Genomic DNA, 114,295 nt, shown 5'->3' with positions numbered 1-114,295 from the left:
CTCGCCACAGGTTCAGTATTCGGCTTAACTGATCGGCATTAGGGCAAGTCCCCTCGCCACAATGGTTTCGCTGCTGAATACCCAATCAGCGGCCTGAGGGGGGTTTATGGCAACTCAGCACGGCTGACCTATGCTGATATCAGTACCCCTTAAAAATAAAGGGTATGGGTTCAGAGGTCAGCGCCATGAACGTCAAAACCAGAAGGTATCTCGCGATCTTTATCACCTGCACGGCCGCGCTGGCATTGTATGGCACCGCTGCCTACCGCGTTGAACAGGCCCGGCAGCTGCCGCGCGAGTACGCCAGCTGCAACTTCGAGCGCTGCATTCCGCACAACGCGACCCTGGACGCCCTCAGGTAACGAGGGGGCGTTCTCAACGCGGCGGGGAAACTAATTGAGAACGCCCCTTAGCCCTCGCTGTCCTGATCAGCCTTCAAGCGATCGCGAAACGCCTTCGGCGAGATCCCGACGCGGCGCCGAAACAGCCGCGTGAAATTGGTCGGGTCGGAAAACCCCAACACATCGGACATCTCGTAAATCGTCATGCTGGTGTAGGTCAGCAGTCGCTTGGCCTCAAGCAGCTGACGCTCATGCATGATCTGCAACGCCGGTTGCCCCGCCAGCTCGCGGCAGGTGCCGTTGAGGTGGGACACGGAAATCCCCAGCCGGTGTGCCAGATCCTCGACCTTCACGTGCTGGCGATAATTCTCTTCCACCAGCTGAATAAATCCGTTGAGGTATTCCCGCGCACGCTGTGGTCGCTGGCTGGCGGCGCGGCGCTGGATGACCTGACGGCTGACCCACACCATGATCACGCTGACCAGCGAGTGCATGAGCATTTCACGCGCCGGTTGATGCCCTACGTATTCATTGTGCAAGGCAGAAAACAAGCTGTTGAGGTAGTCCGCATCGGCGCCTGCCGAGTAGCTCTCTGCCAGCGCCAGTGCATTCACCGAATTACCCAACTGCGCTTGAAGATGAGCCACCAGCGGTGCAGCCAGCGTCACTACAAACCCTTCGACGTCTTCACTGAAGCGAAAACCGTGTATCGACAACGGTGGCAGGATCTGGATCGCGGCTTCGCCCAACTGCGTACGCTGGCCCTCGATCTCAAGCTCCGCCTGGCCTTTGAACACAAACAGTAACTGACATAAATCGGCATGCCGATGGGGTTTGATTTCCCATTGGTGTTCGCGACTGCGTTTGGAGATGGTTTCGCAATGCAACAAGTCAGGGGTCGGCCAGTCCAGGCTCTCGCCATAGAGTTTGAATACAGGAATCGAAGGAAGGGCAGGCTTGTTCATAACTTCAGTCCAGGCCTCAGCGTAACGGGCGATAATCGCCCCGATTGGCGAAATGTACAGGTATCGGCTCAGTTTTCACCTTCAATTGACCGACTCACAAGCGAAAAATGCAAGTACTCGATTCATAAAATCCATTCACCGACGTTGTCCGCGTGAAGCTTGCGAGCCATAACAACAATGAAAACCCTCAAAACCCAAGTTGCCATAATCGGCGCCGGCCCCTCTGGCCTGCTGCTCGGCCAGTTGCTGCACAACGCCGGCATCGCCACGGTTATTGTCGAACGCCAAACGCCTGCGTATGTGCAGGAAAGAATCCGCGCCGGGGTCCTGGAACAGGGCATGGTCGATTTGTTGCGCCAGGCCGGGGTCGGGCAGCGCATGGACACTGAAGGGCTGGTGCATGCTGGCTTCCAGGTGGCCCTCGGTGAACGTCAGGTGCACATCGACCTGCACGCACTGACCGGCGGCAAAACGGTGATGATCTACGGCCAGACCGAAGTGACCCGCGACTTGATGGCCGCTCGTCAGGTCGCCGGTGCATTGACCCTGTACGAAGCCAGCAATGTGGTGCCCCACGGGATGAAATCCGCCGAGCCGTTCGTGACCTTTGAAAAGGACGGCGAAACCTGGCGCCTGGACTGCGACTACATCGCCGGTTGCGACGGTTTTCATGGCGTGGCGCGGCAGTCGATTCCCGCCGACACACTGAAGGTATTCGAGCGGGTCTACCCGTTTGGCTGGCTCGGCATTCTCGCCGACACCCCGCCGGTTCACGATGAACTGGTGTATGCGCGACATGCTCGCGGCTTTGCGTTGTGCAGCATGCGCTCGACCACACGTACCCGTTATTACCTGCAAGTGCCCTCTAATGAGAAGGTCGAGGACTGGTCCGATCAGCGCTTCTGGGAGGAGCTGAAATTGCGCTTGCCGTCAGCGCTCGCCGACACGCTGGTCAGCGGACCGTCGATCGAAAAGAGCATCGCGCCGCTGCGCAGTTTTGTGGTCGAGCCAATGCAATACGGGCGGATGTTCCTGGTCGGCGACGCCGCACACATCGTCCCGCCGACGGGGGCCAAAGGCCTGAACCTGGCGGCCAGCGACGTCAGCACGTTGTTCAACATCCTGCTCAAGGTCTACCGCGACGGCCGCACCGAGCTGCTGGAGAAGTACTCCGAAATCTGCCTGCGTCGGGTCTGGAAGGCCGAACGGTTTTCCTGGTGGATGACCTCGATGCTGCACACCTTCGACGACAACGATGCCTTCAGCCAGCGCATCAGCGAGTCAGAGCTTGAGTACTTCGTCGACTCCGAAGCCGGTCGAAAAACCATTGCAGAAAATTACGTCGGGCTTCCGTATGAGGCTATCGAATAGCTTCCTACCGACTTACACTGGCGAGCATCCCCGCTCGCCTTGCTCCTTGCGGGTCAATTACCGCCCGCAGGTTTTACCCGTGACCAATCTGAAGCAGCCTGACTCCACCAAACCGGCCATCCGCAGTGTGCTGATCGCCTTGATGTTGGCGATCTTTCTCGGGGCGCTGGACCAAACCATTGTGGCCGTCTCGATGCCGGCCATTTCCGCCCAGTTCAAGGATGTCAGTCTGCTGGCCTGGGTGATCGCAGGCTACATGGTGGCGATGACCGTGGCGGTGCCGATCTACGGCAAGCTCGGTGACCTTTACGGCCGTCGACGGCTGATGCTGTTCGGCATGGGGCTGTTCACCCTGGCCTCAGTGCTTTGCGGTATGGCCCAGAGCATGGAGCAACTGGTACTGGCGCGGATCATCCAGGGCATCGGCGCCGGCGGGATGATTTCGGTCAGTCAGGCGATCATCGGCGACATCGTGCCGCCCCGCGAACGCGGGCGTTATCAGGGTTATTTCAGCAGCATGTACGCGATGGCCAGCGTGGCCGGGCCGGTGCTCGGCGGTTACATGACCGAGTACCTGTCGTGGCGCTGGGTGTTTCTGATCAACCTGCCACTGGGCCTGGGCGCTTGGCTTGTGGCCAACCGCACGCTGGTGGGTTTGCCGGTGCCGCAGCGCAAACCGATCATCGACTACCTGGGCACGTTGCTGATGATCATCGGCCTGACTGCATTGCTGCTGGGCATCACTCAGATCGGCCAAGGGCATTCATGGCGCAGCAGCGAAGTACTCGGGTTGCTGGCCTGTGCGGTGCTGACCCTGGCGCTGTTCGTCTGGCATGAACGCCGGGCGCGCGAGCCGTTGCTGCCAATGCACCTGTTTGCCAACCGCAACGCGATCCTCTGCTGGTGCACGATGTTCTTCACCAGTTTCCAGGCCATTTCGCTGATCGTGCTGATGCCGCTGCGCTTCCAGAGCGTCACCGGCGCCGGGTCCGACAGTGCCGCGCTGCACCTGTTGCCGCTGGCGATGGGGTTGCCGATGGGCGCCTATTTCGCTGGTCGCCGGACCTCAGTGACCGGTCGCTACAAACCGATGATTCTGACGGGCGCCCTGCTCACCCCGGTCGCGATTCTCGGCATGGCGTTCAGCCCACCGCAAGCGATGATCATCAGTAGCTTCTTCATGTTGCTTTGCGGCATCGCCGCCGGCATGCAATTTCCGACCTCATTGGTGGGCACGCAAAATTCGGTGGAACAGCGGGACATCGGCGTCGCCACCAGCACCACCAACCTGTTTCGCTCACTCGGTGGCGCGGTGGGGGTGGCATTGATGTCGGCCTTGTTGCTGGCGCTGTTGCAGGATTCGAGCTTCGCCCATTTGACCGGCTCAGCGCTGATCGCCGAGGGCAGCTCCGGGAACGTGCTGCTCGACGGCTTGAACGCGGCACCGGGCGACGCTCGAAACGCCTTGCGCGCCGAGCTGCTGCTGACCTTCCGGCATTTGCTGATGGTCAGCGCAGCAGTGTCGTTGTTGGGTTTGGCAGCGGCCATCGCGATGCCGAACATGGTGTTGCGCGGGCGGGAAGATAAGGTTCGCTAACTGCCGACTGATCGTTCCCGCATGGGAACGATCAGACAGGACTCAGGGGCTGTAATACCCCACCGCTACCAGCAAGTGCCCGACCTTTTTCAGGTAAGCGTGCTTGTCTTCAACTTTGCCGGTCACCGGGTTCTTCCAGCGGTACTGGTACTCACCCTGATCCTGTTTGGCCATCAGCGCCAGAATCGGCTCGCCAACCGATTTGCCGTCCGGGCCCTTGATTCTGCGGAAGTCAGCGTTGATGAAACGCAGATTGGTGCCGTGGGCGACATATCGACGGGTATCGAGGTCGACGACGAACACGTACAAGTCATCCTGCAAGAATCCGCCCTGCAACGAATTGATCGCCTTCAGCGTACCCTTCTCATCCTTGCTCAGATCGCTCGCTGCCTTGTCGAGCAAGGCTTTGGCCTGCTCGGCCGACGCCCGAGGCAGGTAGTAACCGACCGCCAGAATCCGCTGACCGACGCGCTGGTAGTAGACCCGTTTACGCTCGACCTTGCCGTCGGCCCAGTTCTGCCAGCGGTACTCGGCCTCCTGAATTCCGCTGCCTTCCGGCACCCGCAACGCGTCCTTGAACGCTTTCTGCAAATCCGGCTCCAGCACTGGAGTCACATCACGTCCGATCAATGCATACGACGGTCCACCACTGGCGAGCATGGTGCCCTTGGTATCGACCACAAAGACATACTTGTCCTTGTCGACAAATTCGCCCTGGCGACTGAACGCGGCAAACGCCTTGTCACCATTGTCGTGGTAATAGGCCAGGGCTTTTTCCAGCAAGGCCATCGCGGCCTTCCCGTTATCCACAGCCTTTTCGGCCGCCTGAACCTGTCCCATACACACCACCAGCAGCCCGCTCAGCAAGGTAGTTTTTTGCAGCAAACGCATGGCGTGCCCCTCGTTCAAATTGATGCTTATATGTACGAATATTCAGGAAATCGCAGCGCCTGTGGCGAGGGGGCAAGCGCCCTCGCCACAGGTGTTCTAAGCCTATGCGTCACGGCCGTGCGCTGATCTGCTGCTGCAGGTTCTGAATCTGGCTCTGCAAGGTGGTGATGTTGCGCGTGACCTGCCCACGGAAAGCGTCGAACTCGGCGACGTTGGCGCTGCCTTGAGGTGCCGCCGGACGATTGTCCTGTTGGCTCTTGATCACGACCAGTTCTTGTTCCAGGCGTTCGATGGCCGCGCTCGGGTTGCCTTGTTTCTTCAACGCGGCGATATCGGTGCCGAGGCTTTTCAGCTGGGCATCGAACTTGCTGGTGTCGGTCGGGGTGTTTTTCAGGGCCGTCAGTTCAGCGCTCAGGGCTTTGAGATCGGTTTGCAACTGAACATTGACCGCATGTTGCTCGACACTTTGCGCAGCGATCTGTGCCAGGCGCTTGTCCAGGTCAGACGCCTGACCGACCACGCCTTGCTGCTGTTGGTTCTGCTCCAGCAGCCTGGTTTCCAGTTGCTTGATCTGCAGTTTCAACGCTTCGCTGTCACTGGTGACGCTGGATTGGCTGGCCACGACCTTGCCGGAAATATCCTGCAAGCGCCCCGCCGCTTCCTCGCTGATACGCGCGAAGCTTTCCTGAGTCGCGACCAGTTGCTGCTCCATCAGCGAGATTTGCTGAAAGCTCCACCAGGCAAGGCCGGCGAAGGCAAACAACAACGCACCGACCAGTGCCCACAGTGGGCCGGTACCCGGACCTTTGACTTTGCCTCGGGTTGCGGCTCGCGCATGCACGCCGGTGTGTTCACGGGCAGCGGCGGTGATCGGGAAATCGTCGTCATCGAGGGTGTCGGCTCGCAGGCTCGGCACATTGTCGAAGTCGTCGTTGGCATCGTTACGCATGGACATGAGGCAACCTTTCTGAACCACAGTGATGGCTAAATGCACGAGTATAAACCCTGAACCCGCCGCATTGATCGACCTTGATCCGCTGGCTCGGTTCAGTGTTTATTTTGCACTCGGGTCCTGAGCCTTCCACCAGCCGCAGAACTCATCGAGCGCCGTCCACAGACTGACCTTGGGATCGTAGTCCAGATAATGCCTGGCGCGGCTGATATCGAGGGTGAAGTTTTTGTTCATGACCTGCATGCCCAAGCGTGACAGCGTCGGCTCCGGACGCCCCGGCCAAAGTGCGCAAAAGCCCTCGTTCAGCGCCGCAACGCTGTAGGCCAAACCGTAGGAACGGTGGCGAGTCACCTGTGGGACTTCCATCTGGCGCATCACGTAATTGACCACATCCCACAGCGGCACCGGTGCACCGTTGCTGATGTTGTAGGCCTTGCCAAGCGCGGAGCCCGTCGCCAGCAAACAGCTGAGCATGGCTTCGTTGAGGTTCTGCATGCTGGTGAAATCGACCTTGTTCAGGCCGTTGCCAATGATCGCCAGACGCCCTTTGCGCTGCATGTTCAGCAGACGCGGGAAAATACTCATGTCACCTGCGCCAGTGACGAAACGCGGGCGCAGGGCCAGTACTTCGAGACCGAACTCCTGAGCGCCGAAGACCTTTTGCTCGGCCAGGTATTTGGTCGCCGCATAAGGATGCTTGAAGCGCTTGGGCACCTGCTCTTCGGTCAGCCCCAGGTGATCACGGCCATCGAAATAGATCGAGGGTGACGACAAGTGCACCAGCCGCCGGACGTTTTGCTTCAGGCAGGCTTCGACCACGTTTTCGGTGACCAGCACGTTGCCCTGATGGAAGTCCTGATAACGCCCCCAAAGCCCGACGGCGCCAGCACAATGCACCACGGCTTCGACATCCGCGCACAACTCGCGAACCAGTTCCGGATCACTCAAGTCGCCCTGGACGAACTGCGCTCCGCGCCGTACCAGATGTTCGACGCCTTCGGCCCGACGGCCGTTGACCCGTACGTCCAGACCTTGCTCCAGGGCGAATCGCGCAAAGCGCCCGCCAATGAAGCCGCTTGCGCCGGTGACCAGAATTTTCATGACTTGCTCCGATGTGTTTCGTTTTTCATACGTGTTGCATTACAAATTTCGTGAAGCCTTGACGCTGCCCGTCAGTCCAACGGCACCAGCCACTGTCCGGATAAACGCACCAGATGCTCAGTGAGTAATCCCAGCAACTGGCCACCATTGCGCCAATGATGCCAGTACAACGGCACATCGATCGGCTTATCTGGCAATAACTCCACCAGCACACCGCGCTCCAGCTGTTCGCGCACCTGCAACTCCGGCACCAACCCCCAGCCTAGACCGGCTTCGGTCAGGCGGATGAAGCCTTCGGATGACGGGCACAAATGATGTTCGAAACCACCGTCCACGCCCAATGACGCCAAATAGCGGTGTTGCAAAAAGTCATCGGGGCCAAACACCAGCGCCGGCGTGTGGGCCAACTGATCGGCCCTCACCCCCAGGGGAAAATGTCGGGCAATAAACGCCGGGCTGGCCAGCGCGCGGTAACGCATGGCGCCCAGCAACACGCTGCGGGCGCCTGCGACCGGACGCTCGCTGGCGCAGACGCACGCCGCCACTTCACCGGCGCGCATGCGTTTGAGGCCGACGGTCTGGTCCTCCACCACCAGGTCGAGCAACAGATGTTGCTCGGCGCAAAAGTCACCCACCGCCTCGGCCCACCATGTGGCCAGGCTGTCGGCATTGAGGGCGATGCGCAGGCGTTCCGGCAAGCCTTCTTCGTCCAGCGCCGGCACCAGGCTTTGCAGGTCACGCTCCAGCAAACGCACCTGCTGCACATGGTTGAGCAGGCGCCGGCCTATCTCGGTCGGTGCCGGTGGCGTGGCCCGTACCAACACCGGCTGGCCGATGCGCGCTTCCAGCAGCTTGATACGCTGGGAGATCGCCGATTGCGACAACCCCAACACCTGAGCGGCGCGCTCGAACCCGGCTTGCTCGACCACAGCAGCAAGGGCGGACAGCAATTTATAGTCGAACATCAGTTTTCCTAATGAGCGATCAGTAATATTGGTTTTTCTTATACAGCCTGGAGCAGGAGAATGACCAGCAAGAACTCCTCAACAAGGATCACAACATGGCTGGCGAAACCTCACTCAACACCCTGCTGCGCAGCATGAGCCCGCAACTCAACGACGGCGAATACGTGTTCTGCACGATTCGCGACGGCCATCTGCCCAAAGACTGCGAAATCATCGGCAGTTTCCGCGAACAGGAAGGCCTGACGGTGATCCTTGAGCGCTCGCAAGCCGAGAAGGCCGGGTTCAGCTTCGATTACCTGGCGGCGTGGATCACCCTCAACGTGCATTCGGCCCTGGAAGCCGTTGGCCTGACCGCCGCATTCGCCACAGCCCTCGGCCAGGCCGGTATCAGCTGCAACGTGATTGCCGGCTATTACCACGACCATTTGTTTGTCGGCCAGGCCGACGCCAAGCGCGCGATGTCGGTACTGCGGCAACTGGCGGCAAACGCGGAGTAAATCTTATGTGGCAAAGCTATGTGAACGGCCTGTTGGTCGCTGCGGGACTGATCATGGCGATCGGTACGCAAAATGCGTTCGTGCTGGCGCAAAGCTTGCGCCGTGAGCATCACCTGCCGGTGGCCGCGCTCTGCGTGACCTGCGATGCGTTGCTGGTGGCCGCCGGGGTGTTCGGCCTGGCGACGATTCTCGCGCAAAACCCGTTGCTGCTGGCGATCGCCCGTTGGGGGGGCGCGGCCTTCTTGCTGTGGTACGGCAGCCTGGCGCTGCGTCGTGCCTGCTCGAAGCAAAGTCTGCAGCAAGGCGAAAATCAGACGGTACGTTCGTTGCGAGCGGTGATGCTCAGCGCATTGGCGGTGACGCTGCTCAACCCTCACGTGTATCTGGACACTGTGTTGCTGATCGGTTCTCTCGGGGCACAACAGACCGTACCGGGCGCTTATGTGGTGGGCGCGGCCAGTGCGTCATTGCTGTGGTTTTTCACCCTGGCGCTGGGTGCCGCGTGGCTCGCACCGTGGCTGGCACGCCCGAGCACCTGGCGGATTCTCGACCTGCTGGTGGCGGTGATGATGTTCACAGTGGCGTTTCAATTAATCACCGCCGCCTGATTATTCCAAACAGCTCTGGGACCTCTATCCCACACAGTTGTTGCGTGGTTAAGCCGCCACCCCGGTGCTATGATCCGACACCTGCGCCGCAAAGAGTACAAACTCCCCGGCGCTTGTCTGGCCGCCCGTGATCGGCCTTGCGCCCACCGCAACTGACCTGATTAGGAGAATCACCATGGCTTTCGAATTGCCGCCACTGCCTTACGCACACGATGCACTGCAGCCGCACATTTCCAAGGAAACGCTGGAATATCACCACGACAAGCACCACAACACCTACGTCGTGAACCTGAACAACCTGGTGCCAGGCACCGAGTTCGAAGGCAAGACCCTGGAGCAAATCGTCAAGACTTCTTCGGGTGGCATCTTCAACAACGCCGCTCAGGTCTGGAACCACACTTTCTACTGGAACTGCCTGGCGCCAAACGCTGGCGGTCAACCAACCGGCGCCCTGGCTGAAGCCATCAACGCTTCTTTCGGTTCGTTCGACAAGTTCAAAGAAGAATTCAGCAAAACCTCTATCGGCACCTTCGGTTCCGGCTGGGGCTGGCTGGTGAAAAAGGCTGACGGTTCCCTGGCCCTGGCCAGCACCATCGGCGCCGGCAACCCGCTGACCAGCGGTGACACCCCGCTGCTGACCTGCGACGTTTGGGAACACGCTTACTACATCGACTACCGCAACCTGCGTCCGAAGTACGTTGAAGCGTTCTGGAACCTGGTCAACTGGAAGTTCGTGGCTGAGCAGTTCGAAGGCAAAACCTTCACCGCTTAAGTCTGCTTGCAGTCAAAAAAACCCGGCATTGCCGGGTTTTTTTATGCCTGTACACCGTGAAAGTCACCTGCAACACCCCGAAAGCAAACGTTCCCTTGCCCCAACGCCACAGCCGTCTACCCTCAACCAGACACAAATATTCGCCCCTGCCCCTCAAGTTGCAGGAGGTGCCTACCGAAACACTACTAATGGGCTCCAGTTGCCAACTACCAAGGCAATGCGGCCAAGCCAGCAGACAAAATCCATATGGCTTGATTGTCCCTTTGACTGCCATCACGGGATTGCCAATACTCATGGCAACTTGACGTTACCCGCACGGAACAAGGAATAACCCTTTGAAGCTGGAACTCAAAAACAGCTTGTCGGTGAAGTTGCTTCGGGTCGTGCTCCTGTCGGCATTGATCGTCGGCGTGGTGTTGAGCTGCGCGCAGATCGTTTTCGATGCCTATAAAACACGCCAGGCCGTGGCCAGTGATGCCCAGCGCATCCTCGACATGTTTCGCGACCCATCGACCCAGGCGGTGTACAGCCTCGATCGGGAAATGGGTATGCAGGTTATCGAAGGCCTGTTCCAGGACGACGCCGTGCGCATGGCCTCCATCGGCCATCCCAACGAAACCATGCTCGCGGAAAAATCCCGTGACTTGCAGCATTCCCACAGCCGCTGGCTGACCGACCTTATTCTTGGCCAGGAACGCACGTTCACCACGCAACTGGTGGGTCGTGGCCCCTACAGCGAATATTACGGCGATCTGAGCATCACCCTCGACACCGCCACCTACGGCCAGGGCTTTATTGTCAGCTCGGTGATCATTTTCATCTCCGGCGTACTGCGGGCCATGGCCATGGGCCTGGTGCTGTACCTGGTCTATCACTGGCTGCTGACCAAGCCGCTGTCGCGGATCATCGAACACCTGACCAACGTCAACCCCGACCGTCCCAGCGAACACAAGATTCCGCAGCTCAAAGGCCACGAAAAGAACGAACTGGGAATCTGGATCAACACTGCCAACCAGCTGCTTGAGTCCATCGAACGCAATACCCACCTGCGCCACGAAGCCGAAAACAGCCTGCTGCGCATGGCTCAATATGATTTCCTCACCGGCCTGCCGAACCGCCAGCAGTTACAACAGCAACTGGACAAGATTCTGGTAGACGCCGGTCGCTTGCAACGCCGGGTCGCCGTTTTGTGTGTGGGCCTGGACGATTTCAAAGGCATCAACGAGCAATTCAGCTACCAGACCGGCGACCAACTGCTGCTGGCCCTGGCTGACCGCCTGCGTGCCCACAGCGGTCGTCTCGGCGCGCTCGCACGCCTGGGGGGCGATCAATTCGCGCTGGTTCAGGCCGACATCGAGCAACCTTACGAAGCCGCCGAGCTGGCACAAAGTATCCTCGATGACCTGGAAGCGGCATTTGCCCTCGATCACCAGGAAATCCGCCTGCGCGCAACCATCGGCATCACCCTGTTCCCGGAAGATGGCGACAGCACCGAAAAGCTGTTGCAGAAAGCCGAACAGACCATGACCCTGGCCAAGACCCGTTCGCGCAACCGTTATCAGTTCTACATCGCCAGCGTCGACAGCGAAATGCGCCGTCGCCGCGAACTGGAAAAAGACCTGCGCGACGCCCTCACCCGCAATCAGTTCTACCTGGTCTACCAGCCGCAGATCAGCTATCGCGATCACCGGGTGGTCGGTGTCGAGGCGCTGATTCGCTGGCAACACCCGGAGCACGGGCTGGTTCCACCGGATCTGTTCATTCCACTGGCCGAGCAGAACGGCACGATCATCGCCATCGGCGAATGGGTGCTGGACCAGGCCTGCCGACAGCTGCGCGAATGGCACGACCAGGGGTTCAGCGACCTGCGCATGGCGGTCAACCTGTCCACCGTGCAGTTGCACCACGCCGAGTTGCCGCGGGTGGTCAACAACCTGCTGCAAATGTATCGCCTGCCGCCACGCAGCCTGGAGCTGGAAGTCACCGAGACCGGCCTGATGGAAGACATCAGCACCGCCGCGCAGCACCTGCTCAGCCTGCGCCGTTCGGGGGCATTGATCGCTATCGACGACTTCGGGACCGGTTACTCATCGCTGAGTTATCTGAAAAGCCTGCCGCTGGACAAGATCAAGATCGACAAGAGCTTCGTTCAGGACCTGCTCGATGACGACGACGATGCGACCATCGTTCGCGCGATCATCCAGCTCGGCAAAAGCCTTGGCATGCAGGTCATCGCCGAGGGCGTGGAAACGGCCGAACAGGAGACCTACATCATCTCTGAAGGTTGTCACGAAGGTCAGGGCTATCTCTACAGCAAACCGCTGCCTGCGCGGGAGCTGAGCGCTTATCTGAAACAGGCCCAACGCAGTAATGCGGTGATCCTGTGACGCTCACGTCGGACCTGTAGCAGCTGGCGCAGCCTGCGTTCGGCTGCGCAGCGGCCGTGAAATCAGGCACCGCGCTGGGTCAGGCGGACCGCGGAGTCAGGAATTACGACTGCTTCGCAGCCGAACGCAGCCTTCGGCAGCTGCTACAGGTCATGTGCTGGTGCAACTACTCTGCAAATAAGAAATACTTCCAATCACAGCCCTTTACACATAATGCAAATCTTTCGCATCATGTCGCAGTCTTGCGCACCCCCGCGCCTGTCCATTATTTACCGAAGCAGGATGTTCGCCATGATTCGTATGCCTCTGGCTACCGCCAGTTTGCTGGCCATCGCTATTTCCCTCGCCGGTTGCGGCGAAGGCAAAGACAAGGCGGCTGCTCCTCAAGCGCCTGTTCCTGCCGCCAGCACCGCTGCGCCTGCTGCCACTGGCAAAGTCGATGAAGCCGCCGCCAAAGCCGTTGTCGCGCACTACGCCGACATGGCTTTTACGGTCTTCAGCGATGCCGAATCCACCGCGAAAACCCTGCAAACCGCTATCGACGCCTTCCTCGCCAAGCCGAATGCCGAAACCCTGAAAGCCGCTCGTGCTGCCTGGATCGCTGCGCGCGTGCCTTACCTGCAGAGTGAAGCGTTCCGCTTCGGCAACACCATCATCGACGATTGGGAAGGTCAGGTTAACGCCTGGCCGCTCGACGAAGGCCTGATCGACTACGTCGACAAGAACTACGAGCCCGCTCTGGGTAACCCGGGCGCCAACGCCAACATCATCGCCAACCCGATTATTCAGATTGGTGAAGACAAGATCGACGTGACAGAGATCACTCCGGAAAAACTCGCCAGCCTGAACGAGCTGGGCGGCGCCGAAGCGAACGTCGCGACCGGCTACCACGCCATCGAATTCCTGCTCTGGGGTCAGGACCTGAACGGCACCGGCCCTGGTGCTGGCAATCGTCCGGCTTCGGACTACCTGGAAGGCGCTGGTGCTACCGGTGGTCACAACGACCGTCGTCGCGCCTACCTCAAAGCCGTGACCCAACTGCTGGTCAGCGACCTGGAAGAAATGGTCGGCAACTGGAAGCCGAACGTGCCCGATAACTACCGCGCCGAGCTGGAAGAAGAAACGGCAGAAAGCGGTCTGCGCAAAATGCTCTTCGGCATGGGCAGCCTGTCCCTCGGCGAACTGGCGGGCGAGCGCATGAAGGTTTCCCTGGAAGCCAACTCCCCTGAAGACGAGCAGGATTGCTTCAGCGACAACACCCACAACTCGCACTTCTACGATGCCAAAGGCATTCGTAACGTGTACCTGGGTGAATACACCCGCACAGACGGCACCAAGATGACCGGTGCCAGCCTGTCGTCGCTCGTGGCCAAGGCCGACCCGGCTGCCGATGCTGCGCTCAAGGCCGACCTGGCCGCCACCGAAGCCAGGATGCAGGTCATGGTTGATCACGCCAACAAGGGTGAGCACTACGACCAACTGATCGCTGCCGGCAACACTGCCGGCAACCAGATTGTGCGTGACGCCATTGCGGCCCTGGTCAAGCAGACCACCTCGATCGAACAGGCTGCCGGCAAACTGGGCATCAGTGACCTGAACCCGGACAACGCCGATCACGAGTTCTGATCAACGCTGGCTGAGTGAATGACCAAGGCGACCTTCGGGTCGCCTTTTTAATACCTGCCTGAATGCAATTCCCTGTGGGAGCGAGCCTGCTCGCGATAGCGGTAGTCTGTTCAAAGTAAATGTTGGCAATGATGGCCCCATCGCGAGCAGGCTCGCTCCCACAGGGGATCGCGGTCAATCCAACGCATCGAGGCGCCTGCATCGCGAGCAAGCTTTGCTCCTACAGATTAAAGCAAACGATAATTCCTCTTATTCAAACTCCCCTGCCCTGTTAGACTTTGCGCCCTCGTTTTGCTCGTCCTTCAGGATTTCTGATGCCCTCGCTGCCTCTTCGCTTGTCTGCACTGATTCTGGCCCTGGGCCTGAGTGCCTGCGATGATGCCCCGCGTTTTACCAAGGCCGAGCCCGGTGAAGCCCGCTCCGGTGGCGCGGCGACGATCAGAAAGAGTGACCGGAACGCATTCTCCCAGCCTTCAGCCAACCTCTCGCCGACCCGTCGGCTGGACTTCAGCGTCGGCAACAGTTTCTTCCGCAGCCCGTGGGTGATCGCCCCCTCGACCACTACTGCCCGCGATGGCCTCGGCCCCCTGTTCAACACCAACGCTTGCCAGAACTGCCACATCAAGGACGGGCGCGGTCACCCGCCGACGGCCGACTCCGATAACGCCGTGTCGATGCTGGTGCGTCTGTCGATCCCCAACGCCCCGGCCTACGCCAAGGTCATCGAACAAATGGGTGTGGTGCCTGAGCCAGTCTACGGCGGGCAGCTTCAGGACATGGCCGTGCCCGGCGTCGCCCCCGAAGGCAAGGTTCGCGTCGACTATGATCCGGTCCCGGTGCGCTTCACGGACGGCACCGAAGTCGAACTGCGCAAACCCAGGCTGCTGATCACCCAACTGGGCTACGGCCCGATGCATCCCGACACGCGTTTTTCCGCACGAATCGCTCCGCCAATGATTGGGCTCGGGTTGCTCGAAGCCATCTCCGACACGGATATTCTGGCCAACGCCGACGTGCAGGCTAAAGACAGGAACGGCATCGCCGGACGTCCGAACCGGGTCTGGGATGATGCGCAACAAAAAACCGTTTTGGGCCGTTTTGGCTGGAAAGCCGGGCAACCGAATCTCAATCAGCAAAACGTTCACGCGTTTTCCGGCGATATGGGCCTCACGACCCGTCTCAGACCCTTTGATGACTGCACCCAGGCCCAGACTGCCTGCCTGCAGGCGCCGAACGGCAATGGCCCGAATGGCGAGCCGGAAGTCAGCGACAACATCTTGCGCCTGGTGCTGTTCTACAGCCGTAACCTGGCCGTTCCTGCCCGCCGTGACGTCAACGAGCCGCAAGTCCTGGCCGGTAAAAACCTGTTCTATCAGGCCGGTTGCCAATCCTGCCACACGCCGACATTCACCACCGCCGCGAATGCCGCAGAACCTGAACTGGCCAATCAAGTGATTCGCCCCTACAGCGATCTGTTGCTGCATGACATGGGCGAAGGCCTGGCCGATAACCGCAGCGAATTCCAGGCCTCTGGCCGCGATTGGCGCACACCGCCGCTGTGGGGCATTGGCCTGACGCATACAGTCAGTGGCCACACTCAGTTTCTGCATGACGGCCGCGCTCGCAACCTGCTCGAAGCCGTGCTCTGGCACGGCGGTGAAGCTCACGCCGCGCAGCAACAGGTTTTAGCTTTCAATGCCGAGCAGCGCGCTGCATTGCTGGCCTTCTTGAATTCTCTTTAGCCCATTTCCCATCAGCTTTCGCCCATATAAAAAGGGAGCCCGACATGTTCCGTCCCAAGTTGTTGTTCACCAGCCTTGCCGCACTTGCCCTGGGTGCCTGTTCACCCCAGGATCCTCAAGCCGTCACGTCGGCAGCCATCGCCAAACAAGTGATCCTGCCGACCTACAGTCGCTGGGTTGAAGCCGACCGCCAATTAGCCATCAGTGCGCTGGCCTACTGCGAAGGCAAGACGGACCTGGAAACGGCTCGCGCCGATTTCCTCCATGCACAAAAAGCCTGGGCACAATTGCAACCGTTGCTGGTAGGCCCACTGGCCGAGGGCAATCGCTCCTGGCAGGTGCAGTTCTGGCCGGACAAGAAAAACCTGGTCGGCCGTCAGGTCGAGCAACTGGTCACCGCACAACCGCAGATCGATGCCGCTGCGCTGGCCAAATCCAGCGTCGTCGTGCAGGGCCTCTCGGCCTATGAGTACATTCTGTTCGACGACAAGACCAACGTTGCCGACGCCGCCCAAAAAGCCCGTTACTGCCCACTGCTGACCGCCATCGGCGAGCGTCAGAAACAGCTGGCCGAAGAGATGCTGACAAGCTGGAACAGTAACGACGGCATGCTCGCGCAACTGAGCAAATTCCCGAACCAGCGTTACGCCGACTCCCACGAAGCCATCGCCGATCTGCTGCGCGCTCAAGTGACGGCACTCGATACCCTGAAGAAAAAACTCGGCACGCCGATGGGGCGCCAGACCAAGGGCATTCCTCAGCCGTTCCAGGCAGACGCATGGCGCAGTCACTCCTCGCTGCAAAGCATGGAATCGAGCCTGGCGGCCGCCCGGACCGTCTGGGTGGGTGTCGACAACAAGGGCCTGCGTGGTCTGTTGCTGCCTGAGCAGAAGCCTTTGGCTGACAAGATCGATGCCGCCTACGCCGCGTCACTGAAACTGTTCGAAAGTAACCAGCGCTCGCTGACCGAAATGCTCACTGACGATGCCGGTCGCCAACAACTCAACGACCTCTACGACAGCCTCAATGTCGTGCATCGCCTGCACGAAAGTGACCTGGCCAAGGCGCTGGGTATCCAACTGGGCTTCAACGCCAACGACGGTGACTGATGGGGGTTAGTGCCATGCTGCGACGCCAGGCTCTGACGTTAGGCAGTTTATTGCTGGGCGCCGTAACGCTGGGCGGCTGGAAGCTGTTCAAGCAAAAGGACCACGGTCCTTTGCTGCTTTCGGCCCGCGACGACAGCGACGGCAAACATTACGCTGTCGGCTATCGGCTGGACGGCACTCGCGTGTTCGCCACCGAAGTCGGCCAGCGCTGCCACGACATCATCAACCACCCGGCGCTGCCGATTGCCCTGTTCGTCGCCCGCCGGCCAGGCACCGAAAGCTATCTGATCGATCTGCGTGACGGCGCATTGCTGCAAACCGTGGTGTCGCAGCCGAACCGGCATTTCTATGGCCACGCGGTCATTCACAACAGTGGTGACTGGCTGTACGCCACCGAAAACGACACCACCGATCCAGGTCGCGGCCTGCTCGGGGTGTACCGTTTCGAGGGCGAACGGTTGGTTCACAGCGGTGAGATTTCCACCCACGGTATCGGCCCGCATCAGGTGTCGTGGATGCCTGACGGTGAAACCCTGGTAGTGGCCAACGGCGGGATTCGCACCGAAGCCGAAAGTCGGGTCGAGATGAACCTCAACGCCATGGAACCGAGCCTGGTGCTGATGCAGCGCGACGGCACCCTGCTGAGCAAGGAGACCCTGACTCAGCAGATGAACAGCGTGCGTCACATGGGGATCGCCAGCGACGGCACCATTGTCACCGGCCAGCAATTCATGGGCGCCGCCTTTGAGTCGTCCGAGCTGTTGGCGATCAAGCGTCCCGGCCAGCCCTTTGTTGCGTTCCCGGTCGCCGAGCACCAGTTGCAGGCCATGGGGCATTACACCGCAAGCGTCGCGGTGCACAGTGACTTGCGGCTGGTCGCGCTCACCGCGCCGCGCGGCAACCGCTTTTTCATCTGGGACATGGACAGTGGCGAAGTGTGCCTGGATGCACCGCTGCCCGACTGCGCCGGTGTCGGCGCGGTGGCCGATGGCTTTGTCGTGACCTCGGGGCAAGGGCGTTGCCGTTTCTATGATTGTCGCCAGACACCGCTGATGGCAAAGCCTCTCGAACTCCCCGCAGGGCTCTGGGATAACCATCTGCATCTCGTTTGATCACCCCCCCTGTAGCAGCTGCCGAAGGCTGCGTTCGGCCGCGAAGCGGTCGTAAATCCTGCTGCCACGGTTAACCTGACACACCGCGGCGCATGATTTTACGACTGCTGCGCAGCCGAACGCAGGCTACGCCAGCTGCTACGGATCGCGTCAGGTACAGCTCACCAGCAAGTATCTGGAATCACCGGTACACACGGAGTAATGTTCGGCCTGTCTCACCTGATTTTTTCCAAGGAAGTGGAATATGCTGCGCCGCCGCATGCTGATCATGTTGGGTGTTGTCCTGTTGATCATCCTGATGCTGGGAGGCTACAAAGCCTTCTCCATCTACAAGATGGTCCAGACCTTCGCTGTGCCAAGACCACCGGTGAGCGTTGCCGTGGCCACCGCGACCGAACGGCCCTGGCAAACCCGCTTGCCCACGGTCGGTACCCTCAAGGCGCTGCAAGGAGTCAACCTGAGCCTGGAGATCGCCGGCACGGTCAAGGACGTGCAGTTCGAGTCCGGGCAGAAGGTCAAGGCCGGCCAGCCGATCGTGCAACTCGACAGCGCCGTCGAAAGCGCCCTGCTGGAAACCGCCCAGGCCGACCTTGGCCTGGCGCAACTGGATTACGGCCGTGGCAGCCAACTGGTCGGTAGTCAGGCCATCTCCAAAGGCGAGTTCGACCGCCTCACTGCGGTGCTTGCCAAGAACAAGGCCACGGTCAATCAGCTCAAGGCTGCGCTGGCGAAAAAACACATCGTCGCGCCCTTCAGCGGCACCATCGGCATTCGTCAGGTGGACGTCGGTGACTTCCTGCCCAGCGGCACGGTCATCGCCACCCTGCAGGACTTGAGCAGCCTTTACGTCGACTTCTACGTACCGGAACAATCGGTACCGAAAATCGCCATCGGCCAACCGGTAGAAGTTACTGTCGCAGCCTACCCGACGCAAAACTTTCCCGGCACCATCAGCGCGATCAACCCCAAGGTCGAAAACAGCACGCGCAACGTGCTGGTACGCGCCACCCTGGCCAACCCGGACGGCAAATTGCTGCCGGGCATGTTCGCCAGCCTGCTGGTCATGCTGCCCGACCCACAACCCAAAATCGTAGTACCGGAAAGCGCGGTCACCTACACCCTCTATGGCAATTCACTCTACGTGGTCGCCCAGAAAAAAGCCGCGGACGGCAACGTCGAGAAGGACGACAAGGGCCAACCGATCCTGATCGCCGAACGGCGCTTCATCGAAACCGGCGAGCGTCGCAACGGCCTGGTGCTGATCAACAAAGGGCTGCAGAACGGCGAGCAAGTGGTCAGTGCCGGTCAGATCAAGCTCGACAACGGCACGCACATTGCCATCAGTCCCGACAAGAACCTGCCAGCCGAGCAGACCAGTCAGCCGCGCGCGAACTGATCGAGGAATCCCCATGGCTTTTACCGATCCGTTCATCCGCCGCCCGGTGCTCGCCACCGTGGTCAGCCTGCTGATTGTGCTGCTGGGTTTCCAGGCCTGGAGCAAACTGCCGCTGCGCCAATATCCGCAAATGGAGAACGCGCTGATCACGGTGACCACCGCCTACCCCGGCGCCAACGCCGAAACCATTCAGGGCTATATCACCCAACCCTTGCAGCAAAGCCTGGCCAGTGCCGAAGGCATCGACTACATGACCTCGGTCAGCCGCCAGAACTTCTCGGTGATTTCGATCTACGCACGGATCGGCGCCAACACCGACCGGTTGTTCACCGAGTTGCTGGCCAAGGCCAACGAGGTCAAGAACAAGCTGCCCAAAGACGCTGAAGATCCGGTGCTGAGCAAGGAGGCCACGGGCGCCTCAGCGCTGATGTACATGAGTTTCTTCAGCGAGGAGCTGAACAACCCGCAGATCACCGACTACCTGTCGCGGGTGATCCAGCCCAAGCTGGCGACCCTGCCGGGCATGGCCCAGGCAGAGATTCTGGGTAACCAGGTGTTCGCCATGCGCCTGTGGCTGGACCCGGTGAAACTCGCCGGTTTCGGCCTGAGCGCCAGTGACGTCACCAACGCCGTGCACCAGTACAACTTTCTGTCCGCCGCCGGTGAAGTCAAAGGCGAGTACGTCGTCACCAGTATCAACGCCAACACCGACTTGAAGACCGCCGAAGCCTTTGCCGCGATCCCCCTGAAAACCGAAGGCGACAGCCGGGTGCTGCTCAGCGACGTGGCCCGCGTGGAGATGGGCGCCGAGAACTACAACATCATCAGCTCCTTTGGCGGCACACCGTCGGTGTACATCGGGATCAAGGCCACACCAGCCGCCAACCCGCTGGATGTGATCAAGGAAGTGCGCAAGCTCATGCCCGAGCTGGAATCCCAGCTGCCACCCACCCTCAAGGCCGAAATCGCCTACGACGCGACATTGTTCATTCAGGCCTCGATCAACGAAGTGGTGAAAACCCTTTTCGAAGCCGTGCTGATCGTGATTGTGGTGGTGTTCCTGTTCCTCGGCGCGCTGCGCTCGGTGGTGATCCCAGTGGTGACCATTCCGCTGTCGATGATCGGCGTGATGTTCTTCATGCAACTGATGGGCTACTCGATCAACCTGTTGACCTTGCTGGCGATGGTGCTGGCCATCGGCCTGGTGGTGGACGACGCCATCGTGGTGGTGGAAAACATTCACCGACACATCGAAGAGGGTAAAACGCCGCTGGACGCGGCTCTAGAAGGCGCGCAGGAAATCGCCATGCCGGTGGTCTCGATGACCATCACCCTGGCGGCGGTCTATGCGCCCATTGGCTTTCTGACGGGGCTGACCGGCGCCCTGTTCAAGGAGTTCGCCCTGACCCTGGCCGGTGCCGTGGTGATCTCCGGAATCGTCGCCCTGACCCTGTCGCCGATGATGTGCGCCCTGCTCTTGCGCCACGATGAAAACCCGTCAGGCCTGGCTCATCGCCTGGACCTGATTTTCGAAGGGCTCAAGCGTCGCTATCGGAGCGTCCTGCACGGCACACTCAACACCCGGCCGGTGGTGCTGGTGTTCGCCGTGATCGTGCTGTGCCTGATTCCGGTGCTGCTCAAGTTCACCAAGTCGGAACTGGCACCGGATGAGGATCAGGGCATCATTTTCATGTTGGCCAACTCCCCGCAAACGGCCAACCTGGAGTACCTCAATACCTACACCGACGAATTCCTGGCGATCTTCAAGGCGTTTCCCGAGTACTACTCGTCCTTCCAGATCAACGGATTCAACGGCGTGCAATCAGGCATTGGCGGTTTCCTGCTCAAACCCTGGAATGAGCGCAAACGCACCCAGATGCAGATTCTGCCAGAGGTGCAGAAAAAGCTTTCGAGTGTCACCGGCCTGCAAATCTTCGGCTTCAACCTGCCCTCTCTGCCGGGCACGGGTGAAGGCCTGCCGTTCCAGTTTGTGATCAATACCGCCAATGACTACGCGTCGCTGCTGGACGTGGTCAATCGGGTGAAGAAGCGTGCCATGGAGTCCGGCAAGTTCGCCTTCGCCGACATCGACCTGGCCTTCGACAAACCCGAGGTGGTGGTCGATATCGACCGCGCCAAGGCCGCGCAGATGGGGGTCTCGATGGAGGATCTGGGCGTGACCCTGGCGACGTTACTGGCAGAAGCCGAGATCAACCGTTTCACCATCGAAGGGCGCAGCTACAAGGTCATCGCCCAGGTCGAACGAGCCTACCGGGACAACCCCGACTGGTTGAACAACTACTACGTCAAAAACACCAAGGGTGAACTGCTGCCCTTGTCGACCCTGATCACCATCAGTGATCGTGCACGACCGCGGCAGTTGAACCAGTTCCAGCAACTCAATTCGGCGATTCTCTCGGGCGTTTCGACGGTCAGCATGGGCGAGGCGATTGATACCGTACGTCAGATCGCCCAGGAAGAAGCACCGCCGGGGTATGCCTTCGATTACGGCGGCACCTCGCGACAGTACGTTCAGGAAGGCAGCGCCTTGTGGGTGACCTTTGCCTTGGCGCTGGCGATCATTTTCCTGGTACTGGCGGCGCAGTTCGAAAGCTTCCGGGATCCACTGGTGATTCTGGTGACCGTGCCGCTGTCGATTTGCGGCGCACTGATCCCGTTGTTCCTGGGCTGGTCAAGCATGAACATCTATACCCAGGTCGGCTTGGTGACCTTGATCGGACTGATCAGCAAGCACGGGATCCTGATCGTCGAATTTGCCAACCAGTTGCGCAAGGACAAGGGCCTGACACCACGCGAAGCCGTGGAGGAAGCCGCAGCAATTCGCCTGCGTCCGGTATTGATGACCACGGCGGCGATGGTGTTCGGCATGGTGCCGTTGATCATCGCCACAGGCGCGGGCGCCGTCAGCCGCTACGATATCGGGATGGTGATCGCCACCGGGATGTCGATCGGGACGCTGTTCACCCTGTTCGTGCTGCCCTGCATCTACACGTTGCTGGCCAGACCCGACAAACCCTGATGATCAAGGCCACTGTCCACATCAGCTAAAAAACAAAAGGCCGCGCATATGCGAGGCCTTTCATGTGGGCTTGAGGGGTTTCAACTCTGGTGCTTCATTCCCTGAGTCATGCCTAACATGAACAACAGTAACTCATCATTCTCAGAGTGGGTCGCCACGGTTGACTTGACAACCCGTGGCAATGGGCAATGCGTGCCAGCGTGCATTGTTCCAAGGACTTGCGTGCGTGGCTGCTCCAGAGATACCACCGCCAGTGAAACAACTGCCAAGGCTCCTGCCATAAACAAACCTCTAGCAATTTCTAGTTTCATGGCTATAAACCTTTGATAGAGCTGCCATACGCTTTCTTATAACGGTAGACGAGCTTTTCCCAATCTGCCGGGATCCACGACGAATGGCGGCGCAATTGTTTTATGTCATGCGCCGCCTGCTCAAACTCGGCCTCTGCAGGAGTGGCCCAGGTGTGCCAAGGCATCAGGTATCCCTCTGGCCCAGCTCGACATGAAAGCGGCAGCCGTTGGGCTCCATGGTGCTGAGGCTGACGCTCCAGCCCTGGTTTTCGCAAATCCGCTGTACCAGCGACAGGCCCAACCCAAGCCCCTCGCCACGCTTCTCGCTACCGCGCACAAACGGTTCGAACATCGCTTCGCGCTTTTCTTCGGGAATACCGACGCCGCTGTCTTCGACCAGAAAACCGCAGGGCAGAATGGTCAGGCGGATAAACCCGCTGTCGGTGTAGTGCAAGGCATTGCGCAACAGATTGCCCATGACTGCATGCAGGAATGTCGCGTTATAGCGCGTATCCAATGGATTGCCGGGTTCATAAAACAGCGTGAGGCCCTTGTCCTCGATCGACTCGCGCCACATGCCGAGCAAGTCTTCGGCCACCTGCCCCAGGGTCAGTTGCGGCGACATGCTCGCATCTTCGCGCTGGGCCCGGGCGAGCATCAGGAAGGTCTGGACCAATTCGCGCATTTCTTCACAGGCGCGAGCGATCCGCTCGACCTGATTGCGACTGCGTTGATCGATGCCCGGGTTGTCCAGCAACAATTCGCAGGAACTGGCCAATACCATCAACGGTGTCCGCAGTTCGTGACTGACGTCGCTGGTGAACAGCCGCTCGCGGCTCAGTGCCTGGCGCAATCGGCCCAGCGTGGCGTCGAAGACCACGGCCAGCTCACCGACTTCATCGGCCGCATAGTCCGGCGCCAGGGGCGGTGCCAGACCGAGCAGTTGATCGCGGTGACGCACTTGACGCGCCAGCCGGACCACCGGTGCCATGACCTTGCGCGCCAGCACCCAACCGAGGAACACCGCCAATGCCAGGCTTAATACGAACCCCACCAGCACCACGGCAAACAGCACCCGCTCACGCTCTTCGAAATCGCTCTGATCTTGCAGCAAGACGTAACGCCGGCCGTCAACGATCTCGACAATCGCGTGGTAAGACAGATGCTCGCGAAATACTTCATGGAACCCCGCATCCAGGTGCCGCAGGTCCCTGGGCAAGTCAAAGTCGCCGGGGCCACCGCTGAAGTAGAACAACTGATCGGGCTCGGGACGGTGGTTCCAGTCGCTCATGCTGTCCATCAACAGCAAACGCTGCAGATCGCCACCCAAGCCTGCAGAAATCAGCTTTGCTTCGACCAGGTGTACAGTCGCCACAATGCCCATGGCGAATGCCCCCGCCACCAACGCACTCATCAAGGCAAAAGCAATAATGATCCGCTGAGCAAGGCTCTGCTTAAACTCCATCACGCCCCTCGGCCAGACGATAGCCGACGCCATGCACGGTTTGCAGCAACGGTTTGGCGAACGGCTTGTCGATCACCTGACGCAACTGATGGACGTGACTGCGAAGGCTGTCGCTGTCCGGACAATCATCGCCCCAGAGGGCTTCTTCGAGTATTTCGCGACGCAATACATGCGGGCTTTTCTGCATCAACACCGCCAGCAGCTTGAGGCCCACCGGGTTGAGTTTCAGCAGGCGACCTTCGCGGGTCACTTCAAGCGTGTCGAGGTCATAGCTCAGATCACCCACCTGCAGGGCACGGCGACCACCACCCTGGGTACGACGCATGACCGCCTCGATGCGCGCCGCCAGTTCGGACAGGGCAAAGGGTTTGACCAGGTAGTCGTCGGCACCGGACTTGAAGCCCTGCAGCCGGTCATCCAGTTGGTCGCGAGCGGTCAGCATGATCACCGGCGTATCGCGCCGGGCGTCTTCACGCAGGCGTTTGCACAGGGTGTAACCATCGATGCCGGGCAGCATGATGTCGAGTACGATCAGGTCGTAATGCTCGGTGGCCGCCAGGTGCAGACCTGACAAACCGTCCTGCGCACAATCCACGGTATAGCCTTTAAGCCCCAGATAATCAGCCAGATTGGCGAGGATGTCGCGGTTGTCTTCAACCAATAGAATTCGCATGGGCACTTGCTCCGTACACAGTAACGGCCGTCTTGACCCGCGCAGCTTAAGGCCAAGCGTGGCTCAGGGCTAGTCGCAATGCCCGCCATCCGGGCGTTTTGAGTGAAACACGTATTAACCTGCTCAGGACTCGGCGCCCATAAAAAAACCCCGCTGGCGTTAAACCAGCGGGGTTTTTTCGTACAGGGTAAGGCTGGCTTACATCATGCCGCCCATGCCGCCCATACCGCCCATGTCTGGCATGCCGCCGCCAGCTGGACCGTCTTCCTTGATCTCAGCGATCATGGCTTCGGTGGTGATCATCAGGCTGGCAATCGACGAAGCCGCTTGCAGAGCCGAACGGGTCACTTTGGCCGGGTCCAGGATACCCATTTCGATCATGTCGCCGTATTCGCCGGTAGCAGCGTTGTAACCGTAGTTACCCTTACCCTGCTTGACCTTGTCGACTACAACGCTTGGCTCGTCACCGGAGTTGGCAACGATCTGGCGCAGTGGCGCTTCAACAGCGCGACGCAGCAACTGGATGCCCACGTTCTGGTCATCGTTGTCGCCTTTGAGTTCAGAGATAGCTTGCAGAGCGCGAACCAGTGCCACGCCACCGCCAGGTACCACGCCTTCTTCAACGGCTGCACGGGTAGCGTGCAGGGCGTCTTCAACGCGGGCTTTCTTCTCTTTCATTTCAACTTCGGAACCTGCGCCAACCTTGATCACTGCAACGCCGCCGGACAGCTTGGCCAGACGCTCTTGCAGTTTTTCACGGTCGTAGTCAGACGAAGTGTCAGCCACTTGTTGGCGGATCTGAACAACGCGAGCCTGGATGTCAGCCTCAACGCCAGCACCGTCGATGATGGTGGTGTTTTCTTTGGACAGGATCACGCGCTTGGCATTACCCAAGTGTTCCAGACCAGTGCTTTCCAGGCTCAGGCCGATCTCTTCGGAGATAACGGTACCGCCAGTCAGAACAGCGATGTCCTGCAGCATGGCCTTGCGACGGTCACCAAAGCCTGGGGCTTTGACGGCAGCAACTTTAACGATGCCGCGCATGTTGTTCACAACCAGAGTCGCCAGGGCTTCGCCTTCAACGTCTTCGGCAACGATCAGCAGTGGGCGGCCGGCTTTGGCAACGGCTTCCAGTACTGGCAGCATTTCGCGGATGTTCGAGATTTTTTTGTCGATCAGCAGGATCAGCGGACCGTCCAGTTCGGCGGTCATGGTCTCTGGCTTGTTGACGAAGTACGGGGACAGGTAGCCACGGTCGAACTGCATGCCTTCTACAACCGACAGTTCGTTTTCCAGGCCCGAGCCTTCTTCAACGGTGATCACGCCTTCTTTACCGACTTTTTCCATGGCTTCGGCAATGATGTCGCCGATGGAGCTGTCGGAGTTGGCCGAGATGGTGCCGACCTGAGCGATGGCCTTGGTGTCAGCGCATGGCTTGGACAGGGCTTTGAGCTCTTTGACGATAGCGATGGTCGCTTTGTCGATGCCGCGTTTCAGGTCCATCGGGTTCATGCCGGCAGCGACGGCTTTCAGGCCTTCGTTGACGATCGATTGAGCCAGAACGGTAGCGGTGGTGGTGCCGTCGCCTGCGTCATCGTTGGCACGGGAGGCAACGTCTTTGACCAGCTGCGCGCCCATGTTTTCGAAACGGTCTTTGAGTTCGATTTCTTTGGCTACGGAAACGCCATCCTTGGTGATGGTCGGAGCGCCGAAGCTCTTCTCGATGATCACGTTACGGCCTTTAGGGCCCAGGGTCGCTTTTACTGCGTCAGCCAGGACGTTCACACCGGCGAGCATTTTCTTACGGGCGGAATCGCCGAATTTAACTTCTTTAGCAGCCATGATCGATATTCCTTAAATACTTTGTAGTAGCGGGAAATTGAGCGGAAATCAGCCTTCGATAACAGCGAGAATCTCGTTCTCAGCCATTACCAGCAGGTCTTCACCGTCGACTTTCACAGTGTTGCTGCCGGAGTACGGGCCGAACACAACCTTGTCACCCACTTTCACGGCCAGTGCACGCACTTCACCGTTGTCCAGCACGCGGCCGGTACCTACAGCGAGGACTTCACCGCTGTTGGCTTTTTCGGCAGCCGAACCTGGCAGGACGATACCGCCAGCCGTTTTCTTTTCTTCTTCGCTGCGACGGATGACGACGCGGTCATGCAGAGGACGAAGCTTCATTGTCGATCTCTCCTAATTGTGGTTTTCAGCGGCCGGTGTAATCCCGGCGGGTTAAATTCCGGCGTTGCCGGTTGCGGTTCGCCAAGCGAACCGCGGAAGTCTGTCTGGTGGTCACCACCAGAAACCTTGCGGTGACCGTTACATAAGGGCGCATAAGCTTATTACAAGGGCAGCCCAGTGAAATTTTTTACCTCACCGGCCACAAAAACGAACACGGCACCCGAAGGTGCCGTGTTGATGGAGCGGTTATTTGGAATCGCGGTGCTCGAACTCGCCTTCGATCACGTTCGGCTCACGGCCCAACGGTTGACGCGGAGCCGGACCGCCACGCGGTTGCAGGTCATCGGCAAAGGCACGCTGACGAATCGCCTGCTCTTCGGCGCGTTTGCGCATCGTGTTGGCCAGCAGCCGACGGGTGAGTGGCAACATCATGATCATACCGATCACGCTGCTGACGAAGCCTGGCAGGATCAATAGTCCGCCACCCAGGGCCAGCATCAGGCCTTCGAGCATGGTCTGGGCTGGCAGTTCGCCGCGGTTCAGACTTTCACGAGCGCGCAATGCGGTGGCCAGACCGGCGATACGCAGCACGAACACGCCGAGCATCGAGCCGAGAATGATCAGCAGCAGCGCCGGGAAAAACCCGATGGCCGCGCTGACCTTGACGAATACGAACAGCTCCAGCACCGGGAACAGCAGAAAGAGCAACAAAAAAGGGCGCATCAAATGGTTCCTCAACGCAAGAATGCCTTGCTAGTTCACCTTAAATGACGTCGCCATTTCGTGATTTCAAGCGTCGGCTACCGCATTTTTCGGCCAATGCTCAGCGTGAGCCAGTAAAACCAAGGTTTCGCGTACTTGTGTCGGCGTATTACAAACCTCCGGGAACGGCAACCAGTACAGCCCCTGACCAATGCGCAGGTGCATGCCTTCGGCGTCGATACCCGCCAACCGAGCCGGTACGGTCGTCGGCAAACCGGCCAGGTCGACGTAATGGGCGATGGCTTTGGCGTGGTCGGCGTTCATGTGCTCGACCATGCTCACTTCGGCCTTGCCGGCGAACGGGTTGGCCAGGGTCAGTTGATCGACCCAGTGGATCGCACCGAAACCGCCGATGTAGCGATGACGTACCGGCTTGAGTACCCAGAAGTCGAAATCATGCGCCTTGTGATAATTCTGCGAGTCCGGGAAATAGCGGTAATAACGCTCGGCGGCGGCATCGATGGCGGCTGGGTCTTCGATTTTTTCCGCTTCGGCCAGGTAGGTCAGACGACCGACAGCCTGCACGTCTTCGGCTTCGCGCTCACCCACCAGCAGTGAGCATTTGGGATCTTTTTGCAGGTTGTGGGTGTGCTGGGCGATCCGGCTGATCAGGATCAGCGGCCGGCCCTGCTCATCCAGGCAATAGGGAACCACCGAACCGAACGGGAAACCGGGCATCGCCCTGGAGTGCGTCGAGAGCACTCCACGGTATTCCTTGAGCAGCAATTCTCGGGCATGCTTGGCAGCTTCAACGCTCAATTTATGACTCCTTATATAGAATCCGTCGAAAAAACGGACAGGCACCTGGGGCAAAGTTCCAGCAACGCCATAGGGGCAGTTCTCATGTGCAGCCAGGCCACGTCAGGCGCAGATCGAGAGGCTCTCTACAAGGACACCACTCTGACCTGCTATTGGGGCATGCGAATGCAACTCACTGACAAAGTAATCATTATCACGGGCGGTTGCCAGGGTTTAGGCCGTTCGATGGCCGAGTATTTCGCCGCCAAAGGCGCGAAACTGGCGCTGGTCGACCTCAACCAGGAAAAACTCGACCTGGCCGTCGCGGCCTGCAAAGCCGCCGGTGTCGAGGCTCGCGCCTACCTGTGCAACGTCGCCGATGAAGAACAGGTGACTCACATGGTCGCCCAGGTTGCCGAAGACTTCGGCGCGATCCACGGCCTGATCAACAACGCCGGGATCCTGCGCGATGGCTTGCTGATCAAGGTCAAGGACGGCGAAATGACCAAGATGAGCCTGGCCCAATGGCAGGCAGTGATCGACGTCAACCTGACCGGCGTGTTCCTGTGTACCCGTGAAGTGGCAGCGAAGATGGTCGAACTCAAGACCAGCGGCGCGATCATCAACATCTCCTCGATCTCCCGCGCCGGTAACGTCGGCCAGACCAACTACTCCGCCGCCAAGGCCGGTGTTGCTGCGGCCACCGTGACCTGGGCCAAGGAACTGGCGCGCTACGGCATTCGCGTAGCGGGTATCGCGCCAGGCTTTATCGAAACCGAAATGACCCTGGGCATGAAGCCTGAAGCGCTGGAGAAGATGACGTCCGGCATTCCGCTCAAGCGCATGGGCAAGCCAGAAGAAATCGCTCATTCGGCGGCGTACATCTTCGAGAACGACTATTACACCGGCCGGATCCTGGAAATGGATGGCGGGTTGCGGATCTAAGACCACCGCAAAACAAATGTGGGAGCAGCCGGGCGGCGCTCCGCCTGCTCGCGAAGGCGTCTGATCAGTCAACTTGTTGGTTGAATGACACACCGCTATCGCGAGCAGACGGAGCGCCGCCCGGCTGCTCCCACAGTTTTTTGTGCTCTATTTGATGAATATCAATCGTCGCTGACGGTGATGTTCGGCATCGCTGGCGCGACAGCTTCCTGCAACACGATCCGCGCGCCGACGTGACGGGCCAGTTCCTGGTAGACCATGGCGATCTGGCTTTCAGGTTCCGCGATCACCGTTGGCTTGCCGCCGTCGGCCTGCTCGCGAATCAGCATCGACAGTGGCAGTGATGCCAGCAGCTCGACGCCATATTGGTTGGCCAGTTTCTCGCCACCGCCTTCACCGAACAGGTGCTCGGCATGACCGCAGTTGGAGCAGATGTGCACGGCCATGTTTTCCACCACGCCGAGTACCGGAATGTTGACCTTGCGGAACATCTCCACGCCTTTGCGGGCGTCCAGCAACGCCAGATCCTGCGGCGTGGTGACGATCACCGCACCGGCCACCGGGACCTTTTGCGCCAGGGTCAGCTGAATGTCACCGGTGCCTGGCGGCATGTCGATCACCAGATAGTCCAGGTCGCTCCAGGCGGTCTGCGTCACCAGTTGCAGCAAGGCACCGGAAACCATCGGGCCGCGCCAGACCATCGGCGTGTTGTCATCGGTCAAAAACGCCATGGACATGACTTCAACGCCATGGGATTCGATGGGCACGAACCACTTCTGGTCCTTGATCTTTGGTCGGGTGCCTTCCGGGATGCCAAACATGATGCCCTGGCTCGGGCCGTAGATATCGGCGTCGAGAATCCCGACCTTGGCGCCTTCACGGGCCAGGGCCAGCGCGAGGTTCGCAGCCGTGGTGGATTTGCCCACACCGCCCTTGCCGGACGCCACCGCGACCACGTTCTTGACGTTGGCCAGACCCGGGATCTGCGCTTGAGCCTTGTGCGCAGCAATCACGGTAGTGATGTCGACCTTGGCCGAGGTCACGCCATCCAGACCTTCGATCGCCATCTGCAGCATTTGCGCCCAGCCACTCTTGAACAGACCGGCGGCGTAGCCCAACTCCAGCTGAACGCTGACGCGGTCGCCCTGGATGTCGATGCTGCGCAGGCAACCGGCGCTGATCGGGTCCTGGTTCAGGTAAGGGTCGGTGTACTGGCGAAGGACGGCTTCCACCGCTGCGCGATTGACGGCGCTCATGGGCAACTCCGATAACAAGACTGGAAAATCAGACAGGTATCCTACGCTGGACGCTCATTTGTGGCGAGGGAGCTTGCTCCCGCTCGGGTGCGCAGCAGCCGTAGTTTTATTGACGCGTTGATGCTGTCGGCTCGGCGTCGCCAGGTTTGGGGCGGCTTCGCCACCCAGCGGGCGCAAGCTCCCTCGCCACAGGTGTTCGCCGTCGATGCATCCGGAAACAGGCCTTAAGGGTGAAAAATATGCGCCGGGGCTTTATAGTGGCCGACCTCCGTTTCATCAAGTAGCCGAGCCCCATGTCCGAGCCACGCAAGATCCTCGTCACCAGCGCCCTGCCCTATGCCAATGGTTCAATCCACCTTGGCCATATGCTTGAGTACATCCAGACCGATATGTGGGTGCGCTTCCAGAAGCATCGCGGCAATCAATGCACATATGTCTGCGCAGACGACGCCCATGGTTCGGCCATCATGCTGCGCGCGGAAAAAGAAGGCATCACCCCGGAACAACTGATCGCCAACGTCCAGGCTGAACACAGCGCCGACTTTGCCGAGTTCCTGGTGGACTTCGACAACTTCCACTCCACTCACGCCGAAGAAAACCGTGAGCTGTCGAGCCAGATCTACTTGAAGCTGCGCGACGCCGGGCACATCGCCACGCGCTCGATCACGCAATATTTCGACCCGGAAAAGAAAATGTTCCTGGCCGACCGCTTCATCAAGGGCACCTGCCCGAAATGCGGCACTGAAGACCAGTACGGCGACAACTGCGAAAAATGCGGTGCCACCTACGCCCCGACCGACCTGAAAGACCCGAAGTCGGCGATCTCTGGCGCCACCCCGGTGCTCAAGGATTCCCAGCACTTTTTCTTCAAGCTGCCGGACTTCCAGCACATGCTGCAGGAATGGACCCGCAGCGGCACCCTGCAAGACGCGGTCGCGAACAAGATCGCCGAATGGCTGGATGTCGGCCTGCAACAGTGGGACATCTCCCGCGATGCGCCGTATTTCGGTTTCGAAATCCCGGACGAGCCAGGCAAGTACTTCTACGTCTGGCTGGACGCGCCGATCGGCTACATGGCGAGCTTCAAGAACCTCTGCGCACGTCGCCCGGAACTGGACTTCGACGCGTACTGGGCCAAGGACTCCACCGCCGAGCTGTACCACTTCATCGGCAAGGACATCGTCAACTTCCACGCGCTGTTCTGGCCAGCCATGCTTGAAGGCGCGGGCTACCGCAAGCCAACGGGCATCAACGTGCACGGTTACCTGACCGTCAACGGTCAGAAGATGTCCAAGTCCCGCGGCACGTTCATCAAGGCGCGGACCTACCTGGACCACCTGTCGCCGGAGTACCTGCGTTACTACTACGCCGCCAAGCTTGGCCGTGGTGTCGACGACCTGGACCTGAACCTCGAAGACTTCGTGCAGAAGGTCAACTCCGACCTGGTGGGCAAAGTCGTCAACATCGCCAGCCGCTGCGCAGGCTTCATTCACAAAGGCAACGCCGGCGTGCTGGTGGCCGGTAATGCCGCGCCAGAACTGACCGACGCGTTCCTGGCCGCGGCACCGAGCATCTGCGACGCCTACGAGGCTCGCGACTTCGCCCGTGCCATGCGCGAGATCATGGGCCTGGCCGACCGTGCCAACGCCTGGATCGCCGACAAGGCACCCTGGTCGCTGAACAAACAGGAAGGCAAGCAAGACGAAGTCCAGGCGATCTGCGCCCTGGGCGTCAACCTGTTCCGCCAACTGGTGATTTTCCTCAAGCCCGTGCTGCCGTTGCTGGCTGCAGACGCCGAGGCATTTCTCAACGTCGCACCACTGACCTGGAACGATCACGCGACCCTGCTCAGTAACCATCAGTTGAACGAGTTCAAACCGCTGATGACCCGCATCGACCCGGTCAAAGTGCAAGCCATGACCGATGCTTCGAAAGAAGACCTGGCCGCCAGCCAGACCGACACCGGCGATGCTGTGCCTCAGGGTAACGGCGAACTGGTCAAGGACCCGCTCTCGGCCGAGATCGAGTTCGATACCTTTGCCGCCGTCGACCTGCGGGTCGCCCTGATCCTCAAGGCCGAAGCCGTGGAAGGTGCGGACAAACTGCTGCGCCTGACCCTGGATATCGGTGACGAACAACGCAACGTGTTCTCCGGCATCAAGAGCGCGTATCCAGACCCGGCCAAGCTTGAAGGTCGCCTGACGATGATGATCGCCAACCTCAAGCCACGCAAAATGCGCTTCGGGATCTCTGAAGGCATGGTCATGGCGGCAGGCCCTGGCGGCGAAGAAATCTACCTGTTGAGTCCGGACAGCGGCGCCAAGCCGGGTCAGCGCATCAAGTAAGCTGCTGGCTCGACCGATCCCACCGTCGCGATGATTCGCGGCGGTGGGATTTTCATATCTGCCTTGCCGGATAATGCCTAATCTTTAAGCACAGGCCCGTTCGCTCAACCCGGCACGACCATGACCGACATTCTGCTTACGCTCATCAGCACCGCCCTGATCAATAACTTCATATTGCACTGGCCGCTGGGCGTCGATCCGTTGTTGCAGTCGACACGTGAGCTTGCCATCGAGCGTCAGCAGGTTCATGCCCTCGGCATTGCGACTACCTGCCTGATGCTACTCAGCGGCCTGTTGGGCTACGCGGCCTATCATTGGCTGCTCATGCCGCTGGGGCTGGCGTCCTTGCACCTGTTTGTGTTTTTGCCCTTGAGCGTGCTGCTGATCAGCCCTGTGCTGAATCTGCTGGCCCGTGCCCTGCCGCAGTTACCGTTCAACGGGCTGTGGCCATTGCTACTGGGCAATGCTGGCGTGCTAGGGCTGAACCTGTTCGGCATGCAGAACGATAAAGGTATTGGCTATCACGCAGCGCTGAGTCTCGGCGCCGGACTGGGTTTCTGGCTGGTGCTGAGTCTGTTCAGCGACCTGCGTCAGCGCACCCTCAATAACGATGTGCCCCTGCCTTTTCGTGGCCTGCCGATCGACCTGATCAGCGCCGGATTGATCGCGGTGGCATTTCTCGGTTTCAGCGGACTGATCAAAACATGAGTTTGATTCAACGCATCGACGCCCTCCTGCCGCAGACTCAATGCGGCAAGTGCGGCCACCCCGGATGCAAGCCCTACGCCGAAGGCATTGCCAATGGCGAAGCGATCAACAAGTGCCCGCCGGGCGGCAGCGAGACCATTTCGGCGCTGGCCGAGTTGCTGAAAATCCCGGCTCTGGAGTTGGACGTCAGCCGGGGTTCGGCACCGGCGCAAATTGCGTTCATCCGCGAAGCCGAATGCATCGGCTGCACCAAGTGCATTCAGGCCTGCCCGATAGACGCGATTGTCGGCGCGGCGAAACTGATGCACACCGTGATCATCGATGAATGCACCGGCTGTGATCTGTGTGTGGCGCCCTGCCCGGTGGACTGCATTGAAATGCATCCATTGCCCTCGGCAAACGTTCTGCCGATTGTCGGAGGCCTGGCCTTCACGCTCGAAGAACAGCGAGCACGCAACGCCAAACGCGATCACGCCCGACAGCGCTTCGAACAACGCAATGCGCGCCTGCGTCGTGAGGACGAGCAAAAGCACGCCGAACGACTGGCCCGTGCGCAAAAAGCCGCGCAGCACAGCGAAGCCACCCACAATCCGCTGCAGGACGCGATTGCCCGGGTCCAGGCACAAAAAGCCGCTGCCGCTGATGCCGCGCTGAAAAAAGCCAAGATCGATGTGGCGATGAGCCGAGCGCAACTGAACAAATCGCTAAAGGCTTTCGGGCATCCACCGACCTTCGAACAGCAGTCACAGCTGATCATTTTGCAGCAGCAATTCGAAGCCGCCGAGCAGACCTTGGCGCAACTCGAAAGCACGGCGCCAGCGGTCCCCGCGCAACCGGAGGCTCCGGCCAGGGACGCCGAACTCAAACGCGCCAAGATTCAGCTGGCCATGCGTCGCGCCGAACTGAAAAAAGCCCAGACCAGCGAAGCCCCGGCCGAACAACTGGAAGCCCTCAGCGCGGCACTGGCTCAAGCGGAACAGGCGCTGCACGCTGCCGAAGGCGCCAGCGAACAACCGGTGCCGGACCTGGTGCGCGTCGAAAAACGCCCCATCGACGCTCATCTGCGGCAACTGAAAACCGAACTGGCTTATGCCCGTGCCGACGTCAGCAAGCTTGAGCGAGGCCTGGATACACCAGCGGAACGCTTGGCCAAGGCCCGCGAAAGGCTCTGCGAAGCCGAGCGCCAGGTGAATGCCTATGTTGCCCCTTGAACCGGTCGATGATCGCCTGCAACAGGCGATGAAGCGGGTTTTACTGGCCACCGTGCCGGGCATGCTGGTGTTGTTCTGGTTATTTGGCTGGGGCGTTCTGATCAATCTGTTGCTGGCCTGCGGCAGCGCGTTAGCGGTTGAAGCGGCGGTACTGCGCTTGCGCAACTATCCGCTCAAGCCAACGTTAAGCGACGGCAGTGCGTTGGTCAGTGCCACCTTGCTGGCATTGGCGTTGCCACCTTATTGTCCATGGTGGCTGACGGTCAGCGCTGCGGCATTCGCGATGTTTTTCGGCAAGCACCTTTATGGCGGCGTTGGCAAAAATCCGTTCAATCCAGCCATGCTCGGGTTTGCGCTGGTGCTGGTGTGTTTCCCACGACAGATGACCCACTGGCCGACGTCTCACGGGATGAACCTGCTCACCGGCCTGCAACAGATTTTCGGTGTCAATTTCAGCGGTGCCGAACAGCCCGACGCCTGGGTGACGGCCACGGCGCTGGATAGCCTGCGGATCAACAAAAGCCTGACCATGGACGAACTCTTCGCCGGCAACCCGGCGTTTGGCCATGTTGGCGGCAAAGGCATCGAATGGGTCAACCTGGCCTTTCTCGCGGGCGGCGCGTTTCTGTTGCAGCAGCGGGTGTTTAGCTGGCATGCGCCGGCCGGCATGCTCGGCAGTCTGTTCGTCATCAGCCTGCTGTGCTGGAACGGCTCGGGTTCGGACTCCCACGGTTCCCCGCTCTTTCACTTGCTGACAGGCGCGAGCATGCTCGGGGCATTCTTTATCGTGACCGAACCGGTGTCCGGGGCGAAGAGTCCCAAAGCCCGGCTGATGTTCGGCGCGGGCGTCGGCCTGCTGACCTACCTGATTCGAACCTGGGGCGGTTATCCCGACGGGGTGGCCTTTGCGGTGCTGCTGATGAATCTCTGCGTACCGGCCCTGGAACGCCTCGTTACTGCACAAGCAGAGCCTCGCACGCCATGAACCGAAATCTCAGTGTACTGATACTGGTGCTCGTGGCCGGCCTGGGTGCAGGCGCGACATTTTTTCTGCAATACGCCACCGCACCGCACATCTCGGCCGAACAGCGCTTGATCGAAAGCCGCAACCTGCTCGACATGCTGCTCCCGGGCAGCTACGACAATCAGCCATTGGACCAGCCACTTGCGCTCAAGGATGTCGCACTGAGTAGCAGCACGCTGCTGGGCGGTTATTTGGCAACCGTGGGCGGCAAGCCCAGCGCCGTCATTCTGCGAAGCCAGACAATCGGCTACGAAGGTACAATCGAACTGCTGATCGTGATCGACGTCAACGGCAAGCTGCTGGGGGTGAAAACCCTCAAGCAATCGGAAACACCAGGGCTGGGTGGGAAAATCGCCGACCAGCCCAACCCCTGGCTACAGAGCTTTATCGGCAAGTCGCGCGTTGATCCCGCTGACAGTGGTTGGGCGCTGAAGAAAGATCAGGGGCAATTCGACCAGATAGCCGGTGCAACGGTCACTTCAAGGGCGGTAGTCAGCGCGATCCATGATGCGTTGCGCTATTTCGACGAGCATCAGCCACAGCTGACCGGGAGTGGCCAATGAACAAGACCTCGGTGCTGCAGAACTCGCTGATATTGACCCCCCTGATCGGCGCCAGTGACTCCTTGGTAAAAGCCTTGGGCCTGTCGCTGCTGTCGCTACTGGTCATCAGTGTTTACGGCATGAAGATGAGCGTGTTGCGGCCGCGAATCATCCCGGCCATGCAGTTGATCGCCAGCATCGTGCTCGCCGCCACGTTGACCAGCCTCGCTACTTTGGCATTGCAGGCCTGGGCCTTTGAACTGCACCAACACCTGGGCATTTATGCAGGGCTGATTGCCCTGCAGTGTGTTGCGCTGGAGCACAACGGGTTTTTCACCCAGGCAGGCCGCAGGGATCGGGTTCGCCTGTCCGGCCTGTTTTTTGGGCTGATGGTTGCTCTAGGCTTGTTGCGAGAAGGCATTGGCAATGGATCATTCGCTGACCATCTGTCCTGGTTGAGCGCAATTATCGGTTCGAACGGGCAAGGCTGGCTGTTTATCGCAGACGGTGGCATCCGACTGGCCACCATCGCGCCTGGCGGGTTTATCCTGCTGGGACTGCTCATAGCCGCAAAACAAGCCTGGCCTAGAGCCTCAACATCACACTGACCGCCTTCAAGGAAATGCTCTACCCATGAATGCCGCTAAACGTCTGGAAATTTTCCGCCGGCTTCACGAAGACAATCCGGAACCGAAAACCGAACTGGCCTACTCGTCGCCCTTCGAACTGTTGATTGCTGTGATCCTTTCCGCGCAGTCCACTGATGTGGGCGTCAACAAGGCCACCGCCAAGTTGTTTCCGGTGGCCAATACGCCGGCAGCGATCTATGCGCTCGGCGTAGAAGGATTGTCCGACTACATCAAGACCATCGGCCTGTTCAACAGCAAGGCAAAAAATGTCATCGAAACCTGCCGAATGCTGGTAGAGCTTCATGGTGGCGAAGTACCGCAAACGCGCGAGGAACTCGAAGCGCTGCCCGGGGTAGGTAGAAAGACCGCGAACGTGGTGCTGAACACGGCTTTTCGTCAATTGACCATGGCCGTTGACACGCATATCTTCCGGGTCAGCAACCGTACAGGATTAGCGCCGGGCAAGAATGTCGTCGAGGTGGAGAAGAAACTGATGAAGTTTGTTCCCAAGGAGTTTCTGCTCGACTCCCATCACTGGCTCATCCTCCACGGGCGCTACGTTTGCCTGGCTCGCAAGCCCCGCTGTGGCAGCTGTCGGATCGAAGACCTGTGCGAATACAAGCAAAAGACCTCTGACGATTGAGGCTCTATTGCTTTTATTGATTTATCGATTGAAAAAATCTTTTTTACCCGCCAGGAGATTGTCGATATAAGGGGCGCCAATGGCAGTCTTAGCCTGGAGTTAACCTTATGAGCACTGGCAAAGAACAACTGGACACAGAAGACGACTTCATCCCTGTTGAGGCCGATGATGCCGAGCCTGTGGTAGAGGTAGCGAAGACCAACCTGAGCAAACGTCGCACCATCGATAATCTCTTGGAGGAGCGCCGCTTGCAAAAGCAACTGGCCGATTACGATTTTGACCTTTAACACCTGAAAGCCTCCCGAAATGGAGGCTTTTCACCCAGCCCTCAACCGCGGCAAAAAAGCCGCATACCGCGCCTCGTCAATCGCAAGGGCAGTGCTTTCTGGTTCACTGGATCCAGAGTGGCTGGGACATCAGGGCAAGCCACCCGCTGCTCAAAATCCGACCCGACTCGGCTTACCTTCAAGCGTATTCCACTCGCAAAGCACTACTCACCCCAAAAGGATCAAACCAGACCATTACGCTGCGCAAGCTCTATCAGGTCAACCAGCGAGCGAGCATTCAGCTTTAACAGCAGACGCGTTTTGTAAGTACTGACGGTTTTATTGCTGAGGAACATTCCGTCGGCAATCTCTTTGTTGGTCTTGCCTCGGGCCAACTGTTGCAAAACCATCATCTCTCTTCCAGACAGTCGATCCACCATGTCTGCTTCACTCGCATTCCCCAAACTTGAACGAACCGAGTGCAAGGCTTGATTCGGAAAGTAACTGTACCCGGACAATACCGCCTTGATTGCACTGAGCAGCTCGGTAAGATCCTGCTGTTTGCAGACATACCCGGCAGCCCCCGCCTGCATGCAACGCATTGAAAAATGTCCAGGTGCCTGTGACGTCAAGACCAGCACTCTCAAAGGCATGGTGGCCGAGGTCAAGCGTGCAATAACTTCCAGGCCATCCAGTTTCGGAATCCCGATATCCAGTATCACGATATCCGGCATATGTTCACGAGCAAGTTGCAATGCATCTACACCATTGTCCGTTTCAGCAATGACTTCGTAGCCATGACGTTCCATTAGCATACGTACAGCAAGACGAATGACGGGGTGATCATCCACGATCAGCACTTTATTCATGGGCAAGTCCAATTTTCGCTGTTCGAATTTTTAGAGCCCGCACAATAGCGTAGTCGTTTCGACCTTGGGATGCTGCCCACCCCAAGCACCCACACCGAGAGACAATCCCTACAAACAACAAGGATTCCCCCTACAAGAATTCATAAAAAACAATGTCTCTTAAAGTTTACTCGAGGCTTTACCATTCTCTGACCAACTGTTTTTTTTCAGCGAGCGTCGAAGAAAATCACCTGACAGCACGCACGGTATCCCGACAAGTCTTAAACACTGGTCTACTATCAAAAATAACCGGCGAGTTCCAGCGCCATACTGATACCAAACAAAAACCTGCAAGACGGCCAGCGCTCCACCCAACAACCCCCAACACCCAGTTATCCCCTTGACCGTCTAATAATATAAAACAAACTGATCTTTGAATACGTATACAAACCACACTAAAAGAAAGCTATTGATCCATTCTAAATAGTGATAAAACTGCAAAACAGCCCCCCCCCCTACAAAACCATTTACAGGCAGTGACCACTCCACATAAAACAATAACCATCACTTAACATCTTCACCCACAAGGAATCCACTAGAGAATACTTTTCAATGAGCACTCAGCATGAAGAAACCTCAACAGAAAATAACCAATCCGATGACTATAATTGCGATATTCGCGGCACTTTCCGAAACATCGGCGGCCGTTTCATTGCCCTTCCTCGACAACCAGGAGCGCGAAATCTACATCTGGTTTCTGATCAGCTTCCCTTTCTACCTGCTCTTCCTGTTCTTCATCACGCTGAACTTTAACTATAAGTCTTTGTATGCGCCCTCTGACTTTCAAAAGAGCAAACAGTTTGTAAAAGTCATCGACGACGCTGCACGACCAGAAAAAAGCAGCAACGCCGCCATCACTGCATCTATCGAACAGGATAATCAACCGAACTCAATCAAAGAAAGCACTCAAGCCCAGCCAGATAAACTACACAGTCACTCCTCTGCAAAGTCCACACCCAAGCGAGGCAAACCTGACTATCTGCTTCAGAGCGTGCAAGACCCACCAGCCTATATAACGCTCATCGCAAACCTGTCCACCCAGCACCGGGTGTCTTTACCTCCTGCGGTACAGGGCATGCGAATCATTGATGCCCGATGGGTACGCAAAAAGAAAGATCTCGACAACGTGATGACCACTGTCCATTTGAGAAACCACGAACACAGTGAAACGATCGTATTTCTTGCGAACTGCGAGTCGGAACATCTCATTAACGAAAGATCACTCAAAAAATCAGATGCAAAAACACTAGAATCCAAAGACTCTTTTTACATGATTTATAACTTGAGCACGCTGGCAATGACAGTCGTCAGCCAGCATTGACACCTACCCTGCATCGAGTGACAGGATAAATAGCCTCTGACAAAAACAAAACAGAAAGGAGATACAGACAATCCAGGTAACTAAAGCTTCAACCTTAGCGACATAGATTCAAAAGACAGTTGCCCACACATGAATTCATCGCTCGAAGGGTGGCCCCGTTAAAAACGGGGCCACACCTCCTAGAGGCATCAGAACAGCTTGCGGCCTTTGTTTGCAGCAATGCGCATACGCAGGGCGTTCAGCTTGATGAAGCCGGCGGCGTCAGCCTGGTTGTAGGCGCCGCCATCTTCTTCGAAGGTAGCAATGTTGGCGTCGAACAACGACTCGTCGGATTTGCGACCGGTAACGATCACGTTGCCTTTGTACAGCTTCAGGCGAACCACGCCGTTCACATGCGCCTGGGAAGCATCGATCATCTGTTGCAGCATCAGACGCTCAGGGCTCCACCAGTAACCGGTGTAGATCAGGCTGGCGTATTTAGGCATCAGCTCGTCTTTGAGGTGAGCCACTTCACGATCCAGAGTGATCGACTCGATCGCCCGGTGAGCGCGCAGCATGATGGTGCCGCCAGGGGTCTCGTAGCAGCCACGGGACTTCATGCCGACGTAACGGTTCTCGACGATGTCCAGACGGCCGATACCGTGTTCACCACCGATGCGGTTCAGGGTCGCCAGCACGGTAGCCGGAGTCATTTCGACGCCGTCCAGTGCAACGATGTCGCCGTTGCGGTAAGTCAGTTCCAGGTACTGCGCCTTGTCAGGAGCGTTCTCCGGGGAGACGGTCCAGCGCCACATGTCTTCTTCGTGCTCGGTCCAGGTGTCTTCCAGCACGCCGCCTTCATAGGAGATGTGCAGCAGGTTGGCATCCATCGAGTACGGGGATTTCTTCTTGCCGTGACGTTCGATCGGGATCGCGTGCTTCGCGGCATAGTCCATCAGCTTCTCGCGGGACAGCAGGTCCCACTCGCGCCAGGGAGCGATCACTTTCACGCCAGGCTTGAGCGCATAGGCGCCCAGTTCGAAACGAACCTGGTCATTGCCCTTGCCGGTGGCGCCGTGGGAAATGGCGTCAGCGCCGGTTTCGTTGGCGATTTCGATCAGGCGTTTGGCGATCAACGGACGAGCGATGGAAGTACCCAGCAGGTACTCGCCTTCGTAAACGGTGTTGGCGCGGAACATCGGGAAAACGAAATCACGCACGAATTCTTCGCGCAGATCGTCGATGTAGATTTCTTTTACGCCCATGGCTTGTGCCTTGGCGCGGGCCGGCTCGACCTCTTCACCCTGACCCAGGTCAGCGGTAAAGGTCACCACTTCACAGTTATAAGTATCTTGCAGCCACTTGAGGATCACCGAAGTGTCCAGGCCGCCGGAATACGCCAGAACGACCTTGTTTACGTCCGCCATGCCATCACTCCACGGGGTTCTACGGAAAGCCGAGAAGTCTACCGCTGCGAGCGGATAATTTACAGAGGCGCGACAGCTTATGACGATGAAGCGACAGATTATGTCGAGCGAACGACGATTACAGCCGGTTCAGGAGGTCGCTGCCGCGTTGCTTGCAGTACTGACTTGCGGGACCGGTTTGTCGGTGGGTGCGACGCGTTCAAGATGAACGTTGACCCGGCGATTCTTGGCCCGATTGGCGGTGTTGGTGTTGGGGGCCAACGGATAACGCTCGCCGTGAAAGCGCATCGTGATCTGTGACTCCTCAATGCCATTGGCCTTGAAGAAGTCCATCACCGCCAACGCTCTGCGCCGGGACAGATCGCGGTTGGTCAGGCGATTGCCGCTGTTATCGGAATGACCATCGAGCTCAATGTGATTGACCGTCGGGTCGGCCTTCATGAACGTCAGCATCACCTGCAGCTTGGCCTTGGCCTGCGCGTCCAGATCGATACCACCGCCCGGGAATCCAACCTCGGCCTGCTTCACCTGTTCGTAATTCATCGGCAACAACTTGGCGACGCACACCTGATAGTCGGCGTAGGCCTTGCTGAACTTGACCGGCAACAAACGGACTTCCGACACCCCGCCATCACGCGAATAATGACGAACCAGCGGACTGCGACCATCCATCAAACCGCCGATAAGGCGTCCGGCCTGGAGTTGCGAACTGTTGAACAGCACATCACCACTGCCGACTTTGACCGACCCCAGATTGATATCATCGCGCCCCGGCTGCCAAGGCGCCGCAGCGGCTAGTAACGTCGCCGAACCGCCCGCGATCATGGGGTTGTAAGCCTTCAGACGAAAGATTACCTGCTCGCCTGCACGCCGCACGAACTCACCCGAGCCGAAATCAGTAATCGGTTGTGTGAGGCGGCATTCGAACTTGTCGCCTTCGACCGTCCACTCGATGCTCTCCAGACGCGTCTGGAAAGTGAGCGCCATTGCAGGAAGGCTGGCAAACACGCTGAGCAAGGCTAAATAACGCTGGCGCACGGGAGGCTCCACTGGTTTCTACAACAAAAAGACCGATACACATGATTACGGCATACCTTTGTCATATCGGAAGCTTGCTGCAAAACTTGATAGCGAGTGCCTGGAAGAGTCTTTTCCGGTAGCATTCCCTTGAGTTTGACCCGCCTGGAATCCCCAATGTCCGACCGCCTGACCCTGCTGCGTCCCGACGACTGGCATATTCATCTTCGCGATGGTGCCGTGTTGCCCAATACTGTCGCGGATGTCGCGCGTACCTTTGGTCGCGCCATCATCATGCCTAACCTGGTACCACCGGTGCGCAACGCCGCTGAAGCCGACGCCTATCGCCAGCGCATTCTCGCTGCGCGCCCGGCCGGCAGCCGTTTCGAACCGTTGATGGTGCTCTACCTGACCGACCGGACTACCCCCGACGAAATTCGCGAGGCCAAGGCCAGCGGATTCGTTCACGCCGCCAAGCTGTATCCGGCTGGCGCGACCACCAACTCGGATTCTGGTGTTACCAGCATCGACAAGATCTTCCCTGCGATCGAGGCCATGGCCGAGGTCGGAATGCTCTTGCTGGTTCACGGTGAAATTACTCGTGGCGATGTCGATGTCTTCGACCGCGAGAAAATCTTCATCGACGAGCACATGCGCCGGGTCGTGGAGCGTTTCCCTACGCTCAAAGTGGTGTTCGAACACATCACCACCAGCGATGCCGTGCAGTTCGTCAACGAAGCTTCGGCCAACGTTGGCGCAACCATCACCGCTCACCACCTGCTGTACAACCGCAATCACATGCTGGTGGGCGGGATTCGTCCGCACTTCTATTGCCTGCCGATTCTCAAGCGCAATACGCACCAGGTCGCCCTGCTTGACGCCGCTACCAGTGGCAGCGAAAAGTTCTTCCTGGGCACCGACTCGGCCCCGCACGCCAAGCACGCCAAAGAAACAGCGTGTGGCTGTGCCGGTTGCTACACCGCTTATGCGGCGATCGAGATGTACGCCGAGGCCTTTGAACAGCGCAATGCGCTGGACAAGCTCGAAGCCTTCGCCAGCCTCAACGGTCCGCGTTTCTACGGCCTGCCGGTGAACACCGACCGCATTACCCTGGTCCGCGAAGAATGGACCGCCCCAACCAGCCTGCCGTTCGGCGAGCTGACTGTCATCCCGCTGCGCGCCGGTGAAAAACTGCGCTGGCGCCTGCTGGAGGAACACGCGTGAGTGAAGACCATTTCGACGACGAACAGGAAGGTTCAGGCGGTGGCGGTTCACGCCACCCGATGGCAGCCAGGTTCCGTGGATACCTGCCAGTCGTCGTCGATGTTGAAACCGGTGGTTTCAACTGTGCCACTGACGCCTTGCTGGAAATTGCCGCCACTACCATCGGCATGGACGAAAAGGGCTTTGTGTACCCCGAGCACACCTACTTCTTCCGCGTAGAGCCGTTCGAAGGCGCAAACGTCGAAGCCGCAGCGCTGGAGTTCACCGGGATCAAGCTCGATCATCCACTGCGCATGGCGGTGAGTGAAGAAGCAGCCCTGACCGATATCTTCCGCGGTGTGCGCAAGGCGCTGAAGGCCAACGGCTGCAAACGGGCGATCCTGGTCGGCCACAACAGCAGCTTCGACCTGGGCTTCCTCAACGCAGCCGTTGCTCGCCTGGACATGAAGCGCAATCCGTTTCACCCGTTCTCCAGCTTCGACACCGCGACACTGGCAGGTCTGGCTTACGGTCAAACGGTCCTGGCCAAGGCATGCCAGGCTGCCGACATCGACTTCGACGGTCGCGAGGCCCACTCGGCACGCTACGACACCGAAAAAACTGCCGACCTGTTCTGCGGCATCGTCAATCGCTGGAAACAAATGGGCGGCTGGGAAGATTTCAACGACTGAGCCAGTCGCAGGATTTATCCCGCCCATAAAAAAACCGGCCTTAGCAGCCGGTTTTTTTTATGCCTGACGCGTGGCTTACAGCTTGCCAGCGTTCTCGGTCAGGTAAGCCGCAACGCCTTCTGGCGAAGCAGTCATGCCCTTGTCGCCTTTTTTCCAGTTAGCCGGGCAAACTTCGCCGTGCTCTTCGTGGAATTGCAGGGCGTCGACCAGACGAATCAGTTCTTCCATGTTACGACCCAGTGGCAGGTCGTTGACGATCTGCGAGCGAACAACACCTTTGTCGTCGATCAGGAACGCGCCACGGAAAGCCACGCCGTCTGCGGACTGAACGTCGTAGGCTTTCATGATTTCCTGCTTGATGTCGGCAGCCATGGTGTACTTAACCTGACCGATGCCGCCGGCATTGATCGGGGTGTTGCGCCAGGCGTTGTGGGTGAAGTGCGAGTCGATCGAAACAGCGATCACTTCAACGTTGCGTGCCTTGAAGTCAGCCATGCGGTGGTCCAGAGCAATCAGCTCGGACGGGCAGACGAAGGTGAAGTCCAGTGGGTAGAAGAACACCAGGCCGTATTTGCCTTTGATGGCCGAGGACAGGGTGAAGCTGTCAACGATTTCGCCATTGCCGAGTACGGCCGGTACGGTGAAGTCAGGGGCTTGTTTGCCTACGAGTACGCTCATTGGATATCTCCTGGTGTGGTGGCGTGAAGAACGGTATCGAACCAGTCTGTCGTGGATAAACGACAAGTTCATGAATCGAGTGCCCTTCGCAAGGACCGAGCATCATACACCGCGTTTTTGACCAGCTCTTAGCGTTTTTACAACGACATCAAAAACCTCGGCGCCGGTTTTCGTAACAGACTCCCGGGCCTCGCCATGCCGTTCGTCAGACAGTCGCTGCTCTGGCGCAAAGCTTGCCGAAACCACTTTGACAATCATTCTCGTTAACATTAAGATCCGTCGCAATTGAGCCATAACCAACGACGGTTCTCACTTTATGTATGTCTGCCTCTGCACTGGCGTCACCGACGGCAAAATCCGCGATGCGATTTATGAAGGCTGCTGCAGCTACCGTGAGGTGCGCCAAGCCACCGGCGTTGCCAGCCAATGTGGCAAATGCGCCTGCCTTGCCAAGCAAGTGGTACGTGAAACCCTGGCCGAATTGCAGTTGAGCCAAGCGGCGATCCCCTACCCTGCAGAGTTTTCCGCAGCGTAAATAGAACATCCTGAAGAACCGGACTTAGTGTCCGGTTTTTTTATGCCCATAATTCAACCGCTTAGCGTCAGGATGCGGAACACAAACATTCTTATTCAGATTAATTTTCATTTATTATTCAACAACTTAGGTTTGACACTAACAACTGCTCGGCTCAAACTCCGCCTTATATAGGGTAATTAAAGGGCGGGACCCCATCATGAAAGGCGACATCACAGTCATCCAGCACCTCAACAAGATTCTTGCCAATGAGCTGGTCGCAATCAATCAGTACTTCCTGCATGCGCGCATGTATGAAGATTGGGGCCTGAACAAGCTCGGCAAGCACGAATACCACGAATCCATCGACGAAATGAAACACGCGGACAAGCTGATCAAGCGCATCCTGTTTCTCGAAGGCCTGCCAAACGTCCAGGACTTGGGCAAGCTGCACATCGGCGAGCACACCAAGGAAATGCTTGAGTGTGACCTGCGTATCGAGCGCATCGGCCATGCCGACCTCAAAGTGGCTATCGCTCACTGTGAAACAGTCGGTGACTTCGGTAGCCGTGAACTGCTCGAAGACATTCTCGAATCCGAAGAAGAACATATCGACTGGCTGGAAACTCAACTGGGCCTGATCGACAAAGTGGGTATCGAGAACTATCTGCAATCACAGATGGGCGACGAGTAAGTTCTACGGCGCTAATCTCGACTCAATAAAAAGCCCCCGCTCTCTCACAAGATGCGGGGGCTTTTTATTACTGAATTCCGGTCTTTACCAAAATCCCTGTGGGAGCGAGCCTGCTCGCGATAGCGTCGTGTCAGTCGACATCACAATTGACTGACAGACCGCATTCGCGAGCAGGCTCGCTCCCACAAAAGCGGATCAGGCTTCGCTCTTGTTCGCTGCGGCTTTTTCGACAGCAGCTTTGATCGTGGCTTGCAACGAACCGTCAGCGGCCATTTCAGTCATGATGTCGCTACCACCGACCAGCTCACCACCGACCCACAGTTGCGGGAAGGTTGGCCAGTTGGCGTACTTTGGCAGGTTGGCACGAATTTCCGGATTCTGCAGGATGTCCACGTAAGCGAACTTCTCACCACAGCCCATGACGGCCTGAGCGGCTTTCGCGGAGAAGCCACACTGTGGGGCATTCGGCGAGCCTTTCATGTAAAGCAGAATGGTGTTGTTAGCAATCTGCTCTTTAATAGTTTCGATGATATCCATGGAGCACCTCGGCTGAACTTTCCGACTCAGTTGTCGGCACGGTGACGCATTGTAACGGAAAGCCGAGCGCCATGCTCGGTCTCCCCAACAGACATACCTACGCCGCCGCGACAGTCACCGGCACACCATTGAGCGCCGCGTTTCCGGACAACTCATCGAGCTGGCGCTCATCGGTCAGGTCATTGGCGCTGGAGCCCGGCTGCCCCATGGCAATGGTCATTTGCACTCCCGGTCGGGCATGACCCCAACCGTGTGGCAGACTGACCACGCCTTTCATCATCTCGACGCTGCTCAGTACTTCAACTTCAATGACCCCAACCCGTGAGCTGACCCGCACCCGCTGCCCATCGATCAGCCCGCGACTGGAGAGATCATCCGGGTGCATCAATAACTGATGACGCGGCTTACCTTTCACCAAGCGGTGGTAGTTGTGCATCCACGAGTTATTGCTGCGCACATGGCGCCGACCGATCATCAACAGCTCATCGGCAGGCGGCGCTTGCAACGCGGCAAATCGCGCGAGGTCGGCCAGGATCGCCGGTGGCGCCGCCTGCACGCGCTGATTGGCGGTTTTCAGACGCGGAGCCAGGTTTGCCTGGAGAGCGCCAAGGTCGACCCCATGAGGATGATCGAACAAGCTCGCCACCGACAGTTTGTGCGGCGAAGCATCACCATAGCGCCCGGCTCGCAAACCGAGGTCGATCATCTTCGCGGGGGGCATCGTTGGTTTGAGCTCCTTGCCAGTCTTCGCGGCAAAGGCCTGGGCCAGGCCGACGAAAATTTCCCAATCGTGCAGCGCACCTTCCGGCTTGGGCAGGATGGCCCGATTGAAACGGCTGACATTGCGCACCGCGAACATATTGAACGTGGTGTCGTAGTGATCGTTTTCCAACGCCGAGGTCGAGGGCAGAATCAAGTCGGCGTAACGCGTGGTCTCATTGATGTACAGGTCGATGCTGAGCATGAACTCCAACCCATCCAGCGCCTGCTCCAGCTGTCGGCCATTGGGCGTCGACAACACAGGGTTGCCGGCCACGGTGATCAACGCCCGCACCTGCCCTTCGCCTTCGGTGAGCATCTCTTCGGCCAGCGCCGACACTGGAAACTCACCGGCATATTCCGGACGGCCCGAGACACGGCTTTGCCATAGATTGAAATGCCCGCCCGAGGTGGACGCCACCAGGTCGACCGCTGGCTCGGTGCACAGCGCGCCGCCCACCCGATCAAGATTGTCGGTGACCAGATTGATCAACTGCACCAACCAATGACACAAGGTGCCGAACGCCTGAGTAGAAACGCCCATACGGCCATAACACACGGCGGTCTTCGCCGCCGCGAAGTCTCGCGCCAGCTGACGGATCTGCCCGGCCGGCACCGCGCACAGAGGGCTCATGGCCTCAGCACTGAAGGATGCGACGGCCTGACGAACCGCCTCCAGCCCGTCTACCGGCAAATGACTGTCGCGGGTCAGACCTTCAGCGAACAGCGTATTGAGCAACCCGAACAACAGAGCCGCGTCACCGCCCGGACGGACGAACACATGCTGATCGGCAATCGCTGCCGTCTCGCTGCGACGCGGATCGACCACCACCACTTTGCCGCCTCGGGCCTGAATGGCCTTCAAGCGCTTTTCGACATCCGGTACGGTCATGATGCTGCCGTTGGAGGCCAGCGGATTGCCGCCCAGGATCAGCATGAAATCGGTGTGGTCGATGTCCGGAATCGGCAGCAGCAAACCATGGCCATACATCAAATGACTGGTGAGATGGTGAGGCAATTGATCGACCGAGGTGGCAGAGAAACGGTTGCGGGTTTTGAGCAAGCCGAGAAAGTAATTGCTGTGAGTCATCAACCCATAGTTGTGCACGCTGGGATTGCCCTGATAAACCGCAACGGCGTTCTGACCATGGCGCTCCTGAATCGCCGACAGGCGTTCGGCGACCAGCGTAAACGCCTCGTCCCAGGCAATCGCCTGCCACTCGCTACCAACCCGCAGCATGGGCTGTCGCAGGCGGTCTGGGTCATTCTGGATGTCTTGCAGCGCCACCGCCTTGGGGCAGATGTGACCGCGACTGAAGCTGTCCTGCGGATCACCCTTGATCGAGGTGATTTGCACGCCAGCATCGGATGCAGTGGTTTCGATGGTCAAGCCGCAAATGGCTTCACACAGGTGGCAGGCACGGTGATGAAGAGTCTTGGTCATGGCCATTCTCTGTTCTATTCAGGGCAACCCGTGTGAGGTTGCGGGAACAAAACTATGGGCCGTGACTGACCGCTGCGCCAGCGACGTTCGTCTTGTGAATCGAGGGCCATCAGGCCAGCCGATATCAGCCCTGTGGAAGCCTGGGCGGTGCCTGCAACTGGATTTCCTGGAGGGTTTCGATCTGCTCATGAGCGACATGCACACCCGTCAGCTCGCCGATCAGCCGCCAGTGTTCATCGAGCCCGGCACTGATGGTGGCCATACGGTCGATCATCCGTCGACCGGCGGCCTTGGTCACCTCATCTTCGCTACGCAACAACTCGAAGGACATCGACGTCACAGAGGCGGTCAGGTGGGTCAGGGACCGCGCCGTCAGGCCGAGCAACTCCATCAACTGCTGTTCTTTAGATTCCATTCCAGAGGCTTCCTGCGTTGCTCGTGAGTTATTTATAACCCAGCACTTTCGATTAGGAAATGTTTCAGCCCGAAGGCTTGCCGGATCCTGCCTGCAAACGCCTTGGCCAACGAGTCAAAAACCGACCGATACCGTGCTTTAGCCGCCCCGATTGATTGCAATGGCTCGCGAGTGCAGTGTACAAAGAGGTTGCTGCTGTCAGGAAACAGGCTTCAAAAGCGCTACTGCGGTTTTCCCGTAGCCCCTCTGAAATCCCCTAAAAACCGTAGCCCTATTGGTAAGACGCGACATTTAATTATAAGATCGCGCCTTCCCCTATTTCGTCGCCCCGTGCGGCTTTCGCCGCAGGTCTCGCCCGTTTTTCAGTTAAACAAGGCTTTGAGTATCTGCGGTCTGTTGCAAAAAGGTAGTCAATGATGAGCGCAAGGCACTTTCTCTCCCTGATGGATTGCACGCCCGAAGAGCTGGTCAGCGTGATCCGTCGAGGTATTGAGCTCAAAGACCTGCGTAACCGCGGTGTACTGTTCGAGCCGTTGAAAAATCGTGTGCTCGGGATGATTTTCGAGAAGTCCTCGACCCGCACCCGTATTTCGTTCGAAGCCGGCATGATCCAGCTCGGCGGCCAGGCGATCTTCCTGTCGCCACGTGACACCCAATTGGGTCGTGGCGAGCCGATCGGCGACTGCGCCATTGTCATGTCGAGCATGCTCGATGCGGTGATGATCCGTACCTTTGCCCACAGCACCCTGACCGAATTCGCCGCCAACTCCCGCGTGCCCGTGATCAACGGCCTGTCCGATGACCTGCACCCGTGCCAGTTGCTGGCTGACATGCAAACCTTCCTCGAACATCGCGGTTCGATCCAGGGCAAGACCGTGGCCTGGATCGGCGACGGCAACAACATGTGCAACAGCTATATAGAAGCGGCGATCCAGTTCGACTTCCAGCTGCGCATCGCCTGCCCTGAAGGTTATGAGCCGAACCCTGAGTTCGTGGCCAAGGCCGGCGATCGGGTGACCATCGTCCGCGATCCTCGGGATGCGGTACGCGGCGCTCATCTGGTCAGCACCGACGTCTGGACCTCTATGGGCCAGGAAGAAGAAACCGCCAAGCGCCTCAAACTGTTCGCGCCATTCCAGGTCAATCGTGCCTTGCTCGATCTGGCCGCAGAGGATGTGCTGTTCATGCACTGCCTGCCCGCCCACCGCGGAGAAGAAATCAGCCTCGATTTGCTCGACGACCCGCGTTCGGTCGCCTGGGATCAGGCCGAGAACCGTCTGCATGCGCAAAAAGCCCTGCTCGAATTTCTGGTTGAGCCTGCGTATCACCACGCATGAGTCATTCATTGCTGCTGAACCTGCGCAATCTGGCCTGCGGCTATCAAGACCAGCGGGTCGTCCAGAACCTTAACCTGCACCTCAATGCCGGTGACATCGGCTGTCTGCTCGGCTCGTCCGGCTGCGGCAAGACCACCACCCTGCGCGCGATTGCAGGCTTTGAACCGGTTCACGAAGGGGAAATCCAGCTGGCTGGTGAAACCATCTCCAGCGCCGGTTTTACCCTCGCACCGGAGAAACGCCGGATCGGCATGGTGTTCCAGGACTACGCACTGTTCCCGCACCTGAGTGTGGCCGAGAACATTGCCTTTGGCATTCGCAAGCATCCACAGAAAGATCGGGTCAGCGAAGAGATGCTTGAACTGGTCAACCTGAAGAACCTCGGCAAGCGCTTCCCCCATGAGCTCTCTGGCGGTCAGCAACAACGGGTTGCACTGGCCCGGGCGTTGGCACCGGAACCGCAGCTGCTGTTGCTCGATGAACCGTTCTCCAACCTCGATGGCGAATTACGACGCAAGCTCAGCCATGAAGTCCGGGACATCCTCAAGACGCGTGGCACCAGTGCGATTCTGGTAACTCACGACCAGGAAGAAGCCTTCGCCGTCAGCGATCAGGTCGGTGTCTTCAAGGAAGGTCGGCTGGAGCAGTGGGACACCCCTTACAACCTGTATCACGAACCACAGACGCCGTTTGTGGCGAGTTTTATCGGCCAGGGTTACTTCATTCGCGGTCAGTTGCAGACCCCGGAATCGGTGCAGACCGAACTGGGTGTGCTGCGCGGTAATCGCGCGTACACCTGGCCAACGGGTAGCGCGGTGGATGTGTTGCTGCGCCCGGACGACATCGTTTACGCGCCAGACAGCCCGCTCAAGGCACAGATCGTCGGCAAGACCTTTCTGGGCGCATCGACCTTGTATCGCTTGCAGTTGCCGACCGGCAGCCAACTGGAATCGATCTTCCCGAGCCATGCCGATCATCTGGTTGGCGCCAATGTCGGTATTCGCGTGGCCGCCGAACACCTGGTGCTGTTCCAGGCATCCGGCAGCACGGCAGCGCACATTCCGGCGGTAGAGTCCGGGGTTCGTCGGTACAGCACCGCCAACTGACCAACACGGATTAAATGTGGGAGCGAGCCTGCTCGCGATGGCAGAGTATCAGTCGACATCATCGTTAACTGATGCGCAGCCATCGCGAGCAGGCTCGCTCCCACAGTAGGTTTCCGTCAACCGAGCATCAACGTCCCGCTGGCCACCAGCGTCGCATTGCCGCCGATCTTCACCCGATCCCCTTCCAGACGGCAGAACAACTCCCCTCCCCGCGCCGAACACTGATACGCCGTCAGGCTTGATTTGCCCAGACGCTGCGACCAGTACGGGATCAGGATGCAATGAGTCGAGCCGGTGACCGGGTCTTCGTTGATACCGATGGCCGGTGCGAAGTAGCGCGAGACGAAATCATGCTGCGTACCGCGCGCCGTGATGATTGCGCCAAGCCAGGGCAACTTTGCCAGCGCGACCATGTCCGGCTGGCAATCGAGCACCGCCTGCTCCGACTCCAACACCACGAACAATTCGTTGGAACCCCGCATATCAAGCGCCCGCACGCCCAGCGCCCGCTCCACATCGAGGGTCACGTCCACTTCGCGTGGCTCGATCGCCGGAAAGTCCAGCCATAGCCGTTCACCTTCCCGACTCACACTCAAAGGGCCGGATTTGCTGATGAAGTCGAGGCGTTCAACCGGTTCTTTATAGATTTCGAACAACACATAAGCGCTGGCCAGCGTTGCATGACCGCACAACGGCACCTCGGTGGTCGGCGTGAACCAGCGGATATGCCAACCTTGAGCCTCACGCACCACAAACGCGGTTTCCGCGAGATTGTGTTCGGCGGCGATTTTTTGCATCAGCTCATCGGCGAGCCAGGCGTCGAGCCGATAGACCATTGCCGGGTTGCCACTGAACGGTCGGTCGCTGAATGCATCGACCTGATGAAACGCTAGCTGCATGGATGCTCTCCTTCTTGTAGGTGAGGACGAGCATGCATGAGTCACGGCACGGCAACCAGAGACAGAGCCTGCCGATTTTCACCATACAGCGCAGCAGTCAGACCCGACCGATATCGGCGAATTTGGCCTGGGTGTGCTCGGCCAGCACCGTCGCCGCCAACTCGACCTCAAGACCACGCCGGCCCGCGCTGACGTAAATGCTCGCAAAAGGCTGAGCGCTGTTATCAATGAACGTGCGTAAACGCTTCTTCTGCCCCAACGGACTGATTCCGCCCAGCAAGTAGCCGGTCGCCCGTTGCGCTGCGGCGGGATCAGCCATTTCGACTTTTTTCACCCCGGCGGCCTGAGCCAGCGCCTTCAAGTCCAGGCTTCCGACGACCGGTACCACGGCCACCAGCAATTCCCCCTTCTCACTCGCCGCCAGCAACGTCTTGAACACCTGTGCCGGATCCAGCCCAAGCTTTTCCGCGGCCTCCAACCCGTAGGATGCTGCCTTCGGATCATGTTCATAACTGTGCACACGATGTTCGGCACGAACTTTTTTTAACAGATCCAATGCGGGCGTCATGGCAGCTCCAGGCCTGGCGATAGAAGAAAAACACTGCGCTGGATTCTAGGCCATCACTGAGCAAAAGGCTCTATTACCGGGCCCTAATCCCTTAAGGACAGGCAAACACAGGAGAAAATCCAGCGGCTTCCCGAGGCCACCCAAATGATCATTCACCTGACGAATAGTTAAAATATGACCAATGGTTCACTTTCGACCTTTGACAGCAGTGTTTCTTGTCTATATTTTTTCGAATCTGAATAATGTGCAAAAGTTTCTACGCAGCACCCGGCAGTAAGCCGAGACCAGGATGGGGATCCTGCCTCGGTGAAAATAGCGCTCGAACCCTTTCGAATAAAGCGCCCAACAACAACAAAAAAGGATGTTTCCAATGACAACTGCATTACGACAACCATCGCTCTCGAGCCAATGCATGGCCGAGTTCCTGGGTACTGCCTTATTGATCTTTTTTGGTACTGGTTGTGTTGCCGCGCTCAAAGTCGCGGGTGCCAGCTTTGGCCTATGGGAGATCAGTATCATCTGGGGGGTCGGCGTCAGTATGGCGATCTACCTGACCGCGGGTGTTTCCGGCGCTCACTTGAACCCGGCCGTCAGCATCGCGCTGAGCATTTTCGCCGATTTCGAGAAGCGTAAACTGCCGTTCTACATCTTCTCCCAGGTCGCTGGCGCCTTCTGCGCAGCGTTGTTGGTTTACACGCTTTACAGCAATCTGTTCTTCGATTTCGAACAAACTCACCAGATGGTTCGCGGCACAAAAGCCAGTCTCGAACTGGCCTCGGTGTTCTCGACCTTCCCGAACCCTGCCCTGTCGACGGGTCAGGCGTTTCTGGTTGAGGTGATCATCACCGCCATCCTGATGGGCGTGATCATGTCCCTGACCGACGACAACAATGGCCTGCCAAAGGGTCCACTGGCACCGCTGTTGATCGGCCTGCTGATCGCCGTCATTGGCAGCTCGATGGGCCCGCTGACCGGTTTTGCGATGAACCCGGCACGAGACTTCGGCCCTAAACTGATGACTTTCTTCGCTGGCTGGGGTGAAATTTCCTTCACTGGCGGACGTGATATCCCGTACTTCCTGATTCCGATCTTTGCACCGATCCTGGGTGCCTGCCTCGGCGCTGCGGCCTATCGCGGGCTGATTGCCCGTCATCTGCCTATCGCCATACCTGCTACAAAGGATGCAGAACCTGCCATTGACGGCAAAGCACGAATTTCCTGAAAGCGGCGGCGCGTGATCCTGCCCACCATTGATCACGCCCCCCAACCCACTCCCTTATTTCGTCCAAGGCAATCGACATGACCGACACTCAGAATAAGAACTACATCATTGCCCTTGATCAGGGTACGACCAGCTCCCGGGCGATCATTTTCGACCGTGACGCCAACGTGGTCTGCACCGCACAACGCGAATTCGCTCAGCATTACCCGCAAGCCGGCTGGGTTGAACACGACCCGATGGAGATCTTCGCCACCCAAAGCGCCGTGATGGTCGAGGCCCTGGCGCAAGCCGGCCTGCATCACGATCAGGTCGCAGCCATCGGCATCACCAACCAGCGTGAAACCACCGTGGTCTGGGACAAGACCACTGGCCGCCCGATCTACAACGCGATCGTCTGGCAGTGCCGTCGCAGCACCGAGATCTGCCAGCAGCTCAAACGCGATGGCCATGAGCAGTACATCAGCGAAACCACAGGCCTGGTCACTGACCCGTACTTCTCCGGCACCAAGCTCAAGTGGATCCTCGACAACGTCGAAGGCAGCCGCGAACGTGCACGCAAAGGCGAACTGCTGTTCGGCACCATCGACAGCTGGTTGATCTGGAAATTTACCGGCGGCAAGACCCACGTCACCGATTACACCAACGCCTCGCGTACCATGCTCTTCAACATCCACACCCTGGAGTGGGACGCGAAGATGCTGGAGGTGCTCGACATCCCTCGCGAGATGCTGCCGGAAGTCAAATCGTCGTCAGAAATCTACGGCCACACCAAGAGCGGCATCGCCATCGGCGGCATCGCTGGCGACCAACAGGCCGCACTGTTCGGCCAGATGTGCGTTGAGCCAGGCCAGGCGAAAAACACCTATGGCACCGGCTGCTTCCTGCTGATGAACACCGGCGACAAAGCGGTGAAATCCAGGCACGGCATGCTCACCACCATCGCCTGCGGCCCACGCGGCGAAGTCGCCTACGCCCTGGAGGGCGCGGTGTTCAACGGTGGTTCCACCGTTCAGTGGCTGCGTGACGAACTGAAGATCATCAACGACGCTCACGACACCGAATACTTCGCCAACAAGGTCAAGGACAGCAACGGCGTGTACCTGGTGCCAGCCTTCACCGGTCTGGGCGCGCCGTACTGGGACCCGTATGCCCGTGGTGCGCTGTTTGGCCTGACTCGCGGTGTACGCGTGGATCACATCATTCGCGCAGCACTGGAGTCGATTGCCTACCAGACTCGCGACGTACTTGACGCCATGCAACAGGACTCTGGCGAACGCCTCAAGGCCCTGCGTGTGGACGGCGGCGCCGTCGCGAACAACTTCCTGATGCAATTCCAGGCCGACATCCTCGGCACCAAGGTCGAACGCCCGCAAATGCGTGAAACCACTGCCCTGGGCGCCGCTTACCTGGCTGGCCTGGCCTGCGGTTTCTGGAGCAGCCTGGACGAGCTGCGCGGCAAGGCGGTAATCGAGCGCGAGTTCGACCCGCAACTGGACGAAGCCGCGAAGGAAAAGCTCTACTCCGGCTGGAAAAAAGCCGTCAGCCGCACCCGCGACTGGGAACCGCACGAGGGTGCTGAATAAGCCATCGGCCGGACTCGTATCTGGTTGTAACTGGTCGGGAGCAGATTCCTGCGGCATCATGGGCAAATTTTGCACGGCAGCCCAAAGGAAGCCCCATGAATCTGCCTCCCCGTCAGCAGCAAATCCTCGAACTGGTCCGCGAACGCGGTTACGTCAGTATCGAGGAAATGGCTCAGCTGTTCGTCGTTACACCGCAGACCATCCGCCGCGATATCAATCAATTGGCGGAAGTGAATTTGCTGCGTCGCTATCACGGCGGCGCAGCTTACGATTCAAGTGTCGAAAATACCGCCTACGCCATGCGTGCCGATCAGATGCGCGATGAGAAACAACGCATCGCCGAAGCCATCGCCGCACAGATCCCCGATCACGCCTCGCTGTTCATCAATATCGGCACCACCACCGAATCCATCGCCCGGGCGCTGCTCAATCACAGCCAGCTCAAGGTGATCACCAACAACCTGCACGTCGCCTCGATCCTCAGCGCCAAGGATGACTTCGAAGTCCTGCTGGCCGGTGGCAACGTACGCCGTGATGGCGGCGTGGTCGGTCAGGCCAGTGTCGACTTTATCAACCAGTTCAAGGTCGACTTTGCGCTGGTCGGCATCAGCGGTATCGATGAAGACGGCAGCCTGCTCGACTTCGACTACCAGGAAGTACGGGTCTCCCAGGCAATCATCGCCAACGCCCGGCAAGTATTGCTGGCGGCGGACTCAAGCAAGTTCGGCCGCAACGCGATGGTTCGCCTGGGGCCGATCAGCCTGATCGACTGCCTGGTAACCGATCAGGCACCGGTGCCGGCATTGGCCCAACTGCTGAGTCAGCACAAGATTCGGCTGGAAGTGGTTTAACCCCCCTCGAGAACGCCGGCGTCTGTACCGACGCAATCGCGAGCAAGCTCGCTCCCACAGGGGTCCACGCTATCCTGTGGGAGCGAGCTTGCTCGCGATGACGATCGTCTACGCAACACACCTCCTGCGCTCTATCGCGCGTCTGAATGTTCGAAAATTTTCCTTTCGCCTCCCTTTGATCAGTATTTTCAATCGAAGTCGACTGGTCGTGCCCGGCTTAATGCGCTACCATTTTCGCAAATGAACATTAATGTTCGAAATCAAATATTAAAAGAATGACCGAGGCCCGCCGATGCCCACTTCAACCTTGCCTACGCCCCCTCTTGCCGAGGTCTACGATATCGCCGTCATCGGCGGCGGGATCAACGGTGTAGGGATTGCAGCGGATGCCGCCGGCCGCGGTCTTTCGGTGTTCCTTTGTGAAAAGGACGATCTGGCCAGCCACACCTCGTCCGCCAGCAGTAAACTGATCCACGGCGGCCTGCGCTACCTCGAACATTACGAGTTCCGTCTGGTGCGTGAAGCCCTGGCCGAGCGTGAAGTGCTGTTGGCCAAGGCCCCGCATATCGTCAAACAGATGCGTTTCGTGCTGCCACACCGCCCGCACCTGCGTCCGGCGTGGATGATCCGCGCCGGCCTGTTCCTCTATGACCACCTCGGCAAGCGGGAAAAACTCGCCGGCTCCAAAAGCCTGAAGTTTGGTGCCGACAGCGCACTGAAAAGCGAGATCACCAAAGGCTTCGAATACTCCGACTGCTGGGTCGACGACGCCCGTCTGGTGGTGCTCAATGCCATGGCCGCCCGCGAAAAAGGCGCCCACGTTCACACCCAGACCCGTTGCGTCAGCGCCCGTCGTAGCAAAGGCCTGTGGGAACTGAACCTGGAACGCGCCGACGGCAGCCTGTTCTCGATCCGCGCCAAGGCGCTGGTGAATGCCGCCGGCCCATGGGTCGCCAAGTTCATTCGCGATGACCTGAAGATGGAATCGCCTTACGGCATCCGCCTGATCCAGGGCAGCCACCTTATCGTGCCGAAGCTGTACGAAGGCGAACACGCGCATATCTTGCAGAACGAAGACCAGCGCATCGTGTTCACCATTCCGTACCTCAATCAATTCACCCTGATCGGTACCACCGACCGCGAATACACTGGCGACCCGGCGAAAGTCGCGATCACCGATGGCGAGACCGATTACTTGCTGAACGTGGTCAACGCGCACTTCAAGAAACAAGTCAGCCGCAGCGACATCCTGCACACTTACTCCGGTGTTCGTCCGCTGTGCAACGACGAATCCGACAATCCTTCGGCCGTGACCCGCGATTACACCCTGGCATTGTCCGGCAGCACTGAAGAAGCCCCACTGCTGTCGGTGTTCGGTGGCAAGCTGACCACCTACCGTAAACTGGCCGAATCGGCCATGGCGCAGCTGGCACCGTACTTCAAGGGCATCTTGCCCAGCTGGACCGCGCAGGCGACCCTGCCGGGCGGCGAAGACATGACCACGCCGCAAGCCTTGAGCGCGTTGATTCGCGACAAGTTCGACTGGGTCCCGACGGAAATTTCCCGACGCTGGGCCAGCACCTACGGCAGCCGCACCTGGCGCATGCTCGAAGGCGTACAGAACCTGAACGACATGGGCGAACACCTGGGTGGCGGCCTCTACACCCGTGAAGTCGATTACCTGTGCAGTGAAGAGTGGGCAACCACCGCTCACGACATTCTTTGGCGCCGCAGCAAACTGGGCTTGTTCACCACCAAGGCCGAGCAAGAGAACGTGCAGCTGTACCTGAACAAGGTCGAGCAGAACCGCAGCAAGATCGAAGCGGCCTGATCGGTAATCCGGTTTAACGAAAGCCCCTGAATCTCACGATTCAGGGGCTTTTTGCATTCAGGAATGCGCCGTAAATCCACTGTGGGAGCAGCCGGGCGGCGTTCCGTCTGCTCGCGATAGCGGTGTGTCAGGCAACTTCAATGTTGGATGCGCTGACCTCATCGCGAGCAGGCTCGCTCCCACAAGGTGCTCAGCGACCTCAGGATCCCATTCGGTTTTCCGAACGCGACCCATCAATCGATTCGGTTAACCGGACTCTTGAGCCCTTAAATCAACAGCGTAAATATTTAATTTTCTTTTAAATCAATAAGTTGATCGATGCTCCCTGGTCTGGCACGAGTCATGCTCTACACTCTGGGACGAATGTCTGATGTGCCAACACTTCAGGAGCCGTCAAGGCATTCCGCAGTACAAAAGGGCCGATGAACTGGCTCCATATAAAAACAATGTCGAGGAAAATTTGATGCGCATCGTCCCCCATATCCTGGGCGCAGCCATTGCTGCCGCACTGATTAGCACGCCAGTTTTCGCCGCCGAACTCACCGGCACCCTGAAGAAGATCAAAGAGTCCGGCACCATTACCCTGGGGCATCGCGACGCTTCTATTCCGTTTTCCTACATTGCAGACGCTTCCGGCGTACCGGTCGGCTACTCCCACGATATTCAGCTGAAAATCGTCGAAGCCATCAAAAAAGACCTGGATATGCCGAACCTGAAGGTCAAGTACAACCTGGTCACCTCGCAAACCCGAATTCCACTGGTGCAGAACGGCACTGTGGACGTCGAGTGCGGTTCCACCACCAACAACGTCGAGCGTCAGCAGCAAGTTGACTTCTCCGTTGGCATCTTCGAAATCGGCACCAAGCTGCTGTCGAAAAAAGACTCGACCTACAAAGACTTCGCTGACCTCAAGGGCAAGAACGTCGTGACCACCGCCGGCACCACGTCCGAGCGCATTCTGAAGTCGATGAACGCTGACAAGCAGATGGGCATGAACGTCATCTCTGCCAAAGACCACGGCGAATCCTTCCAGATGCTGGAATCGGGTCGTGCCGTTGCTTTCATGATGGACGACGCACTGCTGGCCGGTGAAATGGCCAAGGCCAAGAAGCCGACTGACTGGGCCGTGACCGGCACTCCACAGTCCTACGAAATCTACGGCTGCATGGTCCGCAAGGGCGACCCGGACTTCAAGAAAGCGGTCGATGACGCCATTGTCGCTACCTACAAGTCCGGCGAGATCAACAAGATCTACGAAAAGTGGTTCATGCAGCCAATCCCGCCAAAAGGCCTGAACCTGATGTTCCCGATGAGCGACGAGCTCAAGGCCCTGATCGCCAATCCGACCGACAAAGCGGCTGACGAAAAGAAATCCTGATTTCTGACTAACCTTACCTCCTGACAGGGCCTGCGCCCTTTCAGGAGGCTGTCACTACCTGCTGGCATTTTCTGGAAGCACTCGAACCGGTGGTTGTCGAGCCGATCGCGTGTGCCTGACCGGAGTGGCCTGTACGGTTAGTTCGTTAGCTCAAATTCGGATGCCGGAAGTTCATATCCAAGGCGCTGTGACGAGTCATAGCTCGCTATGGCGAGGAACAGCAACGAAGGATATGGACTTCTGGCGCCGAAGTTGACTAACAGAACTGACCACACAGGCCACCAGGTCAGAAGGGAACGGAGTTTCCCCAGGCGGGCACTTGTACATCGATCGATCTGAGGGGAGACCCTAATGAATTACAACTGGGATTGGGGCGTGTTCTTCAAGTCCACCGGCGTGGGCAGCGAGACCTATCTCGACTGGTACCTCACAGGTTTGGGCTGGACCATCGCCATCGCCGTCGTGGCCTGGATCGTCGCATTGCTGCTGGGCTCAGTGCTCGGTGTCATGCGCACCGTGCCGAATCGCCTGGTATCGGGCATCGCCACCTGCTACGTGGAACTGTTCCGTAACGTACCGCTGCTGGTTCAGCTGTTCATCTGGTACTTCCTGGTGCCCGACCTGCTGCCCGAGAACCTGCAACAGTGGTACAAACAGGACCTTAACCCGACCACTTCGGCCTACCTGAGTGTTGTCGTGTGCCTGGGTCTGTTCACCGCTGCCCGAGTCTGCGAGCAAGTGCGCACCGGCATCCAGGCGCTGCCGCGTGGCCAGGAATCGGCTGCCCGCGCCATGGGTTTCAAGCTGCCGCAGATCTACTGGAACGTGCTGCTGCCTCAGGCCTACCGGATCATCATTCCGCCGCTGACCTCGGAGTTCCTCAACGTCTTCAAGAACTCGTCCGTCGCCTCGCTGATCGGTTTGATGGAACTGCTCGCGCAAACCAAACAGACCGCCGAGTTCTCCGCCAACCTGTTCGAAGCCTTCACCCTGGCGACACTGATCTACTTCACCCTGAACATGAGCCTGATGCTCCTGATGCGCATGGTCGAGAAGAAAGTCTCGGTGCCCGGCCTGATCTCCGTGGGGGGTAAATAATGGACCTCGATTTCAGTGGAATAGTCCACGCCGTCCCCGGCATGTGGAACGGCATGGTCATGACCCTGCAACTGATGGTGCTCGGCGTCGTTGGCGGGATCATCCTCGGCACTATCCTGGCGTTGATGCGCCTGTCCCACAGCAAACTGCTGTCGAACATCGCCGGCATATACGTGAACTACTTCCGCTCGATCCCGCTGCTGCTGGTGATCACCTGGTTCTACCTGGCGGTACCGTTCGTGCTGCGCTGGATCACCGGCGAAGATACGCCGATCGGTGCGTTTACCTCGTGCATCGTGGCGTTCATGATGTTCGAAGCGGCGTACTTCTGCGAAATCGTCCGTGCCGGTGTGCAGTCGATTCCCAAAGGCCAGATGGGCGCAGCCCAGGCGTTGGGCATGAGCTATGGCCAGATGATGCGCCTGATCATCCTGCCGCAAGCGTTTCGCAAGATGACGCCGCTGTTGCTGCAACAAAGCATCATCCTGTTTCAGGACACCTCGCTGGTCTACACCGTCGGCCTGGTGGACTTCCTCAATGCTTCGCGGGCCAGTGGCGACATCATTGGCCGCTCCAATGAGTTCCTGATCATCGCAGGTCTCGTGTACTTCACAATCAGCTTTGCCGCCTCGCAGCTGGTCAAGCGTCTGCAAAAAAGGTTTGCCGTATGATTTCTATCAAGAACGTCAACAAGTGGTATGGCGACTTCCAGGTACTGACTGATTGCAGCACCGAAGTCAAAAAAGGCGAAGTGATTGTGGTGTGCGGGCCGTCCGGCTCTGGTAAATCCACCCTGATCAAATGCGTCAACGCCCTGGAACCGTTCCAGAAAGGCGACGTGGTGGTCGATGGCACGTCCATCGCCGACCCGAAGACCAACCTGCCGAAACTGCGTTCGCGCGTCGGCATGGTGTTCCAGCATTTCGAATTGTTCCCGCACCTGACCATCACCGAAAACCTGACCATCGCGCAGATCAAGGTGTTGGGCCGCAGCAAGGAAGAAGCCACCAAGAAAGGCCTGCAACTGCTTGAGCGCGTCGGCCTCTCGGCACACGCTCACAAGCACCCGGGCCAGCTCTCCGGTGGGCAGCAGCAGCGTGTGGCGATAGCCCGTGCGCTGGCCATGGACCCGATCGTCATGCTGTTCGACGAACCGACCTCGGCGCTGGACCCGGAAATGGTCAACGAAGTGCTGGACGTGATGGTACAACTGGCCCACGAAGGCATGACCATGATGTGCGTGACCCACGAAATGGGTTTCGCCCGCAAGGTGGCGGACCGGGTGATCTTCATGGACCAGGGCAAGATCATCGAAGACTGCAAGAAAGAAGAGTTCTTCGGTGACATCAACGCCCGCTCCGACCGTGCGCAGCATTTCCTTGAAAAGATTCTGCAGCACTAAAGCACCGGGCACTTGCTCGAAGCCTCACCAAGCTCCTGTGGGAGCGAGCCTGCTCGCGATAGCGGACTAACCGTCGACATCTTCGTTGACCGATAGGCAGTCATCGCGAGCAGGCTCGCTCCCACCAGGGGCCAGTGGTGGCTCGCGAGTAAGTGTTGTGGTTGACCCAAGGCATCTGTGATGAAATGCGACCCCACTCTCTATCGCGCAGCGCCGCCATCACTTGCCGTGAAACCCCGTCTGATTCGCCATCTGTTTCTACCGCCGCTGGTCATCTTGCTGATGGTCGGGTTGGGTTACGTCGGCTTCTGGATCAGCGAGCACTACGGGATTCGCAGCCTTGGCGAGAACGGTCAACGTCAGCTGGAACTGCACGCTCGCGCAGTCGAAAGCGAGATCAGCAAATACACCTACCTGCCCAGCCTGCTGGAACTCGAATCGAGTGTTTCAGAGCTGCTGGCCGACCCGTCGCCGGAACACCGGCAAGCGGTCAACGATTACCTTGAAGGCCTGAACCGGCGCAGCCGCAGTCGGGCCATCTACGTAATGGACACCACCGGTCGGGTATTGGCGACCAGCAACTGGCGCGATGTCGACAGTTACCTCGGTGAAGACCTGTCCTTCCGTGCCTATTTCCAGAATGCCGTACGCGGCCAGCCCGGGCGTTTCTACGGCATCGGCAGCACCAACGGCGAACCCGGTTACTACCTGGCCCATGGCCTGGAAGAACAAGGCAAAATCATCGGCGTCGCGGTGGTCAAAGTCCGCCTCGAAGCCATGGAAGAGCGCTGGCAGCGTGCCCGCCTGGAAGCCTTCGTCAGCGACGAGAATGGCATCATCATTCTGTCCAGCGACCCGGCGCGCCGACTCAAATCGGTTCGCCCCCTCAGCGACGACACCAAAGAACGCCTGGCCCGTAGCCTGCAATATTACTGGTACCCACTCAAGGAACTGGAACCGCTGGCCCGCGAGCGACTGTCCGAAGGCGTGGAAAAAATCACCTTCCCGGCCAACGCCGAACTGGTCTCGGATGAACAGGAAATCAGCTACCTGTCGCAGACCCGACCGCTTGCCGATACGCCGTGGAATTTCACCCTGCTCACACCGCTCGAGGATTTGCGCCGTGAAGCGATCAATCAGGGCATTCTGGTCGCAGTGGCCTTCGCGCTGCTGGCGTTCCTGCTGATTGCCTGGAATGAACGACGCAAAGTCATCGCCACCCGCCTCGCCGCCCGTGAAGCGTTGCAAGAAGCCAACAACCAGCTGGAGCGCAAGATCACAGAGCGCACCACCGACCTGCGGGCCAGCAACGAACGCCTGAAAAGCCAGATCCGCGAGCGTCGGCAGGCCGAAGAAACGCTGCGCAGGGCTCAGGACGAACTGGTACAAGCCGGCAAACTCGCGGCCATCGGCCAGATGTCCACCAGCATTGCCCACGAATTGAACCAGCCGCTGGCTGCGTTGCGCACCTTGTCCGGCAACACCGTGCGTTTTCTGGAGCGCGGGCAGTTGGACATCGCCAGTGCCAACCTGAAAACCATCAACGAACTGATCGACCGCATGGGCCGGATCACCGCCAGCCTGCGCTCCTTTGCCCGGCGCGGTGACGATCAGGGCCAGGCCAGCCTCGGCAAAGCGGTAGACGCCGCCTTGCAGCTGCTTGGCGCCCGCCTTGAAAGCGCCCACTTGCAGTTACACCGCGAGTTCAGCGACGTGCAAGTGCAGATCGACCAGACCCGTCTGGAGCAGATCCTGGTCAACCTGATCGGCAACGCCCTGGACGCCATGCAAACGCAGCCACTGCCCGAGCTGTGGCTGGAAGGTGACGTCGTCGACGGCAAATACCGCCTGCGCGTACGCGACAACGGCCATGGCATCGACGCCGAAACCCGCAAGCATTTGTTCGAACCTTTTTTTACCACCAAACCCGGCGAACAGGGCCTGGGCCTCGGCCTGACCCTGTCGGCGAGCCTGGCTGCCGCCACCGGCGGTCACCTCGGCGTCGAGCACCCGGCCAGCGGTGGTACTGCTTTCGTCCTCAGTTTACCGTTGGTAAGCCTCCTTCCCGCCGAGCCAATATGAACAACGACCTTAGTGTGCTGATCGTCGAAGACGACCCCCATGTCCTGCTCGGTTGCCAGCAGGCCCTGTCCCTGGAAGACATTCCCTGTATCGGGGTCGGCAGCGCTGAAGAAGCCCTGGCGCGGATCGGCGATAATTTTGCCGGGATCGTCATCAGCGACATTCGCCTGCCGGGCATCGATGGCCTGGAACTGCTGAGCCGCCTCAAAGCCCGCGATCGCAGCCTGCCGGTGGTACTGATCACGGGCCATGGCGACATCTCGATGGCGGTCGGCGCGATGCAAAAAGGCGCCTACGACTTTATGGAAAAGCCGTTCTCCCCCGAACGCCTGGTCGATGTCGCGCGCCGCGCCCTGGAGCAGCGCAGCCTGGCTCGCGAAGTGACCTCACTGCGCCGGCAACTGGCCGAACGCGATTCCCTTGAGGGTCGGATCATCGGTCGCTCGCCCGCCATGCAGCACCTGCGTGAGTTGATCGCCAATGTCGCCGACACTTCGGCCAACGTGTTGATCGAAGGTGAGACCGGCACCGGCAAAGAGTTGGTCGCGCGTTGCTTGCACGACTTCAGTCGCCGTCAGTCGCAGCAATTCGTCGCACTGAACTGCGGTGGCCTGCCGGAAAACCTCTTCGAAAGCGAAATTTTCGGCCACGAAGCCAACGCCTTTACCGGCGCCGGCAAACGGCGGATCGGCAAGATCGAACACGCCGACGGCGGCACGCTGTTCCTGGATGAAGTGGAAAGCATGCCACTATCGCTGCAAATCAAATTGTTGCGGGTATTGCAGGAACGCACCCTGGAACGGCTCGGCTCGAACCAGAGCGTTGAAGTCGACTGCCGGGTAATCGCGGCAACCAAGTCCGACCTCAACGACTTGAGCCGCGTCGGCCAGTTTCGCAGTGACCTGTATTACCGTCTGAACGTGGTGACCCTGGAACTGCCGCCGCTGCGCGAACGCCGCGAAGACATCCTGCAGTTGTTCGAGCACTTCCTGCAGCAGTCGTCCCTGCGCTTTGACCGTGCGCTGCCTGAACTGGACAACCAGACCCTGTCGAACCTGATGAGCCACGACTGGCCCGGCAACGTGCGCGAACTGCGCAACGTCGCCGAGCGTTTTGCCCTCGGCTTGCCAGCCTTCAAGAAGTCCGGCACCGGCGGCACCGCCCAAGGTCTGGCGTTCTCCGAGGCGGTGGAAGCCTTCGAACGCAACCTGCTCAACGACGCCTTGCAGCGCAGCAGCGGCAACCTGACCCAGGCCAGCCTGGAACTGGGCATGGCCAAGACCACGCTGTTCGACAAAGTCAAAAAATACGGCTTGAGCCACTAACGCGAGATGTTCCGTGGATTTATTGTTGAAAGCTGCACTGGGCGCCGCGGTGGTGGTGATCCTCGCCTTCCTCGCCAAGACCAGAAACTATTACATCGCAGGCTTGGTGCCGCTGTTTCCGACCTTTGCGCTGATCGCCCATTACATCGTCGGCAAGGGCCGTTCGCTGGACGACCTGAAGACCACTATCGTGTTTGGCATGTGGTCGATCATTCCGTATTTCGTTTACCTGGCGACCTTGTATGTGATGGTCGATCGGCTGCGGCTGGAGGCCTCGCTGGCGGTGGCTGCGGTGGCGTGGTTGATGGCGGCTACGGTTCTGGTTTCTGTTTGGGTCCGCATTCACGCCTGAGTCTGACCGCGGCTGGCCCGCCCCTTGCATTTACCCGTTAAAGCCCGCCCGGCCTGCGTTCGTGATTGATCGCGCCGGCCTTGGAGGGGTGCTGCCATGGGTAAAAATACGTTTTGAATATCTTAGACCTCGACCACAGCCTGACAGCCCAGGCGCCGATTGCCCGTCTGCTGGAAAGCGGTCGCGCCAAACGCCTGGACCTGCTCGATCTGGGACCCAAACTGCGTTTGTGGTCCAGTGAGAAGAACTACCGTCGCTTTTCCGAACGCCTGCGCCAACGGCCCCGCCATACCGGGCCACAGCCGGAAATTTTCTTTATCGGTTCCGGCGACTACCATCACCTGACCCCGGCCTTCCTCGCTGAAATTACCGAGCCGGCCAGCCTGATCCATTTCGATAACCATCCCGACTGGGTGCGCTTTGCGCCGCGTCGGCATTGTGGTTCGTGGGTCAATCGGGCGCTGAAGCTGCCGAACATCAAACGCATCGTCACCCTGGGGCCGTGCAGCGATGACCTGCATAACCCGCAACTGCGCGGTGGTAACCTCGGCGCGCTGAAGCGTGGTGACTTGCAGCTATTCCCCTGGCAGCACCCACCGTCCCAGGTCTGGGGCCTGATCGGCGACGGTGCCGGGCATCAACAGCGGGAAAACATGCTGCACTGGCGCAATCTGGCGGACCTCGACTGGCCGGTGTTTCTCCAGCAATTGATCGAAAGCCTGCCGACCGAAGCGGTGTGGATCACCATCGACAAGGATGTGCTCGCCAGCGAAGACGCCGCCACCAACTGGGACCAGGGCGGCATGCGCCTGACCCACTTGCTGCAAGCCTTGCGCGCACTGGCGGCGAGCAAAAGAATCCTGGGCATCGATATCTGTGGCGAGTTCGCCCAACCGGCCTTCAGCAACGCGTTCAAGCGCTGGGAAGCCAAGTCCGACCAGCCGCCACCCGAGCGCTGGAGCGAAGACGATCTGCTGCGAAATGCGGCAACCAATCAGGCATTGATCAGCCTGTTCGAGGAGTTATTCCCGTGACCCTGACCGTCGTGTTACTGGTGGCGTTTTCGATTGTCCTGGACGTCATCGGCCAGCTCTGTTTCAAGCTGGGCCTGGACCGTTTGCCGGAGCTCGAAGGTGGCTTCCGACTGAATGCGTTCTGGGGCCAGGTGTTCAATGCGCCGTTGCTCTGGTGCGGAATCGGCGCCTACGCCATCGAGTTCTTTGTCTGGCTCGAAGCCCTGTCCCGCGCGCCACTGAGCCTGTTGTTTCCATCCGCTGCGCTGGCTTATTGCGGTGTCGTGCTGGCCGGTAAAGTGGTGTTGGGTGAAACCGTCAGCCGCCGGCGCTGGCTTGGCACCCTGGTGATTACGGCGGGCGTGATGCTCGTGTGTGTCGCCAATGTCTGACGCTCAATCGATGATGGAAAGGAACAGCGCTATGGGTTGGCTGCACGGACGTCTGGGCACGGTTGTGCTGTGGCTGCTGCTGATCGGCTTTGAAAGTGGTGGTCAGATCGCCACCAAAGTCGGCGGTGATCAACTGGGGCAGATGGATTTCAATCTCCAATGGCTGGCGGCCGTGGCCGGTAATCCGGGGGTGCTGACAGCCATTGCCTGCTACATCGGGGCGTTCTTCGTCTGGATGCTGATATTGCGACGCAGCAGCCTGTCGCTGGCGTTTCCGCTGAGTTCGCTGGTGTTTGTCGGTGTGCTGCTCGGCTCGTGGCTCGGTCTCGGCGAGCAGATCAGCCTGCTGCACTGGCTGGGCGTGGCGGTGATCATGGGCGGGATTGCGCTGCTGGCTGAAGGCGAAGAAACCTGACGGCACCGCGAGCACCCGTGGCGAGGGAGCTTGCTCCCGCTCGAGTGCGAAGCGCTCGCAATCCTGCTGTCCACCGTTTTAGGGCCGCTTCGCGCCCCAGCGGGAGCAAGCTCCCTCGCCACAGCAAGCCCTCTAGCCACAAAAGCTGCTGTGTTTCAGCTTTTGCGATGAGTCACCAGAAAACCCAGCCCGTGTGAAACCGGAATCACCTTCACCCCCGCCACACGTTGCTGCTCGGCAATCTCGCGGTGAAACGCCTTGACCTGGGTCCAGTGCATTTTCGGCCGGTAATGATGCTCGGCGTGATAGCCGTTGTTCATCCAGATCAGGTTGTAGAGCACGCTGTAGCTGCTCACGCCCCAGGCAATCGGCAAGTCCGGATTGCCACCCAAATGCTCGTAATAACCATTGAGCGAAGACAACGCCTGGCCCAGATACCAGAACGGCAACAACAGCAACACCGCATGCCAGTCATAGAACGCCAGCGCCACATAGGCCGCCACCGTCACATAAATCTCGACCTTGACCCAACGCGCATCGCTGGGCCGCTTGCGCTGCATTTCTTCGTAGAACGGCTTGGGATCATCGCGAAAAAAGCTGAGAAAGGTGTACGACCAAGGGTTTTCGGGTTGACCATCCTTGCCGCGCAGGTAGATCGACAGCGGATCAACCGTTTTTCCGTGTGTATCCGGCAGGTCGGAATTACCGCGATGGTGACGATTGTGGATGTCGCGGTAAAGGGTTTGCGAAAAACCGATGGTCACCGACAGCAACAGATCGAATGCCCGATTCATCCAGGCAATAGTGAAGTACGGGTTGTGGATCTGGTTGTGGGAAATGCTGTTGATGCTCCACGACAGGCTGACGGCATAGACCAGCGCCAGCGGCACAATGGCCCACCACGACAGGTCATGGAAGGCCAGCACCATCCACAGAACAAACGCCAGATGAGCCACACCCAGCGCAATCGGGACCAGATCCCACAGCGAATAGGCAAGGAGACGATACGCGGGACGAGCCATGAAGAACTTCCTGAGAAATTGTGTTCATGGCAGGGTCTGCAAAGGACGGACCAGATTCAACGGTGGTCGACTCAATCGAATTTGTAGCTGATCGCCGCCTGCACCTGGGCCTGATTCACACGCCCCTCTTGCTTGACGATGCTGCTGTCCGCTGCCGAGTTGGTCAGGTGAATCCAGCTGGCACTGGTCACCAGCGACCACTGTGCTGCCAGCGGGAATTCGAAGTTCTGGGTCAACATCACATTCTGCAAGCCGCCACTGGCGCTGTATGGACGGAACTCCGAAGCCTTGGCGTCGTTGTCAGAAACGCCAAAGAACGTCTGACTCTGGTGACTATCGGCAAAATTCGCGGCCAGTTCGCTGCTGCCAATGATCCCCAGGCCCAGTGGATAACCCACCTCCCCGCCCACACGACCGAGCACACCATCCTGGCGGCGATTACCGCCCACGGTCTGGCCGACGAAAGCAAAAACTCGCCAGAAATCAGCCGGGCTGTACTGAATGAAGCCACCGACCTCCCCCATGGCCGACACATTGCGCAGGCCCCGCAGCGTGCCATTGGAGATGCGTCCCGGAATGTAGTTGAAAAACGGCCCGGCACTGAAACCGTTGGTTTTCAAGGCGCTCCAGGTCAAGCCGTCGTCGGTGCTGAGGCTGACATCGCCCCAGTCCAGATCGAAGTAAGGCACCGGCACGACTTCATAACGACTGCCAGTGGGGTCATAGGGCTGATAGCTCGCGCCGAGACCGGCTTCACCCGTTATTCCAGCCGCCTGGGCGGTGGCACAAAAGCCGCCAAGGCACAGCAGGACAGCACATACAGCAGAGGTAATCCTGAACATAGAGCGATTCCTTAGCAGTGCCGGCGCGCATCAATCCCCAGGTCGATTTTCCTGCGCAAGCACTCATGTTGTTTGTAGCGACCTACAAAAATTGTAGCTCGGCGGACACATTTCCCGCACAGCATACCTCAGAGCCCCGGCCAACAGGGCTTGAAACAACTTGGCACATTCCCTGCTCTACCCCGTGCAAGCGCAACAGCGCGCCCCTGCCCTATAGGTAATGCAGATGATTGATTGGCATATCGTGTGTGATTTCGACGGGACCATCACACGCACCGACGTGATCGACAGCATCCTCCAGCGTTTCGCCGACCCGAGCTGGGAAGCGATCGAGGATGAGTGGCTGAGCGGTGCTATCGGTTCCCGTGAATGCCTTAGCCGCCAGCTGTCGCTGGTCAAGGCAACACCCAACGAACTGCTCGGCTTCTTCGACAGCGTCGAAATCGATGCCGACTTCCCGGATTTTGTCGACCACGTAGTCGGCCTGGGCGCCTCCATCGAAGTGGTCAGTGACGGCATCGAGCAAGGCATCGCGCGGATTCTGGCGCGCAACTACGTCAGCCTCCTGCCGATCCTCGCCAACCGCCTGCGTCAGGTCGACCACAACAGCTGGCGCATCGACTTCCCGTATTCGAGCGACGCCTGCCGTGCCGCCTCCGGCAACTGCAAATGCAAATCCACACCCAGCAGCAAACGCGTGCTGGTGATCGGCGACGGCCAGTCCGACATGTGCGTGGCCTCCACCGCTGACTTCGTTTTCGCCAAGGACCGCCTGGCCGAACATTGCGAACGCAATGGCATCGCCTACGCCCGCTTCGACAGCTTCGCCGAACTTCCGGCCTTGCTGGCCAAACTGCCTACCGGCAGCGCCGCCAACGCCAATGTCTTCACGCTTGAAACCTCTTCCGAAACACAGGAACTCTTCCACCATGTCTGATATCCGAATTGCTACCGCAGAAGACCAGGTTCTTCTGGATAAGGAAGCCAAGTACTGCTCCTACGGCGACACCGTTCACTACATCGATCCTCCGCGCATTTTCAGCCGTTGCGAAGGTTCCTACGTGTGGGACACCGAAGACCAGGCTTACCTCGACCTGCAAATGTGGTACTCGGCCGTTAACTTCGGTTACGCCAACCCGCGCCTGAACAACGCCCTGAAACAACAGATCGACACCCTGCCGCAAATCGCCAGCCAGTACCTGCACAAAGGCAAGATCGAGCTGTCGGAAATGATCGCGGTCGACGCCAAGAACAAGTTCGGCCTCGACGGTCGCGTGCACTTCAACGTCGGCGGTTCGCAGTCGATCGAAGACTCGTTGAAAGTCGTGCGTAACGCCACCAACGGCAAGAGCCTGATGTTCGCCTTCGAAGGCGGCTACCACGGCCGTACCCTCGGCGCTTCGTCGATCACCTCGAGCTACCGCTACCGTCGCCGCTACGGTCACTTCGGTGAGCGCGCCAACTTCATCCCGTTCCCGTACCACTTCCGTGGCCCGAAAGGCATGACCAAGGAAGAGTACGGCAGCCATTGCGTGCAGCAGTTCGCCCGTCTGTTCGAAACCGAATACAACGGCGTCTGGGACCCTAAAGTCGGCCAGAGCGAATACGCAGCCTTCTACGTCGAGCCAATCCAGGGCACCGGCGGCTACGTGATTCCGCCAATGAACTTCTACAGCGAACTCAAGCAAGTGCTGGATCAGCACGGCATCCTGATGGTCGTCGACGAAATCCAGATGGGTTTCTGGCGTACCGGCAAGCTGTGGTCGATCGAACACTTCGACGTCAAGCCGGACGTGATCGTCTTCGGTAAAGCGCTGACCAACGGCCTCAACCCACTGGGCGGCATCTGGGCTCGCGAAGAGCTGATCAACCCGAAGGTATTCCCGCCAGGTTCGACTCACTCCACCTTCGCCTCCAACCCACTGGGTACGGCTGTTGGTCTGGAAATGTTCAAGATGACCCACGAAGTCGACTACGGCTCGATGGTCATGGCCAAGGGCAAATACTTCCTGGACGGCCTGCAGGACCTGCAGAAGCGCTACCCGATCATCGGCGACGTCGACGGTCTGGGCCTGGCACTGCGCTGCGAAATCTGCGGCCCGGATGGCTTCACTCCGGACAAGGCCACCCTGGACTTCATGGTTGATGAAGGCATGAAGGGCGACATCGAAATCGACGGCAAGCGTCTGGGCCTGATTCTCGATGTGGGCGGCTACTACAAGAACGTCATCACCCTGGCCCCGTCGCTGGAAATCAGCTACGCGGAAATCGATCTGGGCATCGCCCTGCTCGACCGCCTGCTTGCCCGGGCCATGAAACGATGAACGAAACAGAGATCGATCTCGGCGAAGGTAGTACCGGTTTCGTTCTCGGCAGTGGCGAGGTCGCGGTGTTGTTGATCCACGGCCTGACCGGCACCCCGACGGAGTTACGTCGGGTTGCCATCGGCTTGGCCAAATCGGGTTGCACGGTGTACGTGCCAACCCTGGCCGGGCACTGCGGTGACAACGCCGACCTGCAAGCCACCGGCTGGCAGGACTGGTACGAAGGTGTACGCAAGACGTTCGTGGGCATACGCCAACGGCACGAGCAGGTATTCGTCGGTGGTCTGTCCATGGGCGCAGTCATGTCCATGTACGTCGCCTCCGAGCATCCGGGGCAAGTCGCTGGCCTGCTGATGTACTCGACCACCCTGCGCTACGACGGCTGGAACATCCACAAACTGGCGTTCCTGACCCCCTTGTTGATGAAGATTCCATTCGGCGTGAACATCTGCAGCTTCGAAGAAACGCCGCCCTATGGCATCAAGAACGAGCGTCTGCGGGCGATCGTCGAACGTCAGATGAAAGACGGCGAAAGCAGCAATGCCGGACTGTTGACCATGGAAGGCGTCACCGTGCGCGAATTGCACCGGATGAATGCCGTGGTCAAGAAACGCATGCCGTCGATCAAGACACCGGCCTTGGTGCTGCACTCTATCGAGGACGACATCACCAGCCGATGGAACGCCGATTACGTCGAACGCAATCTTGGCGGCCCGGTCACCAAGGTCCTGCTGGACAACTGCTACCACATGATCACGGTCGACCTGGAGTACCGCCGTGTCGTGGATCTGAGCGCGGACTTTGTCCAACAGCTTTCGGTGAAGCCGAGCGAGCCCGAAGAGTATCGACAGCTGGCATAGCTTAAGGATTTGAAGTGATCACCGCCCGTGCCTTTTCAACCATCGAGGCCATTGAACGCTGCGCCTGGAATGACTGCTTCCCCGGGGAACTGGAGGACTGGGATTACTATCGGGCCGTTGAACAGGCAGGTGTCGCCGACTTCCAGTGGCGTTACCTGGCGCTCTATGAAGGCACTACGTTGATTGCGGCGGCGGCGGCGTTTACCACCCAGTACTCACTCGACACGACGGTGCAGGGCATCGGCAAACGCATCACGCAGCGCTTGCGCCAATGGCTGCCGGGTGTGCTGGATATTCGGCTGTACGCCTTGGGATCGCCAGTGACCGAGCAATGCCACGCAAGCACCGCCAGCCATATCACTGACGAACAGCGTCCGGCGCTGCTGCGTCAGTTATTGATGTTGGCACGCAACGATGCCAACGAGGCGGGTATCGGCCTGTTGGCGGTCAAGGATGCACCCAGCCACGATCAGCAGTGGCTCGACGTCTGCCGCGAGGCCGGACTGCAAACCATGCCCGGTTTACCCAGTGCGATATTGCCGATCGCGTTTGGCTCACTGGATGCTTACCTCGGCACACTCGGCAAGTCCACACGCAAGAACCTGCGCCGCAAAATTCGGGCCCAAGGCCCGCGGATCGAATGGCGACGCTCGGTCGACGATGTGTTGCCACAGATGATGCGCTTGTATGAAGCCACCCTGGCGCGCAGTGATCTGGAGTTCGAACGACTGTCAGCAGAGTACTTCACCAATATCCTCAAGCACCTCGATCAACGCGCCGCGTGCGTGCTGTATTGGGTGGACGAGCAACTGGTGGCGTTCAATCTGGTGTTGCTGGATGAATGTCGGCTGGTCGACAAATTTTTTGCCCACGACCTGGAACAGACCCACGAGTACAACCTGTACTTCAGAAGCTGGCTGGCCAATGTCGACTACTGTATTCAACACAAAATCCCGCTGTATGAGTGCGGTCAGGCTGGCTATGCCAGTAAGCTGCGGCTCGGCTGCAAGTTCGAAGGCAACACGCTGTTTTTTCACCACCGTAACGCGCTGCTCAACGCTTTGCTCAAACTCGTGAAACTGTTTGTCCGACCGGATAAGTCCGACCCTGCCATGGCTGCTGCGATAAGCGAAACCTGATGAACAAAGACCGACGCCGTAAAGCCCTGCCCTTCGCCATCTCCCGCTGGAGTGTCCAACGCAAGCTGGTACTGGCGTTCTGGCTGGTCAGTGTGATCCCGACCATGATTGCCGCCGAACTTGCAGCCACCACGCTGTCGCAGATTTTCGACAGTAACGTGCGGATCTGGCTGCAGGAGTCGACCAAGATCGTCGAGGACGAAATCGGCGAGATCGTGCGCGACAACGCAAGGATCGCACGTTTGTTCCTGCGTTTTACCCGGCCACCGACTGACCGTAAGGCCGCCAGGCACGACAAAATGACCACCGAAATCGCCGATGCCATGGGCATCGACCTGGTGGCGCTGATTCGAATCAGCGACAAGAAAATCGTGTTCAGCACGGCAGACGAAAACATCGTCGAGCAAATCAGCACCGCCCCCAATGCGGTGCTGCAGACGATTAAAATGGGCGGGGTCTCGACCGGTACGGTGGTCTCGACCTTCCGCACCACGCTCGATGGCGTGGACTACCAGATGCTGATAGCGACCTATCTGGACTCCAGCTTCCTGACCAGCGTTGCCGATGTCCACTCCCTGGACTTGCGTCTGTACCTGGCCAACGGCGATACCTTCACCGAGATTTTCTCCAGCCAACGCTTCGAGGATCGTCCGACTCACCTGCCTGACAATATCGAAGAAGCACTGAAACAGACCAAGCAGCCCATCGAGCAATTTACCAACCGCTACAGCGGGCTCTACCGGCCGATCCTCAACAACAGCGGTGAGCTGCAAGGGGTCATTTTCAGCGGCTTGCTGCGCCACAGCAGCCTGGTGGGGCTGGTCAACCAGACCAACCTGTTCCTGGCGATCTTCCTGCTGGGTTCGGCCCTGTCCCTGTGCGTCGGCTGGCTGGTCTCGCAACGCCTGACCCAACCCTTGCGCAATCTCTCCAAAGGCGTACGCGCGGTGATCGACGGTGATTATCGCCAGCGGATACCGGTCACCGGCAGCGATGAACTGGCCGAACTGAGCAGCACCTTCAACCACATGACCGAACGCCTTGGCGAGTTGCAACATCTCGAATCGCAACTGCGCCGTCGCGATCGATTGCACGCGCTCGGTGAAGTGGCCATGGGCCTGGCTCATGAAATCCGCAACCCGCTGGGCATCATCAAAACCGCGACCCAGTTGCTGCACCGTCGCGCCGACCTGCCCGAGACCGACAAACGCCATCTGGAATACGTGGTCAGCGAGGTCAGCCGGATCAACGACCTGATCACCGAATTCCTCGACTTTGCCAAGCCCAGCGCGCCCATGCGTTCCACCCAACTGGTGCGACCGCTGGTCGATGAACTGATCGGATTCTGCGCCCCGGAACTGGCGACTCATAACATCGACGCCCGGATCGAAGACAACGCGCCAGCCGCGACCATGTACGCCGACGCCCGGCAACTCAAACAGGCCTGCCTGAACCTGGTGCTCAATGCCATTGACGCGATGCCCGAGGGCGGGCGCCTGACGCTGGGCATTGCCAGCGACAAGCACTACACCATCATCAGTGTTTCCGACACCGGCCAGGGTATCGAACCCGACATGCTCGAACGGATCTTTACACCGTTCGTCACCACCAAGGCCTCTGGCACCGGTCTTGGGCTGGCAAAAGTCTTCTCGATCATGGAAAACCATGACGGACGGGTCGAATGCGTCAGCGAAAAAGATGCCGGCTCCACCTTCAGCCTGTACATTCCAGCCAACGGTGAAGACGACGACAGCGACGACGAGGACAGTGATGACGCATAACATTCTGGTAGTCGATGACGAGCCCAAGCTCTGCGACTTGTTGGCGTCGGCCCTGAGCCAGAACGACCTCCAGGTGTTCACCGCCAGTAATGGCCTGCACGCGCTCAAGGTGCTGGAACAGGAAGACATTGACCTGGTGATCAGCGACTGGCGCATGCCCGGCATGGATGGCCCGCAGTTGCTCGCGGAAGTCAAAGTGCGCTACCCGCAACTGCCAGTGATCGTCATGACCGCCTACAGCACGGTGAAGAACGCCGTGCAGTCGATGCGCAACGGTGCCTTCGATTACATCGCCAAGCCGTTCGACATCGACGAGCTGGACATCACCGTCAGCAAGGCCCTGCAGTTTCGCGAGATCCTCAAAGAAAACCAGCGCATGCGCGCCGAGCTTGACGAGCACGCGCAGATCGACAGTCTGGTGGGCGACAGTCCGACCTTCCGCCGAGTGCTGCAGGCGGTGGATTCGGTGCGCGAAAGCAACGCGACCATCCTGCTCACCGGCGAAAGCGGCACTGGCAAGGAAATGGTCGCACGGGCCATCCACAAGCACGGCAACCGCGCCGAAAAACCCTTCGTCGCCGTGAACTGCGCGGCAATCCCCGAAGGGTTGCTGGAAAGTGAAATGTTTGGCCATCGCAAAGGCGCATTCACCGGAGCCGTGGCCGACCGGGTCGGGCGCTTCATGCAGGCCGACAAGGGCACGCTGTTTCTCGATGAAGTCGGCGACATGCCGCTGGCCTTGCAGGCAAAAATCCTTCGGGCCTTGCAGGAGCGAGTGATCGAGCCGGTGGGCGACCCCCGCGAGCGCAAAGTCGATGTGCGAGTGATCGCCGCCACCAACAAGAACCTGCTGGAAGCGGTGGCCAACAAAGAGTTTCGCGAAGACCTTTACTACCGCCTCAACGTGTTCCCGATCCCCCTGCCCGCCCTGCGTGAACGGGTCGAAGACATCGCGCCATTGGCCCGGCACTTTGCGCACACCATGGGCGCCACCGCCGGCAAACGCATTAACGGTTTCAGCCCGCAAGCCCTGCAAGCCATGACCCATTATTCGTGGCCGGGGAACATCCGCGAACTGCAAAACTGCGTTGAACGAGCCACCATCGTGGCCTCGGGTGCGGTGATCGAGGAAGACGATCTGCCAGCCTATCTGTTCGCCTCAAGGCACGCCGGCGATGGCGCCAGCGCGATCCTCAGCGAAGGTACGGGTGTACCGTCCGACCTCGATGCCGCACTGGCCGAAGTCGAAAGGAACTACATCCTGGCGGCCCTGCAACAAAGCAATGGCGTGCAAGCCGCCGCCGCGCAACTGATCGGCATCTCCGAGCGCAGCTTCTGGTATCGGCTGAAGAAACTGGGGATTCATGTGGACAAGATCGTGCGCTGAGGAGCATCCCCACGCGTAGCGTGGGAGCGATCTGTCGGGCTACTGCCCGTAAACCTTCTGCAACTGTACGTGTGTCAACGCATCTTCAAACGGCACCGGCACCGACTTCACCGCACCGTAGAGATTGCGATAACGCCAATAGCCACCGTTGTTAGCCAGTTGATAACCGCGCTCGACCACTCGTTGGCCATCGAGCACATAACGCAAGGTTTCCTGGGCCGCTGCGGGCGGTGTCGGCTGCATCAGGTCGGTGGCCAGAACACGCATGGACTCGTCGATGCATTCGTCGAGCACTGCCGTGACCTTTGCCAGCTCAAGATTGCCGTCATCAATGCACTGGCTGCCGCAGCGCCGGATCGGTTGGCTGACCACTTCGATTCGCATGCGATACAGCGCCGAACCCGCAATGTCCTGGACCTGCACCTGATTGATCAGCACAAAACTGCTGCGATCCGGGCCGAGCATCAGTTTGGGTTCGATCAACAAGCGAGCAGTGACCTGCCCCTCTCCCTGCTTGAGCCCGGCCACTTGGGACGCCTGCTGATAGCGCTGTTGCAGACGCTCCTGCAACGGGACGCCGGCGAGCAAGTCGGCCATCGGTAGTGAATCGTTGAGTGCGGTTTTTTCCGCGTCGCGCTGCAAGCTGCCGCTGCCCACCTGGGTGTTGATCAGGCTGGCGACCAACAAACCGGCAAGCCCGGCAGTGTTGCCGGAGTTGCGCAGCAAGTTTTGGCTTGAGGACGCGGCCTTCAGGGCGGCCTTGGAGTCAATCACGGTGCTGGCACCGACAAACGCAGTCGGCAGTTGCACATCGACCTTGAGCCCGTGGGCCTGGACGTAGGGCAACGCACCCTGATCCTTGAAACCCGCCTCGGGGCCCGGTTTCTGCGCACAACCAACCAGCATCAGCAGGGCCAGCGCACTGGCCGCCACGCTCGGATGCTTCATTGCGCGAACGGGGTGATCATTTGTTGACGGCTATTGTCCACGGCCTGGTAGAAGGCGTTGGACAGGTTGGCGTAGGTCGGCTCATCCCACTCGCCCTGGGCCGCTTGCACAGCGACAAAGGGTTTGAACCACAGCAGCTTGTTGTCCGCCAGATCGATCACCATGCCCTGCCCGCCCACCTGCGCCATCGGTACGCTGGTTGGCACGACGCTGTAGTAGCTGCGGGTGGCACCGGTGGCGTAGACATTCACCAGCAACAGACGATCGACGCCGTAGGTGGCCTTGACCGGGGTCATGTCCCGGGTCATGTAGCCTTCGCGGAAACTGGTTTCCTTGTAAATCTTCAGGTCGACCGGCTCGTTGATCCGCTTGGCCTTGTAGCCCTTGGCCTGCAACTTGGCGACGATCACATCCGGCAAGGTGTTGAGGTCGCGCACTTGCCATTTTTCGACGTTGTCACTGAGCTTGCTGTTAACGCCTTTGTTGATGGCGTAATCGAGAAGCCCCTGATTGCCGGTCAACGCCAGCACCGGCTCTGGCACCACGGTGATCGCCACGCCGATGGTCGGCTCTTTGGCACCCCAGAACTGGTTGTCCAGCGGTACTGGAGGCTGTACGTGGGCGCAACCGGTGAGGGTCAGACAGGCGAGCAACGTCAGTGCTGCCCAAGTACGTAGAACGTGAAATGCCATGGATCAAATCCCTATGTTTTAGAACGACGCTGCCTATGTCGGCAGCACCGGCGAAAACCATAGTGGCACATTGATACTTTTTTTGAACTAACCCACTCTCCATGGGCCGGACACGCCGGAAAGTTCGAACGATACACCGTCTGCTCAAAGCAGATTCGGTGCCGCCACCGGATCGATCTGCGCCCAATGCGAGGTGTCTTCTCGATGGGATTGCAGGTACGGCAACACTGCCGCCAGTAACGGCGCCTTGAACGCTTCCTGAAAACGATGGGCCAGCCCCGGAATCAGCTTCAACTGACTGCCCTGGATATGCGCCGCCAGGTGAATCCCATGCATCACCGGCAACAACGGATCGGCGGTGCCGTGCACCACCAGGGTCGGCACCCTTAGCTGGTTGAGCAACGCCACCCGGCTCGGTTCGGCGAGGATCGCCATGATCTGGCGTTTCACGCCGTCGGGGTTGAACGCCCGGTCGTACGCCACCGCCGCCTGATGCAACAGCACCTGGCGATCATCGCGCACCTGCGGGCTGCCCAGCGCCGCCAGCAGATCAGCCTGTTGCTCCAGCGCCACCTCGCGGTTCGGCGCACTGCGCCGTGAGAGCAATTGCACCAGCGCCGCGTTCGGCGCCGGTAGCCCTTCAGCGCCGGAACTGGTCATGATCAGCGTCAGGCTCTCGACCCGCTGCGGCGCCATGGCCGCCATGTGCTGGGCAATCATCCCGCCCATGCTCGCGCCCAGCACATGGAATTGCTCCACGTGCAGCGCATCCATCAGGCCCAGCGCGTCGTCCGCCATATCGGTCAGGCTGTACGGCGCCGCCACCGGCAATCCGAGTTTGTAGCGCAGCACCTCAAAGGTCAGGTTGGCGTTGGCCGGAGCCTGACGCCAGGTCGACAGCCCGACATCGCGGTTGTCATAGCGAATCACCCGGAAACCCTGCTCGCACAGCGCCACCACCACCTCGTCCGGCCAGTGAATCAACTGGCCACCCAGGCCCATCACCAGCAGCAACGCAGGATCGGACGCGCGACCGATGCTCTGGTACGCCAGGCTCACCTGTGGCAGATCGACCCGCTCGGTCGGAACATTGACATCGCAGCGCGACGCCGCCAAAGACGGTAAGCCGAACAGCAGCGCGGCCAGAAAAACCGCAGTTGAAAAAAATCGTACCCGCATGAAAAACACCGAAACGCAGAACCCCAGTAGAGCGCGAGTCTGATGAACTTTGATCAAGCGCGCTGCCACAGTTGCGTGACAGTTTGATGAATGCCGCTCAGCGGTCGATGCGGTAGCGTCGATGCGGTAACTATGTAGCGCCAGACGAAATGGCAAATCACATCCAATGGCTGCGATATCGACGAGGGCAGATCCTCCAACACCTAGAGTCAAGTAGCCATGATCGACAGACAGAACAATGAACACCCCATAGCCATAACTGATTTCAGTCTTGCGCCTCTCACCCTGAGCCAGACGCTGGATGAGGGTCTGTACCTGACGGCATCGACACGCTGGCACGACAGCCGTAAACGAATGCTCGAACTCATGACCGCCACCCTAGGCGTTCGGGCCGCTATCACCCAGTTGCTCAAGCAGCGATGGAACCTGGACGGCGACCGGGTGGGTCTGCTGTTTTTTGCCACGCAAGACCGCTCAACACGCAGAGCCAGCCTGGCCGAGGTCTGCGCCTTTATGCTGCAACACCCGAATCTGGATACCTCACTGACGCCACCCAGCCAGGTCACCGGTATCAGTCAAGGGCACCCATTCTTTTCCACTCCCACCGTCCAACTGCTCGAGCAACTCAAGACCCTGGACCTGAAGCCGTTTCTCAGGGAGCGCTGGGCCGACTATTGGAACGCCCGAGCCCCCGGCACTGCGTTGTCGCGACACGATTTGGCAGCCCAGCTGTATCGCTCTCACTTCGAAGCAGCGGGGCAGTTGGCCTTCGCCGAGGGCGCCTTGAGTGCCGAACAGCTGAAACCGCTGCTGGCGATCATTGATCCACCGGCAGGAGAACGCCAGGTCGCAGGCCAGCGAATTCATGCCGAGCAGTTGGCCTTGAAGCGCAGTGACGGCAGCACCGCAGAGCTTGCCGGGGCGCTGGTGATCAGCCTCGATGGCGCTCCACCGGCCAGTCAACTGCTGTATCTACCCGCGAGCCAACCCGCATTGAAGATGTTCACTCAGCGTACCGAGATGGAAAGCTGGCTGATTGAACATCAACAACAACTCTTCCATGTCGCCAGGACCGACGCCCACAGCGTGATCGACTACACCCGTCAGGGGGCTCCGCTGGACGCTGGCATCACACAATTGCTTTTGCAACGGCACAACGCCCAGATTGAAAGCGTATTCAACGGCAATGGCGGCGACATCGCCGAACGCAGTGCCTATGCCTTGAACAATGCCGACCAACTCGATCGGCAGCGTCGCGAAAATCCGGTTTTCGCCGAACCGCCAACGCTGCCAGCCGAGGTCGTCGTCGATGGGGAAGCCAGCGATGCCTTCACCCCGTTCGGCCTGCTGAATCCCGATATCCCCTTCGGCACGCGCATGAGCTCGCTGGCACAACAGCGCACGGCCATCGAAACCCTGCTCGGCCAGGACGATCAGGACGACCAGAATGCCCCACACCTGCAAACGCTCAAGCAACAACTCGACGCCCTCACGGCGACGGAGCAAGCGAGCAATACGGCTGCGTCTGCATTGCTGGACAGCAGCAACCCGCTGCAGATGCTGGAGCTGCGCCACACGTCGAATGAGCACTACAACGCCCTCTACCACGCCCGGCTGACTGGCCTGCGCTGCGAAGCCGACCTGCAATTGACCCTGAACCAGATCAGCGCCCAGGAGCACCGGATGCTCAACACGCTGCTGGAGACGCCCACACCAACCGATCCGCATCCGGACGTGGTAGCAGCACGATTGACGCTGTCAGCCACCGACGATACCAATGCCAGCACAACCACACAGACTCAAGAGCTCGACGGCGTTCTGCTGTTCACTCACCCGTCTGCACTGCACGCCGACACCTCCCATAGCTTTTTACTGTACTGGCCCGGCCGCTTCGGTGGCTTGCAGCGCTTCGCCTCAAGGCGCGAACTGGAACAGACTCTGTTCAAACTCCCGGCCAATAATACCGCGCAGGCGCTGCACCTGAGCGCGCTGACCAGCGACCCCTTCGCATACGCCCTGCAGAATCAGCTCTACACCTGTGAACAGCAGGCCGCCCGACTGATTGCCGACAACCCGCTGCCGTCCCGTGCCCAACAGCGTGCGGCGGAACTGGAAAAACTGCGTGAACACACCCTCGCTCGACTGACGGTGCCGATACCGGCGGCCCGGGAGCTGGCCTATGCGCAAATCGTCGAGCAAAACCACAGCAGCACACTGGCGCAAAGCCTGCCGCAGTGGCTCACAGCCCTGTCCAACGATCAACGCTCGCGCCTCAAAAACATGTTCAGCACCTACGTCGCAGCCATTAAGCACTCTCATGAGTTGCTCGAACGCGACCTGCCGCCTCGCGATGACTTCTGCAAGAAGCGCATCGACGCGCGCCTGCGTTTGGACTTCTCGCTCAAACAAGGCGTTGAGGTGATGCTGGATCTGCCCGATTCGACCACCTGGAGGAAGGTCGTCATTGAGGGCGCTGCACCGGGCACTCCACAGGAAAATATACTGATCGCCAGTCAAAACCGGAGCCGGCAGTCACTCATCGAACTGGCTCTGGGCAATATCGATCAAGCTCTGTGGTGGCGTTTGTCCTTCATGCAAGTCCAGATCAGCGCCGATGACCAGACAGAACGCAGAACACTCGAAACCGGCGTCACACAAGCCTATTTACGCAAGCTCGTGACTGAGCTTGATCTGGCCGGACAGTATGAAAAGCTGATTCGCCAGGCTTTCTTTGGCTCCTCCGACGCGTCGGCCTTCAGCAACGAACACCGCCGTGAATGTCTGACAGAACCGTGGCGGCTGATGCTCAAACTGCAAGGCGAGTTCGCCCTGCTCAAACGGGATATCGATGCCAACGGCCAGCAGGTGCTGGATATCGCCATCGACGCCAATAGCCGCGAGGCTTATGAGGCCAACGGCAAATGTATCGTGCTGCTGCCGGCGCACCTGAACGTTGGCGGTGCGGATACAGACAATGAAGGGCCCAGCACGTTGACGGGTGTCACGTTCATAGAGGAGCAGATCAGCGGATTGACCCTGCTTTATTTACCCGACAGCCCTGACGGGTTATTTCTGCGCCAGTACGACAACCTTGAGCAGGCGCGAAGGAGCCTGTTCAACCTGTGCCTGAGCACCACCATGGTCAACTACCTGGCAGGGCGCGCGTTGAAAGGCGATTTCGCCAGCCACGTCAGCCGGATCAACCAGGCGCAGCTGAAAAACTTCGATGCCCTGATTGGCACTGGCCTGGCCTGGCCCGCCACCACCTCCCTGGCGGCACACCTGCTCGACGTCCATATGGGCCGTCTGCTGGAAGCCCATCGAAGCACCTCACGCTCCAACGATGCCTTGTACCTGGAGCATTGCGCCCTGAAATCCGGCGCAATGTTCAACTACCTGAAAATGGCCCTGGGCATGGTGCCTTTCGTGGGCACCGGTATTGCCTTGTATGACGCCTGGGGTAGCGCCAATCTGGCAGTCGCCGCCTTCTTGCGCGGCGACGTCGGTCATGGTCTGGCCGAGGTGGAATCGGTGTTGTTGTCATTGATTGACGCGACCATGGACATTCTGCCTGGCGCAGTCGCTACTCCCAGTGCGGCCCGCGCCTTGACCCGCCAACGCCAGTGGGGTGCCTTAGCCAAAAGAGCCGGTGCCTTGCAGACCTCATCAAGACGGCAGGCACTGCGAACCGTCGAGCGTTTTGCCGGTTACGAGTATCAACACGAGATTTCCCTGACGGGCCTGCAACCCGAAACACAGGGCATCTATCGCAATGTTTATCGGCATGCCGACGGCGATTTCATGATCAGCCAGGGGCGTATCTACCAAATTGAATTGAGCGACCAGCCGGCACGCTGGCGTTTGAGCGGCACCCGCACCTGCACCTACAAACAGCCCATCGCCCTCGATGAAGCCGGAAACTGGAACACCCACTACGCCGTGTACGGCACCTTGATAGAAGGAGGTGGTGCCGGCGGCGGTGCGGTGCTCGGGCATTTGGCCGATGGGATGGACCCGATCTGGCCTGCCGCCATTCGCCGCTGGCTACCCCGCTGGTGGACCGATCGAACCTTGCGTCGTCAATTGACCCTGACCAACACCGTCGATGCCTACACCCGGCGACTCGAGACCCAGACCCGCAGCACCAATATCATCCTGGAGCGCTACTACAACAGCGATCAGAGTCAGGGCAAGGCCTTGCAGGCATCGCTGGATGCCGCCTGCGTGAATGACATCGATATCGCGCAGAGCCACTACCAGAACCTGGAAGAGCTGTTGCCATTGAGTCATGGAAGAAAACGCAACCAGATCGAAGACCTTAAAAGCCGCAGTGCCTGGGTTGTGGTTGATCGGACACTGCGTCGGTTCAGCGTGGCCCGAGAACGACTATTGGAACACCTCGACCAGATCGATAACCTCATTGCTCGTTCGGATACCACCCCCATCGAGGAGTTAGGCACGCATTTGCGCCTGCTGGAACAACGCAAGCAGGTTCGCAAGGCCGTTCTGCGGGAGTTTGACAACGCTTATGACGCCGCGGACCAGGTGAGCTTCTGGAACCGTCGCATCACCAATCGGGTACAAAAGTCAAAGGTAGCCGCTGACGTGGCGAAGCTGACAGAGTCTTTCAACGAGGCAAATCGCTACTACCTGAAAACGGCACATATTCTGGAAATCATCAGCCGCTACGATGCAGTCGAGGACATGTCCTGGGTGTATTTTCACGTACAGCTGAAACAGGCCCGTATCAAGGTCGGCCGTGCGCTGTTTACCCAGCACAATCTTGCGCAGGTACGCGCCAGCATGACCCAACGCAACAAGGTGCTCGAAGACTGCCTCACCCTTTATGCCGAGTTCCGCCGTCACTTGAACGCCTGGACCCTGGGCTACCCGCAACATCTGGATCTGGAACAGATCACGCCGTTTCTGGACCACCTGGCAAAAGTCGAGGACTTCGCCCGCCATGCCATCAAGAGTCGCGCTTCCGTTGCCCCTACAGAGGGAGGAACCGGCAAGAAACTCTTTGAAACCGAAGACAACCAATTGCTGATCGGCGTCGAAAGCATAGACGCCAACACCCAGCAAAAGCGTTTCACCATCGAGGGTATCGACGGTCACACAGAAACCTGGTTGCCACGCTCCAGCGGCAAGTATCACCTCAGTGAGCCATCTGCCCCCTCGCAACCGCCTCAACAGACGGATATTCAGCCGTTACTGGCCGAGGCCAGAAAAAGACTCGGTGCCGTCGCGGCCTACAAAAGCAAAGTCGAAGGCTATGCCAGGCAAGACATGCTGCCGGTGGATCTAGAGCACATGATGAGCAGCGAAGCCGCCGAACTGAGCATGCGCGCCCAAGCCATCGAGCGTCTTTCGCCCACGGATCCAGTAGTGCTGCAACTGGGCGAACAGGCACGCGAGCTTGCTCGATCAGGTCGGACCCTGCGGATCGATCAATCGATGAAAAGTAAAACTCCAACTGAAGGCTATCTGGACTATCTGCTTGAACAACAGGTCGTGGACATTCGCAAGGAGGGTGGTCTAAGGGACCTGGGCAAACGCCCGGACGGACGAAGGGATTTTCTGCAGGAGTATGAAGTGCGCGATCTGACGCACCAGCCGGCTCAAACCTTATGGTATGCACACTTTCACTACACCTCGGCCAAGCCTGCGTTCAACGACTTCGTCAAAGGTCACCTGAAATTGCCCGAGCAACGCAACCTGGGCCTGCAATGGCAGCAGGCCCAGGCCAGCAGTGGCGCGCAGGTCGAGTCGATCTGGCGTGGAGACATTGGCAAACCGCTGGGGATCAAACACTTTTCCCAGCTTTGACGACCACAGCGGAGCGCACGAAGCGCTCCGCTGTTCGCCGATTCCCGCAACTGCCGCGCCGCCGCTACCCTGTTCAGCAGCGCCGCTTCGATCTCTGGCCAGGCACGGAGGGAGAACCACTGACAGCGGCGCGTTACCGCTTATCGGAAAGCCTCGTTTACCTGTCAGATATGACAGTAGAAAAAACCTGCACACCGGTGCCCAATCAGGCGACACACGCGTTGAGTGTCTTCAGGGAGGTCAGCGCAACGGTCGTCCAGAACAGGAGCCTCGCTCATGACCAGTCTCTCCGCCAACGCCAACTCCTCAAAGCAAACATTGATATTTTCCACCGATTCAAGTGGTACAGGTGTCCTTGCGGTCTCTCCCCCATTGCTCCTGGGAGGCAAGCCGCTGCCCAATAACGCCGTAGGCGCGAACCGCAACATGGTGAACAGTGATCGCAGAGGGTTACTGTTCTATATCTTTCCGTACCTCAACATGTCCGGTACCGATCATATCAATGTGTATCTGGGTACCCGGCCGACGCCCGTTGCGTCTTTCAATGTGGATGTGTACGTCGACCAACTCGTGCCTTTTTACATTTTAGCCAGCGTTCTTGAACAGATGTACGCAACTCCCACCCCCCTGCCCAACATTCTGCCACTGCACTTCACGGTTGATCGTATCAGCGGAAACCCGGAAAAATCCGATCCACCGCTGCCCCTGCTCTACAAACCTTTCGGCCCCGGCGAACTGGATACCCGCCCCGATTTGCCGAACAATCAGGGGCTGCCGCTGCCAGTGCCATCGGAAACCATCATCGACCAAACGGTGATCAACGACGGCATGTTCGTCACCGTTCCTCAATACGAGCATCAGGCTGTCGGCGATGTGGTTTACCTGGCCGTAGGTCCCTTAATATTGGAGATGACGGTAGCCGCCTTGGGCGATCTACTCTTCGAGCTGACTCCTGCCTTTCTTGCCACGCTTCCCAACACCGACCGCGTATTCATCAGCTACGAAATCGTGGACATCGTGCAGAACGAAAGTGGTTGGTCGACGTCGGTCATGCTCTCACTCAAACCGACGGTCGCCCTGCTGGTGGCCCCCGACGTCAGTGAGGCGGATCAGAGCTACAACGTTGATTACGACTCACTGGCCGGCGCCGGCGCAACAGTGTTCATCACGGGTGTGTTCAACGCCGGTGATATCGTGGTGCTGACACTGGTCCTGTTCACCCTCGCAGGCGACCGGGTGGAGCGCGCGATTACCCGGGACGTGACGGCCGCCACTCGCTTGTTGCTAATCCCCCTGGAGAATGAGTTCGTTCGAAACGGTATTCGCGGCTCAATGATCCTCAGCTACACCCAACAGAGTAGCGTAGCGCTCTACTCCTCCAAGTCCAGAACCATCACCATCAGCGGCCTGGCACTCGCAGCTCCCGCACCTACCGTCACCGAGGCAGTAGCCGGGGTTCTTCCGGCCGATACTCAACTGGCCGAGGTGCTGATTCCCCATTACTGGCCATTGGCCTTGGGGGCAACAGTGCGAATGTCCTGGCAGGTCACCGGGAAAAATGGTGTCGTCCATCTCTACGTCTTCGAGCAGATCATCACTAATATAGCCCTGCCCATTGCCTTTCTGGTGGCGAGTGAATACATCGAACAGTTTGCCGGCAACCCGTTAACCGTTCGGTATGTAATTGAAAACCCGGGCAGCTCAGCGCTGACGTCCGAGTTTCTGACTTTGCAGGTAGGACCGGGAAGCACGGGTTGGGTCGATTCGAACACCGACTTCCAGGACGACACCTACGGCGGATGGGAAAGAGGCTCAGCCGCCGGTGGCTCCTACATCAGGATTTGGAGTGACGGGGTGCGTTTTTTTTACAATCCAAACAATGTGCCGTCGGCAGGAGGGTTGTATTCAGGCGTCGTGCTGCAACAGACGTTCCTGTTTCCCGTCGGGAACTATCGCTTCCGCATCCAGGCGGTCAATCACACCGAGGGGGTACAGGGGCCTGATATCCCGATACTGGCGTTGTACCAGGACCGGACCATTATTGCCTCAGCCGTCAAGTTCGAAATTGGAGGCCCATGGCTGATGATAGAAGGAACATTTACGGTGAATACTCGCCAATCCAGCACCCTGTACGTGATGAGCGAACAGATTAAAGGTAATGGCAATAACTGCGCCATCGGCCAATTGGAAGTTCAGAAAATCGGCTGAGACCATATGCGACGATAGCCATGAACCACCCGCGACCATGACGCCTCTCATCGACACCAGGCGTCATGATCGAATCACAGAACTCCAGACAGCCGACTACCTGAGCAAACAGGGTAGCGTGGATATTTCGTGAAAATCACGCCAGTTGACTACGCAACTGCCGCGCCGCCGCCACCATGTTCACCAGCGCCGCTTCGGTCTCCGGCCAGGCCCGAGTCTTCAAACCGCAGTCCGGGTTGACCCACAGCCGCTCAGCGGGAATGCGTTTGACCGCTTTGCTCATCAACTTGACCATCTCGGCCGTGTCCGGCACCCGTGGCGAGTGGATGTCGTAGACGCCCGGGCCGATGTCGTTCGGGTAGTCGAAGGCCTCGAAGGCTTCCAGTAATTCCATGTCCGAACGCGAGGTTTCGAGGGTGATCACGTCAGCGTCCATGGCCGCGATAGACTGGATCACGTCGTTGAATTCGCTGTAGCACATGTGGGTGTGGATCTGGGTTTCATCGCGAACACCCGAGGCGCTCAAGCGGAACGCCTCCACCGCCCAGTCCAGGTATTCCTGCCATTGCGCCCGGCGTAGCGGCAAGCCTTCGCGGAACGCGGCTTCGTCGATCTGGACGATTTTGATCCCGGCATTTTCCAGATCGACCACCTCGTCACGCAGGGCCAGCGCCAACTGTTGCGCCTGGACTTTGCGCGACACATCTTCACGCGGGAACGACCACATCAGCATGGTCACGGGACCGGTGAGCATGCCCTTCATGACTTTGTCGGTCAGGCTCTGAGCGTAGGTGATCCAGTCAACAGTCATGGCTTTCGGACGGCTAAGATCGCCGTAAATGATTGCCGGTTTCACACAACGCGAACCGTAGCTCTGAACCCAGCCAAAGCGCGTGAACAGGTAGCCGTCGAGCTGCTCGGCAAAGTATTCGACCATGTCGTTGCGCTCGGCTTCACCGTGCACCAGCACGTCAAGGCCCAAGCGCTCCTGGATTTGCACCGCGTGGCGGATTTCACTGTGCATGGCGTCGGTGTAATCGTTGACCGAGAGTTTGCCCTGCTTGAACGACTGGCGCGCCAGACGGATCGATGCGGTCTGCGGGAACGAGCCGATGGTGGTGGTCGGGAAGGCCGGCAGTTTCAGGCGCGCACGTTGCAATTCGATACGCTGGGCAAACGCTGAGTGACGTTGGCTGTCGGTGTCGCGAATAACCTTGATGCGTGCCTGGACTTCGGCCTTGTGGATGCGTGGCGACTGCGCCCGGCTGGCTTGCACAGCACGGCTGTGAGCCAATGCTGCTTTAACCTTCAGCGACTGCGGATCGTTCAGGGCATCACGCAGCACGGCGATTTCCCCGCACTTCTGAACCGCAAACGCCAGCCAGCTCTTCAGCTCGGCGTCGAGTGTGTCTTCACGGTCCAGGTCCACCGGGCTGTGCAGCAACGAGCACGAACTGCTGACCCACAGGTTGTCGCCGTAACGCTCTTGCGCCGGTTTCAGTTGCGCCAGCGCCTGTTCCAGCTCGCAGCGCCAGACGTTGCGGCCGTTGACCAGGCCCACCGACAGCACTTTGTAGGTCGGCAGGCGATCGAGTACCTGACTCAGTTGTTCTGGCGCGCGCACCGCGTCGATGTGCAGACCGTCCACCGGCAGGCTCACGGCCAGCCCAAGGTTGTCTGCAAGACCACTGAAGTAGGTGGCCACCAGTTTCTTCAGCGGCGAATACTGAAGGATGTGGTAGGCGCGCTCGAAGGCGTTTTTCCAGGCTTGCGGCAAGTCGAGGGTCAGGATCGGTTCGTCGATCTGCACCCATTCCACGCCTTGGGCCTTGAGGCGATTGAGGATCTCGCCGTACAGCGGCAGCAGGCGTTCGAGCAGGTCGAGCTTGTCGAAGTCGTTGCCTTTAGTCTTGCCCAGCCACAGATAGGTCAGCGGGCCAATGATCACCGGCTTGACGTTGTGACCGAGGGCGCGGGCTTCGTCGACTTCGTCAAACAGCTGCTCCCAACTCAACGTGAACGACTGGTCAACGCGCAATTCCGGGACCAGGTAGTGATAGTTGGTGTCGAACCACTTGGTCAGTTCCTGCGCATATTGCGCCTTGGCAGGCTCACCGCCGCAGCACACCGCACTGGCGCCACGGGCCATGGCGAACAGCGTGTCGAGGCTCGGCTGGCCCTGAGCATCCCGGGCGCTGTCGAAGCGCTCGGGGATCACGCCGAAGGTCAGCGAATGCGTCAGCACCTGGTCGTACCAGGCAAAGTCGCCCACGGGCAGCAGGTCGATGCCGGCATCTTTCTGCACTTGCCAGTGCTTGGCCCGCAGTTCGCGGCCGACCGCTTGCAACGCCGACTGATCGAGGTCGCCCTTCCAATAGGATTCCAGGGCTTTTTTCAGTTCGCGGTCTGCGCCAATGCGTGGAAAACCGAGTGTGTGGGCCAAGGCCATGGTGTGTTTCTCCCTGTATTAGATGGCCCTATTGTCGACAGCCAACCCAACATGAGACAAACTCAACCTTTTCGTGTTGATCACAAAATTTACTCATGGAGACCCCGGTGCTCGAAATCCGTCACCTGAAGACCCTGCACGCCTTGCGCGAAGCCGACAGCCTGGTCGAAGCCGCCGAACGTCTGCACCTGACCCAGTCCGCCCTGTCCCACCAGTTCAAAGAGCTGGAAGAGCGCATGGGCATGCCGCTGTTCGTGCGCAAAACCAAGCCGGTGCGTTTCACCAGTGCGGGCTTGCGCCTGCTGCAACTGGCCGACGCCACCCTGCCGCTGCTGCGCGGTGCCGAACGTGACATCGCACGCCTGGCCGGTGGCACCGCCGGGCGGCTGCACATGGCAATCGAATGCCACAGCTGCTTTCAGTGGCTGATGCCGACCATCGACCAGTTCCGCGATGCCTGGCCGGAAGTCGAGCTCGACCTGGCCTCGGGGTTCTCTTTCGCCCCGCTGCCGGCCCTGGCCCGTGGCGACCTGGACCTGGTGGTGACGTCCGACCCATTGGAACTGGCCGGCATCACCTACGTGCCGTTGTTCACCTACGAAGCGATGCTCGCGGTGGCCAACCAGCATCGGCTGGCTGGCAAGCCGTACATCGTGCCGGAAGACCTGCTCAGCGAAACCCTGATCACCTACCCGGTGGAGCGCGATCGGCTGGACATCTTCACCCGTTTCCTGGAACCGGCCGACATCGAACCGGCGCAGGTCCGTACCTCGGAGCTGACGGTGATGATGATGCAACTGGTGGCCAGCGGCCGTGGCGTCTGCGGCATGCCGCATTGGGCGCTGCACGAATACAGCTCACGGGGCTATGTGAAGGCCAAGCGGCTCGGTGAGAAAGGTTTGTTTGCCACGCTGTACGCCGGCATCCGCGCCGACATGCTCGACGCGCCGTACATGCGCGACTTCCTGCTGACAGCCAAGGACACGTCGTTCTCGACGCTGGATGGGGTCAGCGCGGTGCGCTGAAATCTGGTCGGTTACAAATGGATCGGGCAACGCCAATCAAATGTGGGAGCAGCCGGTCGACGCTCGACTGCTCGCGATGGCGGCGGCACATCCAGCATTGATGTGACTGACACACCGCTATCGCGAGCAGGCTCGCTCCCACAGGTAATCGCATTGCTTTCAGATCTCGCGCCACATGTGAATCTTGTCGAAGTAGTCTTCGCCCACCCGCACCGCCAACGGTTCGAGCCCGAATTGCACGAAACCACAGCGCTGATACAACGCCAACGCGGCGTCATTGCCGGCAGTGACGGTCAGTTGAATCAGCTTCAACCCCGGCCGTCCCCGCGCCTGCTCGAACAGCGCCTGAACCAGTTGATAGCCCAGCCCGCGCTGTCTGACCTTGTCTGACACGTACATACCAAACAGCGTGGACTTGTGTCGGACTTTTTCCCGCGCCTCGAAGGCCAGGCCGACAATGCCCACCAGTTCGTCCTCCTCAAACGCACCGAGCAGCAGGTCCTGCGGGCTGGTCAATCGTGCCTCCCACCAGCGCAGAGGCAGGACCGCGCGCTCGCGGACACTGGAGGTGAACGCCTGCGGATGGCGGTCATAGGCTTCAAGCATCAGTGCCCGGTAAGCGAGCGCATGGCTGGCATCGAGTCGCTGGATCGCCATGTCCTTCAGACCATACGCCGAGGTTCAGCCATCAGGCGCACCGCCAGGCCAGTCAGCACGAAGCCCATGAAATAACGCTGAACCGCCAGCCAGGTCGGGTTGTTGACGAACCACGAGGCAATCCCGGCAGCAAACAGTGCGATCAGCAGGTTGACGGTAAAACTCACGCTGATCTGAGTCAGGCCCAGCGCGATACTTTGGGTGAACACCGAGCCGTGTTCCGGGCTGATGAACTGCGGAAACACCGAGAGGTAGAACACCGCGATTTTCGGGTTCAGCGCGCTGGTGAGAAAGCCCATCAGCATCAGCTTGCGAGAAGAATCCGGCGGTAGTTGCTGAGCTTCAAAGGGCGAGCGCGCGCCCGGTTTGACTGCCTGCCAGGCCATCCACAGCAAGTACAAGGCACCGGCCCACTTGAGCGCTTCGTAAGCCATCGGCACCGCCATGAACACTGCGGTCAAACCCGCCGCCGCGGCAAACAGATGCACGAAAAACCCCGAGACCACCCCGAGCAACGAAGTCACGCCCGCCTTGCGTCCCTGGCAGATCGAACGGGAGATCAGATAGATCATGTTCGGTCCCGGTGTCAGCACCAACAGCAGCGAGGCAGCAGCAAAAATCAACAGATCGTGGGTGGGAATCATGACGCAGTCCTTGTCATTGAATGGTCAGGCCGGGGGGCTTTAGAGAGGCTAGATAAAACGGCAGGATCAGGTCCCGTGTCAATGGCGCCAACATCACATCGGTCACGTTGTGCGGATCAACCCACAGAAGCTCCTCGATCTCTGCCGCCGGGGTGGCGTGTTGCTGGATATCCAGCTGGAAAATCTCGGCCTCGACCACAAAGCCCGGCTCATTGGCGGCTGGCGCAGAAAACGTGCCCAGGTAGCTCGCTTGAGTGGTGTCGATGATCAAACCCAATTCTTCTTCCAGCTCGCGGGCCAGCGCATCGACCGGTTGCTCGCAGGCCTCAATCTTGCCACCCGGTTGCATGAAGGCCTGGGTGCCGCGTTTGCGCACCAACAGGGTTCGGCCGTCCGGGCCGATCAACAGGGCCGCGGCGATGCGGATAATGCACGGCGAAACAGCGGATAAAAGCGTCATGGATCAACGATGGCCTTGGGCAAAAGCGCCAAGGATCACATGCGCGCAGGTGTTGCGTCACGCCAAAAAGTGCGCAGCTGTCACCCAGTACCTACGCTGAAATCGCCGTTTCCGGCTCCTCGGGCATAGAGACAAATACACTGTACTTGGCGCCCTCCATCGCTTCGAAGGCAATGAGTTTTTCCACCAGCGGGCCGTTGAGCACCTTGCCGGCATTGAGCAACAGCATGCCGTTGTCGGCATTGAGGTTGCGCGCCAGTACCATGCCGGCTACCAGATCGCGGGTAGTCAGCACCTTGACTGTCGGATCACCGAGCGTGACATCACTCAAGTAAATGGCACAGACCTGAACGAAATCCTCCACCAGTTCCGGGTCGTAGAAACGCCCGGTGTATTTGCGGATGAACACCAACGCCTCATCACTGTTCATCTGTCGCTCAAGGATCAGCCCGCGCTGCAATTCAACGAAGTCCACGGCCAGTTTCAGCAGCCGCGAACCCAAGGGGATAGCCTCCCCCTTGAGGCGGTCGGGAAACCCGGTGCCGTCCCAGCGCTCCTGATGGTGCAGGATCAGACGTGCGGCATCCTTCATCGGTTCAAGAGTCATCAACAGCGATTCGCTCTGTTTCGGATAACCGCGAAACAGCTCCCGCTCGGGGTGGTGCAGCAGATCCGAAGGGGCTGTCATCATGCTGTCGGTCCAGCTCAGCTTGCCAATGTTGTAAAGCGCCGCAGCCATGGTCAGGTCTCGGCTGCTGGCCTCGTCCAGCCCATGAGTCCGGCAGTAGATGCGCACCAGATCGATGATTTGCCGGTTGGTTTGCTTGGCGACTGGCAGACGCAAGTTGGCCAACAACGAAAACACTTCGGTGCCGGTGACATAGCTGTGCTTGAGCTCTTCGTAGGCCAGGTCGAGCATGTCGGCGGTCTGCTGCAGCTCGGAGGTGCGCGCCACGACACGTTTTTCCAGGGTCGCGTTGAGCAGCTTCAACTGCTCGTTCTGATCCCACGTCAGTTGCACCAGGCGCAGCCGCTCGCGCTCGGAGTGTTGGTACGCCAGGGATTGGCGTAACGTCAGCAGCATTTCCTCGTCGCTCCAGGGCTTGCTGATGTAACGATGGATCTGCCCCTCATTGATCGCCTTGACGATCATCGACAGGTCGGCATACCCGGTCAGCAGGATGCGCACCGTGTCGGGATAGTGCTCGTGAATGTGCGCCAACAGGGTCGCACCGTCCATGTTGGGCATGCGTGCGTCAGTCATCACCAGATCAATGACGTGCTGCCCCATGATTTCCAGCGCCTGGGCACCACTGGTGGCCAGCAGCACATCATAAGGTTGGCCGCGCAATAGCCGACGCAGGCTATTGAGGATTGATTCCTCGTCATCGACCAGCAGCACTTTGGGCTTAAACAGCTCATCCATGGCATTACCTCATCTGAAACAGATCAATCGTCTCAAAAACACCCAAGGGGATATCCCCCTACTCCGTGGGCCTGAACTACAGGCTAGACGTTTTTTCAGCACAGTTCGCAACAGATTTGCCACGCAACGGGCAGCGAACTCAACAGTGGCGGACTATGCTCTGGGAACCTGGATCCATTATTTGCACCCGTAACAGTCTGTGATCAGGAAAGGATGCCACATGAACACAACGCAGCGTTGGGTCATTTGCCGCGGTGCATTGCAATGACGGCGCCGTTTGCGAGAAACAACCGACGGATCCTGATCGTCGATGACACGGCCTCTATTCATCAGGATTTTGCCAAGATCCTCAGCCCCCTCGCGCTCGAAGACGATGCCTTGAGCAGCGCCGAAGAAGCCCTGTTCGGCACGCCAGTGGTGGCTTCAGAGCTGGGCTTCGTGCTCGACAACGCCTTTCAGGGCCTGGAAGCCTTGCGCAAGGTCGAAACCGCCCTGGCCAAGGACCTTCCCTATGCGATGGCTTTTATCGACATGCGCATGCCGCCCGGCTGGGACGGGCTGGAAACCATCGAACGGCTCTGGCAGGTCGACCCAAAGCTGCAAGTCGCGCTGTGTACCGCATATTCCGACTACTCCTGGGACGATATCGCCGAGCGACTGGAGCTGGGCGATCGCCTGCTGATCCTGAAAAAACCCTTCGATGCCATCGAAATCCGTCAGATGGCCAGCGCCCTGACCGTCAAATGGCAAATGACCGAAAACGCCGCACTGAAGATGAACCTGCTGGAACAGGCCGTCGAAGAACGAACCCGAGAGCTGTCCGACGCCAACATCATCGTGCAGAACAGCCCGACCATTTTGTACCGGCTGCGCGGCGAGCCATCGTTCCCCTTGATGTACATCTCCCACAACATCACCAAGTTCGGTCACGTCGCAGCGCAATTGGTGGCCTCGACAAACTGGGCCCAGGAGCTGATTCATCCCGAGGACCAGGGGAAAGTCGACAACGCCATGGCCCGGGTCCTCGACCGCCACGCTGTCGGGGCGTCCATCGAGTTTCGTCTGCGCACCGGCACAGGTGACTGGCGCTGGGTCGAAAACCGCTACGTGCCGGTGCGTGACGTCGACGGACGCTTGCTGGAAATCGAAGGCATCATCATCGACATCAATGAACGCAAACTGGCCGAAGAGAAGATCTCCCTGCTGGCACGCACCGACGGGCTGACCGGGCTGGCCAACCGCGTGACGCTGCTGGAGCGTCTGCACCAGGCGTTCGCTGCCGCGCGCCGGGGTGCGGCGACATTCGCCGTGTTCTACCTGGACCTGGATCATTTCAAACGCATCAACGACACCCTTGGCCATCCCATCGGGGATTTGCTGTTGCAAGAGGTCGCCCGACGCATCAAGGCCTGTGTCCGCGAAAACGACATGGTGGCGCGCCTGGGCGGGGACGAGTTTGCAATCGTTCAGTTCGACACCAGCGACCCGACACAGTCGGCGGCCCTCGCGGGCAAGGTCCGCGATGAGCTGGTGCTGCCCTACACACTCGATGGCAACAATGTGCGGGTCTCGGTCAGCATCGGCATCAGCACTTACAGCAGTAGCAGCACCAGTGCCGAGAGTCTGTTGGCTCAGGCTGACATGGCGCTGTACCGCTCCAAGGAAAAGGGCCGCAACCAGTACCACTTCCACTCCGAGGAGATCAATCAGGAAGTCCTCGACCGGGTGTCAATCGCCAACGACTTGAAACAAGCCATCGAGCGGGATCAGCTCGAACTGCACTACTTACCCGAAGTCGATCTGAGCACAGGGAAAATCCTCGGCATGGAGGCCCAGGTTCGCTGGAATCATCCAGAACGAGGATGGCTGGAGCCTGATATGTTTCTTCCCGCGGCGGAAAAAACCGGTGTCATCATCACGCTTGGGCACTGGTTGCTGGATCGGGCCTGCCGGCAAATGCGTCAGTGGCGCGATGACGGCATGGCGCCACCCGTGATTGCGATCAAGCTCTCGCTGGCCCAGCTCAAAAGCGGCCCGGACCTGATCTACGATGTGCTGCGCACCACAGCCCTGTGGAACCTCTGCCCCTGGGACCTGCGCTTCGACGTCACCGAAGCAACGCTGGCGCAAACCAAATGGACCCACAACGATGTGCTGCCACGCCTGCGTGAGTTGGGCGTGAAAATAGCCATCGATGACTTTGGCACCGAATACTCCTCGTTCGATTACCTCAAGACCTATCGGGTCAACCACCTCAAACTCGCCCAGGCCTTCATTGACACCGCGACCCGCGACCCCGCCAGCGCCATCACCCTTCGCGCGATCATCAATTTCGCCCGTGAAGTGGGGATCGGCATCATTGCCGAGGGCGTCGAGACCCAGGAACAGCGCAGCTCGCTGATCTCCACCGGCTCGCCAATGAACGCTCAGGGCTACTACTTCAGCAAAGCCGTCAGCAGCCAACAGGCAGCGGCGCTCCTGATGGCCGGCAGCATCGTGCCACCGACCTTCCCCGGGGCCACAAACCCGCGGTTCGAAGACTCGACCATTCCACCGGAGGACAGAGGATGAAACCATCATTCGCCCTCACCAACCGGCGCATCCTGATCATCGACGACATGCCTTCGATTCATCGGGACTTTCGCAAGATCCTCAGCCCTGACGCGCAAGACGATCAGACACTGGCCAGTGCCGAACAGGCGTTGTTCGGCAGCGAACGTACGGTGGTGCGCCCGACCTTCGAAGTCGACTCCGCCTACCAGGGCGAAGAAGCGCTGGAGCTGGTCAAGCGCGCCCAGTCCGAAGGCCGCCCCTATGCCCTGGCGTTCACCGATATGCGGATGCCGCCGGGTTGGGACGGCCTGGAAACCATCGAACGACTCTGGGAGGCCGACCCGCACCTGCAAATCGCCTTGTGCACTGCCTTCTCTGACTACTCCTGGGAAGCGATGGCCGAACGTCTGGAGTTCGGCGACCAGTTGCTGGTGCTGAAAAAGCCTTTTGACAGCCTGGAAATCCGCCAGATGGCCAGTGCCCTGACCTGGAAATGGCAAATGGCCCAGGACGCCTCGACGAAAATGCTCAACCTGGAACACACCATCGAAGACCGCGTTCACGAGTTGCTTAAAGTTTCCCATCTGTTGCAGTACGACGTACTCACCGAGCTGCCCAACAGCACCCTGCTGGGAGACCGGCTGACCCAGTCCCTGGCCCTTTCAAGGCGACATGACAAACAGCTGGCGGTGATGTTTCTGGGGCTGGACCGGTTCAAGCGCATCAACAACGCATTGGGCTATCCGATCGGTGATGAAATGCTCAAACGGGTCGCGCAACGACTCGTGGCCACGGTGCGTGAATCCGACTCGGTGTTTCGCTACGGCTCTGATGAGTTTGTGGTGATCCTCAGCGACATCCGTCATCCCCAGCAAACCAAAGGCATTGCCGAAAAGTTGTTGACCGCCATCAGCACCCCGCAACATATCGCCGGCCAGGATCTGAGCGTGACCGCCAGTCTGGGCATCAGCCTCTACCCCGACGATGGTTTCGACGCCGTGGCGCTGATCAAAAAAGCCGAGACAGCAATGCACAACGTCAAGGAGAACGGGCGCAACGCTTTCAGCTTTTTCATCGACGAAATGAATCAGCGCGCGCGCGAACAGCAAAGCATCGAATCGGGCATCCGTCTGGCACTGGAGCGCGACGAGTTCGTCTTGCACTATCAGCCAAAACTCGATCTGCGCACCGGCAAAGTGGTCGGCGCCGAGGCCTTGATCCGTTGGTTAAAACCTGGCCAGGGCTGGGTCTATCCAGCGGATTTCATCGGGGTTGCCGAGGACAGCGGGTTGATCGTGCCCTTAAGCAAATGGGTCTTGACCCAGGCCTGTCGACAAGCCCGTGCCTGGCAGTTGGCCGGGTTCGCACCTATACACATGTCGGTGAACATTTCTGCCATCGACTTTCGTCAGCGCGACTTTGTCGACGGCATTGTGCAGATTCTGAAACAGACCGATTTCGATCCGAGGCTGCTGGAACTCGAAATCACCGAAAGCGTGTTGATGCAGAACGTCGAGGACACTGTGACGGCTTTGCATACCATCAAGGCGTTGGGCATACGCCTGGCCATCGATGACTTCGGCACTGGCTACTCAAGCCTGAGCTACCTGCGACGGTTCCCCGTCGATGTACTGAAAATCGACCAGTCGTTCATTCGCGGGCTGAACAATGAAAACAACGACGCCGCGCTGGTCAGCGCTATCATCAGCCTCGGTAAGAGCCTCAACCTCACGATCATCGCTGAAGGCGTGGAGACCCTTGAGCAACTGAACTTTCTCAAGGCTCATCAGTGTGAGGAGGGTCAGGGTTTTTTCTTCAGTAAAGCCGTGCTCCCCGAAGAATTCGCGCAGTTGCTGACCCACAGCCAGCAGACACCACCGCACACGTAGACCGACGACCCAATGGTGCAGGGACTCAGCCAAGGAATCATCCGATGTCGCCTTATGGACCCACGCTGCTCACCGCACTGATGCTCGGATTCTGCCTGACGGCAAGCGCCGAGCCTCTGGACGAACCCCTCAAACCGCTGCCGCTGGCGCCTGTGCAAGACCCTCAACGTGTCGAGTTGGGTCGCCAGTTGTTCAACGAAACCCGGTTGTCGGTCAACAACAGCCTGTCCTGTGCCAGCTGCCATCACCTGGAAAAAGGCGGAGCCGATGACAGGGCATTTTCCATCGGTTTCAACGGCCAGCCGCTGGGCATCAATACCCCCAGCGTGTTGAATGCCAGCCTGAACTTCAGGCAATTCTGGAATGGGCGGGCCGAAACCCTCGAGGCCCAGATTCACGACATGGTGCAAAGTCCCGTTGAAATGGGCAACAACTGGGAGCACGTGGTGCAAACGCTGTCCACTGACCCGGCCTACCACTCAGCGTTCGGCAATGCTTATCCCGACGGGGTCACGGCCGCCAATGTGCAAAACGCACTGGCCACCTACGAGCGCACATTGCTCAGCGCCAATTCGCGTTTCGACCAGTACCTGCAGGGCAATACCGACATTCTCAGCCTCGATGAAAAGTACGGCTACCAGCGCTTCAAGGATTACGGCTGCATTGCCTGCCACCAAGGCGTGAACATTGGCGGCAACATGTTCCAGAAGTTCGGGGTCATGGACGACTACTTTCAGGCCCGGGGCAATCCGACCGAATCGGACCTTGGGCGTTATCTGGTGACCAAGGACGAAGAGGACCGCAACGTGTTCAAGGTTCCCAGCCTGCGCAACGTCGCCGTTACCGCGCCGTACTTTCACGACGGCTCGGCGAAGACCCTCGAAGACGCCGTCGATGTGATGTTCAAGTATCAACTGGGGCGTGTCCCCTCCGCAGAAGACAAGGCACTGATCATCCAATTCCTCAGAACCCTGACCGGTGAATGGGGAGGCAAACCGTTATGAAAGTGTCCCGTCGACTCAGCCTGCTGCTGCTCAGCGGCATAACCCTGTTGCTCGCGTCCACGCTAGTGTTCCTGTACATCAAGGCCAGCACCGACGAGGCCTCAAGCTATCCCGAATCTCGAGACCTGATCGGCCGGATGAAGCAACTCAACGCGCAATGGGAGACCGAGATTCTCAAGGCCAGGATCGCCATCAGCCACGACTACGATCCGCTGGTCTCGCCCCTGACCGAGATGACTCGCCTGTGGCAACAATTCGAGGCTATCGAACCCAGCCACGACCGCAGCGACTCGGCCATCTGGCAAGCCAGCTATGACGCCTACCTCGACGCACTCAAGGAAAAGACCCGGCTGGTGGAGAAGTTCAAGTCCCACAACGCAGTACTGCGCAACTCCCTGGCATTCCTGCCGACGGCCGAAGACTCTATCCAGAACCAGATCGCCCGCCTCCCGGGCGACGATAAGCTGCAACTGCAGAACATCGCCACTGACACTTACGACCTGCTGCTCAGCAGCCTCGAGTTCACCCAGGTCACCTCCGACGACAAGGCCGCCGATATCCTGGTGGGACAGAACAAACTGGCGATAAACAAACTGCGATTGCCCAGCGAGCTTCATGCGCAGATCGACATTCTCAACAAACACATCGCGCTGATCCTGCGTGAACAACCGGTGGTCAACAGTCTGCTGGAGCAGATCGAAGCCGTACCCGTGGCTGCACGCCTGGACGACATCACCAACCTGTTCAATAAAGATGAACAACGAAGCGATGCGATCGACCAGCGTTATCACTTCTACTTGCTGGCATTTTCGACACTACTGGTCCTGTTGATGCTCTATCTTGCCGTTCGGCTGCTGCGCAGCTTCGCGGTGATCAACCGGGTCAACAGGGCCCTGCAAGCCGCCAATGAAAGCCTGGAACGTCGGGTCGAAGAGCGCACCCGTGAACTCAAGGACACCCAAAGCGAGCTGCTCGACACCGCACGCCAGGCCGGGATGGCCGAGATCGCCACCAACGTGCTGCACAACGTCGGCAATGTGCTCAACAGCGTGAATATCTCCGCCGACCTGGTCACCCGCAAACTGCGCACCAGCAAGGCGCTGGGTCTGGGCAAGGCGATGCAGTTGATCAACGAACACCCGAGCGACCTCGGCCACTTCATCACCGAAGACGAAAAAGGCAAATTGCTGCCCGCTTACCTGAATCAACTGGTAGAGGCCATTGCCGTTGAGCAACAGGCCATCACCGACGAACTGGCGCAGTTAAGCAAAAGCGTCGACCACATCAAGGACATCGTTGCCACTCAACAGTCCTACGCCGGCGCCAACAGCCTGATGGAACCCCTGCAGGTCAGCGAACTGCTCGAAGACGCCCTGCGCATGAACTCGGGCGCCCTGACCCGCCACCATGTAACGGTGGTCAAGGACTACGCCGAGGTGCCCAAAGTGATGGGCGATAAACACCGGCTGTTGCTGATTCTGATCAACCTGATCAGCAATGCCAAATACGCCATGTCCGAGCTCAGTGATCGCCCCCGGGAAATGACCCTGGGGGTCAAGGTGGTCGACGACGCCACGCTGCAGGTCAGCGTCAAGGACGAAGGCGAAGGCATCTCTGCCGAGAACATGACCCGGATCTTTGCCCACGGCTTCACCACCCGCAAGGAAGGTCACGGTTTTGGTCTGCACAGCTGTGCATTGGCCGCCATCGAGATGAATGGTCACCTGACGGCCCACAGTGACGGTCCGGGCAAAGGTGCACTGTTCACCTTGAAAATCCCGTTGAAAATCGCCGAAGGTGAAACATGAGCGAGCCATCGAACCGACGCATTCTGCTGATCGACGACACACCGTCGATCCATGACGACTTTCGCAAGATCCTCACGCCCGTACTGCCGCAACATGGCGAACTGGACGAGATGGAATCCGCGCTGTTCGGTACCGAAGTCAAAGCGATGAGCCATAGCTTCGAACTGGATTCGGCCTATGGCGGCCAGGAAGGCTTGGGCAAACTGGTCCAGGCCCGACAGGACAATCACCCCTATGCACTGGCGTTCGTCGACATGCGCATGCCCCAGGGCTGGGACGGCGCCGAAACCATCGAGCATTTATGGCAAGCAGATCCGCGCCTGCAGGTGGTGGTCTGTACCGCGTATACCGATTACTCCTGGGATGAACTGCTCAATCGCTTGCAGGCCCACGACCGGTTGCTGATCCTGAAAAAACCCTTCGACAACATCGAAGTCCAGCAGATGGCCAATACGCTCACCAGCAAATGGGACATGACCGAGCGCGCCAGCGTGAAACTGGATCAACTGGGGCACCTGGTGGAACGGCGGACTCAACAGTTCCAGCAAGCGAGCGTCGAACTGCAACAGGAAATCGACGAGCGCAAGCAACTCGAAAGCCAGTTGGTACAGTCAGAAAAACTCGCCTCTCTGGGGCAACTGGCGGCCGGTGTCGCCCATGAGATCAACAACCCCATCGGGTTCATTTCTTCAAACCTCGGCGCACTGGATGGCTACTTCAAGCAATTGCAGGACATGCTCGATGCCTATCAGGGGGCCGAAGAAGCCATTGGCTCCGTTGAGCTGCTCGATCGACTCAAAGCGCTGCGCAAACACGTGGAACTGGACTTTCTGCGTGAAGACATTCCGCTGCTGATCAAGGAGTCCAAGGATGGCATCAACCGGGTCGGGCAAATCGTCAGGGACCTGAAGGACTTCTCCCGTGTGGACGCCAGCCAGGAGTGGCAGTGGGTCAATTTGCAAGTGGGCATTGACTCGACGCTGAACATTGTCGCCAACGAACTCAAGTACAAGGCCGACGTAGTCAAGGAGTACCAGGCGCTTCCCGAAGTCGAGTGCCTGCCCTCGCAGATCAATCAGGTGATCATGAACCTGATCGTCAACGCCGCCCAGGCCATGGGCCCCGAACGCGGGACCATTACCCTGAGGAATGGGGTTGTCGGGGAAAAAGTCTGGGTCGAAATTGCAGACACCGGCTCAGGCATCGCGCCCGAAAGCCTGCAGAAGATTTTTGATCCCTTCTTCACCACCAAACCCGTGGGCCAAGGGACAGGGTTAGGCCTGTCATTGTCTTACGGCATCATGAAAAAGCACCGCGGGGACATTACGGTGCGCAGCGAAGTCGGGGTGGGCAGCACGTTCCGGATCGAGCTGCCGATCCGACAGTCAACACCCACCGTCTGAACGTCGCGACCGGTTAAGTTGCCGCGCAATCCGTAGCAGCTGCCGAAGGCTGCTACGGGTTTAGGGTGCGCCTTGCTCCTACAGGAAACCGGTTTGCCTGTATGCTCAGCAACGACTGGCCAGGCCCGACAGAGACAAACAATGACGCACTCGCTGGAAGACATCGCCTGGCACCGCTCGGTCGGGCAGTTGATTGACGCGTTGGACAAACCCAACTTCTGGACGCAACTGCTGCGCCTGCTGAATCAGTACGTGACCTTCGACAGCTGGGTCGCGCTGCTTTTCAACGGTGATCAACGCCCGCAGGTGTTCGCCGAAAGCCCGAGCGAGGGTGGCAGCCCTGACCCATTGTTTCAGGACTACCTCAAGGGGTTGTTCCTGCTGGACCCCTTCTACATTGCCTGCCGCGAGCAATTGCGCACCGGCCTCTACCGCCTGTCCGAAGTGGCGCCGGAGCACTTCGAGCTGACCGAGTATTACCAGCGCTACTTTCGTCTGAATGTGGTGGCCGACGAAATCCAGTTCAATTGCCAGCTTGAGGGCGACCGCACACTGTGTCTTTCGCTGGGCAGCAAACAGCGTTTCAGCAGCGAACAGATAGCCCTGCTCTCGCTGATCCAGTCGTGGGTCTTGAGTTTGCTGCGTCAGCGCCTGACCTTTGAGAGCAATGAAACACTGGCGCCTGCGCAACCGGCCCGACACAGTGACTGGCGCATTCGCCTCGAAGCCTCGGTGAAACAGCTCAAGGGCGCACAACTGACAGCCCGAGAGCTGGATGTCGGACGGTGGATGCTCAGTGGTTGCTCCAGCAAGGAAATCGCTCGTAAGCTGGAAATCTCTGCCGAAACCGTGAAAGTCCATAAGAAACACATTTACAGCAAGCTGGGGATCAAATCCCAGTCCGAACTGTTCTCGATATTTCTCCAGGCACAAAATGCCTGATAAAAAATCGATGTATTGAGTGAACACCGTTGTGGCGAGGGAGCTTGCTCCCGCTCGGCTGCGCAGCAGTCGCAAACCGGTTGACGGGTTTTACCTGACTGAACGCGGTGCCATTTTTTTGGGACCGCTTCGCGGTCCAGCGGGAGCAAGCTCCCTCGCCACACTGAAGTACATCGTGCATAACCAATGAGTCCGAACCCAAGGAAACCGTATGAGCCTGTCACTCCTGAGCCGCTACGCCTTCTTTGCCGTCTGTGTGATGTTCACCCTCGCCAGTCTGCCGTTTCTTGAATACGACTGGCTCTGGCCAATCTCAATCGTCACCGGCCTGCTGAGCCTGCTGGGGATTTTCGACCTGCTGCAAAGCCCCCACGCGGTACGCCGCAACTACCCGATCCTGGGCAATATCCGTTATCTGGTGGAAGGCATTCGCCCGGAAATCCGCCAGTACCTGCTCGAATCCGACAGTGACGCCCTGCCCTTCTCCCGGGCCCAGCGTTCATTGGTCTATTCGCGGGCCAAGAACGAAAGCGCCGACAAACCCTTCGGCACGCTGATCGACGTGTACCAGTCGGGTTTCGAGTTCATCGGCCACTCCATGCGCCCGGCGCCCGTGAGTGACCCGAGCGGTTTTCGGGTCATTGTCGGCGGCCCGCAATGCACAAAACCGTACTCAGCCTCTGTGTTCAACATCTCGGCCATGAGTTTTGGCTCGCTGAGCGCCAACGCGATCCGCGCCCTCAACCAGGGCGCCAAACTCGGCAACTTCGCCCACGACACCGGCGAAGGCAGCATCAGCCCCTATCACCGCGAAAACGGTGGCGACCTGACCTGGGAACTGGGCAGCGGCTACTTCGGCTGCCGCACCGCCGACGGTCGTTTCGACCCGGAACGCTTCGCCACCCAGGCCCAGGACCCGCAAGTGCGGATGATCGAAATCAAAATGAGCCAGGGCGCCAAACCCGGCCACGGCGGCATCCTGCCCAAACACAAGGTGACCCAGGAAATCGCCGACACTCGCGGCGTTCCGATGGGTCAGGACTGCGTATCGCCGTCACGCCACAGCGCGTTTTCCACACCGATCGAAATGATGCATTTCATCAAGCAATTGCGTGAACTGTCCGGTGGTAAGCCCGTGGGCTTCAAGTTCTGCCTCGGCCACCCCTGGGAGTTCATGGGCATTGCCAAGGCCATGCTGGAAACCGGCATCCTGCCGGACTTCATCGTGGTCGATGGCAAGGAAGGCGGCACCGGCGCAGCACCCGTTGAGTTCACCGACCATATCGGCGTGCCGATGCGCGAAGGCCTGCTGTTCGTGCACAACACCCTGGTGGGCCTGAACCTGCGGGACAAGATCAAACTCGGCGCCAGCGGCAAGATCGTCAGTGCCTTCGACATCGCCAGCGTGCTGGCGATTGGCGCCGACTGGGCCAACTCGGCCCGTGGCTTCATGTTCGCCATCGGCTGCATCCAGTCGCAAAGCTGCCACACCAACAAGTGCCCGACCGGCGTCGCCACCCAGGACACCCTGCGCCAACGCGCACTGGTGGTGCCGGACAAGGCCCAACGTGTCTTCAACTTCCACCGCAGCACCCTCAAGGCCCTGGCCGAAATGCTTGCCGCCGCTGGCCTCGAACACCCGTCGCAGTTGTCCGCCAAACATCTGGTACGACGCATGTCGGCCACCGAGATCAAACTGTTTTCCCAACTGCATGTGTTCCTCAAACCCGGCGAGTTGCTGGGCGGGGAAGTGAATGGCGAGTTCTACTCACGGATGTGGCAGATGGCTCGGGCTGACAGTTTTGAGGCCAATGCCGTGTAACGCATACTCGTGACCCTCCGGTGGCTGGGTAGAACAGCCGCCGGTGGTACGCTGCGCGGAGGCGCTGGTCACATAGAGTCGAAGCTCCATGTCCCCCGCGCCTTGCGCGAACACGCACTGCCAATTGCCGGGAAAGTGGTTTTCATCATCCACCAGGCGAGTCGATGTCACCCACCACACTCGCTTGATGTCTGGCGATACGCTGACAAGGTTGTCGAGAAATACTTTATCTCGGTCCTGGTAAATCAACGTGGATGCGCCATAGCCGTTGGGTCGGTTAGCCGTGCTGTTATCCCAGGGTGCCTGATACAGCCGTGGTTGAATGTCGGAGCGATTATAGTAAGCAACGCTGTAATACCAGTACGCGCCATCCACAATGATGTTATCCCCGACGATAGCGTTCTCATTGATACGGGACACAATATTGTCAAGCGGGTACAGGGATTCATTGCGCGGATCATCCAGATCATCTTGTTGTTTATAGATAGTATTCAGCCCCATGAGTTGAACGCCGACAATCAACAGGACAGACGCCCACGCCAGGGCGAGCGTGCGACGTGCAATCCGGCTGACGGCCAACGCCGCAATCATCGGCAAGCCAAGTGCCGCAAAGGCCACGTACCGTTCAACAAACATGGCAAAACCGAACGACACCATAAATACAATCAACACCGGCAAAAGCACATAGATAACCAGCAATAGCTCAAGTTTTAATCTGCTTCGTTCCTTGAGCCCGACCCACACCACCGATGCCAGCACCAGCACCGGAAGCATGAGATAAACCGGGCGTGCAAACTCCAGTCCGTTCTGCACCGTTAAAAATTTCCAGACCGCTGAAGGCAACGTATAAATCGTTAATTCAGGTATCCAGAAAATATCCCCTCCCGTCTTTAGCTTCTCTGTATTTAAAAACAGCTCATCGCCCAGGCTGATCAACCAGGGGATATAAAGAATAACAATGGCCACATTGGCGACCCACCATATCGGCCGCGAAAGGTAATGCAGCGTTTCATCTCGCTGAAGGCGCAAGACAACGAGGTATAACCAGTGAGACAGCAAACATAAAACGGCCAGGTAATGTGTATATAAAGCGGCCGTCATGAGCACGACATAGCTCGCCAGGTATCGGTTGCGAGCGCTTTTGATCCAATAGACCAAGGCAATAGTTGCCCCCAGCAGCCACACGCCCTCCAGCGTGTACATTCGAGCTTCCTGGCTGTAGCGAACAGAGATCGGCAGCAAGGCCAGAAACAGCCCGGCCAACAAGGCCGCCCTCGGTGTGGTGATCAATCGCATCAACCAGACACCCAACATGACGGTCGCGACACCCGCGAGCGCGCTCAGGGCCCGAATCGCAAACACACCCTCACCAAAGACAGACATCCAGACATGGAGCAATAAAAAATAGAGCGGCGGATGAACGTCATGCCCCAGGTGAAACCAGATACGCTCCGGCGACTGAACCCCCACCAACGCCGAGAAGGCTTCATCGGTCCAGAAATAAGGCAGGCTGATGTCGTGAAACCGGACAATGAGCGCGAGCATCATCACAAGCACCCACCCAGCGCTGTCCAGCGATGAACGCTGGGACACAAACCCCGTATTGTCACGACGCTGAAAGCTCATATTTCTCCCCGAAAACTTAACTGGGATAGAAAAAGATACCTGACCACGCGCTGCGCTCCTTCGTCGCGGGTCTGTGCTGACGCTAAACGTTCTCGATAGAACGGCCTGCTGTCATTGATAAAGGCTAGCTAACGGGGCTGCTCGGGTCGGTTTTTTTTAGGTTCTTCACGGAATTTCAGGACACACTGAAAATAACCGCGCGTCTCCATCACCCGCAGTAAAGGTATCGAGCAACTGCCAGCTTCCAGGGATGACCACCTTTTGCGCCCCGTCACCACGACCGTCCAGAACCCACACCCGACCTGAGCTTGGCGTTAGCCATTCAAGGTTATCGAGGTAGACCTTGTCTGCGCTTTGTTGAATCAGTGTCCATATTTGATAACCCTCAGGACGTCCGGAAGTACCGTCCTGATGCGCTGGCGTATAAAGCATTGGCGTCACGCCGGTCTTGTTGTAGTACACGAAGGGATAGTAAAGAAACATATTGGCAACCAAGATACCGTCGCCAGGATGAGCCAGAGCATTGATGTGCTCTGCCAGGGCATCCACCTTGTTGACCTCGGCATACACAATATGCCCCCTGTGATAAACGTTATATAACCCGACACTCTCTATAGACACCATCAATACCAGCAGGATAAAAAACAACGCTTTTGCGTGCCCCCACAGCGCATCCAGCGCAACCGCCATGATCATCGGTAGGCCCAGCGCAGCGAATACAAAATAACGATAAACAAACAGTGGATGTACGAGAGAGACAAGCGCAATCAAAGCCAGCGGAAACCAGGTATACATGACGAGCAGCGTGCTGAATTTTTTCTCGCTCCTGTCCCGCATGACAATCACTGCCGACACTGCCAAACACAACAGCGGCAAGCTATAGAACATCCAAACCGATTCCTTTGGACCCTCGCTATAACTCACAAACTGCCAGAACGCTGAAACCACAGTAAAAACATCCAGCGGCACTATCCAGTTGAACCCGGAAAACCTTGACTGGTTTATCAGACTGGGAACCCAGGGCACGAAAAGCAGAATGACGGCCCCGTTGGCCACCCACCAAGCGGGCGCTAACAACGGTTTGTGTTTTACTTCACGCGAAAACCCCAACACCAAAAGATAAGCCCAATGCGACGCCATGCACACGGCAGCAAAATAGTGGGTATAAAGTCCTGCCACCATCAGCAGCACATAGACAGCAAGAGGCCAATGACCGCCCGAGCCTTTTACCCAGTAAACGAAAGCAATCGTTGCACCGACCATTAACAGCCCGAGCAACGCATACATGCGAACTTCCTGACTGTAGCGGACAGCGATAGGCAGTAATGCCAACATAATGCCGGCCAGCATCGCCGCACGTCGTGTACTGAGCAAACTAACCAGCCAGATGCCGAGCACGACGGTTGCGACATCCGCCAGTGCGCTCAGACTTCGAGCCGCAAAAACGCCATTTCCGAACACATTCATCCACTCATGCAACAGCAGATAATACAGCGGCGGGTGCACATCTCGAGCGGTATGAAACAGGATTTGGGATGGATCATATGAACTCAACAGCAAGGTAAACCCTTCATCGGCCCAGATAGCCGGCTTGCTCAAGTCATGAAAACGTACCCAGGCAGCCACTAGCATAATCAACAGTGCCCAGCCTGTATCCAGGAGCGCGTAATGACTTGATCTGTTGATTTCTCTTACCACTTATCTTCTCCGGACGAGGGCACTTCCTTCATAACGATAAAGCCATAATCGCCAATCAGATACATGGAATAGAACTTACTGTCCACCAGAGGCGTGTACTTTCGATACCCCACCAGCGTCGCATTTTTTCGCTCCTTTTCCGGAACGACATTGGTAATACCTGCCCTGAGTAGATTTTCAGACAGCATATAAAAATCAATATTGAGTATGTATTTCAGTACCGGGATCTGTTCAAAGCTTCCCTTGGCACTTAGCAACCAACCATTTGAATAGTTGATGGCCATGTATATCCGCTTCGCCTCGCGTAAACGCTGATGGGAAATAATATCGTAAGCCATATTGAATTCAGCATTCAGCCCAAACTCTTTCTGTAAGTTCAACACCCGCCCATACGCATACGAAATGGAAAGCATACTGAGCAACGGCACAGCCAATAAAACACCGAGCCTGGCGTTAACAGTCACCAACAACTGATGAGCCAGGTAAAAAACAAATACCAAAAGCACACCAAACCCCAGTAACGTCCTGGCTCCCTCATTGAAAAACCTGAACAACAGGGCCGCACCTGACACCAGGAAAATCAGGAATGCAATCAGAAGAACGTACAAAAGAAATAGAACTACCTTTTTTAACAACGTCTCTTTTCCCTGAATTATTTTTCGCCCAACCAGTCCTCCACCAACGACAGCCAACAACAATACAGCCCACGATAACCAACGATTTCCACCCTGAAAAAGCAATCCGATCTTTTCGACTAATACCCCTCCGTTACTCAGGATCAACCAAAACCCGCTTACATTGAACGGAATCATCTCCAGGCGTTCATGGGTCATCAGTGGATAGATCATCAAAAAATAAATGATCAACCCCACTGCCAACTGCAACGCTTTCAATCCCGCCATTGACGACAAACAGGCAAGGGACTCTTTATTATTAAGACCTCGAACCAGCTCGATACAGCACAGCCCCAAAAACACATTGACACTCAGCTGATACAAACCGAGCCCAACGGCAATAAGCGCACCGGGCACCAGTACCTGAACGACGGTAGCTTTACTTTGAAATACAATGGCATAAATAACCGCCACCAGGCTCAACGCCGTTGCCGGCCCGTCATATTGATAAGATAAATTTTGCAGAAAAAACGGGTTGTACCACAGTGGCAGGAGTACCAGACAACAGGTGACATCGGGCATTTTGTAGTAATGCATCGTCAGTTTCGTCAAGGCAAAAGCCATGGCAGGCGTGGCGATCAACAGGGGTAACGGGAAAATATTGGGCGCACCCGAGGTAAAGGTCAGGGCCTTGTAAAAAATCTCGGCCAATAACCGTCCCTGCTCCGTCCAGGCAGTGCCGGCAGCCAAAGACCGCCAGTTATCGTCTATATAGTAATAATCAATCAGTATCAGCGGAAGTACGTAAATAAAAGCGGCCAGTAAAAAAAACACAAACACTTCACGACCAAGCAGCTCCTTATTCAATAAACTCAGCACCTTCATTTCGGCGCTCCTTTCTCAGCACCCGCCTCACAGACGTCTTTTACAGTTCGCGCTTACCTTTGCCGCCAATAATATCTTTCACCACATACCTTGGCCGATGCTTGGATTCAATATAGATGCGACCCACATACTCACCCAATATGCCAATACCGATCAGCTGAACACCACCCAGAAATAAAATAGCGGTCATCAATGAAGGATAGCCCGGTACATTATTGCCGAAGAAAATCTTGTCCAGCACCATATAAATGGCATAAAAAATTGCAAACAGGGAAATCGCACTCCCCACATAGGTCCACAACTGCAATGGCACCGTACTAAACGAAGTAATACCTTCCAGTGCCAGATTCCACAACTTCCAGATGTTGAACTTGGTGGCGCCCGCCACGCGTTGGGCCCGTTCATATTCGACGACCACTGTATTGAACCCCGCCCACGACAGGATGCCCTTCATGAATAACCGATGTTCCGGAAGCGTGCGGATCACGTTCACGACCTTACGGTCCATCAATCGAAAATCACCGACGTTCTCTTCGATACGGGTGTAAGCAATCCGGTTCAACAGGTGATAGAACAGCGCGGCGCTCTGCCGTTTCAGGTAACCGTCAGCGGCGCGGCCGTGGCGTTTGGCGAGTACCACATCAGCTCCATTCTTCCATTCCTGGATCAGTAGCGGAATCACGCTGATCGGGTCCTGCAAATCGACATCCATCGGTATCACCGCATCACCACTGGCATACTCCAGCCCGGCAAATAACGCGGGCTCCTTGCCGAAGTTGCGCGAGAAGTTGATGACCAGTACCTGCTCGTCAGCCAACGCGAGGGCTTTGGCCCGCTCTGCGGTCTGGTCGGAACTGCCGTCGTTGATGAAAACAATCTCGACGTCACAATCGGCCAGCGACAGTTCCTGACGGACAGCCTGATAAAACAGGTTAATCGCCTGCTCTTCATTGAACACCGGAACGATCAGCGAGATCTTCACTGCTCGCGCTCCCGAAAGACGAAAAATTTCGAGTAAAAAAAACCACAAACCAGACTGATGCCGGAAAAGACCACCAGGGTCATCAGCCCTGGCAACAGTAACTGATCCGCCACATAACCCACGCCATAGCTCATCAGGCCCATAAACCCGACAAACAGCAGATAGCGTGAAACGCTGGTTTTTTGTTTGAAGGTGTATCGCGCATTGGCATAAAAGGAAAAAGAGACGGCCAGACAAAAGCCCACAAAATTACTGGGGGCCTGACGAAAACCCATGGCCGTGTGCAGAACAAAAAACGTTGACCAGTGGATCAACGTATTCAGCAGGCCAACCGACACAAATCTGGAGAACCCGTGAAATGCGGGTCTGATGTCCATTGCGTTTGTTTCCAATCTGAACGCATGCCCTGGATCAAGCTTGGCACCCCTGCCCCACTTGTCTATTTTCCAGTCAACAAATAGACCAGTGGCCGAAAATGCCGCACTACCGACTCGCCTTCAACGTTCAGAGGTTTGCCCCAACCCTGCCCGTCCAGGCGCTGAGACATCCGGTAATAGCCCACCTTTGCAATTGCCGCCAAATCACGCCACCCTGCGCGCCGCCGATGTGCGGCGCGCAACCTTTTGCGCCGCTGACCACTCTTTACTCACACCTGTTCAAGAGCCCGTTGTCATGACCCAAGGACGCGACCTTCGCATCGATTTTTTTCGCGGACTGGCGCTGATCTTCATTTTCTGGGATCACGTGCCACAGAACCCCCTCGCCCATTTCACGGTGCGCAATTTCGGCTTCAGCGATGCCGCGGAGATCTTCGTGTTTCTGGCCGGCTACGCGGCGGTGCTGGCCTACGGCAAGATCGCCCGGCGCGATGGTTTGCTGGTAGCCACGATAAAAATCCTGCGCCGCGCCTGGGTGCTGTACGTGGTGCATATATTTCTATTGGCGCTGCTGATGGGCATCGTATTTTTTGCCAACAGCCACGTGGAAACCCGTGACCTGGTGCAGGAAATGGGCCTGCAATACTTCCTCAGCAACCCGCAGCAGGCCTTGGTCGATGAGTTGTTGCTGCGCTTCAAGCCCAACCTGATGGATCCGTTGCCGCTGTACATTCTGCTGTTGCTCGGGCTGCCGCTGGTGTTGCCGATGATGTTGCGCAAGGCCGAGTACGTGGTGGGCTTATCGGTGGCGCTGTACATGCTGGCACCCTGGTTTCAATGGAACCTGGCCGGGACCGACGGTGGCGTGTGGTTCTTCAACCCGATGGCCTGGCAGTTGCTGTTTATCCTCGGTGGCGCAGCGGCGATTCACGGTCAGCGACCATTTGTGCCGCAAACCCGCACCTTGTCGCGTCAGCCGCTGTTTGTCGCCGCGGCGCTCTATCTGTTGATTGCCGGATTGATCGCGCTGTCGTGGAAATGGCCGGCGGTGCATGACGCCTTCATGCCCCGAATGCTGGGCGAATGGCTGTACCCGATCAGCAAGACCAATCTGTCGCCAGCGCGATTGCTGCACTTTTTAGCGCTGGCCTACGTCATTGCCAAACTCTTGCCCAACAGCGGCTGGACGCAAAACTGGCTGGCGCAGCAAAGCTGTCGCATGGGC

General features: G+C 58.5%; 97 protein-coding genes and 1 pseudogene (1 of these 98 running past the window's edge). 60 read left to right on the top strand and 38 right to left on the bottom strand.

Going from position 1 to position 114,295, the window contains the following annotated elements; genetic code table 11:
• Positions 1-185 precede the first annotated feature (185 nt).
• A complete protein-coding gene (locus NTD87_RS09290) occupies positions 186-362 on the top strand; it encodes a hypothetical protein (protein ID WP_262113431.1) in 177 nt (58 codons plus the stop codon).
• A gap of 47 nt (positions 363-409) precedes the next feature.
• Here the strand turns inward: NTD87_RS09290 and NTD87_RS09285 are convergent, their stop codons facing one another.
• A complete protein-coding gene (locus NTD87_RS09285) occupies positions 410-1,306 on the bottom strand; it encodes a helix-turn-helix domain-containing protein (protein WP_262113430.1) in 897 nt (298 codons plus the stop codon).
• 177 nt (positions 1,307-1,483) lie between these two features.
• On the opposite strand from NTD87_RS09285, the gene pobA reads away from it, so the two are divergent.
• Together pobA and NTD87_RS09275 are read left to right on the top strand one after the other, a co-directional pair.
• Positions 1,484-2,677: a 4-hydroxybenzoate 3-monooxygenase gene (gene pobA, locus NTD87_RS09280; RefSeq protein ID WP_262113428.1), complete on the top strand. Its 1,194-nt coding sequence runs from the start codon at positions 1,484-1,486 to the stop codon at positions 2,675-2,677.
• 79 nt (positions 2,678-2,756) lie between these two features.
• Positions 2,757-4,274 carry an MDR family MFS transporter gene (locus NTD87_RS09275; RefSeq protein WP_262113426.1) on the top strand — a complete coding sequence of 506 codons (1,518 nt, stop codon included), beginning with the start codon at positions 2,757-2,759 and terminating at the stop codon, positions 4,272-4,274.
• 42 nt (positions 4,275-4,316) lie between these two features.
• On the opposite strand, the gene NTD87_RS09270 is transcribed toward NTD87_RS09275, so the two are convergent.
• The 4 genes from NTD87_RS09270 to NTD87_RS09255 all read right to left on the bottom strand — a co-directional run bounded on the left by NTD87_RS09270 (position 4,317) and on the right by NTD87_RS09255 (position 8,183).
• Positions 4,317-5,165 (bottom strand): cache domain-containing protein, encoded by an 849-nt coding sequence (locus NTD87_RS09270; protein ID WP_262113425.1) that lies wholly within the window; start codon positions 5,163-5,165, stop codon positions 4,317-4,319.
• 109 nt (positions 5,166-5,274) lie between these two features.
• On the bottom strand, positions 5,275-6,120 hold the full coding sequence (locus tag NTD87_RS09265; protein ID WP_262113424.1) for an ATPase: 846 nt from the start codon (positions 6,118-6,120) through the stop codon (positions 5,275-5,277).
• Between the two features lie 99 nt (positions 6,121-6,219).
• Positions 6,220-7,218: an NAD-dependent epimerase/dehydratase family protein gene (locus NTD87_RS09260; protein WP_262113423.1), complete on the bottom strand. Its 999-nt coding sequence runs from the start codon at positions 7,216-7,218 to the stop codon at positions 6,220-6,222.
• 71 nt (positions 7,219-7,289) lie between these two features.
• Positions 7,290-8,183, bottom strand: coding sequence for a LysR family transcriptional regulator ArgP (locus NTD87_RS09255; protein WP_262113422.1), 894 nt, complete (start codon positions 8,181-8,183; stop codon positions 7,290-7,292).
• Between the two features lie 95 nt (positions 8,184-8,278).
• On the opposite strand from NTD87_RS09255, the gene NTD87_RS09250 reads away from it, so the two are divergent.
• The 10 genes from NTD87_RS09250 to NTD87_RS09205 all read left to right on the top strand — a co-directional run bounded on the left by NTD87_RS09250 (position 8,279) and on the right by NTD87_RS09205 (position 22,472).
• The gene (locus NTD87_RS09250; protein WP_262113420.1) at positions 8,279-8,680 is read left to right on the top strand and encodes an ACT domain-containing protein; all 402 of its coding nucleotides are present in this window, start codon (positions 8,279-8,281) and stop codon (positions 8,678-8,680) included.
• Positions 8,681-8,685: 5 nt separating this feature from the next.
• Entirely contained in the window at positions 8,686-9,288 is a 603-nt protein-coding gene (locus tag NTD87_RS09245) for a LysE/ArgO family amino acid transporter (RefSeq protein WP_262113419.1), read from the top strand.
• 175 nt (positions 9,289-9,463) lie between these two features.
• Positions 9,464-10,060, top strand: a complete 597-nt coding sequence (locus NTD87_RS09240) for a superoxide dismutase (protein ID WP_090187617.1) — start codon at positions 9,464-9,466, stop codon at positions 10,058-10,060.
• Positions 10,061-10,395: 335 nt separating this feature from the next.
• A complete protein-coding gene (locus NTD87_RS09235; protein ID WP_262113417.1) occupies positions 10,396-12,447 on the top strand; it encodes a putative bifunctional diguanylate cyclase/phosphodiesterase in 2,052 nt (683 codons plus the stop codon).
• A 291-nt stretch (positions 12,448-12,738) separates the two neighbouring features.
• Entirely contained in the window at positions 12,739-14,073 is a 1,335-nt protein-coding gene (locus tag NTD87_RS09230; protein WP_262113415.1) for an imelysin family protein, read from the top strand.
• Between the two features lie 314 nt (positions 14,074-14,387).
• On the top strand, positions 14,388-15,815 hold the full coding sequence (locus NTD87_RS09225) for a di-heme oxidoredictase family protein (RefSeq protein WP_262113414.1): 1,428 nt from the start codon (positions 14,388-14,390) through the stop codon (positions 15,813-15,815).
• 44 nt (positions 15,816-15,859) lie between these two features.
• Complete coding sequence (locus NTD87_RS09220; protein ID WP_262113412.1) at positions 15,860-16,924, top strand: imelysin family protein; 1,065 nt, start codon at positions 15,860-15,862, stop codon at positions 16,922-16,924.
• 14 nt (positions 16,925-16,938) lie between these two features.
• Entirely contained in the window at positions 16,939-18,036 is a 1,098-nt protein-coding gene (locus tag NTD87_RS09215; RefSeq protein ID WP_262113411.1) for a DUF1513 domain-containing protein, read from the top strand.
• A 244-nt stretch (positions 18,037-18,280) separates the two neighbouring features.
• Positions 18,281-19,432, top strand: a complete 1,152-nt coding sequence (locus NTD87_RS09210) for an efflux RND transporter periplasmic adaptor subunit (RefSeq protein WP_262113409.1) — start codon at positions 18,281-18,283, stop codon at positions 19,430-19,432.
• Positions 19,433-19,445: 13 nt separating this feature from the next.
• Complete coding sequence (locus tag NTD87_RS09205; protein WP_262113408.1) at positions 19,446-22,472, top strand: multidrug efflux RND transporter permease subunit; 3,027 nt, start codon at positions 19,446-19,448, stop codon at positions 22,470-22,472.
• A gap of 80 nt (positions 22,473-22,552) precedes the next feature.
• Here NTD87_RS09205 and NTD87_RS09200 read toward each other — a convergent pair whose 3' ends face one another.
• The 8 genes and pseudogenes from NTD87_RS09200 to NTD87_RS09165 form a co-directional block, all read right to left on the bottom strand.
• The gene (locus NTD87_RS09200) at positions 22,553-22,783 is read right to left on the bottom strand and encodes a hypothetical protein (protein ID WP_262113407.1); all 231 of its coding nucleotides are present in this window, start codon (positions 22,781-22,783) and stop codon (positions 22,553-22,555) included.
• Positions 22,784-22,785: 2 nt separating this feature from the next.
• Positions 22,786-22,899, bottom strand: a pseudogene (locus NTD87_RS09195) (InaA protein); the annotation flags it as partial.
• Positions 22,900-22,946: 47 nt separating this feature from the next.
• Entirely contained in the window at positions 22,947-24,227 is a 1,281-nt protein-coding gene (locus NTD87_RS09190; protein ID WP_262113405.1) for a sensor histidine kinase, read from the bottom strand.
• Positions 24,217-24,900: a two-component system response regulator ColR gene (colR, locus tag NTD87_RS09185; protein WP_054593790.1), complete on the bottom strand. Its 684-nt coding sequence runs from the start codon at positions 24,898-24,900 to the stop codon at positions 24,217-24,219. Before colR ends, NTD87_RS09190 begins: the two co-directional genes overlap by 11 nt.
• Positions 24,901-25,098: 198 nt before the next feature.
• Complete coding sequence (gene groL, locus NTD87_RS09180) at positions 25,099-26,742, bottom strand: chaperonin GroEL (RefSeq protein WP_262113402.1); 1,644 nt, start codon at positions 26,740-26,742, stop codon at positions 25,099-25,101.
• A gap of 48 nt (positions 26,743-26,790) precedes the next feature.
• Positions 26,791-27,084 (bottom strand): co-chaperone GroES, encoded by a 294-nt coding sequence (locus NTD87_RS09175; RefSeq protein WP_008032125.1) that lies wholly within the window; start codon positions 27,082-27,084, stop codon positions 26,791-26,793.
• Between the two features lie 246 nt (positions 27,085-27,330).
• Complete coding sequence (locus NTD87_RS09170; RefSeq protein ID WP_262113398.1) at positions 27,331-27,807, bottom strand: FxsA family protein; 477 nt, start codon at positions 27,805-27,807, stop codon at positions 27,331-27,333.
• Between the two features lie 66 nt (positions 27,808-27,873).
• Positions 27,874-28,605 (bottom strand): HugZ family protein, encoded by a 732-nt coding sequence (locus tag NTD87_RS09165; RefSeq protein ID WP_262113397.1) that lies wholly within the window; start codon positions 28,603-28,605, stop codon positions 27,874-27,876.
• A gap of 165 nt (positions 28,606-28,770) precedes the next feature.
• Here NTD87_RS09165 and NTD87_RS09160 point away from each other — a divergent pair, with 165 nt between their 5' ends.
• Entirely contained in the window at positions 28,771-29,529 is a 759-nt protein-coding gene (locus NTD87_RS09160) for an SDR family oxidoreductase (protein ID WP_262113396.1), read from the top strand.
• 161 nt (positions 29,530-29,690) lie between these two features.
• On the opposite strand, the gene apbC is transcribed toward NTD87_RS09160, so the two are convergent.
• Positions 29,691-30,785: an iron-sulfur cluster carrier protein ApbC gene (gene apbC / locus NTD87_RS09155; RefSeq protein ID WP_262113395.1), complete on the bottom strand. Its 1,095-nt coding sequence runs from the start codon at positions 30,783-30,785 to the stop codon at positions 29,691-29,693.
• 293 nt (positions 30,786-31,078) lie between these two features.
• Between apbC and metG the strand changes: the two genes are divergently transcribed.
• From metG to NTD87_RS09115, 8 genes are all read left to right on the top strand, one after another.
• Entirely contained in the window at positions 31,079-33,130 is a 2,052-nt protein-coding gene (gene metG / locus NTD87_RS09150) for a methionine--tRNA ligase (RefSeq protein WP_262113394.1), read from the top strand.
• A 120-nt stretch (positions 33,131-33,250) separates the two neighbouring features.
• Entirely contained in the window at positions 33,251-33,838 is a 588-nt protein-coding gene (locus NTD87_RS09145; protein WP_262113393.1) for an Rnf-Nqr domain containing protein, read from the top strand.
• Positions 33,835-35,049 carry an electron transport complex subunit RsxB gene (rsxB, locus tag NTD87_RS09140; protein WP_262113392.1) on the top strand — a complete coding sequence of 405 codons (1,215 nt, stop codon included), beginning with the start codon at positions 33,835-33,837 and terminating at the stop codon, positions 35,047-35,049. Before NTD87_RS09145 ends, rsxB begins: the two co-directional genes overlap by 4 nt.
• Complete coding sequence (locus NTD87_RS09135; protein ID WP_262113390.1) at positions 35,036-36,034, top strand: RnfABCDGE type electron transport complex subunit D; 999 nt, start codon at positions 35,036-35,038, stop codon at positions 36,032-36,034. The genes rsxB and NTD87_RS09135 overlap by 14 nt, the downstream gene beginning before the upstream one ends.
• The gene (locus tag NTD87_RS09130) at positions 36,031-36,636 is read left to right on the top strand and encodes an RnfABCDGE type electron transport complex subunit G (protein WP_262113389.1); all 606 of its coding nucleotides are present in this window, start codon (positions 36,031-36,033) and stop codon (positions 36,634-36,636) included. The genes NTD87_RS09135 and NTD87_RS09130 overlap by 4 nt, the downstream gene beginning before the upstream one ends.
• Positions 36,633-37,223 (top strand): Rnf-Nqr domain containing protein, encoded by a 591-nt coding sequence (locus NTD87_RS09125; protein ID WP_262113387.1) that lies wholly within the window; start codon positions 36,633-36,635, stop codon positions 37,221-37,223. Before NTD87_RS09130 ends, NTD87_RS09125 begins: the two co-directional genes overlap by 4 nt.
• A 25-nt stretch (positions 37,224-37,248) precedes the next feature.
• On the top strand, positions 37,249-37,887 hold the full coding sequence (nth, locus tag NTD87_RS09120) for an endonuclease III (protein WP_262113386.1): 639 nt from the start codon (positions 37,249-37,251) through the stop codon (positions 37,885-37,887).
• A 107-nt stretch (positions 37,888-37,994) separates the two neighbouring features.
• A complete protein-coding gene (locus NTD87_RS09115) occupies positions 37,995-38,174 on the top strand; it encodes a PA3496 family putative envelope integrity protein (protein ID WP_262113384.1) in 180 nt (59 codons plus the stop codon).
• 221 nt (positions 38,175-38,395) lie between these two features.
• Here NTD87_RS09115 and NTD87_RS09110 read toward each other — a convergent pair whose 3' ends face one another.
• Positions 38,396-39,022: a response regulator transcription factor gene (locus tag NTD87_RS09110; protein WP_262113382.1), complete on the bottom strand. Its 627-nt coding sequence runs from the start codon at positions 39,020-39,022 to the stop codon at positions 38,396-38,398.
• A gap of 604 nt (positions 39,023-39,626) precedes the next feature.
• Between NTD87_RS09110 and NTD87_RS09105 the strand changes: the two genes are divergently transcribed.
• Complete coding sequence (locus tag NTD87_RS09105; protein WP_262113380.1) at positions 39,627-40,382, top strand: hypothetical protein; 756 nt, start codon at positions 39,627-39,629, stop codon at positions 40,380-40,382.
• Positions 40,383-40,570: 188 nt separating this feature from the next.
• Here the strand turns inward: NTD87_RS09105 and NTD87_RS09100 are convergent, their stop codons facing one another.
• Both NTD87_RS09100 and NTD87_RS09095 read right to left on the bottom strand, forming a co-directional pair.
• Entirely contained in the window at positions 40,571-41,788 is a 1,218-nt protein-coding gene (locus NTD87_RS09100; protein ID WP_262113379.1) for an argininosuccinate synthase, read from the bottom strand.
• A 129-nt stretch (positions 41,789-41,917) separates the two neighbouring features.
• Positions 41,918-42,826, bottom strand: a complete 909-nt coding sequence (locus NTD87_RS09095; protein ID WP_262113378.1) for a flagellar protein MotY — start codon at positions 42,824-42,826, stop codon at positions 41,918-41,920.
• A gap of 156 nt (positions 42,827-42,982) precedes the next feature.
• On the opposite strand from NTD87_RS09095, the gene pyrC reads away from it, so the two are divergent.
• Together pyrC and rnt are read left to right on the top strand one after the other, a co-directional pair.
• On the top strand, positions 42,983-44,029 hold the full coding sequence (pyrC, locus tag NTD87_RS09090) for a dihydroorotase (RefSeq protein WP_262113377.1): 1,047 nt from the start codon (positions 42,983-42,985) through the stop codon (positions 44,027-44,029).
• Complete coding sequence (gene rnt, locus NTD87_RS09085) at positions 44,026-44,700, top strand: ribonuclease T (RefSeq protein ID WP_262113376.1); 675 nt, start codon at positions 44,026-44,028, stop codon at positions 44,698-44,700. Before pyrC ends, rnt begins: the two co-directional genes overlap by 4 nt.
• A gap of 75 nt (positions 44,701-44,775) precedes the next feature.
• Here rnt and NTD87_RS09080 read toward each other — a convergent pair whose 3' ends face one another.
• On the bottom strand, positions 44,776-45,378 hold the full coding sequence (locus NTD87_RS09080; protein ID WP_262113375.1) for a peroxiredoxin: 603 nt from the start codon (positions 45,376-45,378) through the stop codon (positions 44,776-44,778).
• A 316-nt stretch (positions 45,379-45,694) separates the two neighbouring features.
• On the opposite strand from NTD87_RS09080, the gene NTD87_RS09075 reads away from it, so the two are divergent.
• Positions 45,695-45,913 (top strand): bacterioferritin-associated ferredoxin, encoded by a 219-nt coding sequence (locus tag NTD87_RS09075; RefSeq protein WP_262113374.1) that lies wholly within the window; start codon positions 45,695-45,697, stop codon positions 45,911-45,913.
• A 199-nt stretch (positions 45,914-46,112) separates the two neighbouring features.
• Positions 46,113-46,586: a bacterioferritin gene (gene bfr / locus NTD87_RS09070; protein ID WP_262113372.1), complete on the top strand. Its 474-nt coding sequence runs from the start codon at positions 46,113-46,115 to the stop codon at positions 46,584-46,586.
• 195 nt (positions 46,587-46,781) lie between these two features.
• Here bfr and grxD read toward each other — a convergent pair whose 3' ends face one another.
• From grxD to NTD87_RS09055, 3 genes are all read right to left on the bottom strand, one after another.
• Positions 46,782-47,123: a Grx4 family monothiol glutaredoxin gene (gene grxD, locus NTD87_RS09065; RefSeq protein ID WP_262113370.1), complete on the bottom strand. Its 342-nt coding sequence runs from the start codon at positions 47,121-47,123 to the stop codon at positions 46,782-46,784.
• Between the two features lie 97 nt (positions 47,124-47,220).
• Entirely contained in the window at positions 47,221-49,326 is a 2,106-nt protein-coding gene (locus NTD87_RS09060) for a molybdopterin oxidoreductase family protein (RefSeq protein ID WP_262113369.1), read from the bottom strand.
• Between the two features lie 124 nt (positions 49,327-49,450).
• Complete coding sequence (locus NTD87_RS09055) at positions 49,451-49,741, bottom strand: hypothetical protein (RefSeq protein ID WP_262113368.1); 291 nt, start codon at positions 49,739-49,741, stop codon at positions 49,451-49,453.
• A 416-nt stretch (positions 49,742-50,157) separates the two neighbouring features.
• On the opposite strand from NTD87_RS09055, the gene argF reads away from it, so the two are divergent.
• Together argF and NTD87_RS09045 are read left to right on the top strand one after the other, a co-directional pair.
• Positions 50,158-51,078 (top strand): ornithine carbamoyltransferase, encoded by a 921-nt coding sequence (gene argF, locus NTD87_RS09050; RefSeq protein WP_262113367.1) that lies wholly within the window; start codon positions 50,158-50,160, stop codon positions 51,076-51,078.
• Positions 51,075-52,184, top strand: coding sequence for an ABC transporter ATP-binding protein (locus NTD87_RS09045; protein WP_262113366.1), 1,110 nt, complete (start codon positions 51,075-51,077; stop codon positions 52,182-52,184). The genes argF and NTD87_RS09045 overlap by 4 nt, the downstream gene beginning before the upstream one ends.
• A 116-nt stretch (positions 52,185-52,300) precedes the next feature.
• Here the strand turns inward: NTD87_RS09045 and NTD87_RS09040 are convergent, their stop codons facing one another.
• A complete protein-coding gene (locus NTD87_RS09040) occupies positions 52,301-53,083 on the bottom strand; it encodes a PhzF family phenazine biosynthesis protein (RefSeq protein ID WP_262113365.1) in 783 nt (260 codons plus the stop codon).
• Between the two features lie 97 nt (positions 53,084-53,180).
• Positions 53,181-53,651 (bottom strand): Cys-tRNA(Pro) deacylase, encoded by a 471-nt coding sequence (ybaK, locus tag NTD87_RS09035; protein ID WP_262113364.1) that lies wholly within the window; start codon positions 53,649-53,651, stop codon positions 53,181-53,183.
• A 370-nt stretch (positions 53,652-54,021) separates the two neighbouring features.
• Here ybaK and NTD87_RS09030 point away from each other — a divergent pair, with 370 nt between their 5' ends.
• The 14 genes from NTD87_RS09030 to NTD87_RS08965 all read left to right on the top strand — a co-directional run bounded on the left by NTD87_RS09030 (position 54,022) and on the right by NTD87_RS08965 (position 68,595).
• A complete protein-coding gene (locus tag NTD87_RS09030) occupies positions 54,022-54,873 on the top strand; it encodes an MIP/aquaporin family protein (protein WP_262113363.1) in 852 nt (283 codons plus the stop codon).
• Positions 54,874-54,950: 77 nt separating this feature from the next.
• Entirely contained in the window at positions 54,951-56,456 is a 1,506-nt protein-coding gene (gene glpK / locus NTD87_RS09025; RefSeq protein ID WP_262113362.1) for a glycerol kinase GlpK, read from the top strand.
• Positions 56,457-56,551: 95 nt separating this feature from the next.
• A complete protein-coding gene (locus NTD87_RS09020; protein WP_262113361.1) occupies positions 56,552-57,307 on the top strand; it encodes a DeoR/GlpR family transcriptional regulator in 756 nt (251 codons plus the stop codon).
• Positions 57,308-57,599: 292 nt separating this feature from the next.
• Positions 57,600-59,138: a glycerol-3-phosphate dehydrogenase gene (gene glpD / locus NTD87_RS09015; RefSeq protein WP_262113360.1), complete on the top strand. Its 1,539-nt coding sequence runs from the start codon at positions 57,600-57,602 to the stop codon at positions 59,136-59,138.
• Between the two features lie 463 nt (positions 59,139-59,601).
• Positions 59,602-60,516, top strand: a complete 915-nt coding sequence (locus tag NTD87_RS09010; protein WP_262113359.1) for a glutamate/aspartate ABC transporter substrate-binding protein — start codon at positions 59,602-59,604, stop codon at positions 60,514-60,516.
• Positions 60,517-60,867: 351 nt separating this feature from the next.
• Positions 60,868-61,614: an amino acid ABC transporter permease gene (locus tag NTD87_RS09005; protein ID WP_262113358.1), complete on the top strand. Its 747-nt coding sequence runs from the start codon at positions 60,868-60,870 to the stop codon at positions 61,612-61,614.
• A complete protein-coding gene (locus NTD87_RS09000) occupies positions 61,614-62,285 on the top strand; it encodes an amino acid ABC transporter permease (RefSeq protein ID WP_262113357.1) in 672 nt (223 codons plus the stop codon). The genes NTD87_RS09005 and NTD87_RS09000 overlap by 1 nt, the downstream gene beginning before the upstream one ends.
• The gene (locus NTD87_RS08995; protein WP_262113356.1) at positions 62,282-63,016 is read left to right on the top strand and encodes an amino acid ABC transporter ATP-binding protein; all 735 of its coding nucleotides are present in this window, start codon (positions 62,282-62,284) and stop codon (positions 63,014-63,016) included. The genes NTD87_RS09000 and NTD87_RS08995 overlap by 4 nt, the downstream gene beginning before the upstream one ends.
• Before the next feature lie 180 nt (positions 63,017-63,196).
• Complete coding sequence (locus tag NTD87_RS08990) at positions 63,197-65,098, top strand: sensor histidine kinase (protein ID WP_262113354.1); 1,902 nt, start codon at positions 63,197-63,199, stop codon at positions 65,096-65,098.
• Positions 65,095-66,423, top strand: coding sequence for a sigma-54-dependent transcriptional regulator (locus tag NTD87_RS08985; protein ID WP_262113353.1), 1,329 nt, complete (start codon positions 65,095-65,097; stop codon positions 66,421-66,423). The genes NTD87_RS08990 and NTD87_RS08985 overlap by 4 nt, the downstream gene beginning before the upstream one ends.
• Positions 66,424-66,445: 22 nt before the next feature.
• On the top strand, positions 66,446-66,775 hold the full coding sequence (locus NTD87_RS08980; RefSeq protein ID WP_262113433.1) for a GlpM family protein: 330 nt from the start codon (positions 66,446-66,448) through the stop codon (positions 66,773-66,775).
• 113 nt (positions 66,776-66,888) lie between these two features.
• A complete protein-coding gene (locus NTD87_RS08975) occupies positions 66,889-67,809 on the top strand; it encodes an arginase (RefSeq protein WP_262113351.1) in 921 nt (306 codons plus the stop codon).
• Positions 67,806-68,180 carry a transporter gene (locus NTD87_RS08970; protein WP_262113350.1) on the top strand — a complete coding sequence of 125 codons (375 nt, stop codon included), beginning with the start codon at positions 67,806-67,808 and terminating at the stop codon, positions 68,178-68,180. Before NTD87_RS08975 ends, NTD87_RS08970 begins: the two co-directional genes overlap by 4 nt.
• Positions 68,181-68,211: 31 nt before the next feature.
• Positions 68,212-68,595, top strand: a complete 384-nt coding sequence (locus NTD87_RS08965; RefSeq protein WP_410017478.1) for an EamA family transporter — start codon at positions 68,212-68,214, stop codon at positions 68,593-68,595.
• A gap of 155 nt (positions 68,596-68,750) precedes the next feature.
• On the opposite strand, the gene NTD87_RS08960 is transcribed toward NTD87_RS08965, so the two are convergent.
• Together NTD87_RS08960 and NTD87_RS08955 are read right to left on the bottom strand one after the other, a co-directional pair.
• The gene (locus tag NTD87_RS08960) at positions 68,751-69,617 is read right to left on the bottom strand and encodes a fatty acid desaturase family protein (RefSeq protein WP_262113349.1); all 867 of its coding nucleotides are present in this window, start codon (positions 69,615-69,617) and stop codon (positions 68,751-68,753) included.
• Between the two features lie 71 nt (positions 69,618-69,688).
• On the bottom strand, positions 69,689-70,459 hold the full coding sequence (locus NTD87_RS08955; protein ID WP_262113348.1) for a MipA/OmpV family protein: 771 nt from the start codon (positions 70,457-70,459) through the stop codon (positions 69,689-69,691).
• 226 nt (positions 70,460-70,685) lie between these two features.
• On the opposite strand from NTD87_RS08955, the gene NTD87_RS08950 reads away from it, so the two are divergent.
• The 6 genes from NTD87_RS08950 to NTD87_RS08925 are packed head-to-tail and all read left to right on the top strand — an operon-like array spanning position 70,686 to position 77,950.
• The gene (locus NTD87_RS08950) at positions 70,686-71,396 is read left to right on the top strand and encodes an MtnX-like HAD-IB family phosphatase (protein WP_262113347.1); all 711 of its coding nucleotides are present in this window, start codon (positions 70,686-70,688) and stop codon (positions 71,394-71,396) included.
• Complete coding sequence (locus NTD87_RS08945) at positions 71,389-72,783, top strand: aspartate aminotransferase family protein (RefSeq protein ID WP_262113346.1); 1,395 nt, start codon at positions 71,389-71,391, stop codon at positions 72,781-72,783. Before NTD87_RS08950 ends, NTD87_RS08945 begins: the two co-directional genes overlap by 8 nt.
• On the top strand, positions 72,780-73,643 hold the full coding sequence (locus NTD87_RS08940; protein ID WP_262113344.1) for an alpha/beta hydrolase: 864 nt from the start codon (positions 72,780-72,782) through the stop codon (positions 73,641-73,643). The genes NTD87_RS08945 and NTD87_RS08940 overlap by 4 nt, the downstream gene beginning before the upstream one ends.
• A 14-nt stretch (positions 73,644-73,657) precedes the next feature.
• Positions 73,658-74,782 carry a GNAT family N-acetyltransferase gene (locus NTD87_RS08935; RefSeq protein WP_262113340.1) on the top strand — a complete coding sequence of 375 codons (1,125 nt, stop codon included), beginning with the start codon at positions 73,658-73,660 and terminating at the stop codon, positions 74,780-74,782.
• Positions 74,782-76,563, top strand: coding sequence for a sensor histidine kinase (locus NTD87_RS08930; RefSeq protein ID WP_262113338.1), 1,782 nt, complete (start codon positions 74,782-74,784; stop codon positions 76,561-76,563). Before NTD87_RS08935 ends, NTD87_RS08930 begins: the two co-directional genes overlap by 1 nt.
• Positions 76,553-77,950, top strand: a complete 1,398-nt coding sequence (locus NTD87_RS08925; protein ID WP_262113336.1) for a sigma-54-dependent transcriptional regulator — start codon at positions 76,553-76,555, stop codon at positions 77,948-77,950. The genes NTD87_RS08930 and NTD87_RS08925 overlap by 11 nt, the downstream gene beginning before the upstream one ends.
• A 39-nt stretch (positions 77,951-77,989) precedes the next feature.
• Here NTD87_RS08925 and NTD87_RS08920 read toward each other — a convergent pair whose 3' ends face one another.
• From NTD87_RS08920 to NTD87_RS08910, 3 genes are all read right to left on the bottom strand, one after another.
• A complete protein-coding gene (locus NTD87_RS08920) occupies positions 77,990-78,898 on the bottom strand; it encodes a hypothetical protein (protein ID WP_262113334.1) in 909 nt (302 codons plus the stop codon).
• Entirely contained in the window at positions 78,895-79,590 is a 696-nt protein-coding gene (locus tag NTD87_RS08915) for a hypothetical protein (protein WP_262113333.1), read from the bottom strand. The genes NTD87_RS08920 and NTD87_RS08915 overlap by 4 nt, the downstream gene beginning before the upstream one ends.
• A 144-nt stretch (positions 79,591-79,734) precedes the next feature.
• Positions 79,735-80,769: an alpha/beta fold hydrolase gene (locus tag NTD87_RS08910; RefSeq protein WP_262113332.1), complete on the bottom strand. Its 1,035-nt coding sequence runs from the start codon at positions 80,767-80,769 to the stop codon at positions 79,735-79,737.
• 219 nt (positions 80,770-80,988) lie between these two features.
• Between NTD87_RS08910 and NTD87_RS08905 the strand changes: the two genes are divergently transcribed.
• Both NTD87_RS08905 and NTD87_RS08900 read left to right on the top strand, forming a co-directional pair.
• The gene (locus tag NTD87_RS08905; RefSeq protein WP_262113331.1) at positions 80,989-86,598 is read left to right on the top strand and encodes a dermonecrotic toxin domain-containing protein; all 5,610 of its coding nucleotides are present in this window, start codon (positions 80,989-80,991) and stop codon (positions 86,596-86,598) included.
• Between the two features lie 276 nt (positions 86,599-86,874).
• Positions 86,875-88,806 carry a hypothetical protein gene (locus NTD87_RS08900; protein ID WP_262113329.1) on the top strand — a complete coding sequence of 644 codons (1,932 nt, stop codon included), beginning with the start codon at positions 86,875-86,877 and terminating at the stop codon, positions 88,804-88,806.
• Positions 88,807-88,942: 136 nt separating this feature from the next.
• Here NTD87_RS08900 and metE read toward each other — a convergent pair whose 3' ends face one another.
• On the bottom strand, positions 88,943-91,255 hold the full coding sequence (gene metE, locus NTD87_RS08895) for a 5-methyltetrahydropteroyltriglutamate--homocysteine S-methyltransferase (protein ID WP_262113328.1): 2,313 nt from the start codon (positions 91,253-91,255) through the stop codon (positions 88,943-88,945).
• A gap of 107 nt (positions 91,256-91,362) precedes the next feature.
• On the opposite strand from metE, the gene metR reads away from it, so the two are divergent.
• Positions 91,363-92,280, top strand: a complete 918-nt coding sequence (gene metR, locus NTD87_RS08890) for a transcriptional regulator MetR (protein ID WP_262113327.1) — start codon at positions 91,363-91,365, stop codon at positions 92,278-92,280.
• 159 nt (positions 92,281-92,439) lie between these two features.
• Here the strand turns inward: metR and NTD87_RS08885 are convergent, their stop codons facing one another.
• The 4 genes from NTD87_RS08885 to NTD87_RS08870 all read right to left on the bottom strand — a co-directional run bounded on the left by NTD87_RS08885 (position 92,440) and on the right by NTD87_RS08870 (position 95,467).
• A complete protein-coding gene (locus tag NTD87_RS08885) occupies positions 92,440-92,937 on the bottom strand; it encodes a GNAT family N-acetyltransferase (RefSeq protein ID WP_262113325.1) in 498 nt (165 codons plus the stop codon).
• Between the two features lie 5 nt (positions 92,938-92,942).
• Positions 92,943-93,581 carry a LysE family translocator gene (locus tag NTD87_RS08880; protein ID WP_262113324.1) on the bottom strand — a complete coding sequence of 213 codons (639 nt, stop codon included), beginning with the start codon at positions 93,579-93,581 and terminating at the stop codon, positions 92,943-92,945.
• A gap of 13 nt (positions 93,582-93,594) precedes the next feature.
• A complete protein-coding gene (locus tag NTD87_RS08875) occupies positions 93,595-94,041 on the bottom strand; it encodes an NUDIX hydrolase (RefSeq protein ID WP_262113323.1) in 447 nt (148 codons plus the stop codon).
• 91 nt (positions 94,042-94,132) lie between these two features.
• The gene (locus NTD87_RS08870; RefSeq protein ID WP_262113322.1) at positions 94,133-95,467 is read right to left on the bottom strand and encodes an HD domain-containing phosphohydrolase; all 1,335 of its coding nucleotides are present in this window, start codon (positions 95,465-95,467) and stop codon (positions 94,133-94,135) included.
• A gap of 264 nt (positions 95,468-95,731) precedes the next feature.
• Here NTD87_RS08870 and NTD87_RS08865 point away from each other — a divergent pair, with 264 nt between their 5' ends.
• The 7 genes from NTD87_RS08865 to NTD87_RS08835 all read left to right on the top strand — a co-directional run bounded on the left by NTD87_RS08865 (position 95,732) and on the right by NTD87_RS08835 (position 106,888).
• Positions 95,732-98,038 (top strand): EAL domain-containing protein, encoded by a 2,307-nt coding sequence (locus NTD87_RS08865; RefSeq protein ID WP_262113321.1) that lies wholly within the window; start codon positions 95,732-95,734, stop codon positions 98,036-98,038.
• The gene (locus NTD87_RS08860) at positions 98,035-99,909 is read left to right on the top strand and encodes a putative bifunctional diguanylate cyclase/phosphodiesterase (protein WP_262113319.1); all 1,875 of its coding nucleotides are present in this window, start codon (positions 98,035-98,037) and stop codon (positions 99,907-99,909) included. Before NTD87_RS08865 ends, NTD87_RS08860 begins: the two co-directional genes overlap by 4 nt.
• 44 nt (positions 99,910-99,953) lie before the next feature.
• On the top strand, positions 99,954-100,913 hold the full coding sequence (locus NTD87_RS08855; RefSeq protein ID WP_262113317.1) for a cytochrome-c peroxidase: 960 nt from the start codon (positions 99,954-99,956) through the stop codon (positions 100,911-100,913).
• Positions 100,910-102,721 (top strand): DAHL domain-containing protein, encoded by a 1,812-nt coding sequence (locus NTD87_RS08850; RefSeq protein WP_262113316.1) that lies wholly within the window; start codon positions 100,910-100,912, stop codon positions 102,719-102,721. The genes NTD87_RS08855 and NTD87_RS08850 overlap by 4 nt, the downstream gene beginning before the upstream one ends.
• A complete protein-coding gene (locus tag NTD87_RS08845) occupies positions 102,718-104,124 on the top strand; it encodes an ATP-binding protein (RefSeq protein ID WP_262113315.1) in 1,407 nt (468 codons plus the stop codon). Before NTD87_RS08850 ends, NTD87_RS08845 begins: the two co-directional genes overlap by 4 nt.
• A gap of 141 nt (positions 104,125-104,265) precedes the next feature.
• Complete coding sequence (locus tag NTD87_RS08840; RefSeq protein ID WP_262113314.1) at positions 104,266-105,066, top strand: helix-turn-helix transcriptional regulator; 801 nt, start codon at positions 104,266-104,268, stop codon at positions 105,064-105,066.
• A gap of 211 nt (positions 105,067-105,277) precedes the next feature.
• Entirely contained in the window at positions 105,278-106,888 is a 1,611-nt protein-coding gene (locus NTD87_RS08835; RefSeq protein WP_262113313.1) for an FMN-binding glutamate synthase family protein, read from the top strand.
• Here NTD87_RS08835 and NTD87_RS08830 read toward each other — a convergent pair.
• From NTD87_RS08830 to NTD87_RS08810, 5 genes are all read right to left on the bottom strand, one after another.
• Positions 106,835-108,514 (bottom strand): glycosyltransferase family 39 protein, encoded by a 1,680-nt coding sequence (locus tag NTD87_RS08830; RefSeq protein WP_262113312.1) that lies wholly within the window; start codon positions 108,512-108,514, stop codon positions 106,835-106,837. The genes NTD87_RS08835 and NTD87_RS08830 overlap by 54 nt on opposite strands.
• Before the next feature lie 165 nt (positions 108,515-108,679).
• Positions 108,680-110,212, bottom strand: a complete 1,533-nt coding sequence (locus tag NTD87_RS08825; RefSeq protein WP_262113311.1) for a glycosyltransferase family 39 protein — start codon at positions 110,210-110,212, stop codon at positions 108,680-108,682.
• Positions 110,206-111,711: a glucosyltransferase domain-containing protein gene (locus NTD87_RS08820; RefSeq protein ID WP_262113310.1), complete on the bottom strand. Its 1,506-nt coding sequence runs from the start codon at positions 111,709-111,711 to the stop codon at positions 110,206-110,208. The genes NTD87_RS08825 and NTD87_RS08820 overlap by 7 nt, the downstream gene beginning before the upstream one ends.
• Positions 111,712-111,751: 40 nt before the next feature.
• Complete coding sequence (locus NTD87_RS08815) at positions 111,752-112,693, bottom strand: glycosyltransferase family 2 protein (protein WP_262113309.1); 942 nt, start codon at positions 112,691-112,693, stop codon at positions 111,752-111,754.
• The gene (locus tag NTD87_RS08810) at positions 112,690-113,070 is read right to left on the bottom strand and encodes a GtrA family protein (protein ID WP_262113308.1); all 381 of its coding nucleotides are present in this window, start codon (positions 113,068-113,070) and stop codon (positions 112,690-112,692) included. The genes NTD87_RS08815 and NTD87_RS08810 overlap by 4 nt, the downstream gene beginning before the upstream one ends.
• Positions 113,071-113,365: 295 nt before the next feature.
• On the opposite strand from NTD87_RS08810, the gene NTD87_RS08805 reads away from it, so the two are divergent.
• Positions 113,366-114,295, top strand: partial view of an OpgC family protein gene (locus tag NTD87_RS08805; protein ID WP_262113307.1) — the 5' portion only. It continues 195 nt past the right edge of the window; 930 of the gene's 1,125 nt are visible here — the first part of the coding sequence; the start codon lies at positions 113,366-113,368; its stop codon lies beyond the right edge, outside the window.

Origin of the sequence: Pseudomonas sp. 6D_7.1_Bac1, from assembly GCF_025465945.1 — a bacterium.
GTDB lineage: Bacteria > Pseudomonadota > Gammaproteobacteria > Pseudomonadales > Pseudomonadaceae > Aquipseudomonas.
This window is presented reverse-complemented; position numbering and strand designations above follow the sequence as displayed.

Excerpts from the sequence above, each read along its gene's own strand:
- NTD87_RS08870 (WP_262113322.1), bottom strand. The coding sequence starts at position 95,467 with ATGGATGAGCTGTTTAAGCCCAAAGTGCTGCTGGTCGATGACGAGGAA.
- NTD87_RS09270 (WP_262113425.1), bottom strand. The coding sequence starts at position 5,165 with ATGCGTTTGCTGCAAAAAACTACCTTGCTGAGCGGGCTGCTGGTGGTG.
- NTD87_RS08875 (WP_262113323.1), bottom strand. The coding sequence starts at position 94,041 with ATGACGCTTTTATCCGCTGTTTCGCCGTGCATTATCCGCATCGCCGCG.
- ybaK (WP_262113364.1), bottom strand. The coding sequence starts at position 53,651 with ATGACGCCCGCATTGGATCTGTTAAAAAAAGTTCGTGCCGAACATCGT.
- glpD (WP_262113360.1), top strand. The coding sequence starts at position 57,600 with ATGCCCACTTCAACCTTGCCTACGCCCCCTCTTGCCGAGGTCTACGAT.
- NTD87_RS09290 (WP_262113431.1), top strand. The coding sequence starts at position 186 with ATGAACGTCAAAACCAGAAGGTATCTCGCGATCTTTATCACCTGCACG.
- metE (WP_262113328.1), bottom strand. The coding sequence starts at position 91,255 with ATGGCCTTGGCCCACACACTCGGTTTTCCACGCATTGGCGCAGACCGC.
- argF (WP_262113367.1), top strand. The coding sequence starts at position 50,158 with ATGAGCGCAAGGCACTTTCTCTCCCTGATGGATTGCACGCCCGAAGAG.
- NTD87_RS09135 (WP_262113390.1), top strand. The coding sequence starts at position 35,036 with ATGTTGCCCCTTGAACCGGTCGATGATCGCCTGCAACAGGCGATGAAG.
- NTD87_RS09030 (WP_262113363.1), top strand. The coding sequence starts at position 54,022 with ATGACAACTGCATTACGACAACCATCGCTCTCGAGCCAATGCATGGCC.
- apbC (WP_262113395.1), bottom strand. The coding sequence starts at position 30,785 with ATGAGCGCCGTCAATCGCGCAGCGGTGGAAGCCGTCCTTCGCCAGTAC.
- NTD87_RS08940 (WP_262113344.1), top strand. The coding sequence starts at position 72,780 with ATGAACGAAACAGAGATCGATCTCGGCGAAGGTAGTACCGGTTTCGTT.
- NTD87_RS09055 (WP_262113368.1), bottom strand. The coding sequence starts at position 49,741 with ATGGAATCTAAAGAACAGCAGTTGATGGAGTTGCTCGGCCTGACGGCG.
- NTD87_RS09110 (WP_262113382.1), bottom strand. The coding sequence starts at position 39,022 with ATGAATAAAGTGCTGATCGTGGATGATCACCCCGTCATTCGTCTTGCT.
- NTD87_RS08885 (WP_262113325.1), bottom strand. The coding sequence starts at position 92,937 with ATGGCGATCCAGCGACTCGATGCCAGCCATGCGCTCGCTTACCGGGCA.
- nth (WP_262113386.1), top strand. The coding sequence starts at position 37,249 with ATGAATGCCGCTAAACGTCTGGAAATTTTCCGCCGGCTTCACGAAGAC.
- NTD87_RS08925 (WP_262113336.1), top strand. The coding sequence starts at position 76,553 with ATGACGCATAACATTCTGGTAGTCGATGACGAGCCCAAGCTCTGCGAC.
- NTD87_RS09215 (WP_262113411.1), top strand. The coding sequence starts at position 16,939 with ATGCTGCGACGCCAGGCTCTGACGTTAGGCAGTTTATTGCTGGGCGCC.
- NTD87_RS09190 (WP_262113405.1), bottom strand. The coding sequence starts at position 24,227 with ATGGAGTTTAAGCAGAGCCTTGCTCAGCGGATCATTATTGCTTTTGCC.
- NTD87_RS09175 (WP_008032125.1), bottom strand. The coding sequence starts at position 27,084 with ATGAAGCTTCGTCCTCTGCATGACCGCGTCGTCATCCGTCGCAGCGAA.
- pyrC (WP_262113377.1), top strand. The coding sequence starts at position 42,983 with ATGTCCGACCGCCTGACCCTGCTGCGTCCCGACGACTGGCATATTCAT.
- NTD87_RS08915 (WP_262113333.1), bottom strand. The coding sequence starts at position 79,590 with ATGGCATTTCACGTTCTACGTACTTGGGCAGCACTGACGTTGCTCGCC.
- metG (WP_262113394.1), top strand. The coding sequence starts at position 31,079 with ATGTCCGAGCCACGCAAGATCCTCGTCACCAGCGCCCTGCCCTATGCC.
- glpK (WP_262113362.1), top strand. The coding sequence starts at position 54,951 with ATGACCGACACTCAGAATAAGAACTACATCATTGCCCTTGATCAGGGT.
- NTD87_RS08990 (WP_262113354.1), top strand. The coding sequence starts at position 63,197 with ATGAAATGCGACCCCACTCTCTATCGCGCAGCGCCGCCATCACTTGCC.
- bfr (WP_262113372.1), top strand. The coding sequence starts at position 46,113 with ATGAAAGGCGACATCACAGTCATCCAGCACCTCAACAAGATTCTTGCC.
- NTD87_RS08830 (WP_262113312.1), bottom strand. The coding sequence starts at position 108,514 with ATGAGCTTTCAGCGTCGTGACAATACGGGGTTTGTGTCCCAGCGTTCA.
- NTD87_RS09040 (WP_262113365.1), bottom strand. The coding sequence starts at position 53,083 with ATGCAGCTAGCGTTTCATCAGGTCGATGCATTCAGCGACCGACCGTTC.
- NTD87_RS08930 (WP_262113338.1), top strand. The coding sequence starts at position 74,782 with ATGAACAAAGACCGACGCCGTAAAGCCCTGCCCTTCGCCATCTCCCGC.
- NTD87_RS08855 (WP_262113317.1), top strand. The coding sequence starts at position 99,954 with ATGTCGCCTTATGGACCCACGCTGCTCACCGCACTGATGCTCGGATTC.
- NTD87_RS08955 (WP_262113348.1), bottom strand. The coding sequence starts at position 70,459 with ATGTTCAGGATTACCTCTGCTGTATGTGCTGTCCTGCTGTGCCTTGGC.
- NTD87_RS09170 (WP_262113398.1), bottom strand. The coding sequence starts at position 27,807 with ATGCGCCCTTTTTTGTTGCTCTTTCTGCTGTTCCCGGTGCTGGAGCTG.
- NTD87_RS09020 (WP_262113361.1), top strand. The coding sequence starts at position 56,552 with ATGAATCTGCCTCCCCGTCAGCAGCAAATCCTCGAACTGGTCCGCGAA.
- colR (WP_054593790.1), bottom strand. The coding sequence starts at position 24,900 with ATGCGAATTCTATTGGTTGAAGACAACCGCGACATCCTCGCCAATCTG.
- NTD87_RS08985 (WP_262113353.1), top strand. The coding sequence starts at position 65,095 with ATGAACAACGACCTTAGTGTGCTGATCGTCGAAGACGACCCCCATGTC.
- NTD87_RS09255 (WP_262113422.1), bottom strand. The coding sequence starts at position 8,183 with ATGTTCGACTATAAATTGCTGTCCGCCCTTGCTGCTGTGGTCGAGCAA.
- NTD87_RS08845 (WP_262113315.1), top strand. The coding sequence starts at position 102,718 with ATGAGCGAGCCATCGAACCGACGCATTCTGCTGATCGACGACACACCG.
- NTD87_RS09080 (WP_262113375.1), bottom strand. The coding sequence starts at position 45,378 with ATGAGCGTACTCGTAGGCAAACAAGCCCCTGACTTCACCGTACCGGCC.
- NTD87_RS09250 (WP_262113420.1), top strand. The coding sequence starts at position 8,279 with ATGGCTGGCGAAACCTCACTCAACACCCTGCTGCGCAGCATGAGCCCG.
- NTD87_RS08950 (WP_262113347.1), top strand. The coding sequence starts at position 70,686 with ATGATTGATTGGCATATCGTGTGTGATTTCGACGGGACCATCACACGC.
- NTD87_RS09000 (WP_262113357.1), top strand. The coding sequence starts at position 61,614 with ATGGACCTCGATTTCAGTGGAATAGTCCACGCCGTCCCCGGCATGTGG.
- rsxB (WP_262113392.1), top strand. The coding sequence starts at position 33,835 with ATGAGTTTGATTCAACGCATCGACGCCCTCCTGCCGCAGACTCAATGC.
- groL (WP_262113402.1), bottom strand. The coding sequence starts at position 26,742 with ATGGCTGCTAAAGAAGTTAAATTCGGCGATTCCGCCCGTAAGAAAATG.
- NTD87_RS09105 (WP_262113380.1), top strand. The coding sequence starts at position 39,627 with ATGAAGAAACCTCAACAGAAAATAACCAATCCGATGACTATAATTGCG.
- NTD87_RS09145 (WP_262113393.1), top strand. The coding sequence starts at position 33,251 with ATGACCGACATTCTGCTTACGCTCATCAGCACCGCCCTGATCAATAAC.
- NTD87_RS09075 (WP_262113374.1), top strand. The coding sequence starts at position 45,695 with ATGTATGTCTGCCTCTGCACTGGCGTCACCGACGGCAAAATCCGCGAT.
- NTD87_RS09210 (WP_262113409.1), top strand. The coding sequence starts at position 18,281 with ATGCTGCGCCGCCGCATGCTGATCATGTTGGGTGTTGTCCTGTTGATC.
- NTD87_RS09010 (WP_262113359.1), top strand. The coding sequence starts at position 59,602 with ATGCGCATCGTCCCCCATATCCTGGGCGCAGCCATTGCTGCCGCACTG.
- NTD87_RS09240 (WP_090187617.1), top strand. The coding sequence starts at position 9,464 with ATGGCTTTCGAATTGCCGCCACTGCCTTACGCACACGATGCACTGCAG.
- NTD87_RS09100 (WP_262113379.1), bottom strand. The coding sequence starts at position 41,788 with ATGGCGGACGTAAACAAGGTCGTTCTGGCGTATTCCGGCGGCCTGGAC.
- NTD87_RS09045 (WP_262113366.1), top strand. The coding sequence starts at position 51,075 with ATGAGTCATTCATTGCTGCTGAACCTGCGCAATCTGGCCTGCGGCTAT.
- grxD (WP_262113370.1), bottom strand. The coding sequence starts at position 47,123 with ATGGATATCATCGAAACTATTAAAGAGCAGATTGCTAACAACACCATT.
- NTD87_RS09205 (WP_262113408.1), top strand. The coding sequence starts at position 19,446 with ATGGCTTTTACCGATCCGTTCATCCGCCGCCCGGTGCTCGCCACCGTG.
- NTD87_RS09260 (WP_262113423.1), bottom strand. The coding sequence starts at position 7,218 with ATGAAAATTCTGGTCACCGGCGCAAGCGGCTTCATTGGCGGGCGCTTT.
- NTD87_RS09160 (WP_262113396.1), top strand. The coding sequence starts at position 28,771 with ATGCAACTCACTGACAAAGTAATCATTATCACGGGCGGTTGCCAGGGT.
- NTD87_RS09130 (WP_262113389.1), top strand. The coding sequence starts at position 36,031 with ATGAACCGAAATCTCAGTGTACTGATACTGGTGCTCGTGGCCGGCCTG.
- NTD87_RS09115 (WP_262113384.1), top strand. The coding sequence starts at position 37,995 with ATGAGCACTGGCAAAGAACAACTGGACACAGAAGACGACTTCATCCCT.
- NTD87_RS09060 (WP_262113369.1), bottom strand. The coding sequence starts at position 49,326 with ATGACCAAGACTCTTCATCACCGTGCCTGCCACCTGTGTGAAGCCATT.
- NTD87_RS09285 (WP_262113430.1), bottom strand. The coding sequence starts at position 1,306 with ATGAACAAGCCTGCCCTTCCTTCGATTCCTGTATTCAAACTCTATGGC.
- NTD87_RS09005 (WP_262113358.1), top strand. The coding sequence starts at position 60,868 with ATGAATTACAACTGGGATTGGGGCGTGTTCTTCAAGTCCACCGGCGTG.
- NTD87_RS09220 (WP_262113412.1), top strand. The coding sequence starts at position 15,860 with ATGTTCCGTCCCAAGTTGTTGTTCACCAGCCTTGCCGCACTTGCCCTG.
- NTD87_RS08820 (WP_262113310.1), bottom strand. The coding sequence starts at position 111,711 with ATGAAGGTGCTGAGTTTATTGAATAAGGAGCTGCTTGGTCGTGAAGTG.
- NTD87_RS09265 (WP_262113424.1), bottom strand. The coding sequence starts at position 6,120 with ATGTCCATGCGTAACGATGCCAACGACGACTTCGACAATGTGCCGAGC.
- NTD87_RS08900 (WP_262113329.1), top strand. The coding sequence starts at position 86,875 with ATGACCAGTCTCTCCGCCAACGCCAACTCCTCAAAGCAAACATTGATA.
- NTD87_RS09125 (WP_262113387.1), top strand. The coding sequence starts at position 36,633 with ATGAACAAGACCTCGGTGCTGCAGAACTCGCTGATATTGACCCCCCTG.
- NTD87_RS08880 (WP_262113324.1), bottom strand. The coding sequence starts at position 93,581 with ATGATTCCCACCCACGATCTGTTGATTTTTGCTGCTGCCTCGCTGCTG.
- NTD87_RS08860 (WP_262113319.1), top strand. The coding sequence starts at position 98,035 with ATGAAACCATCATTCGCCCTCACCAACCGGCGCATCCTGATCATCGAC.
- NTD87_RS09245 (WP_262113419.1), top strand. The coding sequence starts at position 8,686 with ATGTGGCAAAGCTATGTGAACGGCCTGTTGGTCGCTGCGGGACTGATC.
- NTD87_RS08995 (WP_262113356.1), top strand. The coding sequence starts at position 62,282 with ATGATTTCTATCAAGAACGTCAACAAGTGGTATGGCGACTTCCAGGTA.
- pobA (WP_262113428.1), top strand. The coding sequence starts at position 1,484 with ATGAAAACCCTCAAAACCCAAGTTGCCATAATCGGCGCCGGCCCCTCT.
- NTD87_RS08960 (WP_262113349.1), bottom strand. The coding sequence starts at position 69,617 with ATGGCTCGTCCCGCGTATCGTCTCCTTGCCTATTCGCTGTGGGATCTG.
- NTD87_RS08920 (WP_262113334.1), bottom strand. The coding sequence starts at position 78,898 with ATGAAGCATCCGAGCGTGGCGGCCAGTGCGCTGGCCCTGCTGATGCTG.
- NTD87_RS08850 (WP_262113316.1), top strand. The coding sequence starts at position 100,910 with ATGAAAGTGTCCCGTCGACTCAGCCTGCTGCTGCTCAGCGGCATAACC.
- NTD87_RS08910 (WP_262113332.1), bottom strand. The coding sequence starts at position 80,769 with ATGCGGGTACGATTTTTTTCAACTGCGGTTTTTCTGGCCGCGCTGCTG.
- NTD87_RS09225 (WP_262113414.1), top strand. The coding sequence starts at position 14,388 with ATGCCCTCGCTGCCTCTTCGCTTGTCTGCACTGATTCTGGCCCTGGGC.
- NTD87_RS08945 (WP_262113346.1), top strand. The coding sequence starts at position 71,389 with ATGTCTGATATCCGAATTGCTACCGCAGAAGACCAGGTTCTTCTGGAT.
- NTD87_RS08835 (WP_262113313.1), top strand. The coding sequence starts at position 105,278 with ATGAGCCTGTCACTCCTGAGCCGCTACGCCTTCTTTGCCGTCTGTGTG.
- NTD87_RS08840 (WP_262113314.1), top strand. The coding sequence starts at position 104,266 with ATGACGCACTCGCTGGAAGACATCGCCTGGCACCGCTCGGTCGGGCAG.
- NTD87_RS08810 (WP_262113308.1), bottom strand. The coding sequence starts at position 113,070 with ATGGACATCAGACCCGCATTTCACGGGTTCTCCAGATTTGTGTCGGTT.
- NTD87_RS08905 (WP_262113331.1), top strand. The coding sequence starts at position 80,989 with ATGATCGACAGACAGAACAATGAACACCCCATAGCCATAACTGATTTC.
- NTD87_RS08965 (WP_410017478.1), top strand. The coding sequence starts at position 68,212 with ATGGGTTGGCTGCACGGACGTCTGGGCACGGTTGTGCTGTGGCTGCTG.
- NTD87_RS08865 (WP_262113321.1), top strand. The coding sequence starts at position 95,732 with ATGACGGCGCCGTTTGCGAGAAACAACCGACGGATCCTGATCGTCGAT.
- NTD87_RS09200 (WP_262113407.1), bottom strand. The coding sequence starts at position 22,783 with ATGAAACTAGAAATTGCTAGAGGTTTGTTTATGGCAGGAGCCTTGGCA.
- NTD87_RS09230 (WP_262113415.1), top strand. The coding sequence starts at position 12,739 with ATGATTCGTATGCCTCTGGCTACCGCCAGTTTGCTGGCCATCGCTATT.